The organism is Rugamonas brunnea (assembly GCF_014042345.1).
Taxonomy (GTDB): domain Bacteria; phylum Pseudomonadota; class Gammaproteobacteria; order Burkholderiales; family Burkholderiaceae_D; genus Rugamonas; species Rugamonas brunnea.
Genome location: NZ_JACEZT010000011.1, coordinates 1 through 115,343, shown reverse-complemented (window position 1 = coordinate 115,343; position 115,343 = coordinate 1). Strand labels below are relative to the sequence as shown.

Here is a 115,343-nt window from a genome sequence, read left to right as displayed (position 1 = left end):
GTAATACTGGTGTGGTTCGACCTTGATCGCGCCCAGCGATAAGCTCATCAGCGCGTAGAACACTTTCTTGCCCTGGCGGTCCTCGCTCAGGTAGCCGCCGCGCTCCCAGTCTTCCAGGCTGTAGTAGTCGCGCGCGCCGTGTTCGAACTGGGCCAGCATGGCCTGGCAGCGCGCTTCCCAGTCCTCGCTCTGGAACAGGATCATGAAATCGTCACCGCCGATATGGCCCACGAAATCGCGGTCGGGGTCGCAATGGTCGGTGAGGATCTTGCCGGTGCGCTGGATCACGTCGTCGCCGCGCCGGTAGCCATACACGTCGTTGAACGGCTTGAAGTGGTCGAGGTCGCAATAGCAGACCCAGAACCGTGTGCCACTTTCGAGCAGACGATCGATGTGCTCGTTGATGGGCACGTTGCCGGGCAACTGGGTCAGCGGATTGGCGTAGCGCGCTGCCGTGATCTGCATCTGCGTGATTTCGCGCATCAGGTCGTGGCCCGTGCCCATGCCCAGGTATTGGCCATTCTCCGTGATGATGAAGCCATTGAACAGGTGGTGGGCGTCGGCCTGCACCATGGTGAAGCTCAGGTCTTGCAGGCTGGTGTCCTTGTCGGCGATCAGCGGCTTGCTGTCCATGAAGATGCGGCAGGATTTCTTACCGTACAGTTCGCGCTGGTAGGGGCGGGCGAAGTGATCGATCATGTCGAAGCGGCTGATCAGGCCCAGCGGCTGGCCGTCCTCGACCACGGGAATGATCAGCAACTTCGGTTCGCGCATGAACAGCTCGTACACCTCGTTATTGCTCATCGACGGTGGCACGGCAGCCACCTTGTGCAACAGCTTGACGATGCTGGCGCCGTTCTTCTCATTGCCGCGCTGCGGGTAGACGGCCACGCCGTTGCGGGCCAGCGCCTTGGCCACTTCGGCCGGCACCGCCTTGGCCGGCTGGCTGTGGGGCCGTCCGAGGTGGTAGCCCTGGCCGAACGCCACGCCCAGGTCGCGCAGCACCAGCAGCTCCGCCTGGGTTTCGATGCCTTCGGCGATCACCAGCGTGTCGGACTGGTCGGCGATTTCCTGGATCGAGCGGACGAACTGGAGTTTGACCGGGTCGTTATTGATGCCCTGGATGAAGTGCATGTCGATTTTGACGAACTCGGGCCGCAGTTCCGACCACAGGCGCAGGCTGGAAAAGCCCTCGCCCAAGTCGTCGATGGCGATCTGGAAGCCCATGTTGCGGTAATGCAGCACCGCCTCGCGCATCAATTCGTAATCGTAGGTGGGCTGGTTTTCGGTCAGCTCGATGATCACCCGGCCCGGATCGATGCCGGCCTGCTGAATATATTCCAGCGTTTCCCCGTGCGGCGCGTCACGCTGCAACAGGCATTCCGGGCTGACATTGAGGAACAGTTTGCCCGGCAGATTCAGCTCCGCGAAGCGCTCCAGCACCACCTTGCGGCACAGGTGCTCCACTTGCACGGTCAGGTTGTTGGCGCGCGCCACCTTGAACAGGTTCATCGGCGCATGCAGCGGGCTGTCGGACGGCCCCCGTATCAGCCCCTCGTAGGCGATGATCTCGCCCGTCTGCATGTGCACGATGGGCTGGAACAGGGCGCTGAGCTGGCGTTGGGCGATGATGTCGTGTAAGTGCTGACGCAACATTTCCTCCTCTTCCAGCGCGGCTACCGGCGCGGGCGCCGGCGGTTTCAGATAGGTGATGGTGGCGGAGGTGGGGGCGGGGCGGGTGCCGGGGAGCGCCAGGGGTAGGGGATTCACGATGCTTGCCATGGACGGTAGATTGCTGCACATGCTAACCGGTAAATGTGACAAGGGTATGAAATGGAAGAAACATGCGGTGCAGCACTTATTGCTCAGCAGAAGCGAATTTTTGCGGAAAACGTAGACGGGAACTATTTGGCAGGCGCTACAATGCCTGTTCCATGTCTTCATCAGGCCGCCCGATGTCCCAGAAATTCGCCCTGTCATCCGCCATGCTGGCGCTCGCGTGCTGTGGCGCCGGCCATGCCGCCGTCCTGACGGTGCAGGTTGTCGACGCCGGCGGCGCCGCCCTGGCCGACACGGTCGTCTACGCCGAGCCCGAAGGCGGCCAGGCGCCCAGGACCACGGCGTCCGGCGAAATCGCCCAGAAAGGCTTGAAATTCATCCCGCTGGTGACGGTGGTGCAAACTGGCAGCAAAATCTACTTCCCGAACCGTGACAAGGTCCGGCATCACATTTATTCGTTCTCGCCCGCCCATAAGTTCGACCAGAAGCTGTATTCGGGCGAGGAGGCAGCGCCCCAGTTGTTCGACAAGGCCGGCACGGTTGTACTTGGATGCAATATCCATGACAAGATGCTGGCCTTCGTCAAAGTGGTCGATACACCATACTTCGCCAAGTCCGACAGCAGCGGCGCCGTGCGCCTGGATCTGCCGGCCGGCAAGTACACGGTCAAGGCCTGGCACTACAACACGGCCGGCGGCCTGACGCCGGAGCAGCCGGCGCAGATCAAGGCCGGCGACGCCGGCGCGGCGCTGGAATTCCGGCTGACCATGAAGCCGGGCGCCATCGACCCGGACGCGGCCAGCCGCCCTTATCCCTGAACGCTGAACGGAGCCGCACCATGCATTTTCGCAGCCTGGAAAGCCGTATTGTTACCCTGTTCCTCGCCCTGATCGTGGCGGTGCAGGTGATCGGCCTGCTGGTGATCCAGCGCGGCATCGACAGCAATGCGCGCCAGTCGATCAGCAGCGAATTGAACAACGGCACCAAGGTGTTCCGCCGCCTGCTGGACCAGAACGCGCAAAGCCTGCGTTTCGGCGCCCGGCTGCTGGCGCGCGACACGGCCTTCCTGGCCGCTATCGGCAACAACGACGAGGGCGACCGCGCCACCATCGAATCGGCGCTGGTCAACAGCGGGCGACGTATCAAGGCCACCTTGACCATGCTGGTGAGCGCCGAGCGCCATGTCAGCGTCTCGACCAACAACGCGCAGGCGGCGGCGCTGGAGCCGCTCGTGCTGAGCATGCTCGACGCGGCCGAGCAGGGCGACGGCGCCAACGGCATCGCCATCGTGGAACGGCGGCCGTACCAGATCGTCGTCATGCCCATCAAGGCGCCGATCACGATAGGCTGGATCGTGATGACTTTCCCCATCGACCGCCAACTGGCGACCGATATGCGCGAGGTCACATCGCTGCACACGACCATCCTCACCCATGACCCGAAAAACGGCTGGCTGGCCGTCGGCTCCACCTTCCTCGCGCCGTCCGTGGGCGCGGCCGTCGAACAGTTGCAGGCCTTGCCCCAGGTGCCGACCGGCCCGTTCGACCTGACGGTGGAGGCGAGCAAGTACAACGCCCGCCTGCTGTCGATTGGCCAGGATGGCCCGCAAAGCGCCAGTGTGATGCTGGCGCGCTCCATCGACGAGGCCACGGAAGACTACCAGCGCCTGGAACGCTGGCTGATCGGCCTGACGCTCGCCGGCATCGCCGTCTCCGCCGTCGCCAGCGTGCTGACGGCCAAGCGCATCGCCCAGCCCCTGAGCCAACTGGCCGTCACGGCCAAGCGGCTGGAGGAGGGCGATTACCAGGGCCAGATCGACGTCACGCGCCAGGACGAGATCGGCGCGCTGGCCCATGCGTTCGACAGCATGCGCGACGGGATCGCGCGCCGCGAGCAGGAGATTTCCCGCCTCGCGTACCGCGACACGCTGACCAACCTGCCCAACCGCGCCCAGTTCCTGCGCCTGCTGAACGAGGCGCTGGGCGAGGCGCGCAAACAGGACGGCTGCGTGTACGTGCTGATGATGGACCTGGACCGCTTCAAGCACGTCAACGACGTCATGGGCCAGAGCTTCGGCGATGCGCTGCTGCGGCAGGTGGCCGACCGGCTGCAAAAACTGCTGGCCAGCCAGCGCCATGTGTCGCCACAGGTGGCGCGGCTGGGCGGCGACGAATTCGCCGTGCTGCTGCCGGGAGCGACGCTGGAACAGGCGCGCAGCCTGGCGGCCGACATCGCGCAGACGCTGGAGACACCGCTGTCGCTGGACGACCAGATGGTCGACATTGGCGCCGGCATCGGCATCGCCGGCTATCCCGCCCACGGCGCGGATGCGGAGGCGTTGCTGAGCATGGCCGAGGTGGCGATGTACGCGGCCAAGCTGCGCAACGACGGCGCCGTGGTGTACGACAGTTCGATCGACAAGGGCAGTGAGCAAAGCCTGTCGCTGCTGACGGAGTTGCGCACCGCCCTGGAGCGCGACGAGTTCCGCCTGTTCGTGCAGCCGAAGATCCATTTCGATACGGGCAAGGTGGTGGGCGCGGAGGCGCTGGTACGCTGGGTGCATCCCGAGCGCGGCAACGTGTTCCCGGACGAATTCATTCCCTTCGCCGAGCAGACCGGCTTTATCCGCAAACTGACGCGCTGGGTGCTGGAGCAGTCGGCGGCCCTGTGCCAAAGCCTGGACGCAGCCGGCATCCAGTTGAAGGTGTCGGTCAACCTCTCCACGCGCGACCTGATGGACCAGGACTTGCCCGCCAAATTCCGCGACATGCTGGAACGGCGCCGCCTGTCGGCCGCCTCGTTCTGCCTGGAGATCACCGAGAGCGCCATCATGGACGATCCGGTGCGCGCCGAGCAAACGCTGGCGCGCCTGCATGCGATGGGCGTGGAACTGTCGATCGACGATTTCGGCACCGGTTATTCGTCGCTGGCTTACCTGAAGCGCCTGCCCGTCAACGAACTGAAGATCGACAAGTCGTTCGTGCTGAACATGGAGAGCGATGCGGGCGACGTGATGATCGTGCGCTCCACCATCCAGCTGGGCCACAACCTGGGGCTGCGCGTGGTGGCCGAGGGCGTGGAGAGTGAAGCGGTGTGGCACCAGCTGAAGAGCATGAACTGCGACCAGGGCCAGGGCTACTATATGAGCCGTCCGATCCCGGCCGATCAGCTGCTGCTGTGGATGCAGCAGTGGCGCGCGCCGGAGCCGGTCAGCGTGCCCGTGCCGGTGGTCGCCAGCCTCACGCTGGCCAAATAAAACACGACTTGCCAAGTTATCTAACGTTTCAAATTTGCATCGAAGCACGCTATCATCGCCGGGCGCGCGGGCCACGGAGCCGGCGCCGCCACGTTCAACGATGACACGGAACCCCACATGCAAATACGAAGCGCATCCCTGATTTTCACCCTGATCGCTGGCCTGGGCGGCAGCGCCGCAGCGCAGGATTGCCCCGCCAACGGCCATGGCCTGCAATACCCGTCCACCCGCACGGTGGACCAGCAGGACAACTACCACGGCACCACCATCGCCGATCCTTACCGCTGGCTGGAGGACGCCAACAGCGCCGATACCCACGCCTGGGTGGAAGCGCAGAACCGGCTGACGCAAGGCTACCTGGCCCAGATCCCCGCGCGGGACGCGATCCGCGCGCGCCTGACCAAGCTGTGGAATTTCGAGCGCTTCAGCGTGCCGTTCAAGGAGGGCGGCCGCTACTTCTACAGCCGCAACGACGGCCTGCAGAACCAGTCCGTGCTCTACACCATGAAGACGCTGGCCGACACCCCGCGCCTGCTGCTGGACCCGAACACGCTGGCCGCTGACGGCACCGTGGCGCTGGCCGGTCTGGCCGTGAGCCCGGATGGCAAATACCTGGCCTACAGCACGGCCGCATCGGGCTCGGACTGGAACGAAATCCGCGTGCGCGACATCGACACCGGCAAGGATACGGCCGACCATATCCAGTGGGTCAAATTCTCGAACACGGCCTGGCTGCGCGACGGCTCCGGCTTCTTCTACAGCCGCTACGACGCGCCCAACGAGGCGACCAAGCTGGCCGATGTCAACTACTTTCAGAAGCTGTACTTCCATAAACTGGGCACGCCGCAAAGCAGCGACACGCTGGTCTATGAGCGGCCGGACCACAAGGACTGGGGTTTCAGCGGCGACGTCACCAACGATGGCCGCTACCTGATCATCACGGCCTCACAGGGCACGGAGCGCAAGAACCGCCTGTACTACAAGGATTTAAGCGCCAAGGATGGCAAGGTGGTGCCGCTGCTGGAAGACTTCGACGCGGCCTACAACTTCATCGACAACGACGGCCCCGTGTTCTGGTTCCGCACCGACCTGAAGGCGCCGCGCGCCCGCATCATCACCATCGACACCCGCAAACCGGAGCGCGCCAACTGGAAGGAGATCGTGCCTGAGAGTGCGCGCACGCTGGTATCGGCCAACATCGTCAACCAGCAACTGGTGGCCGATTACCTGAGCGACGCGCACAGCCAGGTCACCGTGTATGACCTGAACGGCAAACGGCTGCATGACGTGGAATTGCCCGGCATCGGTTCCGTGACCGGCTTTAGCGGCAAGCGCGCCGACACCGAGACCTTCTATTCCTACACCAGCTTCACCACACCATCGACCATCTACCGCTACGACCTCAAAAGCGGCAAGAGCAGTGTGTACCGCCAGCCTAAGGTGGACTTCGACCCATCCGCCTATGAAACGCGCCAGCAGTTCTACACCAGCCGCGACGGCACCCGTGTGCCCATGTTCATCGTCGCGAAGAAGGGCATGAAGCTGGACGGGAGCAACCCCACCTACCTGTATGGCTACGGCGGTTTCAACATCTCGCTCACGCCATCATTCTCGGTGGCCAACCTGGCGTGGGTGGAAATGGGCGGCGTGTACGTGATGGCCAACCTGCGCGGTGGCGGCGAGTATGGCGAGGAATGGCATGCGGCCGGCACCAAGCTGCGCAAGCAGAACGTGTTCGACGACTTTATCGGCGCGGCGGAATGGCTGGTGCAAAACAAGGTGACGTCGCCATCGCGGCTGGCGATCGGCGGCGGCAGCAATGGCGGCCTGCTGGTGGGCGCCACCATGACCCAGCGTCCCGATTTGTTCGCCGCCGCCATCCCGCAAGTGGGCGTGCTGGACATGCTGCGCTTCCACAAATTCACCATCGGCTGGGCGTGGACCTCGGACTACGGCTCGTCCGACAACGCGGACGAATTCAACGCGCTGGTCAAGTACTCGCCGCTGCACAACCTGAAAAAGGGCGTGTGCTACCCGGCCACCATGATCACGACGGCCGACCATGACGACCGCGTGGTGCCCGCCCACAGCTTCAAGTTCGCGGCCACGGCGCAGGCCGACCAGGGCGGCGCAGCCCCTATCCTGATCCGCATCGACACCAAGGCTGGCCACGGTGCAGGCAAGCCCACGGCCAAGCAGATCGACGAGGTGACGGACCGCTGGGGCTTCCTGACCCGCGCGCTGAAAATGGAACAGCCAACGCAAGTTGCAGGCAAGTAAATTTCACGCCTACCATCGTGCACCGTCAAGTCGCATGTCCGACAGGCCATGCGACTTGATGCACCAATTTGATCCACGCTCAGGCCCAACCCTGCTCGACCTGAAGACCTGAATCTCAGCGTTTGCGCGCCAATTCGATGCGTGCCGCACAATCGTAGTGCCGATCCTCGTCCATGATCGTGTCTGTATGCATCGTTTTGGTGCGTAGTGTTGCGCATCATACAAGCGAATTTTCAAACAGTAATAAAATCAAGTACTTACAAAATTGCACCAAAATGGTACGGTTATTGCTTAAGAGAATACATCTACATTTTTTGATGCATTCTTTTGGGGAGTAGTTTGATGGGTGGATTTAAAGAAGGCGCAGACGCACTGTTTATCTTGCTCGGCGCAATCATGATTCTGGCGATGCATGCGGGGTTCGCCTTCCTGGAACTGGGCACGGTCAGAAAGAAGAACCAGGTCAACGCCCTGGTCAAGATCCTGGTCGATTTCGCGATTTCGACCATCGCCTATTTCTTCGTCGGCTACAGCATCGCCTACGGCATCAACTTCTTCGCCGCCGCCGACGTGCTGTCTGCCAAGAATGGCTATGAGCTGGTCAAGTTCTTCTTCCTGCTGACCTTCGCCGCCGCCATTCCCGCCATTATCTCGGGCGGCATCGCGGAACGTGCGCGCTTCCACCCGCAACTGATCGCCACGGCCCTGCTGGTGGGCCTGGTCTATCCCTTCTTCGAGGGCATGGTCTGGAACCACCGCTTTGGCCTGCAGGAATGGCTGGTGCAGGCGTTCGGCGCCGAGTTCCATGACTTCGCCGGCTCGGTGGTCGTGCATGCGGTGGGCGGCTGGGTCGCGCTGCCGGCCGTGCTGCTGCTGGGTGCACGCCGTGGCCGCTATCACAAGAACGGCGCCATCGCTTCGCACCCGCCTTCGTCCATTCCGTTCCTGGCGCTGGGCGCCTGGATTCTGACGGTGGGCTGGTTCGGCTTCAACGTGATGAGCGCCCAGGCGCTGGACAAGATGAATGGCCTGGTCGCCGTCAACTCGCTGATGGCCATGGTGGGCGGCACGCTGGTGGCGCTCCTGATGGGCAAGAACGACCCCGGTTTCGTCTATAACGGCCCGCTGGCCGGCCTGGTGGCCGTGTGCGCCGGTTCGGACCTGATGCACCCGATGGGTGCGCTGGTGACGGGCGCCATCGCCGGCGCCATCTTCGTGACCATGTTCACGCTGGCACAGAACAAATGGAAGATCGACGACGTGCTGGGCGTATGGCCGCTGCACGGCCTGTGCGGCGCCTTCGGCGGCGTGGCGGCTGGCATCTTCGGCCAGAAGGCGTTGGGCGGTGTGGGTGGCGTGTCGTTCGGCGCGCAATGCGTGGGCACGGGCGTTGGCGTGGTGATCGCGCTGGCTGGTGGCGCCGCCATCTACGGCGCGCTGAAGGCAACGCTGGGCCTGCGCCTGGACCCTGAAGATGAATTCCAGGGGGCCGACCTGTCGATCCACCGCATCTCCTCCACGCCGGAGCGCGAGTCGAACTGGTAAGATAATCGCCGCCACGCTTCGGGCAAGGCTAGCGCCTGTGGCGTGGCGGCGGCCATCGTCTTCTTCACTTCGCGGTTGTCTGAAACATGAGGGGACAGCCGCTATCCCATCCCCGTTACGAAACTTAATCCCGTGACAGCGGGCATTGCTGCCGTACGCGTTCCAGTAGTTCCTTCCTGAGGCCCTGTAGTTCCGCGATCCGGTTCTCAATGTCTCGCACCTTTTCGGCGAGCAGTTCGGCCACCGCCGCATCCTGGTCCGGCGCGTTCCACACGGCAGACATGTGCCCGCCGATCTCAGCCAGGCTGAAGCCTAGCCTTTGTGCCGTGCGGATGTACGTTACGAGCTGGGCGGTCTCCGGCGCATAGTGACGATAGCCGTTGTCCGCGCGCGTCGAGCGGATCAGGCCCTGCTTTTCGTAGAAGCGCAAGGTGTCGCAACTGACGCCGGCAGCCCGGGCAATGGTGCCAATTTTCATTACTGCCTCCTCCTGCAAATCATGCTTGACCCTGGAGTGTACTCCAAGGTTTATTCTGACGTTTTCAATCGTAACGGAGAACAACATGATCGGCACACCCGCCTACCTGCACATCGTGCGCGCCAGCGCCTGGTATGACCTCGTGGTCACTATCGGTTTCGCCACGCCATGGACTTTCCTGGTCATACTGTCCGGCCTGGAAGCGTTGTCGCGTCTGCTTGGCATCACGGCAGGCTTCCCCACGTTCGAGCCGGCCCACATGCTGATGGTCAACCTGCTGGGTTCCATCGTGACGATCTGGTCGATCCTGCGGTTACGCGACCCGCAGGTGCAGTACGGACGGTATGACGCAGCCGGCCGCTTCCTCTTCTCGACCTGGCAGCTTTACGCCTTGGTCCATGGCGCCCATCCGATCGTATGGGGATTCCTGGTGATCGAAGTTGCGTTTGGCATCGCGCAAGTCTTGCCTATCGACGCAGGCCGTCGCGCCAAGCATGTCCCATCGCCTCAGACTGAGTCGGGCTGCCCGACTGCATAGTATCGTTCTACGTGATCAGACGGCGGCAATTGCGCAATATGCATTTAGCGGTGGATTACCACCAGCAAGGCTTTGGCTTCCGTCTTGCCCGCGTTGCGGATCGCATGCGGCACATCGGCCGCATAGCGCGCCGTGCCGCCCAGTTTCACTTTCTTCTTGTGCATCCCGGCTTCCACTTCCACCGAGCCATGCAATAACGTCAAGTGTTCGCTTGCACCCGGATCATGCGGCTGCGAGACCAGTTCGCCCCCCGGCGCCAGCGTCAGCTCGTACCACTCATATTTCCCCGCCAGTTCCATCGGGCCCAGGATGCGCAACACGTAGCCGGCATGCTGGCCGGGCAGGGTGGGGGTCTCGTGCGCGTCCACCACGCGGATCGGGTCGGTTTCCTTGTTGTCGCCGCTGGCCAGCAGTTCGCCGATCTGCACGCCCAGCGCGTTGGCCAGTCGCCAGGTGATGGCGATGGTGGGGTTGGCTTTCTCGCGTTCGATCTGCGACAGCATGGATTTCGATACGCCCGCGATGCGGGACAAATCTTCCAGGGTCAGGCCGCGGGCCAGGCGCAGGCGCTGCAGCGCCGCGCCGACCTCTGGTGGTGCGTTCGTAGAGACAGGTGTTTTCATGGTTTTATTTGGCCGAAGGGGTAAATGCTGCGTAATTCTGTCGGAAAAGGAGGGCAATAACCGCACGTGTGCGTATTGCGAAGTTCACTGGCCTTCGGTAAGATTCGATATATTGAATTTCGGTTCGAGATAGCGGATTTCGATGGCAGTCCGGAAAACAGGAGTAGACTTTCCTCCAGAGACGCCTTGAGAAACACGGTACAACATAGCGCACGGACAGGTCAAGCGACCAGCCGCGTCACCCCTACGAGGATCATCATGAGCGACCAAGCAAAGAACACCTTCTTCACCGGCCTGCAGCAGAATCTGGATCAGCTGCGCGAGCAGGGGCTGTACAAGCCGGAGCGTGTGCTGTCGTCGCGTCAGGGTGCCGAGGTGGTGAGCCAGGATGGCCGCAAGCTGATTAATATGTGCGCCAACAATTACCTGGGCCTGTCGGGCGAGGAGTGGGTGGCGCAGGCGTCCATCGCCGCCACCGAGAAGTATGGCTACGGCCTGTCCTCGGTGCGCTTCATCTGTGGCACGCAGACCGTCCACAAGCAACTGGAGCAGGCCATCTCCAGATTCCTCGGCACGGAAGACACCATCCTGTACGCGGCGGCGTTCGACGCCAACGGCGGCGTGTTCGAACCGCTGTTTGATGAGAACGACGCCATCATCTCCGACGCGCTGAACCACGCCTCCATCATCGACGGCATCCGCCTGTGCAAGGCGGCCCGCTTCCGCTATGCCCACAACGACATGGCCGACCTGGAAGTCCAGCTGCAGGCCGCCGCCGGCAAGCGCCACAAGCTGATCGTCACCGACGGTGTGTTCTCGATGGACGGCACCATCGCCCAGCTGGACAAGATCTGCGACCTGGCCGACAAGTACGGCGCGCTGGTCATGATCGATGAGTGCCATGCCTCCGGCTTCATGGGCGCCACGGGCCGGGGCACCCACGAACACCACAACGTGATGGGCCGCATCGACATTATCACCGGTACGCTGGGCAAGGCCCTGGGCGGCGCCATGGGCGGCTTCACGTCGGCGCGCAAGGAAGTGATCGACATGCTGCGCCAGAAATCGCGTCCCTACCTGTTCTCGAACACGCTGGCCCCATCCATCGCCGGCGCTTCGCTGGCCGTGCTGGAATGCCTGTCCGCATCGACCGAGCTGCGTGACCGCCTGCACGAGAACACCGCCTACTTCCGCAAGGAGATCGAGCGCATCGGCTTCACCATCAAGCCGGGCACGCACCCGGTGGTGCCGGTGATGCTGTTCGATGCGCCGGTCGCGCAAAAATTCGCCGCCCGCATGTATGAACTGGGCGTGCTGCTCAGCGGCTTCTTCTACCCGGTGGTCCCCATGGGCCAGGCGCGCGTGCGCGTGCAGCTGTCCGCCGCGCACACCCGCGAGCAGCTCGACACCGTCCTTAAAGCATTCGAACAGGCTGGCCGTGAACTTGGCCTGCTGCCGACCAAAGCACAATGAAAATCGTCAGGAACAACAACATGGAACGCATACTCGTTATTGGTGCCAACGGCCAGATCGGCAGTGAACTGGTGGAGGCGCTGGCCGCCCAGCACGGTGCTAACAATGTGATCGCCAGCGATGTCAGCCCCACCAACGTCCACAAGGCCGAGCGCTACATCCAGCTCAACGTGCTGGACAAGGACGCGCTGGCAAGTCTGGTGGCGGAACACGGCATCACCCAGGTCTACCAACTGGCGGCCATGCTGTCCGCCACCGGCGAAGCGGCGCCGCTGAAGGCGTGGACGCTGAACATGGACGGTCTGCTCAACATCCTGGAAGTTGCACGCGGGCGCAACGCCGTCGGCAAGCCGCTGCGCATTTTCTGGCCGTCGTCGATCGCCGCCTTCGGCCCCAACACGCCCGCCGACCAGACCCCGCAGCTGACGGTGATGGACCCGACCACGATATACGGCATCAGCAAGCTGGCCGGCGAGCGCTTGTGCGAATACTACTTCCTCAAGTATGGCGTGGACGTGCGCAGCATCCGCTACCCCGGCATCATCAGCTACAAGTCGCCTCCGGGCGGCGGCACCACCGATTACGCGATCTCGATCTTCCATTCGGCCCTGCGTGGCGAGTGCTATGAGTGCTTCCTCGGTCCGCAGTCCACGCTACCGATGATCTATATGCCGGACGCGATCCGCGCCACCATCGAACTGATGGACGCGCCGGCCGGGCAAATCAAGGTGCGTTCGGCCTACAACGTGGCCGGCGTGTCCTTCAATCCGGAGCAACTGGCGGCCGCCATCGCGCGCAAGGTGCCCAATTTCCGCATCGCCTACAAGCCGGACAGCCGCCAGGCCATCGCCGACACCTGGCCCAAGAGCCTGGACGACAGCGCCGCCACCGCCGATTGGGGCTGGACCGCGCGCATCGGCATCGAACAAATGGTGGACGACATGCTGGCCAACGTGGACGTCAACCTGGGCAAGGCCGCCTGACCGGCCAAAAACAATAAAAACCATATAAAACATAGCGAGACAAACGATGGACATGAGCGTATTTGACCTGTTTAAGATCGGCATCGGGCCATCGAGCTCCCACACCGTGGGTCCGATGGTGGCCGCGCGCCGCTTCCTGGTCGATTGCGGTCCGCTCGAAGATGTGGTGTCCGTCGAAGCTTCGCTCTATGGTTCGCTGGCCCTGACCGGCGTGGGCCACGCCACCGACAAGGCGGTCATCCTTGGCCTGATGGGCGAAACCCCGCAAGGCGTGGACCCGACCCGGGTGGATGCCATGCTGGCAGCCGCCGAGGAGGCGGGCGAACTGGCGCTGCTGGGCCACCACAAGGTGCCGTTCAAGATGGCCACCGGCCTGCTGTTCCACAAAACGGAATCGTTGCCCGAGCACCCGAATGGCATGTGCTTCACCGTCAAGCGGGCCAACGGCAGCACCGTCAGCAAGGTGTATTACTCGGTCGGCGGCGGCTTTATCCGGGAGCAGGGCGAGGGTCAGGAGACGTCTGCCCGTCCGGCCAGCGCCATTCCCTACCGGTTCGACACCATGGCCCAGTTGCTCGAACACGGCAAGGCCAGCGGCCTGACCATCCCGCAGATGTTGCGCGCCAACGAGTGTGTCAAGATCAGCAACGAGGAGCTGGATGCGGGCGTGGACCGCATCTGGCAAGTGATGCGCGACTGTATCGCCCACGGTCTCGATACCTCCGGCCAGCTGCCGGGCGGCCTGCATGTGAAGCGCCGCGCCGCCAACCTGTGGCGGCAGGCGAATGATCCCAAGGCCTTGAACAACCACGCCAACGATCTGCCGCACGACGCGCTGCACCAGGTATCGCTGTACGCCATGGCCGTCAACGAGGAAAACGCGGCCGGCGGGCGCGTGGTGACGGCGCCCACCAACGGCGCGGCCGGCATCATCCCGGCTGTGCTGCGCTACTACGCGGAAGACTGCCATCCCAGCGACCCGGTGACGGGCGTGCGCAATTTCCTGCTCACGGCGGCCGCCATCGGCATGCTATGCAAGCGCAATGCGTCGATCTCGGGCGCCGAAATCGGCTGCCAGGGCGAGGTGGGCGTGGCCTGCGCGATGGCGGCGGCGGGCCTGGTGGCGGCGCTGGGCGGCAGCAACCAGCAGATCGAAAACGCGGCCGAAATCGGCATCGAACACCATCTGGGCATGACCTGCGACCCGATCGGCGGCCTGGTGCAAATCCCTTGCATCGAACGCAACGGCATGGGCGCCGTGAAAGCCATCACGGCCGCTTCGCTGGCGTTAAAGGGCGACGGCACCCATTTCGTGAGCCTGGACGAAGTGATCGAAACCATGCGCCAGACGGGCGCCGACATGCAGGCCAAGTACAAGGAAACCTCGCTGGGCGGGCTGGCGATCCACGTCATCACGGTCAATCACGCCGCATGTTGATGGATTTTTAATACCCGTAAAACAACGCGAATTTCACGGGAAGGGTCCGGCCGCACTATAATATGAGCCCATCGCATCGTTTTGCCACACGCTGTTCGCTCAACTGGACCTTTCTACTCTATGCAATACGTGTCTACCCGCGCCGCCGCATCGGCCGCTTCCTCGTCTTCCCAACAATTTTCCGACATCCTGCTGGGCGGCCTCGCGCCTGACGGCGGCCTGTATCTGCCGACCGAATATCCGCAAGTGACGGGCGCCGAACTGGATAAATGGCGCCAGCTGTCCTACGCCGACCTGGCCTACGAGATCCTGCGGAAGTTCGCGACCGACATTCCTGAAGCTGACCTGCGCGCCCTGACGGCCAAGACCTACACCAAGGAAGTCTATTGCAACGCCCGCAAAGGCGAGAAGGCCAGCCAGATCACGCCGCTGCGCGTGCTCGAAGAGCGCGAAGATGGCTCGCGCCTGGTGCTGCAGGCGCTGTCGAACGGCCCCACGCTGGCGTTCAAGGACATGGCCATGCAGTTGCTGGGCAACCTGTTCGAATACACGCTGGCCAAGCACGATGCGCAGCTCAACATCTTTGGCGCCACCTCCGGCGACACGGGCAGCGCGGCCGAATACGCGATGCGCGGCAAGAAGGGCATCCGCGTGTTCATGCTGTCGCCGCACAAGAAGATGAGCGCGTTCCAGACCGCGCAGATGTTCAGCCTGCAGGACCCGAACATCTTCAACATCGCCGTCGAAGGCGTGTTCGATGATTGCCAGGACATGGTCAAGGCCGTGTCCAACGACCTGCCGTTCAAGGCCAAACAGAAGATCGGCACCGTCAATTCCATCAACTGGGCCCGCGTGGTGGCGCAGGTGGTGTACTACTTCCGTGGCTACCTGTCGGCCACCACCAGCAACGACCAGAAGGTGTCGTTCACTGTCCCCTCGGGTAACTTCGGCAATATCTGCGCCGGCCACATCGCCCGCATGATGGGCCTGCCGATCGACAAGCTGGTGGCCGCCACCAACGAGAACGACGTGCTGGACGAATTCTTCCGCACCGGGGTGTACCGCGTGCGCAAATCGGCCGAGACCTACCACACCAGCAGCCCGTCGATGGACATCTCGAAAGCCTCCAACTTCGAGCGCTTCGTGTACGACCTGGTGGGCCGTGACGGCGACCGCACCCGCGCCCTGTTCCAGAAAGTGGAAACGCACGGCGGCTTCGATTTGTCGGGCAAGCCAGGCAGCGATGGCGATGAATTCAAGCTGGTGGCCAAATATGGCTTCAAATCCGGCAAATCGACCCACGCGGACCGCGTGAACACGATCCGCGACGTGGCCGACGACTACGACATCACCATCGACACCCACACGGCCGACGGCATCAAGGTGGCGCGCGAGAACATGGAAGCGGGCGTGACGATGATCGTGCTGGAGACGGCGCTGGCCGCCAAGTTCAACGAAACCATCCTCGAAGCGCTGGGTGTGGACGCGGAACGTCCGGCCGGCTTCGAGAACATCGAAGCGCTGCCGCAGAAGTTCGTCGTCATGCCGGCCGATGTCGAGAAGATGAAAGCCTACATCGCCGCCAACACCGGCCTGTAAGCGCGCTAAGGAGTACGCCAACCATGAGCGAATACAAGCCCAAACCGATGCTGGCGGTCAGCGAGGCGCTGGCCTTCATGCTGTCGGCCGCGCGTCCCGTGGCTGACGTCGAGGTCATCCCCACGCTGGAAGCCAATGGCCGGGTGCTGGCCAAGGCCCAGGTGTCGGAGATGAACGTGCCGGGGCAGGACAATACGCAAATGGATGGCTACGCGGTGCGCTCGGCCGATTGCGCCGACGGCGCGGCCACGCTGACGGTGTCGCAGCGCATCCCGGCCGGCCACGTGGGCCAGCCGCTGCTGCCCGGCACGGCGGCCCGCATCTTCACCGGCGCGCTGATCCCGGAAGGGGCGGATGCCGTCGTCATGCAGGAGCAGTGCGAAGCGACCGGCAACCTGGTCACCGTGCGCCATGCGCCCAAGCCAGGTGAATGGATACGCCGCGCCGGCGAGGACATCACCAATGGCAGCATCATCCTGCCGGCAGGCACCCGGCTGCGCAGCCAGGAACTGGGCCTGGCCGCCTCTGTCGGCCTGGCGCAACTGCCGGTGCGGCGCAAGCTCAAGGTGGCCGTGTTCTTTACCGGCGACGAGCTGACCATGCCGGGCGAGCCGCTGGCGCCGGGCGCGATCTACAACTCCAACCGCTTCACGCTGCGCGCGCTGCTGGAAAACCTGGGCTGCGAGATTAGTGATTACGGCATCGTGCCCGATTCGCTGGACGCCACCCGTGCGGTGCTGCGCGACTGCGCGCAGCAGAATGACCTGATCATCACCTCGGGCGGCGTGTCCGTCGGCGAGGAAGACCACATCAAGCCGGCCGTGGAAGCGGAGGGCAAGCTCAATATGTGGCAGATCGCCGTCAAGCCGGGCAAGCCGCTGGCCTTTGGCGAAGTGCAGCAAGCCTTCTTCATCGGCCTGCCGGGCAATCCCGTGTCGAGCTACATCACTTTCCTGATGTTCGTGCGGCCGTTCATCTTGCGCCTGCAGGGCGTGGAGGACAGCCGGGCGCTCACGCCGCGCGCCTATCCACTGCGCGCCGATTTCGACTGGACCAAGCCGGACCGGCGCAATGAATTCCTGCGCGCCCGCTTCAACGACAAGGGCGGGCTCGATCTGTTTACCAACCAGAGTTCCGGCGTGCTCACGTCGACCGTCTGGGGCGATGGCGTGATCGACAATCCTCCCGGCCGCAGCATCATGGCCGGCGACACGGTACGATTTATACCGTTTAGCGAATTACTGAATTAGTTCAACATTGAACCATTTCTGATCCACTTTTTAGATAGAAACGACGATGAATATTACGCTGCGATTCTTTGCCAGCGTGCGCGAAACGCTCGGCACCTCGACCGAAACGCTGGCGCTTCCCGCTGACGCCACGACGGTGGGCGACGTGCGCGCCCACCTGGTCGCACGTGGCGGCAAATGGGCAGCCGCGCTCGATGAAGGCCGCGCCTTGCGCATGGCCTGCAACCAGGTGATGTGCGCAGCCGATACCGCCTTGAGCGAAGGCTGCGAAGTGGCCTTCTTCCCACCGGTGACGGGCGGCTGAGCACCCAGCCCACCGGTACACCGTATCGCCACCCGACCTGGACACGCCGCATTCCCCGTCCCGCCCGGACTGACAGCCGCCACGCCAGCTTCGGGCCTGGCTTTCAACCACAGTTTTCGGAACGGCGCCATGCAGTCCAGTACCCCACAATTTCGTGTCGCCGTGATCGGCGGCGGCCCTGCCGGCCTGATGGCGGCCCAGACCCTGGCGCAGGGCGGGGCGCAGGTCGACCTGTACGACGCCATGCCCTCCGTTGGCCGCAAGTTCCTGCTGGCCGGGCGCGGCGGCATGAACATCACGCACGCTGAACCCTACCCCGATTTCGTCACCCGCTACGGCAAGGCCGCCGAAGCGCTGCGCCCCATGCTCGACGCGTTCGGCCCGCAGGATGTGCGCGACTGGGTGCATGGCCTGGGCGTGGATACCTTCGTCGGCACCTCCGGCCGTGTCTTTCCGACCGATATGAAGGCGGCGCCGCTACTGCGCGCGTGGCTGCACCGGCTGCGCGAGCAGGGCGTGCGCTTCCACATGCGCCACCGCTGGCTGGGCTGGCGCGACGGCGCGCTGTTGTTCGCCGGCCCTGATGGCGAACTGACGGTGCAAGCCTATGCGGCCATCCTCGCGCTGGGCGGCGGCAGTTGGGCAAGGCTGGGGTCGGACGGCGCGTGGCTGCCCTTGCTGGCCGGGCGTGGCGTGGCGCTGGCGCCACTGGTGCCTGCCAATTGCGGTTTCGACGTGGCTTGGAGCGAGCATTTCAGCAGCCGTTATGCTGGCCACCCGTTGACGACGGTCGCGATCCTGTCGACCGACGCGCACGGCAAACCGTTGCGCAAACAGGGCCAGTTCGTGGTCACTGCGGGCGGAGTGGAGGGCAGCTTGATCTACGCACTGTCGGCCGCGTTGCGCGACCAGATAGCGGCCAACGGCAGCACCACCATCTTCCTCGACCTGCTGCCAGATTTGACGGCGCAGCGGGTGCTGGACGAGGTGCAGCGCCCGCGTGGCGCGCGTTCCATGTCCAGCCACCTGCAAAGCCGGTTGGGCATCAAGGGCGTGAAGGCAGGCCTGCTGCGCGAGTGCATCAGCGCGGAGGAATACGCGAATCCGGAGCGGCTGGCGCAAGCCATCAAGGCGCTGCCGGTACGCTTGCTGCGGCCACGTCCCATCGATGAGGCGATCAGCAGCGCCGGCGGCGTGCGTTTCGATGCGCTGGACGGCACCATGTTGAAGGCGGTGCCGGGCGTGTTCGTGGCCGGCGAAATGGTCGACTGGGAAGCACCGACGGGCGGCTATCTGCTGACGGCCTGCCTGGCCGGCGGCCTGGCAGCGGGCCAGCAGGCGCTGGCGTGGCTGCGCGCCGGGCATTGAAGATTGAAGGTACTCAGAAGTACGTCGTTCCCGCGCAGGCGGGAACCCATAGGCCGCGTGCTTTGAGGATGAGCATGGAGGGAGTGCAGGCAATGCATGGATTCCCGCCTGCGCGGGAATGACGAATTGGCTGTTTTTCGAGGCGCCGCGAAGCCATGCGGACGCGTCGAAACCTTTGTGGCGTCAAGCGCTCACTGATCCCACGTCACTTCGCCTGACCCGGTGCGGCTCACGTTGCGGTTATCCGGATTGCCGTGCACGCGGATGTCGCCGCTGCCGCGCAGCGTCAGGTCAGCTTTCTGTTTGGCGAAAACGGCCGTCGTGCCCGAGCCGTTCAGGTTCACGCTGACCTGGTCCGAGGCCAGGTGCTGGGCGTCGAGGTCGCCCGAGCCAGTCAGCTCCGCGTTCAGTGTCTTGCAACTGCCGCTGGAAGTGATCTGGCCGGAGCCCACCATCTCCAGCGCCACATGCTCGCTGTTGCCCGCGTTCAGGTTCAGGTCACCCGTGCCATGCACGCCGGCCGCCAGGTTCTTGTAACGGCCGTTGAAGGTCACGTTGCCCGACCCGTGCAGCGCCAGCTTGAATTTCTCGCCACTGAAGCCGTTGACGGTGGCGTCGCCGCTGCCGTGCACATTTAGTTCGCGCAGGTCGGGCAGCACCATTACTACCTGCAGCGGCAGGCGGTGGTGTAGCAACATGCCCTTGGGGCCGATGTGGACGGTGTTGCCGTCGAGCGCAGTCTCCACGTTGCCCAGCAGGCGCTGCTCGCCGCGCACCTTCATGTAGGGCGTGTCGCCCTGGGTCAGCGTCAGGTCGATCGGCCCATTCAGCTCGACGGTGTTGATTTCCTTGCCTATCTTGCGCACTTCGCTGCCGGGCGCGCGGCCGGCGGCGCTGGATGGATTGCTGCGTCCATACGAGCGCAGCATGCTGTAGGACACGCCGATCAGCAGGAATGCCAGCAGCAGCAGGCTGGCGGCGACTTTGATTAATCCTCGCGTCATGGCGTCAGTGTCCTCGCAGCAGCGACATATTCATTTGCACGTAGCGCTTCAGCCCGGCCACGGTAAAGCGGGTGGCCACCAGGCTGAGCAGGCAAAGGGCGATCCCCGCCAACACCATGCCGAGGCCGACCAGGGCCTGCGTGGTGCGCGCGCCCTTGTCGAAATCCGTTGTCACGCGCAGGTCGCCGTTGGCCACGGCTTCGGCGCGGTCCAGCAGGCCCGCGCCCTGGTGTGCTTCGTCGCTGGCGTCGGCAGGCGGCGTATCGACGAACATCCGTATCCCCATCTTGCTGATGGCCATGCGCACCTCCAGCGTGGGATCGTCCGGGCCGTCATGGTCGATAATCGCCAGTTGCCGCAGCGGGCCTTCCAGCGCCAGTTCATTCTGGCCCGACAGGCCGCTGGCGGTGACGGCGATGCCGCAGATGTAGAAAGCGAACGCGCTGGCGTAGACGGCCATCAGCAGCGAAGCGTAGACCATGGCGGGGATGACCATGAACAGGTTGAACAGGGCCAGCCCGGCGAACGACATCAGCATGCGCAGCAGCGTTGCCGGATTCTTGCTTTGCTCGTAGGCGTGCAGGTGCCGGTTGGCGCGCAGCGTCATGGCGATCTTGCGCGGCTCATCGAGCTCGCGCGCGATCTCCGCTTCTTCGCGTCCCGCCACCAGGCCATCGATGAAACGCTGTTCGTAGTAAGCCAGGGTCTTGGCCACCGTGTCCGGCGGCAAACCCGTCATGGCCCGCTTGAGGGCGTCCAGATATTCCTGTTTGCTCATCTTGATGCTGCTTTACTTATCAAGTACTTATCGGTTATGCAACTGCGCGCTGTTTTGCGCCGCCGTTACTTGTTCCATTTGCACGATGGCCGCCGTGCTGGCGACCACCAGGGTCAGCACGGCGATGATTTTGAAGCTGAGCGCGATGTTCATTTCTGTCCCCGCTTGGGTGTGGCTGCCGATGATGCGACTGTACGCAAGCGCGGCCCCGCCAGCCAGCGCCATGCGACAGGCTGCGCATTTGGCGGGGCAGGCGACCGAATCCGGGGATCAGGGCGGCGTGTTCCACAAGGTCGCGGCGGCCGCCACGCCGCTGCGCACCGCCGATTCCAGCGTGGCCGGATAGTCGCTGGCCGTGTAATCGCCGGCGATGGCCAGCCGCGCCAGTCCCGTGGCGTTGCCGGGCCGGTCCAGTCCCGGCGCACAGGCGAACGTGGCGCGCTTTTCCGTGATCACCTTGAACCACAGCGGCTGGCCCAGCTCCGGGCGCTGGAACACGTCGGCCAGTTGCACGGCGATCGCTTCGGCCAGCAAGTCCTGCCCTTGTTCGGCGGCGCCGCCCGAGGCGCTGACCACCACCGCCAGCAGGCCCGCGTTGTGCGCGTCGAGCTGGCCCCGGTCGAACACGAACTGGCCCCATTGATACCGTTCCGGCGCATCGAGCAGGGCGAAGAAGGGCAGCTCCAGCCGCACGTCCTTGGCGTATTGCAAGTAGCAGGTGGTGATCGCTTCCGATTCGAACGCCGTCAGGCGCGCGCACAGCGGATTCAGGTCCGCGTCCGGTATGCCATGCAGCAGCACGGCTGCCTGGCTGGCCGAGGTGGCCAGCACCACGCCGTCGAACGGGGCGTTCCACTGGCCGCCCACGGCCTCGCCGCTGGCGCTCACTTGCCAGCGGCCGTCCTGCAGCCGGGCCAGCCCCTGTACCTTGGCGCCGGTGCGCACGGTGCCGCCGTGCGATTGCAACCAGGTTTCGGCGGCGCCCGGGAACAGGGCGGTGAGGTCGGCGCGCGGCAGCAGCATGTCCGACGCGCTGCGGCGCGCGCCCAGGCTGTCGCGCAGCACGTTCAGGAACACCTGGGCCGACGCCCGCTCCGGCGGCGTGTTGAGCGCGGCCAGGCACAGCGGCCGCCACATCAGCTGGATCAGGCGCGCCGTCTGGTCGAACCGTTCCAGCAGTTCCGATACGCTGCAATCCTGGTGCAACTGCCAGCCCATCCAGCGGGCCGTGGTGGAAAAGCGCGCCAGGCTCAGCTTGTCTTCGCGCTGCAACCCCTTGGCGCGCAGCAGGGCGCCCAGCAGGTGCAGCGGGGCGGGCAGGCGCGGCGCGATGAAATCCATGCCGCCGCTGCCGGCCGGATAGCGCATTTGCAGCGGCAGCTTGAGCAGCGCCTGCTGTTCGCGCACGCCCACCGTCTTCAGCAGGCGCAGGGATGCGCTGTAGGCGCCGAGCATGATGTGCTGGCCGTTGTCGAGCAGTGCGCGGTCGGTGACGACGCGGCGCGCCCGTCCGCCCAGCACGCGGGCCGCTTCGAACACCGTGACCTTGCAGCCCTGGCGGGCCAGTTCGACGGCCGCCGTGCAACCAGCCCAGCCGCCACCCACGACGGCTACGCTGCGTTCGGCCATGCCCGGTTCTCGCCTGTCCTGCTGCTTAACCACGAATATAAGTCTTCCACGCCAGCCACAGCTTGCGGATCGGCGTGAGCGAAATGCGTTGCTTGAGCACGTGGTAGCCGTCGGCCTCGACCTCGACCAGCAGGGTGCGGTAGATGGCCGCCATCATCAGGCCCGGACGCTGGGCGCGCCGGTCTTCCTTGGGCAGCAGCGCGAAGGCTTCGTCGTAGGCGGTTTGCGCGCGCGCGACCTGGAACTTCATCAGTTGTTCGAAGTTCTCGCTGTGCTTGGCATTCAGCAGGTCGGCGGCGGTCACGTTGAATTGCTGCAGTTCGTTGATGGGCAGGTAGATGCGGCCCTTGCGCGCATCCTCGCCCACGTCGCGGATGATGTTGGTGAGCTGGAAGGCGTGGCCCAGCTTTTCCGCATATTGCAGGGTTTCCGGCCGGGTAGCGCCGAAGATGCTGGCCGACAGGATGCCCACCACGCTGGCCACATGCCAGCAATAGCGCGACAACGCCTTGTAATCGAGGTAGCGGCTCTGGTTCAAGTCCATTTCCATGCCGTCGATGATGGCTTGCAGGTGCTTTTCCTCCAGCTTGTAAGGCGCCAGGTGCGGTTGCAGCGCCTGCGTGACCGGGTGCGATTGCTTGCCCTCGTACATGCCGGCGATCTCCTTGCGCCACCAGGCCAGCTTGATGCGCGCCACGGATTCGTCCGTGCATTCATCGACCGTGTCGTCCACTTCGCGGCAGAACGCGTACAGCGCCGTGATGGCGCGGCGCCGTTCCGGCGGCAGGAACAGGAAACTGTAGTAGAAACTGGAGCCGCTCTGGGCGGTCTTTTGTTGGCAGTATTCGTCGGGGGACATGGTCGTTGTTGCTAGGTGTGACTATCGAAGGCGCTATTCTATAGGACGGCGCCCGTTGCAAAGGCGGTTGGCGTGGATTCTTATGCCAGCGCCAGGGTTTTCATGTCTTTTTTCATGCGTGCGGCGCGCCAAAAGATGGACAGCCAGTCGCGCTTGACCAGTTGCGGCCGGCGGCGGAACACGTCGTACTCGACTTCCTCGATGGCGTCCAGGATGCGCAGGCCGCCTTGCACCACCATGCGCAGTTCGAAGCCGATGCGGCCGTTCAGGCGCAATGCCAGCGGCGCGCCGCTCAGCATCAGCGCGCGCGCGCGGTCCACTTCCATCTTCATCATGGCGCGCCAGCGCGGGCGCGCGTCCGGATGGTCGAGCGCGGCAGGCGAGATGGCGAAGCGGCTCAGATCTTCGAGCGGGATATAAATCCGTTCCTTGTGGGTGTCGATCGCCACGTCCTGCAGGAAGTTAATCAGTTGCAAAGCGGTGCAGATGGCGTCGGAGTCGCGCACGTTTTCCTCGTCGGCCTGGCCATACAGGCTCAGCATCAGCAGGCCGACCGGATTGGCCGAGCGCGCGCAGTAGTCGAGCAGGGCGTCGTAGGTGGCGTAGCGGCTCACCATCACGTCTTGTTTGAAGGCTGACAACAGGTCGTAGAATGGCCGCATCGGCAATTCATGTTGGCGGATGGCGGCGGCCAGCCGGGCAAACATGGGCTCGTGCGTGTCGGCGCCCTGTTCGATGCGGGCCAGTGCGGCCTCATAGCCGGCCAGGGCGGCCAGGCGCTGTTCCGGTGCGGCATCACCCTCGTCGGCCAGGTCGTCGGCGCTGCGGGCGAAGGCGTAGATGGCTTCCACCGCGGGACGCAGCCGGCGCGGTAGCAAGATCGATGCTACCGGGAAATTTTCGTAATGTTCTACAGGCATAGAGGGAGTATTCAAATAAATGACGCAAAAGTCATTTGCAAACGAAACAGAGCGGTTTATAATTACTTAACGGAAAGTCATTAATTTCCAACCTGTAATAGTAGAGGCATCTTGAATCCACAGCAAGTTTTTGGCTGGCTGTCACGCACCAAGGAGACAAGATGAACAACGTGTTGCCGTGAGACAAAATCGAACCGCCCGCATCATAAAGGAAAACACCGTGTCCGCCCTGAAATACCTGCGATTGCCCCATCCGATTCCGATCGCCTCGTTGATGGTCTTGTCTGTGGCGCTGAGCGCCTGCTCCAAACCTGCTGAAAAGACGGAAGACATCCGTCCCGTGCGCGCCATGGTGCTGGCCAGCAGCGATATCGATGTGAACGCTGAATTTTCCGGCGAAGTGCGGGCGCGCGTGGAATCGCGGCTCGGCTTCCGTGTGGGCGGCAAGATCGTTACCCGCAAGGTCGATGTCGGCGCGCTGGTCAAACATGGCCAGGTGCTGATGGAGCTCGATCCGCAGGATTTGCAGCTGGCGCAGGCGCAAGCGCTGGCCGGGTTGCGCGCGGCCGAAACCAGCCGCGACCTGGCCAGCGCTGAACTGAAGCGCTACCAGGAGTTGCGCGCCAAGAACTTCGTCAGCCAGGCCGTGCTCGATGCCAAGGATTCGGCATTCAAGGCGGCCCAGGCCAGCGTGGATTCGGCCAATGCGGCGTATCGCGGCCAGACCAACCAGGCCGGCTACGCCAACCTGGTCTCCGACATCGACGGCGTGGTGACGGCCGTGGACGCGGAAGTGGGGCAGGTGGTCGCGCCCGGCACGCCCGTGGTGCGCGTGGCCAAGGCGGGCGAGAAGGAAATCGTAATCGGCCTGCCGGAAGACAAGGTTGAAACGCTGCGCCATGTGCCCGACGTGCAGGTGCGCCTGTGGGCCGATCCAAGCAAGTCCGTGGCCGGCACGATCCGTGAAATTTCCCCTGTGGCCGATCCGTCCACCCGCACCTACACGGTCAAGGTGAAGATTCCCGACAGCCTGACCGAAGCGAAGCTGGGCATGACGGCCGTGGTGCAGTTCGCCTCCAAGACGCCGGTGCCCCAGATCAAAGTGCCGTTGACGGCCTTGTTCTACGAGAAGTCGGCCACCTCGGTGTGGGTGGTGGAAAACGGCGCTGTCAAGCTGGTCCCGGTCGCCATCGGTGGCGTGGCCGGCAATGAACTGGTGCTGACCAAGGGCGTGGCGCCCGGTCAGACCGTCGTCACGGCCGGCGTGAACCTGCTAAAGCCGGGTCAGAAAGTCAAAATCCTGGGCGATGACCTGCCCGCCAAGCCGGCCCGTCCGGTCGGCGCCAGCGCCGCGCTGGGCAACGGCGAGGCGGCCATATGATGAAGGGCGGCTTCAATCTTTCGCGCTGGGCGCTGGAACACATCCCGCTCACGCGCTACCTGATCGCCGTGCTGCTGATCGGTGGCATGCTCAGCTACACCAACCTCGGCCAGGACGAGGACCCGCCGTTCACCTTCCGCGCCATGGTGGTGCGCGCCATGTGGCCGGGCGCCACCTCGCTGCAGATGGCGGAGCAGGTGACGGACAAGCTGGAGAAGAAACTCCAGGAAACCCCCGACATCAACGAGATTTCCAGCTATTCCAAGCCGGGAGAGACGGTCATCATCCTCAAGCTGCGCGAATCGGCGTCGCCCAAGGATACCAACGCGTCCTGGTACCAGGTGCGCAAGAAGATAGGCGACATCCGCGGCACGCTGCCGCCCGGCGTGATCGGCCCGTTCTTCAATGACGAATTCGGCGACACCTTCGGCTCCATCTTCGCGCTGTCCGGCGACGGCTTTACCTACGCGGAAATGAAGGACTACGCCGACTTCGTGCGCCAGCAACTGCTGAACGTGCCACTGGTGTCCAAGGTGGAACTCTTCGGCGTGCAGGACGAGAAGATCAACATCGAGTTCTCGCACAAGAAATTTGCCCAGCTCGGCATCCCGTTTGAAGCCATCGTCAACCAGATCGCGACCCAGAACTCGGTGGAGTCGACCGGCGTGCTGGTGACGCCGACCGATAATCTGCAAGTACGGGTGACGGGCGCCCTGAAGACGGTCAAGGACCTGGAGGAGCTGGAGTTGCGCGCCAATGGCACCACGTTCCGCCTGGGCGACTTTGCCACCGTCAAGCGCGCCTACCAGGACCCGCCGCAGGACAAGATGCGCTACAACGGCAAGGAAGTGATCGGCCTGGGCGTGTCGATGGAGAAGGGAGGCAACATCATCCGCATGGGCGAGGGCTTGCAGAAGACCGTGGACCAGCTCAAGGCCAAGCTGCCCGTCGGTATTGAACTGGAGCGCGTGTCCAACCAGCCGGCGGCTGTGACGGCCTCTGTGGGCGAGTTCGTGCACACGCTGATCGAAGCCGTGCTGATCGTGCTGGCCGTCAGTTTCCTGTCGCTGGGCCTGCACACCAAGCCGTTCCGGCTCGACGCGCGCCCCGGCCTGGTGGTGGCGTTGACCATCCCGCTGGTGCTGTCCGTCACCTTCCTGTTCATGCGCATGCTCGACATCGACTTGCACAAGATTTCGCTGGGCGCCCTGATTATTGCGCTGGGCCTCCTGGTCGATGATGCGATCATTGCCGTGGAAATGATGGTGCGCAAAATGGAGGAGGGCATGTCGCGCTTCGAAGCGGCCACCTTCGCCTACACCTCGACGGCGCTGCCCATGTTGACGGGCACGTTGATTACGGTGGCCGGCTTCCTGCCGATCGGCCTGGCCAAATCGGCGGCCGGCGAATACACGTTCTCCCTGTTCTCCGTCAATGCGCTGGCCCTCGTCATCTCGTGGGTGGTGGCGGTCGTGTTCACGCCTTACCTCGGCTACGTGCTGCTCAAGGTCAAGCCGCATGCGAACGGCCACCATGAACTGTTTGATACACCCGGTTTCCGCAAGTTCCGCGCCGTCGTCAACTGGTGCGTGGAGTACCGCAAGACCACCATCGCCGCCACCTTGCTGGTGTTCGCGCTGGGCGTGTATGGCTTCAATTTCATCGAAAAGCAGTTCTTCCCCGATTCCAGCCGGCCGGAGCTGATGGTCGAAATGTGGACGCCGGAGGGCACGACCTTCGCCGCCAACGAGGCGCAGGTGAAGAAGTTCGAAGCCTTCATTTCCAAGCAGGAAGGCGTGGACAGCGTGACCAGTTACGTGGGCACGGGCAGCCCCCGTTTCTATTTACCGCTCGATCAGATTTTCCCGCAGACCAACGTGTCGCAGATCGTCGTGCTGCCCAAGGACCTGCACGCGCGTGAAGCCTTGCGCAACAAGATCATCGACATCTTCAAGACCGACTTCCCGGAAGTGCGCGGCCGCGTCAAGCTGCTGCCCAACGGCCCGCCCGTGCCTTACCCCGTGCAGTTCCGCGTGACGGGCGAGCAGGTCGAGAAAGTGCGCGCCATCGCCGACGAGGTCAAGGACATCATGCGCGCCAACCCCAACACGGTGGGCGTGAACGATAACTGGAACGAGTCGATCAAGGTGCTGCGCCTGGACCTGGACCAGGACAAGATGCGCGCGCTCGGCGTGACCTCTCAGACGGTGATGCGCGCCGCCAACACCATCCTGTCCGGCACGACGGTCGGCCAGTTCCGCGAGAACAATAAGCTGATCGACATCCAGGTGCGCCAGCCGTTGGAGGAGCGCAACACGATCTCCGTGCTCAACGATACCAATATCCCGACGGCCAATGGCAAATCCGTCACCATCAGCCAGCTGGCGCGCGCCCATTTCGTGTGGGAGCCCGGTGTCGTGTGGCGCGAGGGCAGGGAATGGGCCATCACGGTGCAGACCGACGTGGTCGACGGCATCCAGGGGCCGACCGTCTCGGGTCAGATCAATCCCAAGCTGGACGCCTTGCGCGCGCGCTTGCCGGCCGGCTATGCCATTACCGTCAAAGGGGCTGCGGCCGACAGTGGGGCGGCGGAAGCGTCGATCGCAGCCAACCTGCCGCTGGCCATCTTCATCATCTTCACGCTGCTGATGCTGCAATTGCACAGCTTCTCGCGTGCCCTGATGGTGTTCCTGACGGGCCCGCTCGGCGTGGCTGGCGCGGCCATGGCCTTGCTGATCCTGCACCGTCCGCTGGGCTTCGTGGCCAACCTCGGCATTATCGCGCTGTTCGGCATGATCATCCGTAACTCGGTGATCCTGGTGGACCAGATCGAGCAGGACATCGCGGCCGGCCATGAGCCGTGGGATGCGGTGGTGGAATCGGCCGTGCGCCGTTGCCGCCCCATCATCCTGACGGCCGCCGCCGCCGCGCTGGCCATGATCCCCTTGTCGCGCTCCGTGTTCTGGGGTCCGATGGCGGTGGCTATCATGGGCGGCCTCGTCATTGCGACGGCGTTGACCTTGTTGTTCCTGCCGGCGTTGTATGCGGCCTGGTTCCGGGTGAAAAAACCGGTGCGGGGCGCGGATGATTTAGCGGTAAATAAAGCGTAAATAAACGAAAGTAGGCGAGGTGTTGGCGATAAGTTAAAAAACGCCACATTTCGCCGAAAAACCCGTTAGAATACCGCGTTGAAGTTGAAAGCTCCCACTGCGAGGCGGGATAGGGCGACCGTTTTCACTTACGGGTCGCCCTTTGCTTTTGTGCAAACATGCCGCGAGGATGGCGAAATTGGTAGACGCACCAGGTTTAGGTCCTGACGCCAGCAATGGTGTGGGGGTTCGAGTCCCCCTCCTCGCACCAACTGTATAGATAAATTTTTTGGACGATTTTTAAACATGGCAACTGCAGTCGAAACCTTGGGCAAACTCGAACGTCGTATCACGATCTCCTTCCCGCTGACTGATGTCCGCACGGAAGTGGAGAAACGCCTGAAAGTGCAAGCCAAGTCGGCTCGTGCACCTGGCTTCCGTCCGGGCAAAGTTCCTATGAAAATGGTCGCAGCACAGTACGGTTATCAGATCGAAACCGAAGTGCTCAACGATAAAGTGGGCCGTGCGTTCAACGACGCCGCCAACGAAAACAACCTGCGCGTCGCCGGCTACCCACGCATCGAGCCGAAGAACGACGCACCGGAAGGCCAGCTGACCTTCGACGCCACCTTCGAAGTCTACCCGGAAGTGGTGATCGGCGACCTGACCGCCGTGGAAATCGAAACCGTGAAGTCGGAAGTGACCGACGCCGAAATCGACAAGACCATCGAAATCCTGCGCAAGCAGCGCGTGCACTACCACACCAAGGGCGAAGCCGGTGAGCACGGCGACGGCGGCGCGGCGATCGCTGCCAACGGCGACCGCGTGACCGTGGACTTCGTCGGTTCGATCGACGGCGTGGAATTCCCAGGCGGCAAGGCTGACGACTACGCCTTCGTGCTGGGCGAAGGCCGCATGCTGCCTGAGTTCGAGGCCGCCACCGTGGGCCTGAAAGTGGGCGAGTCCAAGACCTTCCCGCTGGCTTTCCCTGAGGACTACCATGGCAAGGACGTGGCCGGCAAGACCGCCTCGTTCACCATCACCCTGAAGAAACTGGAATGGGCGCACCTGCCGGAAGTGGACGCCGAGTTCGCCAAGTCGCTGGGCGTGGCCGATGGCGACGTCGCTAAAATGCGCGAAGACATCAAGGTCAATCTGGAGCGCGAAGTGGCCGGCCGCATCAAGGCCCGCAACAAGGAAGCCGTGATGGAAACCCTGGTCAAGACCGCCACCCTGGACGTGCCACAGGCACTGATCGCCCAGGACACCGAGCGTCTGGCCGAGATGACCCGCCAGGACATGGCGCAGCGCGGCATGAACGTCAAGGACGTGCCATTCCCTCCAGAACTGTTCAAGGACAAGGCTGAGCGCCGCGTGCGCCTGGGCCTGATCCTGTCGCAACTGGTTGGCGAGCAGAAGCTGCAAGCGACCCCTGAGCAAGTCAAGGCCCAGGTGGAAGATTTCGCCCAGAGCTACGAAGATCCACGTGAAGTGCTGAAGTACTACTACAGCGATCGTCGCCGCTTGGCTGAAGTGGAAGCACTTGTTTTGGAAGAAAACGTCGTCAACTACGTGCTGGGCCTGTCGAAAAACTCGTCCAAGGCAATCGCTTTTGACGAACTGATGGGAAGCAACGCTCAAGCGTAATCCAGCTCGGGCTGGCCCGTGTGGTCAGCCCGTCTGCTTCACAAGGAAAGGGAATGACTGGAATGAACCGAAATCCGGCGTTGGACACTGAAATGCTCGGCCTGGTGCCGATGGTGGTGGAACAGAGCGGCCGCGGCGAGCGCTCCTACGACATCTACTCGCGCCTGCTCAAGGAACGCGTGGTGTTCATGGTGGGCCCCGTCAACGACCAGATGGCCAACCTGATCGTCGCCCAGTTGCTGTTCCTGGAAAGCGAAAATCCCGACAAGGATATCTCGCTGTACATCAACTCTCCTGGCGGTTCCGTCTCGGCCGGCCTGGCGATCTTCGATACGATGCAGTTCATCAAGCCTGATGTGTCGACGCTGTGCACCGGCATGGCCGCCTCCATGGGCGCCTTCCTGCTGGCCGCCGGCGCCAAGGGCAAGCGTTTCTCGCTGCCCAACTCGCGCATCATGATCCACCAGCCGTCCGGTGGTTCCCAGGGCCAGGCGTCCGATATCGAAATCCAGGCCAAGGAAATCCTCTACCTGCGCCACCGCCTGAACAGCATCCTGGCGGAACGCACGGGCCAGACGATAGAGCAGATCGCCAAGGACACCGACCGCGACCGCTTCCTGTCGGCGGAGGAGGCCACCGAGTACGGGTTGATCGACAAAGTGTTGACTTCCCGCGCTTGATGCGTCCCAAGCGCAATTGCTGAAAAAACGCCCGGACGCTCAAACGTTCGGGCGTTTCGTTTTTATTTCGGGTAGCATGTAGTCGTGGGCGGATTTTTTCCGGGCCGCACACACTAGCACCGGACACAACCTGGAAAACCAAAGAAAACTGCCCCATGTCAGACAAAAAATCCTCCAGCGGCGAAAAATTACTGTACTGCTCGTTTTGCGGCAAGAGCCAGCACGAGGTAAAGAAACTCATCGCCGGCCCGTCGGTCTTCATCTGCGATGAGTGCATCGACTTGTGCAATGACATCATCCGCGACGAGACGTCGGCCATCGAGTCCGTCACGGGCGCCAAGTCGGACCTGCCGACGCCTCAGGAAATCAAGGACTTGCTGGACCAGTATGTGATCGGCCAGCAGACGGCCAAGCGCATCCTGTCGGTGGCGGTGTACAACCACTACAAGCGCCTCAAGCACCTGGGCAAGAAAGACGATGTGGAGCTGGCCAAGAGCAACATCCTGCTGGTCGGCCCCACCGGCTCGGGCAAGACCCTGCTGGCCCAGACGCTGGCGCGCATGCTCAACGTGCCGTTCGTGATCGCCGACGCCACCACGCTGACGGAAGCGGGCTACGTGGGTGAGGACGTCGAGAATATCATCCAGAAACTGTTGCAAAGTTGCAACTACGACGTGGACAAGGCCCAGCGCGGCATTGTCTACATCGATGAGATCGACAAGATTTCGCGCAAGTCCGACAACCCGTCCATCACGCGCGACGTGTCGGGCGAGGGCGTGCAGCAGGCGCTGCTGAAGCTGATCGAGGGCACCATGGCGTCCGTGCCGCCGCAGGGCGGCCGCAAGCACCCGAACCAGGACTTCGTGCAGATCGACACGACGAACATCATGTTCATCTGCGGCGGCGCCTTCGACGGCCTGGCCAAGGTGATCTCGAACCGTTCGGAAAAGAGCGGCATCGGCTTCTCGGCCAGCGTCAAGAGCAAGTCCGAGCGCTCGGCCAGCGACGTGCTGCAGGAAGCGGAACCGGAAGACCTGATCAAGTTCGGCCTGATCCCCGAGCTGGTGGGCCGTCTGCCTGTGGTCGCTACGCTGTCGGAGCTGACGGAAGAGGCGCTGATCCAGATCCTGATCGAGCCCAAGAACGCGCTGGTCAAGCAATACTCGAAGCTGCTGGACATGGAAGGCGCGGAGCTGGAAATCCGTCCCGCCGCGCTGCACGCCATCGCCCGCAAGGCGCTGGCCCGCAAGACCGGCGCGCGCGGCCTGCGTTCCATCCTGGAACATGCCTTGCTGGACGTGATGTATGAATTGCCTAACCAGCAAAATGTGACCAAGGTGGTGATTGATGAAAATACCATCACCAGTGGCGCCAAGCCATTATTGATTTATCAGGAACCTGCAAAAGTTTCTGGCGAAAATTAATCAAACTCATACCCCGGAGATACAAATGCGAAAAAAGGGTTTCGCATCCCCGGGGCGAGGCGGTACAATTTAAACCAATAAAAGATGCAGGCTTCATTCGAAAAGCCACTCGCGACATCGATGCCGCGCGTGGCTTTTTTATTTGAATTGCATGCTTTTAGAGCACGGCCTCCAGTTTCCCGGCCGAAAAGTGAACGCCTGGAATTTTTTTCTGGACGCCGGTCTTGTGATAAGGCCGCACCGCGCCCACATCATAAACACGCTTTCACATAAGGTACGCCATGACAACTTCCAAATTAACTGAGCAAACCCAGCTGCCGTTATTGCCGTTGCGGGACGTCGTCGTTTTCCCGCATATGGTGATACCGCTGTTCGTGGGACGCCCAAAATCGATCAAGGCACTGGAAGCCGCGATGGAGCAAGGCAAGAGCATCATGCTTGCCGCGCAAAAAGCCGCTGCCAAGGACGAACCTTCTGCTTCCGATATCTATGAGATCGGCTGCGTGGCCAATATTCTGCAAATGCTGAAACTGCCCGACGGCACCGTGAAGGTGCTGGTGGAAGGCGCTCAGCGTGCGCGCATCAACCGCATCACCGATACGCCGTCGCACTTCGTGGCCGACCTGACGCCGCTCGAATCCGAGCTGGGCGACGAGTCGGAACTGGAAGCCATGCGCCGCGCCATCGTTCAGCAGTTCGACCAGTACGTCAAGCTGAACAAGAAAATCCCGCCCGAGATCCTCGCTTCGCTGTCGGGCATCGACGATGCCGGCCGCCTGGCCGACACGGTGGCCGCCCACTTGCCGCTCAAGCTCGAGCAGAAGCAAGTGATCCTGGAGATCTTCAGCGTCTCGAAACGCCTCGAGCACCTGCTGGGGCAGCTCGAAGGCGAGCTCGATATCCTGCAAGTGGAAAAGCGCATCCGTGGCCGCGTCAAGCGCCAGATGGAGAAGTCGCAGCGCGAGTACTACCTGAACGAGCAGGTCAAGGCCATCCAGAAGGAACTGGGCGAAGGCGAAGAGGGCGCCGACCTGGACGAGCTGGAAAAGAAAGTCGCGTCCGCCAAGATGCCGAAAGAGGCGCTGGACAAGGCCACGGCCGAGCTGAAGAAGCTCAAGCTGATGTCGCCGATGTCGGCCGAGGCCACCGTCGTGCGCAACTATATCGACACGCTGGTCAGCCTGCCATGGAAGAAGAAATCCAAGGTCAATAACGACCTGAGCAACGCCGAGAAAGTGCTGGAAGGCGACCACTATGGCCTGGAGAAGGTCAAGGAACGCATCCTGGAATATCTCGCCGTGCAACAGCGCGTCGACAAGCTGAAAGCGCCCATCCTGTGCTTCGTCGGTCCTCCGGGCGTCGGTAAGACCTCGCTGGGCCAGTCGATCGCGCGCGCCACGAACCGCAAGTTCGTGCGCATGGCGCTGGGCGGCGTGCGCGACGAGGCCGAGATCCGTGGCCATCGCCGCACCTACATCGGCTCCATGCCGGGCAAGATCCTGCAATCGCTGGCCAAGGTCGGCGTGCGCAACCCCTTGTTCCTGCTGGACGAGGTTGACAAGATGGGCGCGGACTTCCGCGGCGATCCGTCGTCGGCCCTGTTGGAGGTGCTCGATCCGGAACAGAACCACACGTTCTCCGATCACTACATCGAGGTCGATTTCGACCTGTCCGATGTGATGTTCGTGGCCACGTCGAACTCGTACAACATCCCGCCGGCGCTGCTGGACCGGATGGAAGTGATCCGCCTGTCGGGTTACACGGAAGACGAGAAGACCAGCATCGCGCAGCGTTACCTGCTGCCGAAGCAGATCAAGAACAATGGCCTGAAGGAAGAGGAAATCTCGGTGGCCGAGTCGGCCCTGCGCGACATCATCCGCTACTACACGCGGGAAGCGGGCGTGCGTTCGCTCGAGCGCGAAGTGTCGAAGATCTGCCGCAAGGTGGTCAAGATGCTGCTGCTCAAGAAGTCGGACAAGAAAGTGGCCGTCACCAGCAAGAACCTGGACAAGTTCCTCGGTGTGCGCCGCTACGACTTCGGCGTGGCCGAGAAGGACAACCAGATCGGCCAGGTGGTGGGTCTGGCATGGACCGAAGTGGGCGGCGATCTGCTGACCATCGAAGCCGTGCAGATGCCGGGCAAGGGCAATGTGATCCGCACCGGTACGCTGGGCGACGTGATGAAGGAATCGATCGAGGCGGCCCGCACCGTGGTGCGCAGCCGGGCGGCGCGGCTGGGCATCAAGGCCGAGCAGTTCGAGAAGTGCGATATCCACATCCACGTGCCCGAAGGCGCGACGCCCAAGGACGGTCCGTCCGCCGGCGCGGCCATGACGGTGGCGATGGTGTCGGTGTTCACGGGCATCCCCGTGCGGGCCGATGTGGCGATGACGGGCGAGATCACGCTGCGCGGCGAAGTGTTGCCGATCGGCGGCTTGAAGGAAAAACTGCTGGCGGCCCAGCGCGGTGGCATCAAGACCGTGCTGATCCCTGAGCAGAACGTCAAGGATCTGGCCGATATTCCGGACAATGTGAAGAACAAGCTGGAAATCGTGCCCGTGCGCTGGATCGACAAAGTGCTGGAAATCGCCCTCGAGCGCATGCCCGTCGCCCTGACGGAAACAGCTGCCGTGGAAGCGGTGGCGGCTGCTGCGGCCAAGGTGGACGGTCAGACGGAAGTGGTAAAACATTAACTTTCTGTCTCCCGCCATGAACAAACAAGCGCCCTTGAGGCGCTTGTTTGTTATTTAAACCCTTATTCCTGGCTTAAAGTCTTGACATAAAGTGATGGTGGCTTGTTTAATACGGCCTGAGATTTTTCTCTGCCGCAATTAGGGCGCCATTTGAATGGCGATTAATTGACGGTGCAACGATATAACCTTTGTGACGGGGAAGCTAGTGAATAAGACTGAATTGATCGACCATATTGCCCAATCCGCTGATATTTCGAAAGCGGCTGCGGCGCGCGCACTCGATGCGGTGATCGACGGTGTAACGACAACCTTGCAAAAGAACGACAGCGTCACCCTGGTCGGCTTTGGCACCTTCTCCGTGAGCGAACGCGCCGCCCGTACCGGCCGCAATCCGCGCACCAAGGAAGAGATCACCATCGACGCGGCAAAAGTTCCTAAATTTAAAGCTGGCAAAGCTTTGAAAGATGCTGTAAACTAACGGACTTCGGTGAGCAGACGCTCACCGATTTGTTTGTGTTGTTGTTTGATGTGGGGCGCTTAGCTCAGTTGGTAGAGCGGAGCCCTTACAAGGCTTAGGTCGGGAGTTCGAGCCTCTCAGCGCCCACCACAGTCAGGCAGTACCAGCATTTGCAGGAGCGGTAGTTCAGTTGGTTAGAATACCGGCCTGTCACGCCGGGGGTCGCGGGTTCGAGTCCCGTCCGCTCCGCCAGCAAATGCGAACAAATAGTCTAACCCAGGAGCGGTAGTTCAGTTGGTTAGAATACCGGCCTGTCACGCCGGGGGTCGCGGGTTCGAGTCCCGTCCGCTCCGCCAGAATAAGATACCCCGCAGCTGTCACCGGCTGCGGGGTTTTTCGTTTGGATGCGCGCTATTGCATGTTCCCGTATATGGCTTCTGTTGCAATTGATTTACTCTTGCTATCGACTGAGGCTCACTGTAAAATCGCGTGATACCGATTTATTCGGCAGGTTTTTCGTTCACTGTGCCGTATAACTCGTTGAATTTAAAGGCGAAGTGGGCCGGAGCAAGCGGCTCCAATCACTGCGCCTGAAATAGAAGAGGCGAACGGGAGTTCGCCTTTTTTTGTATGTGCACGTTCCACTAATCCGAATTGGCTGACCATGTTTGAATTTATACGCACCCATCAACGCTTGATGCAGTTTTTCCTGATGCTGCTCATCATTCCGTCATTCGCGCTGGTCGGTATCAGCGGCTACAAGAGCTTTGGTGACGACGCCAACACGATCGCCAAGATCGACGGTCGCGCGCTGACGCAGCAAGAGTTCGATTCGGCCCTGCGCAACCAGCTGGAGAGCTATCGCCAGCGTCTGGGCGCCCAGTTCGACCAGAAGCTGTTCGACACGCCCGAATTCAAGCAAAACATCCTGGACCAGATGATCGCCGAGCGCGCGCTGAGCGCGGAAGTGGCCCGCGGCCACCTGACCGTGACCGACGCCGCCCTGCAGAAAGCCATCCTGGAAGTGTTCGGTGGCGAAGGCAAGTTCGACATGGAGCGCTACAAGGCCATCCTGGCCGCGCAAGGCATGACGCCGGCCATGAACGACGCCCGCATGCGCCGCGACATGGCCTTCCAGCAGTTGAGCGGCGCCATCCAGAACACCGGTTTCGCCCCGCGCACGGTGGCCAAGACCGTGTCCGACATCGGCGCGCAGGAGCGTGAAGTGCAGGAGCTGGTCTTGCCGATCAGCGAATTCGCGGCCCAGGTCAAGGTCACGGACGACATGGTCAAAGCCTACTACGACAAGAACGCCAAGCTGTTCGAAGTGCCGGAACAAGCCAAGATCGAATACGTGGTCTTCAACAGCGACGCCGTGATGTCGCAAGTGAACGTCAGCGATGCCGACATCTCGGCCTACTATACCCAGAACCAGCAGCGCTACACGACGCCGGAAAGCCGCCGTGCCAGCCACATCCTGGTGGCCGTGAAGAAGGACGCCAGCGCCGCCGACAAGGCCGCCGCCAAGGCCAAGGCCGAAGCCATCCTGGCCGAAGTGCGCAAGGCCCCCGGCGACTTCGCCAAGATCGCCAAGGCCAAGTCGGAAGATCCCGGTTCGGCCCCGCAAGGCGGTGACCTGGATGTGATCGAAAAAGGCACGATGACCAAGCCGGTCGAAGACGCCATCTACAAGCTCAAGCAAGGTGAGATCAGCGACGTGGTGCAGTCGGAATTCGGCTACCACATCCTGACCGTGACGGCCCTTAAGCCCGCCACCGTCAAGCCGCTCGATGAAGTGAAGAACGACATCGCCGCTGAACTGAAGAAGCAGAAGGCGGCCAAGAAGTATTCGGAAATGGCGGAAACCTTCACCAATACCGTCTACGAGCAAGCCGAAAGCCTGAAGCCGGTGGCCGACAAGCTGGGCCTGAAGATTGAAACGGCAGCCAACATCTCGCGCCAGCCATCGCCAGCCGCGGGCGCCGCGCCGTACAACAACGCCAAATTCCTGGCGGCCCTGTTCACCAACGACTCGTTGCAGAACAAGCGCAACACGGAAGCGGTGGAAGTGGCGCCGAGCACCCTGATCGCCGGCCGTATCGTCGAGTTCAAGCCCGCCACCAAGCGTCCGCTGGCCGAAGTCGATGCCGCCATCCGCCAGCGCGTGACGATGGAAGAAGCGCTGAAACTGGCCAAGAAGACGGGCGACGAGAAGCTGGCTGCGTTCCAGAAGTCGGGCGACGCGACCGGTTTCGGCGCCGCCAAGCTGGTGTCGCGTTCCAAGGCGGACGGCGTCAACGGCAAGGCCATGGCCCAGATCATGCGTGCCGACACCAGCAAGCTGCCGGCCTACGTGGGCGTGGAACTGCCAGGCATGGGTTATGGCATCTACCGCATCGGCAAGGTGCAGCAGCCTGCCGAGCAGGATGAAGCGCGCCGCAAGACCGAAGCCGACCAGATCGCCAACATCGTGTCGCAGCAGGAGATGTTCGACTACGTGGAAGCGCTGAAGCAGAAGGCGAAAGTGAAGATCGTCAAGCCGCTGGCCGTTGCCGCCAGCGCCGCCAAGACGGACGCCGACGCCAAATAAGCCGGGCGCCACCCAAAAAACAAAAGCCGCTTCGAGCGGCTTTTGTTTTGTCTGCATTCGGGACCGGACACAATGCTGCCAGCGCATTGTGTCCGGTCCCGAATTTCTTATGCGGTCGCTTGCAGGTGGCGGGCGGCGGCCAGGAAGGCATCGGGGGTGATGTCGTCCAGTTCCACCACTTGCGCCTTGTCGAACTGGACGAAGTTACGGTCGATGGAGCGCAGGTAGGCCGGGTCGTAGTGCTCGGCCAGCAGTTCTTCCACCAGCACCTCCATCTGGCCGCTGTTGGCCAGCTCGTGCCAGCGCTTGATCTTCTCGTGGCCGTGCAGGCTCACCAGGCAGTCGAGCTGCGCGTTCAGCGTGGCCGGGTCTTGCGTGAAGTGGGCGTAGTCCTCCATCAGCAGGCGCACCCGGTTCGCGCGCGACAGCTGGAGCGAGATGCAGGCCGCGGCGCGCATGGTGTCCATCAGCGCCGCCGGCACGCGGAGCTGGCCGACCTTCTTGCTTTCCGATTCCACGAACACGGGGCGGGATGGATCGAACTTGCGCAGCCGGTCCCACACCATCGTCTCGAAGGCCTTCTGCGTCGGCTGCGGCTGGCTGGGCAGATTGCCCAGCACCGAGCCGCGGTGGGCGGCCAGTTGCTCCAGGTCCAGCACCTGGGCGCCATCGGCATGCAGCACCTCAAGCAGGCGGCTCTTGCCGCTGCCCGTGGTGCCGCAGATGACGCGGAACGACAAGGCCGGCGCTTGCTCCAGCGCGCCGTTCACATAGTTGCGGTAGGCCTTGTAGCCACCGTCGAGCTGCACCACGGGCCAGCCTATCTTGGCCAGGATGTGGGCCATGGAGCCGCTGCGGTTGCCGCCGCGCCAGCAGTACACCAACGGCTTCCAGTCGCGTGGTTTGTCGAGGAAGCGGTCTTCGATGTGCCGGGCGATATTGCGCGCCACCAGCGCCGCGCCTACCTTCTTGGCTTCGAAGGCGTTGACCTGCTTGTACATGGTGCCGACCTTGATGCGCTGCTCGTCGTCCAGCACCGGGCAGTTGATGGCGCCGGGCAGGTGGTCGAGCGCGAATTCGGACGGGCTGCGCACATCGATGATGGTGTCAAACTGGTCCAGCCGGGGGAGTACATCTTCAAAGCGCAGTAGTTCTGGGTACTTCATCGTGTCTTGATTATTTTCTGTAGGGAGGGCCAGATATTGGCCAGGATGGTGGGATGGGCCTCGGCCGTCGGATGCAGGCGGTCGGCCTGGAATAATTGCGGCTTGTCGGCCACGCCTTCGAGCATGAAGGGCACCAGCGGCGCCTTGATCTCCTTGCTCAGCGTGCCGTACATGGCGTAGAACTGGTCGGCGTACTGGCGGCCGTAGTTGGGCGGCATGCGCATCCCCACCAGCAGCACGCGGGCGTTGGCCCCGCGCGCGGCGGCGGCCATGGCGCGCAGGTTGGCTTCGGCGGCCGCCACCGGCAAGCCGCGCAGGCCGTCGTTGGCGCCCAGTTCGATGACGATCACTTCGGGGTGGTATTTTTCCAGCAGCGCCGGCAGGCGCGTGCGGCCACCGCTCGTCGTCTCGCCGCTCACGCTGGCGTTGACGATGTCGGCGGCGATCTTCTGGTCCTTGAGCTTCTGTTCGGCCAGCGCTACCCAGCCGCTGCCCCGGCTCAAGCCATATTCGGCTGACAGGCTATCGCCGAGCACGAGGATGGTTTTTGGTGCAGAATAAGCGCTCGCGCTGGCGCACAGCAGGAGCAGGGCGGCAAACGCCAGCCGGCATGCCCTTCCCGTGTCACGACATTTTCCTAAAAAGTTCAGCATGCCCGATCTTCCAACGACGCCTTCCATTCCATTGACTCCCGCCCCGGCTTCCGTCGTTAGCGCCAGGGCGACGGCCGCCATCGAAGTGACGGGCCTGACCAAGCGCGTGGCGGACGCCGGCGGGGAGCTGACGATATTGCACCACGTGGATTTTACAGTGCAAAAGGCCGAAACGCTCGCTATTGTAGGGGCATCGGGCTCCGGCAAGTCCACTTTGCTGGGATTGCTGGCCGGCCTCGATACGCCCAGCGGCGGCCGCGTGCTGCTTGACGGCGTCGATATCTACGCGCTCGATGAGGATGGCCGCGCCGCGCTACGCATGGCCAAGCTAGGCTTCGTGTTCCAGTCGTTCCAGTTGCTGCCGCATCTGACGGCGCTGGAGAACGTGATGCTGCCGTTGGAACTGCGCGGCGAAGCGGGCGCGCGCGACAAGGCCCAGGCCATGCTGCGTCGCGTGGGGCTGGGCGAGCGCCTGCGCCACTATCCCCGGTATTTGTCCGGCGGCGAGCAACAGCGGGTGGCGCTGGCGCGGGCCTTCGTCACGGAGCCGCCATTGCTGCTGGCCGACGAACCGACCGGCAGCCTCGATGCCGCCACCGGCGAAGCCGTGATCCAGTTGATGTTCGAGCTCAATCGCGAGCACGGCTCCACGCTGGTGCTGGTCACACACGACACCACCATCGCGGCCCGCTGTGGCCGCGTGATCACGATCGCGGCGGGGCGCCTGGTCTGAGCCGCGTCAGCGCCCGTGCTGCTGCACCAGGCGGTTGATGGCCGCCCGGATGGCTGGCACCAGTTCGCCCGCCGTTAAACCGATCGGCCCCACGCCATCGGTCACCAGCACGTCGGCCGCCATGCCATGCAGCCAGACGGCGGCCAGCGCCGCTTCCCATTGCGGCCAGCCCTGCGCCAGCAGGCTGCCGCACAGGCCGGCCAGCACGTCGCCCGTGCCCGCCGTGGCCAGGGCGGGATTGCCCGTCGTGTTGATCACGGCGTCGCCATCGGGCGCGGCGATCACGGTGCCCGATCCTTTCAGCACCACGGTGGCCCGCAAGCGCGCCGCCAGCGTGCGCGCCGCCGCTACCCGGTCCGCTTGCACGGCCGTGATGGCGCAGCCCAGCAGGCGCGCCGCCTCCAGCGGATGGGGCGTGATGATGCAGCCCGCGCCGCGCTGCGCCACAGCCGCCTGCAACGCCGCGTCGGCCGCCAGCAGGTTGAGGGCGTCGGCGTCGGCCACCAGCGCGCTGGCGCTGGCCACGGCGCGCTTGAGCAGTTCCACCGATTGCGGCGCCGTGCCCAGGCCCGGGCCCAGCACCAGCACCGAGCTGTCGAGGTCGAAGCCGGCGGCGGCCCGGCACATCAATTCTGGCTGGCCGCTGTCGTAGGACGGCGCGTCGTCCGCGAACACGGCGAACACACGGCCCGCGCCGGCGTGCAGCGCGCTGCGCGCCGCCAGGATGGGCGCGCCCGCCATGCCGCGAGCACCGCCGACCACGGCCACGTTGCCGTAACTGCCCTTATGGCTGTTCTGGCGGCGCGTTTTCAGTTTGCGGGCGAAGAAGCGGGCTTCGTTCAGATGCAGCCGCACTGATGGGAACTGGCGCGGCTCCAGATCCAACGCGGCGACCGTGACCTGGCCCGCATGGTCACGGCCATCGCAGGTATGCAAGCCGGGTTTGTCGCCGATGAAGGTGATGGTGTGCGTGGCGCGGATCGCCACACCATCCGGGCCGACGACGGCGCCGGTGTCGGCATCGAGGCCGCTGGGCACGTCGAGCGCCAGCACCGGGCAGCCCAGCGTGTTGACGGTGTCGACCAGCGTGCGCAGGGCGCCGCTCACGGGGCGCGCCAGGCCGATGCCGAACAGGCCATCGATGATCAGATTCCATTCGGTGCCGGCCAGGGCGCTGCCGCCGATGTCGTTGAAGATGGCGTCGCTGCTTTCGGCGCGCCGCTGCGCCGCCGCCCGTTCGGCCGACTGTTCGCCGGCGGGCGGGAAATGCAGCACGTCCACTTGGGCACCCGAATACGTCAGGTGGGCGGCCGCTTCCAGCGCGTCGCCGCCGTTGTTGCCTGGACCGGCCAGCACCAGCACCCGGGCGCCGTTGGTGGAAAAGGGCAGCATGTCGAGCGCCGCGTTGGCCGTGGCCTGGCCGGCCCGTTGCATGAGGGTGCCGGCCGGCAGCGCCTCGGCTGCGCGCTGTTCGATGGCGCGGATCTCCGCGACGGAATAGAGTGGATTCATGGGGCGTCCGATCAGGAGTGTGGAGCGTCAGGTGCGGCAACTGGCTTGCTACCTGCTGCCTGTGGCTGGCGAGCGTGCCGGCAGCATTGATGATTGCGGTTCATTCAATTTTAGCATCGAATTAATCTGTTCAAGTGTGTCGCCTTGATCGCGGGGCTCGCACTACAATATGCGCTTCATTAAAGTATTGAGGTTGGCATGGATTGGCAATTCTGGATAGATCGCGGCGGCACGTTCACGGACATTGTGGCGCGCCAGCCGGACGGGCGGCTGCGCACGCACAAGCTGCTGTCGGAAAATCCGGAACAATATCGCGACGCCGCCATCGCCGGCATCCGCCACCTGATGGGCCTTGGGCCGCGCGCTGCCATGCCGGTGGCGCGCATCGAGGCGGTCAAGATGGGCACCACGGTGGCCACCAATGCGCTGCTGGAGCGTAAGGGCGAGCCGACGGCGCTGGCCATTACGCGCGGCTTCGGCGATGCGCTGCGCATCGCTTACCAGAACCGTCCGCGCCTGTTCGCGCGCCACATCGTGCTGCCGGAGCTGCTCTACAGCCATGTGGTCGAAATCGATGAGCGCATGGGCGCGCACGGCGACGTGGTGCTGCCGCTGGACGAGCAGGGCGCCCGCGCCGGCCTGCAAGCGGCCTACGACCAGGGCTTGCGGGCGCTGGCCATCGTCTTCATGCATGGCTACCGCTACCACGACCATGAACAGCGCGTGGCGCGGCTGGCGCGTGAGATCGGCTTTACCCAGGTCTCGGTATCGCACCAGGTCAGTCCCATGATGAAACTGGTGGCGCGCGGCGACACCACGGTGGTCGACGCCTACCTGTCGCCCATCCTGCGCCGCTACGTGGACCAGGTGGCGGCCGAGATGCCCGGTGTGAACCTGCAGTTCATGCAATCGAACGGCGGCCTGACGGACGCGCGCGCGTTCCAGGGCAAGGACAGCATCCTGAGCGGCCCGGCCGGCGGCATCGTCGGCATGGTGCGGGCCAGCCGGCTGGCCGGTTTTGACCGCGTGATCGGTTTCGACATGGGCGGCACCTCGACCGATGTGTCACATTACTCGGGCGAGTTCGAGCGCGTGTTCGAGACGCAGGTGGCGGGCGTGCGCATGCGCGCGCCGATGATGAGCATTCATACCGTGGCGGCCGGCGGTGGCTCCATCCTGCACTTCGACGGCAGCCGCCTGCGCGTGGGGCCGGACAGCGCCGGCGCCAATCCGGGCCCTGCTAGCTACCGTCGCGGCGGCCCGCTGGCCGTCACCGACTGCAACGTCATGCTGGGCAAAATCCAGCCCGCCCATTTCCCGCAATTGTTCGGCGCCGACGGCAAGCAGGCGCTGGACGCGCAGACCGTGCGCGCGCAGTTCGCCGACATGGCTGCGCGCGTCGAAGCCGCGACCGGCAAGCCAACCACGGCGGAACAGGTGGCGGAAGGCTTTATCGATATCGCCGTTGGCAATATGGCCAACGCCATCAAGCAGATCTCCGTGCAGCGCGGCCACGACGTGACGGAATATACGCTGACCAGTTTCGGCGGCGCCGGCGGCCAGCACGCCTGCCTGGTGGCCGATGCGTTGGGCATGAAGACGGTGTTCATTCATTCGCTGGCCGGCGTCATGTCGGCCTACGGCATGGGCCTGGCCGACCAGAGCGCGATGCGTGAAGCGGCGATGGAGGAAAAGCTGGCGCCCGAGGGCGTTACAGCGCTCGAAGCGCGCCTGGCGGCACTAGGCGAACAGGCGCGTGCGGCGCTGATCGAACAGGGCGTCGCGGAGCAGCGCATCACCTTGCTGCGCCGTGTACACCTGCGTTATGAAGGCACCGACTCGGCGCTGATCGTGCCGTTCGATGCCGCCAGCGCCATGCAGGCGCAGTTCGAATCGGCTTACAAGAAGCGCTTCTCCTTCCTCATGCCGGGCAAGGCGCTGATCGTCGAGGCGGTGTCGGTGGAGGCGCTGGGCCGCTCGGACGCGCCGGTGGAGACGGTCACGCCGGCGCCGCGCCGCGTGTCCGGCCTCACGCCGCAAGCGGTGGTGCGCATGTACAGCGGCGGCCAGTGGCGTAATACCAAGCTCTATCAGCGTACGGCCACCCGGATCGGCGACATCATCAAGGGTCCGGCCATCATCGCCGAGGCCAACGCCACCACTGTGGTGGAGCCGGGCTGGCAGGCCGAGGTCACGCCGCAGGACCACCTGGTGCTGACGCGGGTGGAGGCCCTGGCGGCGCGGCGCGCCATCGGCACCACGGCCGATCCGGTCATGCTGGAGATCTTCAACAACCTGTTCATGTCGATCGCCGAGCAGATGGGCTTGCGGCTGCAGAACACGGCGTACTCGGTCAACATCAAGGAACGGCTGGACTTCAGTTGCGCGATCTTCGACGCCGACGGCAACCTGATCGCCAACGCGCCCCATATGCCGGTGCACCTCGGCTCCATGGGCGAGAGCATCAAGACCGTCATGCAGGCCAACGCGGGCCGCATGCACGCCGGCGATGTCTACATGCTCAACGATCCCTACCATGGCGGCACCCATTTGCCGGACGTGACGGTGATCTCGCCGGTGTTCGACGAGGCGGGCGTGCATATCCTGTTCTACGTCGGCTCGCGCGGCCACCATGCGGACATCGGCGGCACCACGCCCGGTTCCATGCCGCCCGACTCGCGCAGCATCGAGGAAGAGGGCGTCCTGATCGACAATTTCAAGCTGGTGGACGGCGCGGCCGGCGGCCAGTTGCGCGATGCCGAAGCGCGCGCCTTGCTGACCGGCGCCGCCTGGCCGGCCCGCAATCCCGACCAGAACATGGCCGACCTGCGGGCCCAGGTGGCGGCCAACCAGAAGGGCGTGGACGAACTGCGCAAGATGGTGGCCCACTTCGGCCTCGACGTGGTGCAGGCCTACATGGGCCACGTGCAGGACAATGCCGAGGAAGCCGTGCGGCGCGTGATCAGCGCGCTGCGCGACGGCAGCTACACGGTCGATCTGGACAACGGCGCCCGCATCCAGGTGGCGGTGCGCGTCGATCACGCCAGCCGCAGCGCCGAGATCGATTTCACGGGCACCTCGGATCAGCTGGAGAACAACTTCAACGCGCCGTCGGCGGTTTGCATGGCGGCCGTGCTGTACGTGTTCCGCACGCTGGTCGATGACGACATTCCGCTCAACGCCGGTTGCCTCAAGCCGCTCAAGGTGCTGATCCCGCCCGGCTCCATGCTCAATCCGCACTATCCCGCGTCGGTCGTGTCGGGCAACGTGGAAACGTCGACCTGCATCACCAACGCGCTGTACGGCGCGCTGGGCGTGCTGGCGGCGTCGCAGGGCACGATGAACAACTTCACGTTCGGGAATGCGCGCTACCAGTACTATGAAACCATCAGCGGCGGCTCCGGCGCGGGTCCGGGCTTTGATGGCACCAGCGTGGTTCAGACCAATATGACCAATTCGCGCCTGACGGACCCGGAAGTCCTGGAGTTCCGTTTCCCCGTGCGGCTGGAGAGCTACGCGATCCGCCACGGTTCGGGCGGTGCGGGACGCTGGCGCGGGGGCGATGGCGGCGTGCGCAAGGTGCGCTTCCTGGAGCCGATGACGGCTGCCATCCTGTCCAACAACCGACGCCACGCGCCGTTCGGCATGGATGGCGGCGCGCCGGGCGCCGTGGGCCGCAACAGCGTGCTGCGGGCCGATGGCCGCGTCGAACAACTGGGCCACATCGGCAAGACCGAGATGGCGGCGGGCGACGTGTTTGTGGTGGAGACGCCGGGCGGCGGCGGCTACGGCCAGCCGGAATAAGCCCGGCGGCCGCGCGCCGCGCCGTCAGGCGGTGGTGGAAATGCCGTACTTGCGCTGCGTGGCCGTGTACTGGTTGAGCAGGATGGGCAGGGCCGGGTGGTTCGGGTCCAGCCTGCGGATGCGTTCCAGCAGGTGGTTGCACTGCTCGGCCACGGGCGCTTCCCAGCCCAGGTCGTCGAGCTGCTTGAGCATGGCCGATGCAGCTGCCGGCAGCAGCGCCATGTTGGACGGCGCCTTGCGCAGCGCCCCGTTGAGCGTGTCGATGGCGGCCCGCAGGTCGCCGTGGGCGCGTTTTTCGGCCGCATCCAGCAGCAGGTCGTCGAGCTGGCGCGAGATCGTCTCGCCCACGCCGGTGGCCAGGTCGTGGCGGCCGGCCTTCTCGAACACGTTGACGGCGTCGTCCATCGAGATGCCGCTGTCCGGGTCGTTGGTCAGGTCCACCATCAGCGACGTCGCTTCGTTATCGAGCTTGTTCTTCAGGCAGCTATGCACCAGGCCCACCTTGAGGCCGTTGGACAGGCCGCGCGTCATGCTCATGGTGCGCACGGCGTTGCGCAGTTCGGCGGCGGCGGCGATCGGGTTGTCCATCAGTTCGGCCAGCAGACTGGCGGCCACCGAGCGGCACACCTCGGTGTTGGCGTTGCCGCGCAGGGAGCGCTCCAGGTCGCGGATCACGCCGCCGGCCTGGCTGGCATCGCCTTTCTTGACCAGGGTCTTGACCAGGTTGACGTGATCCTCGGGGTCGCGGAACTCCGAGTACTTCGCTTTCTGCACCACCTGTTTGAACGCCTTTTCGGCCACCATCACGTCGCCCGCCTCGTAGGCCACCTCGCCCAGGTGGCGCAGGCGGCGCACCATGTGCGGGGAAATGGCGACCGCGTCCTCCAGGATGCGCTTGGCCATTACGTTCTGGCCCATGGCCTCGTGGGTCTGGGCCAGCAGGTCGTAGGCGGCCATGAAGCGCGGATTGTGGGCGATCAGGTTGTCCAGGGTTTGCTGCGCTTCTTCGTATTTCTGCAGCCCGAACTGGCAGCGGGCCAGGCCCAGGTGGGCCCAGCCGACGGGGCGCGTGAGCAGGATGGTCTGGTAGATCAGTTCCGCTTCTTCCAGTTCATTGAGGCGCAGGTGCAGCTCGGCGCGCAGGCGCGCGAACTCGATCGCGTGGCGCGCGTGCGTGGCTTCGCATTCCAGGCAGGTGGTGATGGCTTTGCGCAGATTGCCCATGCCGATCAACTGGTACACGGGCAGGAAGTACGAGCGGCGTTCGACGGCGCGGGCGATGCGCTGTTGCAGCACGTCGATGGTGAACGGCTTGAGCACGTAGTCGTTGGGCGTCAGTTCGGCCGCGCTGATCACCTTGCTGTACACGCCTTCGGAGGTGAGCATGATGAAGATGGTCCACTGCGCGATCAGCTTGTGGTGGCGCAGGTCTTCCAGCAATTGCTGGCCATCCTGGCCGTTGTCGCCGGCGCCGCTGCCCAGGTCATATTCGCACAGGATGATGTCGTAACTTTTCTTGTTCAACTGGCCGATGGCCGTGCCGGAGCTCACCGCGTCGTCGATGCGGGTGATGCCGGACTGGTTCAGCATGTTGCGCAGGGTGGCGCGCATGCCAGGGTTGGGGTCTACCAGCAGGACAGAAAGTTCAGCGTAATCTTGCATTTATCTACTTCCAGGCTTGACCTAAGCGGTCGAAGGTGAGGGTGAAGGTGAAGGTGAGGGTGGTGGCGAACCGGCCGGCGGCTGCGCGGCGGAATGCGCCGCCGCGATATGGGCGCCATGCTGCTTGCGGATGGCCACATACTGGGCCAGCAGGCCGGGCAGCAGCGGGTGCGCATTATTGTGTTCCCGGATGCGGCGCAGCAGGGCCGTGCACTGGCCGAACAGGGCCGGGTCCCAGCCCACGTCGGCCAATTGGCGCAGCATGGCCGTGGTGGCCGCCGTCCACAGTCCGGTGTGGTCGGGGTTGCGCGCCAATGCCATCCGCAGCACCTCGACGGCGCCGCGCAAATCACCCTGGCGGCTTTTTTCGGCCGCCTGGCGCACCATCGTGTCCACCGCCGAATCGAGGCGGGCGTGGTGCTGCTTGACCAGCTCCGGCCGTTCGGCCTGTTCGTAGATGGCCAGCACCTGCGATTCGCTCACGCCGCTGTTCGGATCGGCCGTCAATTCCGCAAAGAGGGCGTTGGCCTGTTCGTCCAGGCGGTTGACCAGGCAGCTGTGGGCCAGGCCCAGTTTCACGTTGCTGGACATGCCGGTCGCCTCGGACAGCTTGTTCATGGCCTTGGCCAGTTCGGCGGCCGCGCCGGCGGCGTCGCCCTTCAGCTCCAGCACCATGGCCGACGCGTAGGCGCGGCATACTTCCGTGCTGGCACTGCTGCGCAGCGAGCGTTCCAGGTCGCGCACGACGGCGCTGGCGGCCGTGGCATCGCCTTTCCTGACCAGCGTGCGCACCAGGTTCACATGGTCGGCCGGGTCGCGGAATTCCGAATGGCGGGCCTTGGCCACCACCTGCTTGTAGGCTTGCTCGGCGCCGGTCACGTCGCCCACGGCCAGCGACACGTCGCCCAGATGGCGCAGCCGCCGCACCATGTGGGGCGAGATCGCGACCGCATCCTGCAGCACCTTTTTCGCCGCTTCGTCATCGCCCTGCACCCGCAGGCATTGCGCCAGCAGGTCGTAGGCGGCCATGAACTTGGGATTCGCCGCCACCAGCGCCTCCAGCAGCGCCTGGGCTTCGCCATGGCGCCCGAGGTGCGACAGGCAGCGTGCCTGGCCTAGCTGGGCCCAGCCCAGCGGCTTGGACTGGAGGATGGCGGCGTACACTTGTTCCGCCTCCGCGTGCCGGTCCAGGCTGACCAGCAGCTCGGCCCGTAGCCGCGCATAGTCGGTGGCGTAGCGGGGCTGGCTGGTTTCGGCCGCCAGGCAGGCGGCCAGCGCTTCGCGCGCCTTGCCCTGGCCTATCATCTGGTACACGGGCAGGAAATTGGCGCGCCGTTCCAGCGCCCGGCCGATGCGCTGCGACAGCACGTCCACCGTGAACGGCTTGAGGATGTAATCGGTGGGCAGCAATTCGGCCGCGCTCACCACCTTGCTGTACACGCCTTCGGCCGTGAGCATGATGAAGATGGCCCACTGGCTGATCATGCGATGGTGGCGCAAGTCTTCCAGCAGTTGCTGGCCGTCCTGGCCCGCGTTCTCGGCGCTGCCACCCAGGTCGTACTCGCACAGGATCACGTCGTAGGACTTGATCCCGAGCTGGCGGATGGCGGTGGCCGAGCTGACGGCATGGTCGACCTTGGTGATGTTCACCTGGGTCAGCATATTGTGCAGACTGGCGCGCATGCCCTGGTTGGGATCGACGATCAGGACCGACAGGTTGCTATAGTCTGGCATGGAGGAACTTTCGTGGGCCGGGCCGGCGGTGAGTGCTTATCGGCAGGCGTCAGCAAAATTTGAAACAAGCATACTCCAAGCACTGGAAAAATTGCAGGGGAAGGCAGTGTTTCCTGCGCGGCAAGCCCATTTTGCGACGCGATTTGGCAAAAAATGTTGCTTTGGCAGCAGCTTTTTCCCCGAATAAGGGCTGTGGAGAGAGGGGAGAAAACGGTATAATGCGCGCAACGGAAATCTTGCAAAACCGCATCCGATCAGTTTCGTACCGTTTCACCCTTTAAATCCGCAGCCTCGCTGCATCAACCATCTCCAAGCCATGTTGATTCTGCCGGGCTCCAATGCCCTGTCCGCATTCCGTAGCCAACGCCTGTTATCCCAACTGCAAACGGTGCTGCCCGCCGTGGCCGCAGTGCAGGCCCGATATGTCCACTTCATCGACGCCGCCGCGCCCTTGTCGGCCGACGACAGCAGCCGCCTGGGCGCGCTGCTGACCTACGGCGAGCCGGCCCATGCCGACCACGCCGACGGCGCGGTCGAGGAATTCTTCGTCATTCCCCGCTTCGGCACGATCTCGCCGTGGGCTTCCAAAGCCACCGACATCGTCCACAACTGCGGCATGGCGCATATCAAGCGCGTGGAGCGGGGCGTGGCCTACCGCATCATCCTGAAGGCCGGCTTCCTAGGCACGGGCATCGGCGCCGTCAAGAAGCTGTCGGAGACGGAAACGCAGGCCGTGGCCGCGCTGCTGCACGACCGCATGACGGAATCCGTGCTGCGCCACTCGGACGAGGCGGCGGCCCTGTTCCGCACCCTGGACGCCCGTCCGCTGGAGACGGTGGACGTACTGGGCGCCGGCAAGCAGGCGCTGGAAAAGGCCAACACCGACCTGGGCCTGGCCATGTCGGACGACGAGATCGAGTACCTGGATGCCGCCTTCACCAAGGCCGGCCGCAACCCGACCGACGTGGAACTGATGATGTTCGCGCAGGCGAATAGTGAGCACTGCCGCCACAAGATCTTCAACGCCGACTGGACCATCGACGGCGTGGCGCAGGACAAATCGCTGTTCCAGATGATCAAGAACACCCACCTGCTGCAGCCCAAGGGCACCATCGTGGCCTACAGCGACAATTCGTCCATCATGGAAGGCGCGGAAGTGGCGCGCTTCTTCCCGCGCGGCGCCAACCATGAATACGCTGCCTCGACCGAGCTGACCCACACCCTGATGAAGGTGGAGACCCACAACCACCCGACCGCCATTTCGCCATTCCCCGGCGCCTCCACGGGCGCGGGCGGCGAGATCCGCGACGAGGGCGCGACCGGCCGCGGCGCCAAGCCCAAGGCCGGCCTGACCGGCTTCACGGTCTCCAACCTGATGCTGCCGGGCGCCGTGCAGGCCTGGGAAAACGCGGCCAGCGTGACGGCCGGCGCGGCCCAGCGCGACACGAGCAAGGTCTACGGCAAGCCGGACCGCATCGCCTCGCCGTTGCAGATCATGATCGAAGGCCCGCTGGGCGGCGCCGCGTTCAGCAATGAATTCGGCCGTCCCGTGCTGGGCGGTTACTTCCGCACCTACGAACAGAACATCGGCCGCCAGTTCGCCGGCGCCAGCGACACCGTGTACGGCTACCACAAGCCCATCATGATCGCGGGCGGCATCGGCAACATTTCGGCCCAGCACACGCACAAGAACGACATCCCGGTCGGCAGCCTGCTGATCCAGCTGGGCGGTCCCGGCATGCGCATCGGCATGGGCGGCTCGGCCGCCTCGTCGATGGCCACCGGCACCAACACGGCCGACCTGGACTTCGACTCCGTCCAGCGCGGCAACCCGGAAATGGAACGCCGCGCCCAGGAGGTGATCAACGGTTGCTGGCAAATGGGCCAGTCCAACCCCATCATCTCGATCCACGACGTGGGCGCGGGCGGCCTGTCGAACGCCTTCCCGGAAATCACCAACGACGCCAAGCGCGGCGCCATCTTCGACCTGCGCAAGATCCCGCTGGAAGAAAGCGGCATGGCCCCCAAGGAGATCTGGTCCAACGAATCGCAGGAACGCTATGTGCTGGCCATCTCGCCGGACAACCTGCCCGTGTTCCAGGCCCTGTGCGAGCGCGAGCGCTGCCTGTTCGCCGTGGTCGGCGTGGCCACCGAGGAGCGCCAGCTCAAGCTGGTCGACCCTGAACTGGGCAATAACCCGGTCGACATGCCGATGGACGTCCTGCTGGGCAAACCGCCCAAGATGCAGCGCGACGTGCACCACGTGCAAAACGATTTCCCCGCCATCGACCTGACCGGCATGGACCTGGAAGAAGCGGCCAAGCGCGTGTTGCTGCTGCCGACCGTGGGCGACAAGTCCTTCCTGATCACCATCGGCGACCGTACCGTCGGCGGCATGAGCGTGCGCGACCAGATGGTCGGCCCATGGCAGGTGCCGGTGGCCGATTGCGCCGTCACCACCATGAGCTTCGAAGGCTACGTGGGTGAAGCGATGTCCATGGGCGAGCGTACCCCGCTGGCCGTGATCGACGCGCCGGCATCGGGCCGCATGGCCGTGGGCGAGGCGATCACCAACCTGGCCGCCGCCGCGATCCGCGACATCTCCGACATCAAGCTGTCGGCCAACTGGATGGCCGCCTGCGGCCAGCCGGGCCAGGACGCGGCCCTGTACGACACCGTGAAAGCGGTCGGCATGGAACTGTGCCCGGCGCTGGGCATCAGCATCCCGGTCGGCAAGGACTCGCTGTCCATGCGCACCACCTGGCGCGACGAGAACGCGGAATCGAAAGCTGTTACCAGCCCCGTGTCGCTGATCGTGTCGGCCTTCGCGCCCGTGCATGACGTGCGCAAGTCGCTGACGCCGCAGATCAGGATGGATGCCGGCGACACCGCCATCATCCTGATCGACCTGGGTCGCGGCAAGAACCGCCTGGGCGCGTCGGCGCTGTCGCTGGTCATGGGCCAGTTGGGCAACGAGACGCCGGACGTGGACAGCGCGGAAGACCTGAAAGGCTTCTTCGCCGCCATCCAGCAACTGAACAACGATGGCAAGCTGCTGGCCTACCACGACCGTTCCGACGGCGGCCTGTACGCCACGCTGACCGAGATGGCCTTCGCCGGCCGCGCCGGCCTGTCGATCAACCTCGACATCCTGACGCTGGAGCAGGGCCACGGCGCCGACCAGGGCGACGCCAAGAACTGGGCCGGCCAGATCGCCGAGCGCCGCAACGAGCAAACCATCCGCGCCCTGTTCGCGGAGGAGCTGGGCGCCGTGATCCAGGTGCGCGCCGACGAGCGTTCGCAGGTGATGGACGTGCTGCGCGCGTTCAACCTGGGCGCCTGCAGCCACATCATCGGCAAGCCGAACGACCGTGGCGTGATCGAATTCACGCGCGACGCCAAGACCATCTACAGCCAGCCGCGCGCCGCGCTGCACCGCCTGTGGAGCGAAACCAGCTGGCGCATCGCGCGCCTGCGCGACAACCCGGCCTGCGCCGACGCTGAATACGACCGCCTGCTGGACGAAACCGATCCTGGCATGACGCCCAAGATCACCTTCGACCTGGCCGAGAACGTAGCTGCGCCATTCCTGGCCACCGGCGTGCGTCCGCGCGTGGCCATCCTGCGCGAGCAGGGCGTGAACTCGCACATCGAGACGGCGTACGTGATGCACCAGGCAGGCTTCACGGCCGTGGACGTGCACATGAGCGACCTGATCGCCGGCCGTGTCAAGCTGGACGACTTCCAGGGCGTCATCGCCGTCGGCGGCTTCTCGTACGGCGACGTGCTGGGCGCCGGTGAAGGCTGGGCCAAGACCATCCTGTTCAACGCGGCCCTGTCGGAGCAGTTCGCGCGCTTCTTCCAGCGCAGCGACAGCTTCGGCCTGGGTGTGTGCAACGGCTGCCAGATGATGAGCAACCTGAAGTCCATCATCCCGGGCGCGCACGCATGGCCGAAGTTCACCACCAACAAATCGGAGAAGTTCGAAGCACGCTTCTCGATGGTGGAAGTGCTCGACTCGCCGTCGATCTTCTTCAGCGGCATGGCCGGCACCCAGACTGCCATCGCCATCGCCCACGGCGAAGGCTACGCGGACTTCAGCCAGACCGGCAACATCAACGAAGCTGTGGCCGCCATGCGCTTCGTCGACAACCGCGGCGCGGCCACGGAAGCGTATCCGTACAACCCGAACGGTTCGCCGCAGGGCCTGACGTCGGTGACGACGGCCGATGGCCGCTTCACGGTGATGATGCCGCACGCCGAGCGCGTGTTCCGCACCGTGCAGCAGTCGTGGCATCCGGAAGCATGGGGCGAGGATTCGCCATGGATGCGCATGTTCCGCAACGCCCGCAAGTTCGTCGGCTAAGCGCCAGCGCTCCGTCAAAAACGGCCCCGTTTCGGCGACGAGACGGGGCCGTTTTTACATCAGGCGCGACTCAGATCCAGTGCAGCACGCCCGCGAACAGTCCCAGGCTGCCGGCCACGGTGGCGCCCAGTCCGGAGACGACGGCCAGCTGGCGCGTGCGCGAACGCATGTCGTGCACCATATAGGCGACGACGAAGAAGGGCATGTAGCCGATCAGCCAGATCAGCCATGGCGCATCGGCGTTCCAGCCCGACCATTCCCAGGTCAGCGCGCCGATATGGTTGAGCCACAATTCCACGCACACGCACAGCACGGAGTTCACGGCCGCGAACACCCAGCGGTTATTGATGCCAAGGATATTCGCCTTGGGGTCGGCCGGCAGCATGCGCACCGCGTACAAGCCCATGATGGCGAACATGAAGGTGATCTCCACGTTCAGGCCGATCAGGATCACGTAGGCGGAACTGCCAGGCGTCCCCCACGCGGGCGCGAAGCCGGAGAAGTGGAACAGCAGGCCGTTCCAGATTTCGTTAATCCAGTCCATCAGCCAGAACGCCAGTCCGGCCAGCACCACGTTCCAGCGGCGCGCGGCGGCCTGCTCGCCGTAAGCCTGTATCACGATCAGCAGCAGCGGGATCACATACCACTGGAAGTGGGACGCATTACGCACCAGTGCTTGTGCCTGCGCGGCGGAATCTGCGATCATTTGTGTTGTCTCCTTTTTATGAAAATTGCGATTGTAGAGACCACGCCGCGCGCTGGCTTGACAGCGCAGGTCAACATTTTTGACAATTTAGGCCATGCCCGACCATTTCCGCGCTTTACCCGCCACCGCCATGGGACTGACCGGCAGCGTGCCCGGCGCCTACGTGCGCCTGTTGTTCGACTACCTGGCGCAACAGGGCGCGGATGCGGCCGCCATCCTGGGCGAGGCGCCACCCACGCCGGAGGCCACGCCGCCGTCGTATCCGGCGCTGCGCTGGGCCGGTATGCTGGCTGCCGCCGCGCGCCAGTTGCGCGACCCGGCCCTGGGCTTGCACGTGGGCGCCACCATCACGCCCGCCCACCTGGGGCCGCTCGGTTATGTGCTGCTGGCTTCCCAGTCGGTGCTGGCCGCGCTGCAGCGCTATTTGCGTTACCAGCGGCTGGTGCATGATGTGAGTCCCGTGCGCACCTGGCAGGCGGAAGACTGCCTGATCCTGGAATGGAGCGATGAATCGCGCCATATCGGCTTGCTGGCCAATCAATGCGGGCTGGCCGCGATGGTGCAGTTCGCGCGTGACATCACGGGCAGCGCCATCGACCCTGTCGCCATCCATTTCGTTGAGCCGGCGCCGGCCGATGTGTCGCCCTACGCGGCGTTGTTTCGTTGCCCGGTCCTGTTCGGGCAGGAGGCGACCCGCGTCTGCTTCCCACAGCAATTGCTGGATCTGCCGCTGCGCCGCGCCGACCCGGCGCTGGTGGCCATGCTGGAACAGCAAGTGCAGGCCAGCCTGGATGCCTTGCCCGGACCCGACCACATGCTGCAGGCGGTACGGCGGTGCATCACCAGCCATTTGCTCGATGGCGAAGCGATGCTGGATCAGGTCGCGCTGGAACTGCACGTGTCAGGCCGCACGCTGCGGCGCTGGCTGCAGGCGCGCGGCTGGAGCTTCCGCGATCTACTGGAAGACACGCGGCGGCGCTTGGCCGAGCATTATCTGCGCGACACGCCGTTGTCGCTGCCCGAGGTGGCTTTGCTGCTCGGGTATTCGGAACAAAGCGCGTTCAACCGCGCCTTCATGCACTGGTGCGGGGTGACGCCGCGCCGCTGGCGCCTGGCTGCGCACAAGCCGGCGTAGGACGCGCCGCGCGCTCAGTCGCGTTGGAGGTGTTTGTTTGCTTCGCGGTAGCTGAGGGGCGCCAGTCGATCTTTTTCGGCGTGCAGAAAGGCGGCCACGGCTTCGGGATCGTGGCGTGCATAGTCGCGCAAGGCCCAGCCGATCGCCTTTTGGATGAAGAACTCGCGTTCCGGCGAGAGCGTGCGCGCGTAGTCGAACAGGCGTATGCTATCGGTGCGCGCGCGCCAGCCCAGTTGATGCAGCATGGCAATCCGGCGCAGCCACATATCGGGACTTGTTAAAGCTGCGTCCATGCCGTCGTGCTGTCCGTCCAGGATATCGCCGATGATGGAGGCAAGTCCGTCCACCGTGTCCCACCACGATTTCTCCTGCGCCAGACGCAGCAAGGCGGGGATATCGGCCACGCTCAATTCCTTGTGCCTGAGGGCCAGCAGGTCCAGCGCCGCATACTGGTATTCGCGTTCCGGCAGCGCCCATAGCTGCTTTGCCAGTGCCATGAAATGCGCGGCGCCACGGCCTTTCAATTCCATAAAAATCGGTTTCAGGGACTTGCGCCGCAATGGCGTGGGCACGCCGAGGAAGGGAAACTGGTTGCGCATGTAGGCGCGCATGGGTTCGGCGCGGGCCGCCTGGGCGTGCGCCGCGAGTGTTGCCCGGATCGTCTCCAGCTCGGATGTGGTCATGGCGGTCTCAGGGCGCGTTCAGCGTCCCGTTGACGCCTGCCTGGTAGGCGGCGGGCGAAATGGCTTGCCACCGGATGAACGCGCGGCGGAAGTTGGCCGTGTCCGTGTAGCCGAGCTGGTAGGCGATCTCCTGGATAGTCAATTTGCCGGCTTGCAGGTGTTCCAGCGCCAGCTTGTGGCGCACTTCATCGAGCACGTCGCGGTAGGACGTGCCTTCTTCCAGCAGCCGGCGGTGCAAGGTGCGCGGCGTGAGGTTGAACAGTTGGGCGGCAGCCTCCAGCGACGGGAACGCGTCCTGGCGCTCCAGTAGCACGCGCGCGAGCTTGGCCGCCCACGCCGGTTCGGCGCTCATGCCGTGCATCTCGCGCTGGCAGGCTTGGATCGCTTGCCGCAGCGTGGTCGGGTCGGCCATGGACAGCGGTTGATGCAGCGCGCTCACGGGAAACGCGAAACCGCACCATGACTGCCCGTAGCGCATTTCGCAACCGAACTTTTCCCGCACCAGTTCCGCATGCGGTGGTGGCGCGAAATTCCAGCTGACATAGGGTATGGGCGCGGAGCCGGCCGTGATGTGGTCATACAAATTCTTGATGGTCAACACGATCGCTTCCTGCACCGGCTGCCGTACCCGGCCCAGCGGCAGCGCGTCCTCGAACTTGAAGTGGACATCCGGCCCCACCGTTTGCTGGCGCACCTTGACCAGCCGGGTGCGGGTGAGGAAGTACTGTTCGATCACGCCGATCGCCTCGGCCAGGGTGGCGCAGTTCATCGCGGCGAAGCCCAGCATGCCGTGGCTATTGATGCGCATGCGCTCGCCGACCAGCAGGCCGAACGCGGAGTCGCCCGTGGCGTCGATGGCGTCCTGGATCGCCTGCACGAACGCATCCATGTCCAGGATCTGGAACTCATCCGCCGGCAAGGCATCCCAGCGTATGCGCAGAAACGAGGCGGGCAGGGGCACGTTCGAACGCTTGACCTGTTCGACGATCTGGCGAATGTACTGGACCGGCAACGCGAATTGTGGAGCGGGCATGGCGGATGGTGTGGTGGGGCGTGTCGCCATTGTCAAAAAATGACTGCTCGATGTCAACAGCTAACCTCGTCTGAGAGGCAGGGCGAGCCTACGATGATGCTGTCATAACACAACACATTGAGGCCATGTTTTCACTATTTAAGAGAAGAGCGCCGGTCACGGCCCACGTCAACGGGGCGCCGTTATCGGTCGAACCCGGGGAGACACTGTTGCAGGCGGCGCTGCGCAACGGCGTGGCGTTTCCGCACAGTTGCCGGGTTGGCGGTTGCGCGACCTGCAAGTGCCGCCTGACGAGCGGACGGGTCAAGGAGCTGACCCAGGCAGGCTACGTGCTGTCCGAGGAGGAACTGGATCAGGGTTTCATCCTGGCCTGCCAGTCCGTGCCGACCTCGGATATCGCGGTCGAGGTGGACCTTGGGGCGATGCCGGCCCAGCGCCGCGTGGCCGGCCGTGTGATCGGGCAGGAGCGCCTGACGCATGACATCACGGCGCTGCGGATACAACTGAGCGAGAGCTTGCACTACAAGGCGGGCCAATTCGCCAACCTGAGCCTGGCGCCGCTGGGCGACCATGCGCGCAGCTACTCGTTCGCGACCGACGTGCAGCCTGATGCGCAGGTGCAGTTCTTCGTCCGCAAGGTACCGGGCGGCGCGCTGTCGTCGCTGGTCAATGAGGGCAGCCTGGTGGGGACAGAGGCCGTGGTGGAAGGACCACTGGGGGAATTCTGGCTGCGTCCGGCCGATGCGCCGCTGCTGTTCATCGCCGGCGGGAGCGGGCTGGCGCCCATCCTCGCCATGCTCAGGGAGGCGGCCCGCTCCGAGTGCGCGCGGCCCGTCACCTTGCTGTTTGGCGCCCGGCAGGAGCGCGATCTCTACGGACTCGAAGATATCCAGGATATCGCCCGGCACTGGCAGGGGCGTTTCGATTTCCTGCCCGTCCTGTCCGGGCAAACCGATGCCGATGGCTGGCAGGGCGAGCGCGGCATGGTAGGCGACCACATCGCCCGGCACGTGGCTGGCGGGCCGCACACTTACCTGTGCGGCCCGCCCGTCATGGTCGACGCGTGCACGGCCATCCTGACGCAAAGCGGGGTGGCGCGAGAACACATCTTTGCGGATCGTTTTACAACTATAAGGGGACAACAATGAGCATTTTCCACTACTTGAAGTATTTTCTGTTTCACGTGATCGGCTTGTGCGCGCTGGCGGCATTGGCGGCTGGCGGCACGGCCATTCCCATCGGCTTCGTGGTCGTGGTCGCCACTTACGTGATCGGCGACGCGCTCGGGGGCGACGATACGAGCACCCCGCGCATACGCTATCCGGGCATCCTGACGTTCCAGTTGTGGCTGGCGTTGCCCTTGCTGGCGACCATCGTGTTCGCCTCGGTGTGGAGCGTCTGCCAGGCTGACGTGCTTGGCTTCGGCGCCTGGATCACCCGGCTGACCGGTGTTGACGTGCTCGCCGCGCGGCAAACCACCACGCCGCTCCAGCACGCGGCCGGCATATTGCTGACGGGCTTGATGATCGGCATGATCGGCACCATTCCCGGTCATGAACTCACGCACCGTACCTGGGACAAGATTTCCATGCTGATCGGCCGCTGGCTGCTGGCATTCAGCTTCGACACCGTATTCTCCATCGAGCATGTGTATGGCCACCATCGCTACGTGTCGACCGTGGAAGACCCCGCCACCGCACCGCGTGGTCGCAATGTGTACTTCCACATCGTTATCTCCACCATCCGGGGCAATGTGAGCGCCTGGAAGATCGAACAGAAGCGCTTGCGGCGCGAAGGACGCGGCGCCGTGTCGCCATTCAACGCCGTGATCCGCGGCCACCTGATGAGCGTGTTGCTGGTCGCCACCGCCTGGATGGCGGGCGGCGCGGTTGCCGCCGGCTATTTCGTACTGTGCGCTTTGGCTGGTAAAGCGTTGCTGGAAATCGTCAACTACATGGAACACTACGGTATCGTGCGTGATCCAGCCACGCCGGTCCAACCACGCCATTCGTGGAACACCAATCGCCGCTTCAGCTCCTGGACCATGTTCAACCTGACCCGACATTCCCATCATCACGCCCAGGGCGAGGTGCCATACCAGGACCTCAAGCCATTCCCGGACGCGCCGATGATGATCAGCGGCTACCTGACCACCATCGTCGTGGCCATGATTCCGCCGCTGTGGCACCGCCTGATGACGCCCAAGGTGATGGCCTGGGACCGCGACCACGCCACGCCGGCCGAGCGCAAGCTGGCGGCGGCTGCAAACGCCCGCAGCGGCATGGCAGCGTTCGAACAGCAGGGGGCGCGGCATGGAGTTTGATTTTGTCATTGTCGGCGGTGGCTCCGGCGGCGCCACGCTGGCGGCGCGCCTGAGCGAAGACCGCGCCGTGACCGTCTGCCTGATCGAAGCCGGCGGTGACGGCAAGGGCATCCTCGTGCGCGCACCGGCGGCGGTGGTGGCGATGGTGCCCGGCCGGCCGAAAATTAACAATTACGCGTTCGAGACCGTGCCGCAACCGGAGCTGAACGGACGGCGCGGCTACCAGCCCAGGGGCAAGTGCCTGGGCGGCTCCAGCGCCATCAACGCCATGCTCTACATCCGTGGCCAGCGCCAGGATTATGACGGGTGGCAGCGTCTGGGGTGCACAGGCTGGTCGTTCGACGACGTCTTGCCATTCTTTAAACGGGCGGAGGGCAACGAGCGCGGCGCCTGCGCCTGGCATGGGGCCGACGGGCCGCTGCAGGTGGCCGAACAGCGCAGTCCACGGCGCGTCACGGAAGACTTCGTGCGGGCCGGGGAGGAGTGTGGTTATCCGCGCAACCATGATTTCAACGGACCGGAGCAGGAGGGCGTGGGGCATTACCAGGTGACCCAGTTCCACGGCGGCGAACGCAATGGCGAACGCTGTTCGGCGGCGGCGGCCTATCTGCACCCGGTGCTGGAACGGGCCAACCTGATGGTGATGACCCATACTCAGGCGCTGCGGGTGGTATTCGACGGCAAGCGTGCCGTTGGGGTGGAAGTACGCCGGGGCGCGACCACGGAGGTGGTGCGCGCGCGTTGCGAGGTGATCCTGTCCGGCGGCGCTTTCCATACGCCGCAGTTGCTGATGTTGTCCGGTATCGGTGATCCGGCTGAACTGGTGCGCCATGGCGTTACCGTCCGCCACGATCTGCCGGGCGTGGGCAAGAATTTGCAGGACCATCTGGACTACATCCTCGCTTACCGCAGCGATGAGACGGATCTGTTCGGGATCGGTGCTGCCGGTGCGCTGCGGCTGGCCAGGGCCGCCAACGAGTGGCGCAAGACGGGGCAAGGGATGATCGCGACGCCGTTTGCGGAAGGCGCGGGCTTCATCAAATCCCATCCGGATCTGGACCGCCCTGACCTGCAACTGCATTTTGTGATCGGCATCGTGGATGACCATGCGCGTAAGCTGCGGCTCGGTTATGGCTTTTCTTGCCACGTTTGTGTATTGCGCCCGAAGTCGCGCGGCGAGGTCGGGTTGCAGGATGCCCATCCGTTGTCGGCGCCGCGCATTGATCCGAAGTTCCTGTCCCATCCGGACGACCTGGCCTTGCTGATGAACGGTGCCAAACGGACCCACGCGATCATGAATGCACGGGCAATGGCCAAGTATGGCCACCGCAGTCTGTACCCGGTCGATGTTGAGGACGACTCGGCGCTGGTGGCGGATATCCGCGCCCGTGCCGATACCATTTATCACCCGGTGGGCACCTGCAAAATGGGGACGGATAGCATGGCGGTGGTGGATCCGCAATTACGCGTCCATGGTATCCAGGGTTTGCGGGTGGTCGATGCCTCTGTTTATCCCACGCTTATCAGCGGGAATACCAACGCGCCAACCATTATGATTGCGGAGCGTGCTGCCGAGTTTATCCGGACAGCGAATAACGCAGCGCATTAACATGCCTGTTTGGCGGGAATAAATCCGGTAATTTATACCGGTATTTATTGCCCGCCAATTTCATTTTTAATTCCCAAGCCTCTGGCTGTTCGCACCCATTTTCCCGGGTCGCGCCACGCCATTCATGTCCAAGCATCTCCCACTGCCACCGAACGCGGGCCAGACATGCTGATTTCTGGTCTTCACGTGCCAAAAACTGGCTTGACCAGGGAGACTTGGGACACTACCCAAGGATGGCGCCTGGGGCATTCTGAATTCTCATACGCCCAACGCCGGGCCAATCCAACAGTTCATACGAACGCGCTGCCATGGCACGTGGTTGTCGAAGCTATTTCCATACAAAACAATGACTTAACTACATCGTCCTTGCGTTCCGAGAGCGGGCACGCCGATTGCTATTACCCCCACCAGACCAGGAAGCTGGTCGCCCTCGACAACAACGGAGCAGGCCCACGACGCCCGCTCCAATCCATAGGCTGGAGGAACGCAATGAAGAAGCAACGTCCGTTAACCATCTATATCCTGATCGCGATGGTGCTCGGTATTTTGGTGGGCTATGCCTGCCACGAGACATTCCCTGATCAGAAGATCACCACCGATATTGCCGCGCATATTTCGATTGCGACGGACGTATTCCTGCGGTTAATCAAAATGATTATCTCGCTGCTGGTGTTTTCCACCCTGACCATCGGTATCGCTCATATGGGCGATGGCAAGGCCGCTGGCCGTATCGGCGCCAAAGCCATGAGCTGGTTCATTATCGCCTCGCTGGTTTCGCTGACGCTGGGCATGCTGCTGTCCAATTTCCTGCAATTGGGTTCGCATCTGGGCTTGCCACTGCCGGCGAGCGACGCATCCACCGGTTTGAAAACGGCGGCGTTCACGCTGAAGGACTTCGTGGCCCACATGGTGCCGAAGTCGCCAATCGAAGCGATGGCCAACAATGAAATCCTGCAGGTGCTGGTATTCGCCATCTTCTTCGGTAGCGCGCTTGGCGCCATGGGCGATGCTGGCCGCAAACTGACGGCCGTCATCGACCAGCTGGCCCAGGTCATGCTGCGTATCACCGGCAGCATCATGAAACTGGCGCCGCTGGCCGTGTTCGCAGCCATGGCGTCGGTGGTCACCACCAACGGCCTTGCCATCCTGGGCACGTTCGCCAAGTTCATGGGCGGCTTCTACCTGGGTCTGTTCTGCCTGTGGGCCCTGCTGGTTGGCGGCGGCTTCGTCTTTATCGGTCGCCGTGTATTCACGCTGATCGGCCTGATCCGCGAACCATTCCTGCTGGCCTTCTCGACCGCAAGCTCGGAAGCTGCCTATCCCAAGCTGCTCGACGCGCTGGATAAATTCGGCGTGCAACGCAAGATTTCCAGCTTCGTCCTGCCCATGGGCTACTCGTTCAATCTGGACGGCTCGATGATGTACTGCACCTTCGCCGTCCTGTTCATTTCCCAGGCTTACGGCATCGACCTGTCGATCGGCACGCAAATCACCATGCTGTTGCTGCTGATGCTCACGTCCAAAGGCATGGCCGGCGTGCCACGCGCCTCGCTGGTGGTGATCGCCGCCACCCTGAACCAGTTCCACATTCCTGAAGCGGGCCTGTTGCTGCTGATGGGCATCGACCAGTTCCTCGATATGGGCCGCTCGGCTACCAACGCCGTCGGCAACGCGGTCGCAACGGCCGTCGTCGCCAAGTGGGAAGGCGCCCTGCACGACCCCGAAGTGGCCAGCGACGTGAATGTCGCCACCGCACAAATGCGCGCATAACAACTACATCACTTTTTTATTGGGAGACAACTATGAAAGCAGCAATCAAATCGGCAACCCTCGGCATGATGGCCCTCGGTATGGTATCGGGCGCGGCCATGGCGCAATCCAGCGTGACCGTGTACGGCGTGGCTGACGCCGGCCTGGTGCTGGAGCGCGGCGGCGCGGCCGGTAACGTGAGCAAGGTCACCAGCGGTATCGCTTCCGGTTCCCGCCTGGGCTTCAAGGGTACGGAAGACCTGGGCGATGGTCTGGCTGCCAACTTTGTGCTGGAAAATGGCCTTGGCATCGATACCGGCGCTGCAGGCCAGGGCGGTCTGCTGTTCGGCCGCCAGGCATGGGCAGGCTTGTCCGGGCGCTTCGGCGCCGTGGCGCTGGGCCGCCAGTACTCGCCATGGTACAAGACGGTGCGCGACGTGGCCGACCCGTTCTGCGACGGCCTGGCCGGTGCGATCACCAGCGTCTTCGCCGCCAACACCCGTGTCGACAACATGGTGAGCTATGCTTCGCCCAAACTGGCGGGCTGGTCGGCTGAGCTGGCCTATGGCGCCGGTGAAGTGGCTGGCGACGCTTCCGCCAACCGTACGCTGGGCGGCAGCGCCACCTACAGCGAAGGTCCGTTGACCGTGGTGCTGGTCCACCACCAGCGCGAAAACCCTACCGCCACCGCCCATAGCCGCAATACCCTGTTGACCGCGCGCTACATGTTCGCCAATGGCTTCACCGGCCACGTTGCCCATGCCGTCAACCGGGATTTGCTGGGCAACGAAAGCAAGGACGATCTGCTGGGTGGTACGGTGCGCATGGGCGCCAGCAAGTTCATCGCCTCTGTGATCTATCATCAGGACGACTCCGCAGCCAACCACGACGCTCGTCAATATGCGGTGGGCTATCTTTACTCCCTGTCGAAACGGACGGACCTGTATACTGCCTACGGTCACGTCAACAATCGCAACGGCGCGAGCTTCAAGATAGGTAATGCCACCGATAGCGGCTCGGGTGTCACGGGCGTCAATCTGGGTATGCGTCACGTCTTCTGAGGCCCGGTGCCGCTTGCTCCGGCAGGCGGCGCAATGCTGGAGCGATCCTGCATTGCGCCGCGCCGGAACTAGAAGAAAGCACTATGCCTCAAGCAGTTACATCTGAACTTGCCGGCCCGCCAACAGCGGGCCGCAAGCGCTGGACCGGCCGTACTGTTATGGGCTGGACCATCGTGGTCGCGGTCGGCCTGGTGCTCGCCGGCGTCGCTTATGCCTGGGCGGAGCGCATCACCACCGAGCGGTTGCGGGTGAGCGGAGCGCAGCGGCTGGATGTGTACGCCGGCAGCCTGGAAAATCTGCTGGGCAAGTATGACTTCTTGCCCAGCACGCTGGAGTTGAGTGACGATGTCATCGACATGCTGCAGAAGCCGGAAGATGCGGCGTTGCAGCTCGCCGTCAATCAGCACCTGGAGCGACTGAACCGGCAGGCCGGCTCCACCACCATCTACGTCAGCGACCTGCGCGGCATTACCCTTGCAGCCAGCAACTGGCGCGAACCCAACAGCTTCGTCGGCGATAACGTCGCTTTTCGTCCGTATGTCCGCGATGCGCTGCGTGGTAAACCAGCAGGCTTCTACGGGGTGGGCACAACCTTCCTGGAGCCGGGCTATTTCTTTGCACATGGCATTTATCGTGACGGCCGCATGCTGGGGGTAGCGACCGTCAAGGTCAACATCGAGAAGCTGGAAAAGGCCTGGGTGCAGGGCGCCGACAAGGTGTTACTCAGCGATGAGCACGGCGTGATTTTCCTCACCTCGGTGCCTGCGTGGAAATACAAAACGTTGGGGCCGTTATCGGCGGACGTGCAGCGCGAGCTGGCCGCCACCCGTCAATATTTCTCCCATGCGCTGACGCCGCTCGATATCCGTTACGAACCGACGCGCGATGACGGGGTACAGTTTGCGACTATACGGGCCTCGGCCAGTGGCAGCGGCGCGGACACGCCGCGCCGCATGTTGAGCCAGAGCCTGTCCCTGGCGCCCCGTCATTGGCAATTCATTTATCTGTCCGACCTGAGCCCGGCCCGTTCCAACGCGCAGACTGCCTTTCTGCTGGCCTGCCTGCTGCAGGCCTTCCTGATCGTGCTCTATCTGTATGTGCGCCAGCGCCGTCGCAGCCTGCGGCTCAAACTCAAGGCCAAAGAAGATTTGCAGCATGCCTACGATAATCTGGAACTGATGGTGGCGGAGCGTACCTACAATCTGAAGCAAATGACGCGCAGCCTCAGCGATGAAATCGCCGTGCGGCAGTGGGCCGAAGACAAGCTGCGCGTCACCCAGAATGAGCTGGTGCAGGCAGGCAAAATGGCGGTGCTGGGGCAGATGGCAGCGGGCATCACCCACGAGTTGAACCAGCCTTTGACGGCCTTGCGCACGATGTCCGATAACGCCGCCGTGTTGCTGGATCGCGGCCGGATCGAGGACGCCAAGTCCAACCTCGGGATCATTTCCCAAATCGTCGGCCAAATGGGGACGATCACGGGCCAACTGAAAGCTTTTTCCCGCAAGTCCACCGGCAACATGGCCCCTGTGGCGATCCAGCCAGCCGTCGCCAATGCGCTGTTCCTGGTGGAGCGCCGGCTGGAGCAGGAGGGTGTCGGCTTCCGCCTGGACGTGCGCCAGCACGATGCCTACGCCCTGTGCGAGGGCAACCGGCTGGAACAGGTGCTGGTCAATTTGTTCAATAACGCACTCGATGCCATGAGCGCCGTGGACAAGCGTCAGTTGACGGTCACCATCGAGCGCGAAGGCAGCCGTTTGCTGATCAGCGTGGACGACACGGGGCCGGGCATACCGGACGAGGTGCGCGCCCATTTGTTTGAACCGTTCTTCACGACCAAGGAGCAGGGGGCGGGTTTGGGTCTGGGACTGGCTATTTCCGAGCAAATCGTGGTGGAGTTCGGTGGTATATTGAGGGCCGACCCGGCACCCGGTGGCGGGGCCCGATTCACAATTGATTTACCCATTTCAGAGCAGGGAGCGGTACATGGTTGATGGTTTGCAGGTGATACTGGTGGAAGACGATGCCACGGTGCGTGCCGGAAGTGTCCAGGCCCTGCAATTGGCGGGGCTGGAAGTGCAAGGATACGCATCGGCGGAACCAGCGTTGAAATTGCTGGCGCCGCATTTCCCCGGCATCGTCGTCACCGATGTCAAACTGCCGGGCATGAGCGGGCTGGAGTTATTGACGGCTGCCAAGGCCATCGATGCCGAACTGCCTGTCATCCTCGTGACCGGCCACGGTGACATCAACATGGCCGTGCAAGCCATGCGTGATGGCGCCTACGACTTCATCGCCAAACCCTATTCGTCCGAACAACTGGTGGAGGTGGTGCAGCGTGCGCTGGCCACACGCAGCCTGATGCTCGAAGTCCATAGCCTGCGGCGCAAGCTGGAGCAAAGCGCCGGGATCGAGGCGACCTTGCTGGGCGAGTCGCCGGCCATGCGCGAGCTGCGCCGTTTGATCCTGGACCTGGCCGACGAACCTGCCGATGTGCTGGTGTTCGGCGAAACAGGTACGGGCAAGGAAATGGTGGCGCGTAGCCTGCACCAGCACAGCATCCGCAGCAAGCATCACTATGTTGCGATCAATTGCGGCGCGATCCCCGAGAATATCTTTGAAAGCGAGGTGTTCGGCCACGAACCGGGCGCGTTCACCGGGGCGGCCAAGCGCCAGATCGGCAAGATCGAATACGCCGACGGCGGCACCCTGTTCCTGGACGAAGTGGAGAGCTTGCCGCTGGCCATGCAGGTCAAGTTGTTGCGCGTGCTGCAGGAGCGTTATGTGGAACGCCTGGGCTCGAACCAGCCCGTGCCGGTCGACGTGCGCATCATTGCGGCGACCAAGGTGGACCTGAAGGAGTTGTCCGACCAGCAGAAATTCCGTCACGACCTGTACTACCGCCTGAACCTGATCGTGCTCCACTTGCCGCCACTGCGAGAGCGGCGCGAAGACATCCCGTTATTGTTTGAACATTTCGTGCTGGGCGCCGCGGCCCGCTACAAGCGCGAAGTGCCGCCGATGTCGGGCATGCTGATGCAGCGCCTGATGGCGCATGCATGGCCGGGCAACGTGCGTGAGCTGCGCAACATCGCCGATCGCTTCGTGCTCGGTTTGTCGAGCGGCACCGATGGCTTGCTGGCCGCGCCACCGGCGGCGCCGGTCGCCTTGCCCGAACAGGTGAGCCGCTTTGAGCGAGCGCTGATCGAGCAGGAATTGCGCAATGTGGGTGGGAACGTCGCGGAAGCGTGTGTGACCCTGGGTCTGCCCAAGCAAACCCTGTATCACAAGATGCAGAAATACAATCTCGTGGCCGACGATTTCAAATAGCGGATGGAAACAAAAAAGCGCTTCACAGGGAAGCGCTTTTTTAGAGGGGAGGGGACCAGCCAAATTACTGGATCTTGGCCTTCTTCATCAGTTCGTCGCGATAGGCGGCGATCTTACGCTGTTGCAGCGATTCCGCCACTTGGCCTTTGACTTCTTCCAGTGCTGGCAGTTTCACGGCGCGCGAATCTTCCAGTTTGATCACGTGATAGCCGAATTCCGTCTTGACGGGGGTTTCCGTGATCTGGCCGTTCTTCAGTGCCACCATGGCGTCAGCGAAAGGCTTGACCAGCTTGCCAGGGGTCATCCAGCCCAGGTCGCCGCCGTTGTTGGCCGAACCGTCTTTCGACACTTTGGCCAGTTCTTCGAACTTGCCGCCCGCTTTCAGCTTGGCGATGATGTCCTTGGCTTCAGCTTCGGTGCCAACCAGGATGTGGCGCGAATGGTATTCCTTGTCGCCCATGGCGGCCTTGTACTTGTCGTACTCGGCTTTAATGTCGGCATCCTTGACCGGGTTCTTCTTCACGTAGTCGGCCAGCATGGCATTGATGATGATGCTCTGGCGGGCGTTCTCGATGGCGGCCTTGACGTCGGCGTGGGTGCCGAAGCCTTGCTTGTCCGCTTCCTGGATCAGCACTTCACGGCCGATCAGGTCTTTCTTGATGGCTTCGCGCAGCTGTGGCGAATCCGTTTGCTGGCCTTGGGCGACCACTTGCTTGACGATCTGGTCGATACGCGATGCGGGGATGGCCTTGCCGTTGACGGTGGCGGCGTTCTGCGCGAATACCGGAGCTGCAACTACAGCGATCATTGCTAACAACAGGCGTGCTGGCTTCAAAATCATTATCAAATCCTATAAAAATACAAGAGATCGCGCCTGGCGGACAGTGCGCATTGTTGAACGCAGAACTAAAAACGGCGCCCAGTGGGCGCCGGTGACGACTATATTACTGAATCTTTGCTTTCTTGACCATTTCTTGTTGGTAAGCTTGCAGTTTCTTCTGGGTCAGTGCTTCCGCGATCTGAGGCTTCACTTCTTCCAGGGTCGGCAGCTTGGCTGGACGGATGTCGTCGACCTTGATCACGTGGAAGCCGTTCGGGGTCTGCACTGGCTTGTCGGTGAACTGGCCTTTTTGCAGGTTCACGAATGCATCCGAGAACGCTGGTGGGAACGACGATGGGGTAGCCCAGTCGAGGTCGCCGCCGGTGGAGGCGGAACCGGTGTCTTTCGATGCCTTGGCCAGTTCTTCGAACTTGCCGCCGGCCTTCAGCTTGGCGATCACGTCGTTCGCTTCGGCTTCGGTGGCCAGCAGGATGTGGCGCACATGGTATTCCTTGTCGCCGGCTTGCTTGGCGAAGCGGTCATATTCAGCCTTGATGTCGGCGTCCGACACCGGGTTCTTCTTGACGAAGTCGCCAACCAGGGCGTTGATGATGATGGCCTGGCGCGCGTTTTCCAGCTGTTGCTTGACGTTCGGGTCCTTGGCGAAGCCTTGCTTTTCCGCTTCCTGCATCATCACTTCGCGGCCGATCAGGTCTTTCTTGATCAGTTCACGCAGTTGCGGCGAATCTTGTTGCTGGCCTTGCGCGACCACTTGCTTGACGACGGCGTCAACGCGCGAAGTAGGAATAGCCTTGCCATTGACGACAGCAATGTTTTGAGCAAAAGCAGGTACGGCGGCAACGGCGAGAAGTGCAATCAGCAAACGGGCTGGCTTGAAAGTCATTATTAATTCCTGTAAAGGGAAAGTTTAAGCTAAAAGTTGTTGGCTCAGGTTAGACCGTCATGGTGTCGTCATGTTTCAAGACTATTCTGGCGCTACCCTAAACCTTGCGCTACATCATACTTCGGATGGTGCCAGTGCGGTAATGGCCAATGCATGAATTTCTTTATGCATCATATCGTGCACGGAATCATACACGAGTCGATGTCGCATGACGAGTTTGATCCCTTCGAAGCGGGCGGAAACAATCCGCACCGTGTAATGGCCGCCACCGGAGGCGGCGCCGGCGTGGCCGGCGTGCATGGCGGACTCGTCGCCAATATCGATTTCCAGTGGCGTCAGCGCCGCTTGCAAACGGGTACGGATCTTTTCCAGGCGCGGGTCACTCATCAAGCTTCATCCTTCATGTGTTTTGACAAATACAAGGTCTGGCCCACGATAAAGACAAACATGATGGACGTGGAACCAAACGCTTTGAAACTGACCCATGCGCCGGTATCGCCCTTGAACAGCACAAAGGCGACAAACAGGTTCAGGAAACCCATCGCCGCGAAGAAACAAATCCACGCCAGGTTAATGCGGTTCCAGATCACATCAGGTAAATGAATGATGTGTTCCATCGATTTGCGCATCAGGTTCTTTTTGAAAGCCAGTTGCGATACCAGCAGGCCGATGGCGAAGCACCAATAAACAATGGTCAGCTTCCATTTGATGAAGTTGTCGTCATGGAAGTAAATCGTCAGGCCGCCAAAGAAAATAAACATGAATAGCGACAACCACAGCACGAAGTCCACTTTACGGCCGCGCAGCTTGATATAGACGATCTGGCCCATGGTGGCAAAAATACCGATCAGGGTCGCGATAATGATGGGCGACTGGGCCGCCGTGACCACCCCGCCGGACACCAGTGCGCTTAGGTGGGTATTGATGAAGTCTTGGGCCGCTTCGGCATGGATGCCCGCCAGTTTGTAGGCGGCGAAGAACGCCAGCAGCGGCAGGAAGTCGAACAGGAATTTCATGGTCTTGAGGTCGGTGGCGGTGGTTCAGGTTTCAGGATCAAAGCGCAGCGAAGCTGAGTTAATGCAATAGCGCAATCCGGTCGGCGGCGGGCCATCGGGAAACACATGGCCCAGATGCGCATCGCAGACGGCGCACAGGATTTCGGTGCGCAGCATACCATGCGAACGGTCGACTTTCTCTACGACGTGGGCGGGGTCGAGCGCCTCGAAGTAGCTGGGCCAGCCGCAGCCGGAGTCGAACTTGGCGTCGGAACGGAACAGCGGCGTGCCGCAGCATACGCAGGTGTAGATGCCCGCTTCGTGGTGATCCCAGTACTGGCCCGTAAAGGCGCGCTCGGTGGCGGCATGGCGTGTCACTTCGAACTGCATCGGGTCCAGCTGGGCGCGCCACTCGGCTTCGCTCTTGTGTACTTTGTCGGTCATGATGATCCTCAGGAAGAACAGCTCACTTCAAGATGGCTTGCCCAGTCCGGCGGCAAGGCGGCATAGTGTTCATGCTCAGGCTGTTCGTCGAACGGGCGCTGCAGAACTTTCAGCAAGCGTGCCACTTCCGTAAAGTCCTTATTTTGCGCCTTTTCAATCGCAAGCTGCGCAAGGTAGTTGCGCAAAACATACTTGGGGTTGACCTTGTCCATGGCGACGCGGCGCGCCGCATCCACGCTGCCTTCCGCGCGCAGGCGGGCGCGGTATTCCGCGGCCCAGGCGTCGAACGCGGGGCGGTCCAGGAACTGGTCGCGCAGCGGCGCATCGGTGGCCGGATCGGCGACCTGCAACTTGCCGAGGGCGCGGAAGAACTGCGTGAAATCGACGCTGTTGGCTTGCATAAGCGCGAACATCGCGTCGAACAGGGCGTGATCGCCTTCCTGCTCCGTCGTCAGGCCCAGCTTGGCGCGTAGCAGCGCTTCGATCTTGTTCGCGAACGCGGGCTGGTAGACATCGAGCGCGGCCTGGGCCGCCTCCACCTCACCGATCAGCGGCAGCAGCGCCTGGCCCAGCGCGTAGCAATTCCAGTGGCCGATCTGCGGCTGCATGGCGTAGGAATAGCGGCCTTGCTGGTCGGTGTGGTTGCAGATGTGCTGGGAATCGAAGGCTTCCATGAAGCCGAACGGACCGTAATCCAGCGTCTGGCCCAGGATGGACATATTGTCCGTGTTCATCACGCCATGCATGAAGCCCACGGCCTGCCAGTGGGCGATCAGGTGCGCGGTGCGTCGTGTGACTTCTTCCAGCAATGCCTGGTAAGGATTGGCTGCTTCACGCAATGGCGGATAAAAGCGGTCAATCACGTAGTCGGCCAATTGCCGCAGTTGTTCCGGTTTGTTCTGGTAGAACCAGTGTTCGAAGGAACCGAAGCGCACAAACGTCGGCGCCATGCGGACCACGACGGCCGCCGTTTCCGGCGTTTCGCGCATCACGCCCTGGTCCGAGCCGGTCACCGACAAGGCCCGCGACGTGGGGATGCCCAGCGCATGCATGGCTTCGGAGCACAGGAACTCACGGATGGACGAGCGCAGTACGGCGCGCCCGTCGCCCATACGGGAGTAGGGCGTCAATCCTGCGCCTTTCCATTGCAGTTCCAGCGGCCCGGCGGCGCTGTCCATATTGCCCAGCAAGATGGCGCGGCCGTCGCCCAATTGCCCGGCCCACACCCCAAACTGGTGGCCGGAATACACGGCCGCCAGCGGCTGGGACTGTTCGGGCACGAGGTTGCCCGTCAACAGGTCGACATAATCGGACTGGTTCAAATGCGCAGGGTCGAGGCCGACCAGCGCGGCGGCCGTATCGCTGACACCGACCAGGTAAGGCGCGGGCAGCGGCGTGGGCATCAGCCGCGTGTAGAAGGCGGGGGGCAGGGACGCGAACGAATTGTCCAGCGGCAGTTTAGCGGCAGTAATGGTAATTCCAGTCGAAGGTCATGGGGTCACAAGCAGGCTGTCGGATTTTACCCTACAGCGCCGATTCTATTGGGGCGCCTCGCCAAAAGACATGGTGGTTACACTCGGTAACGTCCGGCGCGCCACAGACCGGGTTGTTTATTGCAATGCAACATTGAAAAGCGTTGACGGCTTTTGCAACGCCGTTTCAAACTTGAACGCAAGTCCAACCTTTCCAGGAGAGTTGATGTCCTATCCGCAAAGTCCCGTCATGGGACAAATGATGAACCAGCCGCTGCTGATTTCCAGTATTGTCGAATTCGCTTCGCGTCACAATGGCGGCAGCGAGATCGTCTCGCGCCGGGTGGAGGGCGATATGCACCGCTACACCTTCCGCGAGTGCCACCAGCGGTCACGCCGCCTGGCCAACGCGCTGCAGGGACTGGGCGTGAAGATGGGCGACCGGGTGGCGACGCTGGCCTGGAACGGTTACCGGCACCTGGAAGCCTACTACGCCGTGTCGGGCTCGGGCGCCGTCTTGCACACCATCAATCCACGGCTGCACCCGGAGCAGGTGGCCTACATCATCAACCATGCGGAAGACCAGCTGCTGTTTTTCGACCTGACCTTCCTGCCCGCCATCGAAGCGGTGGCCGCCCACTGCAAGATGATCAAGGGCTATGTCCTGATGACGGACCGCGCCCACATGCCGGCCGACAGCAAGATCCCGGACCTGATGTGCTATGAAGATCTGATCAACTCCCACTCGGACGACTACACCTGGCCGCAGTTCGACGAAAATTCAGCCGCCACGCTGTGCTACACCTCCGGCACGACGGGCAATCCCAAGGGCGCGCTGTACTCGCATCGCTCCACCGTGCTGCACGCCTACGCGTCGGCTTTGCCCAATGCGCTCAATGTCACCTCCCACGACACCGTGTTGCCCGTAGTGCCGATGTTCCACGTGAATGCCTGGGGCCTGCCGTACTCGGTGCCGCTGACGGGCGCGCGCATGGTCTTCCCCGGCCCCGCGCTTGATGGCAAGTCGCTGTACGAACTGTTTGAGAGCGAAGGCGTGACCATGTCGGCCGGCGTGCCCACCGTCTGGCTGGGCCTGATCAATTACGCTTTGCAGAACAAATTGAAGTTTTCCACCTTCCGCCGCACCGTGATCGGCGGGTCGGCCTGTCCGCCGGCCATGATGAACACGCTGATCGACGAGTTCGGCGTGGAGGTGGTGCATGCCTGGGGCATGACGGAGATGTCGCCACTGGGCACGGCGTGCGTCCTGTCGAGCAAGCACAAGGCCATGCCGCAGGACGAGCAGCGCAAGATCCTGCAAAAGCAGGGGCACGCCATCTTTGGCGTCGACATGAAGATCGTGGACGATGATGGCAAGGAATTGCCGTGGGATGGCGTCGGTTACGGGCATTTGCTGGTCAAAGGTCCGTGGATCATCAGCAGCTACTTCAAGGGCGAGGGCGGCGACGTATTGCAGGATGGCTGGTTCCCGACCGGCGACGTGGCCACCATCGATTCCGACGGCTACATGCAAATCACCGACCGCAGCAAGGACGTCATCAAGTCCGGAGGTGAATGGATAGGCACGATCGACCTCGAAAATATCGCGATGGCGCATCCGGCTGTCATGCAGGCGGCCTGCATCGGCATCTACCATCCAAAATGGGATGAACGGCCGCTGCTGATCGTGGTGCGCCGTCCCGGCCAGGAGGTCAGCCGCGAGGAATTGCTGGCGTTTTACGAAGGCAAGATCGCCAAGTGGTGGACGCCGGACGATGTCGTGTTCGCCGATGCCTTGCCCTTGGGCGCGACCGGCAAGGTGCAGAAGAACAAGTTGCGGGACCACTACAAGGACCACAAGCTGCCCACCGCCTGAGCATAACGCCCGGCACGCCCCGGCCGCCCGGCCGGGGCCATGTTGGTCAGAAAGGCCGCACGCCGATCAGCCAGCCATGCAGCAGGAAGGCGAACACGGCCCAGCCGGCCAGGCCGGCCACCACCGTCGTCACGGTGGCGCCGGTGGTTCCCGCCGGATATACCGTGCCCTGGGCCAGATCGCGTCGGCGCGCAGCCCGGAAGTTGAGGATGGCCCAAAGCAGGAAACTGCCGAACAACACCACGTCATGCAGTTTGCCGTTGGCCAGCAGGTGGGCCAGCGCCCATACTTTCACCCCCAGCACCATCGGATGGTGGACGCGGGCCTTGATGCCATTGCGGGGAATGTCCTTGGCCGTCAACAGGATGAAGGCCACCGCCGTCAGCAGGCCGGCCACGTGGCGCATGGCCAAGGGCGGCGTCCACAGCACCACGGGCTGCTGGCGCGCTTGGCCGAATCCCCACACGATCAGGATGAAGCCCAGCAGCGATAGCACGCTGTAGGCCGCTTTCCATTTCGCCTCGCCTAGTTGCGCGCGCTTGGCCGTGCGCCAGTCATCGGCCACGATGCGCACGGAATGCACGCCCAGGAACAGCACCAGTCCCAGTATCAAGATGACCATCGTTATCCTTTGTTGTATGTCATGGTGTGATCCCACCGTCAGCGGATCGCCGTCGCCTTTTCGGCAATGTTGATTATACGGTCAGTCCGCCGCTGGCTTACAATGCAGCGCGCGGGACACGATCCGACAAAAAAATAATACGACCGTTCTTTTTCTGAGGTATAGTTAGCTTTTCGCAGCAAGCCCGTTACCAACACAACAAGGAAGAGACATGACCGCCGAATATCAAGTCAACGGTTCCGTTGCCGTCATCACCCTGAACAATCCGCCCGTGAATGGCCTGGGCCTGTCCACGCGCACGGCCGCCGTGGCCGGCATCAAGCAGGCGCTGGCGGACGATGCCGTCAAGGCCATCATCATCACGGGCGCCGGCAAAGCGTTCTCGGGCGGCGCCGACATCAAGGAATTCAATTCGCCCAAGGCGCTGGCCGAACCGAGCCTGCACACGCTGATCGCCACGGTCGAGAATTCCACCAAGCCGGTGATTGCCGCCATCCACAGCGTCGCCATGGGCGGCGGGCTGGAACTGGCGCTGGGTTGCCACTACCGCGTGGCTTTGCCAGGCGCGCAGATCGCCCTGCCGGAAGTGAAGCTGGGCCTGCTGCCCGGCGCCGGCGGTACGCAGCGCCTGCCGCGCGTGCTGGGCCTGGAAATGGCACTCAATATGATCGTCTCGGGCACGCCTGTGCTGTCGGAAAAGCTGGCCAAGACGGCGCTGTTCGACGAACTGCTGCCCGCCGACAGTGACTTGCTGGCCGGCGCCACCGCCTTCGCCAACAAGGTGGCCGACGTGCGTCCACTGCCGAAAGTGCGTGATCGCAAAGTCGATTACCCGAACCACGAAGCCTTCCTGCAATTCTCGCGCAACACGGTCAAGGCCATGTCCGGCCCGTTCCCGGCCCCGCTGGAATGCGTGGAAACCGTGGCCGCGACCGTCACCAAGAAGTTCGAGGATGGCCTGAAATTCGAGCGCGACCGCTTCCTGCACCTGATCCAGACCACGGAATCGAAGTCGCTGCGCCACGCCTTCATCAGCGAGCGCCAGTGCAGCAAGGTGCCTGACGTGCCGGCCGACACGCCGGTGCGCGCCATCAAGTCGGCGGCCGTGATCGGCGCCGGCACCATGGGCGGCGGCATCGCGATGAACTTCCTGAACGCGGGCATCCCCGTCAAGCTGCTGGAAACCAAGCAGGAAGCGCTGGACAAGGGCATGGCCACGATCCGCAAGAACTACGAAAACACGATGAAGAAGGGCAAGCTGACGCAGGAGAAATTCGACCAGCGCATGGCCCTGCTGAGCGGCACGCTGTCGTATGACGACATTGGCCAGGCCGACATCGTGGTCGAGGCCGTATTCGAGGACATGGGCGTCAAGGAAACCGTGTTCCGCAAGCTCGATGAAGTGATGAAGCAGGGCGCCATCCTGGCCAGCAACACTTCCACGCTGGACGTGAACAAGATCGCCGCCTTCACCCAGCGTCCGCAAGACGTGATCGGCCTGCACTTCTTCAGCCCGGCCAACGTGATGAAGCTGCTCGAAATCGTGCGCGGCGCCAAGACCGGCAAGGACGTGCTGGCCACCGCGTTGGCCTTGTCCAAGAAACTCAAGAAGACGGGCGTGGTCTCGGGCGTGTGCGACGGCTTCATCGGCAACCGCATGATCGAGCAGTACAGCCGCCAGGCCGGCTTCCTGCTGGAAGAAGGCTGCCTGCCCGAGCAGGTCGACAAGGCGATCGAGAAATTCGGCTTCGCCATGGGTCCGTTCCGCATGGGCGACCTGGCCGGCAACGACATCGGCTGGTACATCCGCAAGCGCCGCTACGTCGAGTCGCCCGAGATCAGCTATTCGAAGACGGCCGACCTGCTGTGCGAAATGGGCCGCTTCGGCCAGAAGACGGGCGCCGGCTGGTACGACTACAAGGCGGGCGACCGCAAGGCCTACCCATCGGAGGTGGTCAACGCCATGATCGTCAAGCACTCGGCCGACATCGGCGTCGAGCGCCGCAAGATCAGCGACCAGGAAATCGTGGAACGCTTGGTGTTCGCGATGGTCAACGAAGCGGCGCTGATCCTGGAAGAGGGCATCGCCATGCGCGCTTCCGACATCGACATGGTCTACCTGACCGGCTACGGCTTCCCGCTGTTCCGTGGCGGCCCCATGTTCTACGCCGACACGGTGGGCTTGCCGAACGTGCTGGCCGCGATCGAGAAGTACGGCCGCGGCCACCATGGTGAAGCGTGGAAACCGGCGCCGCTGCTGCTGCGCCTGGCTGCGGAAGGCAAGACCTTCAACGGCTAAGCATCAAGACGGGGCCGCCTGCCCGGGCGGCCCTGCAGGATGGCGGGACCAGCTGTTGGTCCCGCCGCGCCGCCGGCGCCGGCGCCGCGAGGGCCCGGCTTCGATCATCCGCGCCGCCATGGTGCGGCTTCCATTTCGCAAGTGTTGCCGCGTTTGGACAAGGACAACGGATTCAGCGGCGCCTGCCCGCGACCCATTGTCCCACCTTGAAAATCATGTAAGACTGGCCACAGATTCATTGCTCCATCCCAACCGGAGAGGACGTACGCATGAGAGTCTGGCACCATGGCCGAAGCCGCTAATCCCCACAACGACATCAATCGGCTCAGCCTGCGTGCCCGGATGCTGATCTGCTTTTCCGCGCTCGTGATCCCGGCCGTCCTGGCCGCATTGGCCTCGCTGCTGGTCCACGAACGGCTGGTGTCCACCATGGGCGCCTATCTGGACCAGGATGCCCGTATCGTCGAACTGGCCTTGCGCAGCAGCGCCGCGCTGGCCGGCGCCGGCGCCACGCCGGCCGGCCAGAAAGCCGCGACGGAGGAAGTGCGCAACAATATGCGCAGCGCGGCAGCGCTGGCGCCGGACGCGCTCAAGCAGGAGGCGCTCGACATTGGCGTGCTCAGTTATGACAGTCCGCCCGACAAGCTGGCCGCGCGGCTGGCCACGCTGACCCAGCACGCCACCGACGCCAGCGCCGCCACGGAAGCGCGCCTGCGCCAGTGGCGCGCGTTGTCGCGCCTGGTGCTGCTGCTGGCGCCGGCGGTAGCGCTCACGCTGGGCATGGTGCTGGCCTATGCCACCGCACGCGGCATGTACCGCACGCTCAGCGACTGCATCGCGTTCGCGCGCGACATCGCCGATGGCAAGATGCCCTCGCGCCTGGTCCCGGACAGCAAGAATGAATTCGACGTGCTCGTGGTCGCCGTCAACGACCTGATGCTCGACGCGCGCCACAATTCCCAGTTGCGGCACGAGCACGAGTCGCGGATCGCCGTGCTGGAGCGCGCCACCGGGCTGCATGCCGCATGCAGCGCGGCACTGGCCGTCGGCACGGACGAGGCGGCGATGCTGGCCGCTTTCTGCGACGGCCTGGCCGAGGCTGGCGGCTACCGGGCCGCGTGGATAGGCCACGCGCGCCACGATGCCGATCACAGCATCGAACTGGCCGCGCACGCGGGCATCGACCGCGTATTCTTCGAAGGGCTGCACCTCAGTTGGGGCCAGGACTTGCGCCGCCACGCCGCGTGCGGCGGCGCCATCCTGCTGAAAAAACCGCAGGTGGTGCGCGACATGGCCGACGCCCCCGCGTTCGCGACGTGGCGCGGCGCACTGCTGATGCGCAATCTGGTCAGTTGCATCGCCGTGCCCTTGCTGGCTGGCGGCGAGGTGCTGGGCGTGCTAGCCGTGTACGCCAGCGATGCCTCTCCCTGCAACGACGACGAGGTGGCGCTGTTGCAGGAACTGGCCCACATGCTGGCGGCCGGCATGGAGCGTTACCAGGCGCAGGCCGCGCGCCAGCACGCCGAGCTGCTGCTGGAACGGGGCGCCAACTACGATGCCCTGACGGGACTGCCAAACCGGACCACGTTGGAGGCGCAACTGGCGCGGATGGCCACTGCCGCAGAGGCGAGCGGCAAACGTCTGGCCACCCTGTTCGTGGACCTGGACCGCTTCAAGGAGGTGAACGACAACCTGGGCCACAAGGTGGGCGACTCCATGCTGGTGGAAGTGGCGCGCCGGCTGGAATCCCTGGTCGGCGAAGGCAATCTGGTGGCCCGGCCCGGCAACGACGAATACGTCATCGTGCTCCAGGACCTGGACGCGGGCGGCGATGCGGCCGTGGTGGCCGGTGCGGTGGTGGCCGGACTGGCCGAGGCCTTGCCGGGCGTGCCGGCGCAGGTGCGGCCGCTGGCCTCGGTCGGCATCAGCCTGTATCCGGACGACGGCGCCGACGTGGCCAGCCTGCTGCGTCTGGCTGACCTGGCCATGCAGGAGGCCAAGAGCACGGGCGGCAACACCTTCCGTTTCTACGCACCTGCCATGAATGCGCGCATGGCCGACCGTTTCGCCATGGAGGCCGACCTGCGCCAGGCGCTGGAAAAAGGTGAGCTGTTGATGCACTACCAGCCACAGGTAAGCCTGGTCAATGGCGCGATCACGGGCGCCGAAGCGTTGCTGCGCTGGCGCCATCCCACGCGCGGCATGGTGGCGCCCAACGAATTCATCCGGCTGGCCGAGGAAACGGGCCTGGTGCTGCCGCTGGGGGAATGGGCGATCGGCCACGTGTGCGCGCAACTGGCGCGCTGGCGCAAGGCGGGATTGGCCGTGCCCACCGTGGCCATCAACCTGTCGGCCCAACAATTCCACCAGCCTGGCCTGGTGGACGTGGTGCGCAAGGCGCTGGACGCGAATGGCCTGACGTCCCGCATGCTGGAGCTGGAATTGTCCGAGAGCGCCGTCATGCACGACGTGCAGGCGGCCGCCACCATCCTTAAGCAACTCGACCAGATGGGCGTGGGCGTGACGCTGGATGATTTCGGCACCGGCTACTCGTCGCTGTCCTACCTCAAGCGTTTCCCCCTGAGCCATTTGAAGATCGACCGTTCTTTCGTGCGCGACGTCACCACTTCGCCCGACGACGCGGCCATCTGCAACGCCGTCATCAGCCTGGCCCACAGCATGCACATCACGGTGATCGCGGAAGGCGTGGACACGGAAGGGCAGATGCATTACCTGCGCCGTCGCCTGTGCGACCAGATGCAGGGCAACCACTTCAGCAAAGCCCTGTCGGGCGAAGCCTTCGCCCAGCTCCTGACGGACGGCAAACGCCTGCTGCTGCCAGCCGACCGCACCCAGCGCACACTGCTGATCCTCGACGACGAGCCCAACATCGTGCGCGCGCTGGCGCGGGCCTTGCGTCCCGACGGCTACAAGCTGTTGCTGGCCACCTCGGCGGCGGAAGCGTTGCAACTGCTGGCCGTCAACGAGGTGCAGGTGGTGTTGTCCGACCAGCGCATGCCGGAAATGAGCGGCACGGAATTCCTGGCCAAGGTCAAGGATCTGTACCCGGAGACGATACGGCTGATCCTGTCCGGCTATGCCGACCTCGAATCGGTGATCGACGCCATCAACCGTGGCGCCATCTACCGCTTCTTCACCAAGCCGTGGGAAGACGAACCGCTGCGCCGTTGCATCGCCGAGGCGTTCCGCCAGCAGCAACTGGAACACGGCGCCGATGCCATGGCCAGCGCCTGAACACGCGCCCATGAAAAAAGCCGCCATCGCTGGCGGCTTTGGGGATCACGTCAGCGCCAGTCAGTCGGCGGCGTAGATGTCGTTATCGCGCGTTTCCTTGACGAACAGCGCGCCGATCACCACAGTCGCCAGGGCGACCACGATCGGATACCACAGGCCATAGTAGATATCGCCCTTGAATGCGACCAGTGCGAAAGCAGTAGTTGGCAGCAGGCCGCCGAACCAGCCGTTGCCGATGTGGTAGGGCAGCGACATGGACGTGTAGCGTATGCGGGTGGGGAACATTTCCACCAGCATGGCCGCGATCGGGCCGTACACCATCGTCACATACAGCACCAGGATGAACAGGATCAGCACCATCATCGGACGGTTGATCTGGTCTTCATCGGCCTTGGCCGGATAGCCGGCGGCCTTCACGGCGGCGGCGGTATCCTTTTTCAGGGACGCTTCGGCCTTCTTGCTGTCGGCGTCGAAGTTCAGGCCGTCGGGCGTCATCACCGCGTTGAACGACGGGATTTCCTTGTCGCCGATCTTGATCACAGCCACCGAGCCGGCAGGCGCATCAACCTTGGTGTAGGCGACCGAGCTGTTCGACAGCAGGCCGGTGGCGATGTCGCACGAGGACGGGAATTTCTTCTGCCCCGTCAGGTTGAACTGGAAGTGGCAGGAGGCGGGATCGGCCACCACCGTCACGGGCGAGTTCTTCAGCGCGGTTTCCAGCGCCGGGTTGCCGTAGTGGGTGAGCGCGCCGAACAGTGGCATATAGGTGAAGGCGGCCAGCAGGCAGCCGCCGAGGATGATGTATTTACGGCCCACTTTGTCGGCCAGGCTGCCGAAGAAGATGAAGAACGGGGTCGCCAGCGCCAGCGCCACGGCGATCATCAGCGTAGCGTTGACGATATCGATCTTCAGCGTCTGTTGCATGAAGAACAGGGCGTAGAACTGGCCCGTGTACCACACCACAGCCTGGCCCATGGTCAGGCCGATCAGGGCCAGCACCACGATCTTCAGGTTGCGCCACTGGCCGAATGCCTCGCTCAGCGGGGCTTTGGAGGTCTTGCCTTCGGCCTTCATGCGGGCAAAGGCGGGCGATTCATTCATCGACAGCCGGATCCACACGGAGATACCCAGCAGCAGCACGGACACCAGGAAGGGCACGCGCCAGCCCCAGGCGTTGAAGGCGTCTTCACCGATCGCCTTGCGCGTACCCAGGATCACCAGCAGCGACAGGAAGAAGCCCAGCGTGGCGGTGGTCTGGATCCACGAGGTGAACATGCCGCGCTTGCCGTGCGGCGCGTGCTCAGCCACGTAGGTGGCGGCGCCGCCGTACTCGCCGCCCAGCGCCAGCCCTTGCAGGATGCGCAGCGTGACGAGGATGATGGGCGCGGCGATGCCGATCGCCGCATGGCCGGGCAGCAAGCCGACGATGAAGGTCGAGCCGCCCATGATCAGGATGGTGATCAGGAAGGTGTACTTGCGGCCTATCATGTCGCCGAGGCGGCCGAACACCAGCGCGCCGAACGGGCGCACGATGAAGCCGGCCGCAAACGCGAGCAAGGCGAAGATGAAGGTGGTGGTCGGGTCGCCGATGAAGAATTGCTTGGCGATGATGGAGGCGAGCGAGCCGTACAGGTAGAAGTCGTACCATTCGAAAATGGTGCCCAGCGAGGATGCGAAGATGACCTTGCGCTCCTCCGGGGTGATCGCGCCGGCCTTAGGAGGCTGGTTGCGCAGATCGGCACTGGTGCCGGATGAAACTGCCATGATTTGTCTCCTGGTTTTATTGTGGTGTGCAACAGCTGATCAGATACAACATTGTCAGCTTGTACTGAGTCTGAGCGCTTAACCTTACGTCAAACTTGCAGCAAACTTACACCAATCTGACTTTGTTGTCACAAAAAACCGGGTGTCCTTATCCTGGCAATGGGATGCGACTCACACCGCGCAATTCAGCATCCACTGCACGCCAAACTGGTCCGTCAGCTTGCCGAAGTAGTCGCCCCAGGGCTGGATGGCGAGCGGCGTCGTGACGTTGCCATCCCTGGCCAACCGTGCGAACAGCTGATCCGTCTGCGCCCGGTCGTTCATCTGCAGGATGTGGGCGGAGCCGCGCATCGGCTCCGCGTCGTCGTTATCGGATGCGAAGAACAGCACACCCGGCCCCTCGAACTTCGCATGCATGATGCGGCCGCGCATTGCCTCGTTATGGACCGGCATGCCGTCCACGCCGTAGCGCAGGATATCGGTCACGCGGCCCAATCCGCAGTCGGTGTAGAAGTTCAGCGCCGGTTCGCAGGCGGTGGTGAAGAACAGGTAGTTGGAGAGCTGCATGGATTGGCTCCTGAGGTCGGGGGGAGGGGGCGGCGATACGGCGTTACCTTCCGACAGTACAGCGCACCGCCAATGTTGTCAATTTACATACTTCATTCGCCTCTGAAAAATTTGCGAACGGTCGTACTAAAATATGCTATTCTTACCTTCATCGCAGCAATCACCGCGGCCGCCATGGGGTGCGCGCGCGGCTCAAAAACACTACCCATCAGGAGACTCACATGATAGATGCCGTCATCGTATCGACCGCCCGTACCGCCCTGGCCAAATCGTGGAAAGGCGCGTTCAACATGACGCACGGCGCCACCCTGGGTGGCCATGCGCTGCAGGCGGCCATCGCCCGCGCCAACATCGAAGCGGGCGAAGTGGAAGACGTGCTGGTGGGGTGCGCCAATCCGGAAGGCGCCACCGGCGGCAACATCGCGCGCCAGATCGCCATCCGCGCCGGCTGCCCGGTGACGACGGGCGGCATGACGGTCAACCGTTTCTGCTCGTCGGGCCTGCAAACGATCGCGCTGGCAGCCCAGCGCATCATCGCCGGCGAAGGTGATATCTATGCGGCCGGCGGCGTCGAGTCGATCTCCTGCGTGCAGCAGGAAATGAACCTGCATATGTATAAGGAAGTTTGGCTGTCCGAGCACAAGCCGGAAATCTACTGGCCCATGCTGCAGACGGCCGAAACCGTGGCCAAGCGCTACAACATCAGCCGCGAACGCCAGGACGAATACGGCGTGCAGAGCCAGCAGCGCGCTTCCGCCGCCCAGGCCGCCGGTCTGTTCAACGCTGAAATCGTGCCCATGACCACCGTGATGGGCGTGGCCGACAAGGCCAGCGGCATGCTGCTGAGCCGCGAAGTGACCATCTCGGCCGACGAAGGCATCCGTGCCGATACCACCTATGAAGCCGTGTCCAAGATCCGCAGCGCGGTGCCGGGTGGCGTGATCAGCGCCGGCAATGCCAGCCAGTTCTCGGACGGCGCCTCGATGGCCGTGGTGATGAACGCGAAGACGGCCGCCGCCAAGGGCTTGCAGCCGCTGGGCATCTTCCGTGGCTTCGCCGTCGCTGGTTGCGAGCCGGACGAGATGGGCATCGGTCCCGTGTTCGCCATTCCCAAGCTGCTCAAGCAGGCCGGCCTGTCGGTGGCCGACATCGGCCTGTGGGAACTGAATGAAGCGTTCGCCGTGCAGGTGCTGTACTGCGCCGACAAGCTGGGCATCCCCATGGACCGCCTGAACGTGAACGGCGGCGCCATCGCCGTCGGCCATCCTTATGGCGTGTCGGGCGCCCGCCTGACCGGCCACGCGCTGATCGAAGGCAAACGCCGCGGCGTCAAATACGTGGTCGTGACCATGTGCATCGGCGGCGGCCAGGGTGCCGCCGGCCTGTTCGAAGTGGTCTGACCCTCGTGCCACGGGCGTCCTTCGGGGCGCCCGCTTCGTATCTGGCATTGTCGCCGGATTCGCTCCTTCCGCTCACCGATAAAGGACTGCACCATGCAATCCACGATTTTGTCGCGCCGCGATATCGAGTTCATGCTGTACGAATGGCTCGATGCGCAGGCGCTGGGTCAACGCGCCCGTTTCCAGGACCATAACCGCGAAACCTTCGACGCCGCCATCGACACGGCCGAGCAGATCGCGACCGAATTGTTCGCGCCGCACAACAAGAAAAGCGACCAGCAGGAACCGCACGCCATCCCCGGCGACGGTTGCCTGCGCGTGCAGATCATCCCCGAAGTCAAGACCGCGCTCGACGCGTTCTCCGCCGCCGGCCTGATGGCGGCCGGGCAGGACTTCGAGCGCGATGGTATGCAACTGCCTACCGTGGTCGAGAAAGTGTTGTCCGCCTATTTCACTGGCGCCAACGTCAGCACGGCCGCCTATATCTTCCTGACCATCAGCAACGCCAACACCCTGCTCAAGCACGGCACGCCGGCGCAGGTGCGGCGCTTCGTCGAGCCCATGTTCGCCGGGAAGTTCTTCGGCACCATGTGCTTGTCCGAGCCGCAGGCCGGTTCCAGCTTGTCCGACATCACCACCCGTGCCGAACCGGACCCTGTGGCCGGCGAAGATGGCGAGCGCCAGTTCCGCCTGCGCGGCAACAAGATGTGGATTTCGGCCGGTGAGCATGACCTGGCCGGCAATATCGTCCACCTCGTGCTGGCCAAGATACCGGGGCCCGATGGCAAGCTGGTGCCCGGCGTCAAAGGCATCTCCTTGTTCGTCGTGCCCAAGTACCTCGTCAACGACGACGGCAGCCTGGGCGAGCGCAACGACGTGGTGCTGGCCGGCCTCAACCACAAGATGGGCAACCGCGGCACCAGCAACTGCCTGCTCAATTTCGGCGAGGGCAAGTTCCAGCCGGCAGGCAAGGGCGGTGCCATCGGCTACCTGGTGGGGCAGCCGGGCCAGGGGCTGGCCTGTATGTTCCACATGATGAACGAGGCGCGCATCGCCGTCGGCCTCGGCGCGGCCGTGCTGGGCTACACCGGCTACCTGCACGCGCTGGACTACGCGCGCAACCGCCCGCAGGGCCGCCATCCGGCGCAAAAAGACCCGGCCCAGCCGCAGTTGCCCATCATCGAGCACACGGACGTGCGGCGCATGCTCCTGGCGCAGAAAGCCTATGTGGAAGGCGGCCTGGGCCTGGTGCTGTACAGCGCGCGGCTGGTGGACGAGCAGCGCACGGCCGAAACGCCCGAAGCGCGCGAACACGCGGGCCGGCTGCTGGACTTCCTGACCCCGATCACCAAGAGCTGGCCATCGCAGTGGTGCGTGGAGGCCAACAGCCTGGCCATCCAGGTCCATGGCGGGTATGGCTACACGCGTGAATATAATGTCGAGCAGTTCTACCGCGACAACCGCCTGAACGCGATCCACGAGGGCACGCACGGCATCCACGGCCTGGACTTGCTGGGCCGCAAGGTGACCTTGCAGGATGGCGCCCTGTTCAAGTCGTTCGCGGGCGAATTGCGCAAGACGGTGCGCAAGGTGCGCGGCAGCGTCGCCGTGCCGCGCGAAGACAGCCGCAACCTCACGGTGGTGCAGGCCACGCAGCTGATGGACGACCTGACCGCCAACGCCGCCGCGCTGGAAGCGGCATGGCAGCGGGTGGAACAAGTGACCCGGACCCTGTATGCTGCGGGCGACATGAACAAGACCCTGGCCAACGCCAGCGTCTACCTGGAAGCGGTCGGCCATGTGGTCGTGGCTTGGATCTGGCTGCAGCAAGCCCTGCTGGCGGCCAGCCACTTGCCGGGCGCCAGCGCCGATGATGCCGATTTCTACCGGGGCAAGTTGCAAGCCTGCCGCTACTTCTTCCACTGGGAACTGCCCAAGGTCGAAGCCCAGCTGGCTTTGCTGGAAAGTCTGGATACCACCACGCTTGATATGCAGGACAGGTGGTTCTGACGCATTCCATTCTTCCAGCGCAGGGGCGCAGCGCGCCTGTGCCTGGAGGACGACTTCCGATACCGTAACTACCAACAACAATAGGACGACACACACATGCGTACAACTCAAGAATTGTTCTCGCTGGCCGGTAAGACGGCCCTGGTCACGGGCGGCTCGCGCGGTTTGGGCCTGCAAATGGCGCTGGCGCTGGGCGAGCAGGGCGCCAAGGTGGTGATTTCCTCGCGCAAGCAGGCCGACCTGGACGAAGCGCTGGCTTACCTGGCCCAGCACGGCGTGAGCGCCCATGCGATCCCGGCCGACCTGTCGCAGGACGCGGCGGCCGAAGCGCTGGTGACGGCCGCGCTGGCGCAACTGGGTCACATCGATATTCTGGTCAACAACGCCGGCGCGACTTGGGGCGCCCCGGCCGAGGACCATCCGGTCGAGGCGTGGGACAAGGTGATGAACCTCAACATCCGCAGCATCTTCCTGGTCTCGCAGCTGGTGGGCAAGCGCTCCATGATTCCGCGCAAGTATGGTCGCATCATCAACATTGCCTCGATCGCCGGCCTGAGCGGCAACCCGCCGGGCACCATGCAGACCATCGCCTACAACACGTCCAAGGCGGCCGTGATCAACTTCACGCGCACACTGGCCGGCGAGTGGGGCGTGCACGGCATCACGGTCAACGCGATCGCGCCGGGCTTCTTCCCTTCCAAGATGACCAAGGGCATCCTCGACCACCTGGGCGCGGACAAGCTGTCCAGGGGCGCGCCGCTGCAACGCATCGGTGACGACGAGGACTTGAAAGGCACCACCGTCCTGTTCGCGTCCGACGCGGGCAAGCACATCACCGGCCAGACGCTGGCGGTGGACGGCGGCGTATCGGCGGTCTGAGCGATGAGCATGACGCAATATCAACGGCTGGTGCTGGCCAGCCGTCCGCGCGGTGAAGTCCAGGAATCGGACTTCCGCATGGAGACGGTGGCCGTCCCTGAACTGCGCGACGGCGAAGTGCTGGTGCGCAACCACTACCTGTCGCTGGACCCCTACATGCGCGGACGCATGAGCGCGGCCAAGAGTTACGCCGCCTCGCAGGCACTCGACGAGACCATGATAGGCGGCACCGCAGGCCAGGTGGTGGCGTCGCGCCATCCGCGCTTTGTCGAAGGCGACTTCGTGGCAGGCATGCTGGGCTGGGCCGAGATGGGCGTGGCCGACGGTGGCCAGCTGCGCAAGGTCGATACCAGTCAGATCCCGCTGTCGGCCTACCTTGGCGCGGTCGGCATGCCGGGCATGACGGCCTGGTTTGGCATGAACCAGATCCTGCAGGCCAAGGCTGGCGAAACCGTGTGCGTGTCGGCCGCCAGCGGCGCCGTCGGCAGCGCCGTGGGTCAACTGGCCAAACTGCGCGGCTGCCGTGCCGTGGGCGTGGCCGGTGGCAAGGAAAAATGCGACTACGTGGTCAAGGAACTGGGCTTCGATGCCTGCGTCGATTACAAGGCCGGCAACTTGGAGGCCGACCTGGCCGCCGCCGCGCCGAACGGGATCGACGCCATCTTTGAAAACGTGGGCGGCGCCGTGTTCGACGCGGCCCTGGCCCGCACCAACGCCTTCGCCCGGGTCGCCCTGTGCGGCCTGATCGCCGGCTACAACGGCCAGGAATTGCCGATCCGCAACGCACGCCTGTTGCTGCTCAACCGCATCACGTTGCGGGGCTTCATCGTCACCGAGCACATGGAATTCTGGCCGCAAGGCCTGGCGGAGCTGGGGCAACTGGTGGCCCAAGGCAAACTGAAGTACCGGGAAACGGTGGCGCAAGGCCTGGCCAGCGCACCGCAAGCGTTCAAGGGCCTGCTGCAAGGCCACAATTTTGGCAAACAACTGGTGAAATTAATCTGATGAAAAACTTCCAAGGAAAAGTAGCGGTCATTACGGGCGGCGCCAGCGGGCTGGGTCGCGAATTCGCCAACGTTGCGGCGCGGCTGGGCATGAAGCTGGTGCTGGCCGACGTGCAGCGCGATGCGCTCGACCGCGCGCGCGATGAGCTGGCCGCGCAGGGCGTGGCGGTGCAGGCGCTGGTGTGCGACGTGCGCAAGGGCGAGCAAGTGCAGGCGCTGGCCGACGCGGCCATGGAGGCCTTTGGCGCCGTGCATCTGGTGTTCAACAACGCGGGCGTCGGTTCCGGTGGCCTGATCTGGGAAAACACGGAGGCCGACTGGGAGTGGGTGCTGGGCGTAAACGTCTGGGGCGTGATCCACGGCGTCCGCATCTTCACCAAGCTGATGCTGGAAGCGGCGGCCCGCGATCCCGAGTTCGAAGGCCACATCGTCAACACGGCCTCGATGGCGGGGCTGGTCAACGCGCCGGCCATGGGCGTGTACAACGTCTCCAAGCACGCCGTGGTGTCGCTGTCGGAAACCTTGTACCAGGACTTGCAACTGGTGCAGGCGCCGATCGGCGCGTCCGTGCTGTGCCCGTACTTCGTGCCGACCGGCATCAGCCAGTCGCACCGCAACCGCCCGGCCGACGTGCGCATGACGCAGGGGCCGACGGCCAGCCAGCTGGTGTCGCAGGCGATGACCGACAAGGCCGTCACGTCCGGCAAGGTGTCGGCGGCCGAGGTGGCCGAAGTGACGTTCAAGGCCATCGCGGACGGCCAGTTCTACATCTACTCGCACCCGAGCGCCCTGGCTGGCGTACGCGAGCGCATGGAAGACGTGCTGGCGCAGCGCAACCCGAGCGACCCGTACCAGGGCAATCCCCAGGTGCGCGACCTCCTGCGTGCCAAAATGCAAGCAGGTGCTGGCTCACGCTAAAGCTGCATGCGACAATCGTGGCTGGTTCAACTATGATCTGTCTTATGAATAACGACACCAGCCACGTCATCCGCCTGGGGACGTGGGATACCCTGAACGCCGACGCCAAGGCGATCCGCTTCGAAGTGTTCGTGGCGGAACAGCACGTTCCCGCCGACATCGAGCTCGACGACATGGATGCCGTCTGCCTGCACGCGGTGGCCTACGATGCGGCTGGCCAGCCCATCGGCACTGGCCGTCTGCTGCCGGATGGCCACATCGGCCGCATGGCCGTGCGCAAGCTGGCGCGTGGCAGCGGGGTAGGCGGCGCCCTGTTGCAGGCCTTGATGGCGCAAGCCCGGGCGCGCGGCGACCAGCGCGTCGTGCTGAGCGCACAGACCCAGGCCGCGCCATTCTATGAACGCCACGGCTTCAGCATCGCCGGCGAGGAGTTTTACGAAGCGGGCATCGCCCACATCGATATGCAGCTGACTTTTGCCTGACCTTTACCAAGGGAGTGCACCATGACGCACATTGCAGACGATTACGATTCGGACCTGGACCTGGTATTCGAACGGACTGTGGAACTGCATCCCGAGCAGATCTGGGCCGCCTGGACCCAACCTGCCCACGTGGTGCACTGGTTCACCCCCGCGCCCTGGAAAACGCTGTCGTGCGACATCGACCTGCGCCCGGGCGGTGTGTTCCGCACGGTGATGTGCTCGCCCGAAGGGCAGCAGCACCCCCACGTGGGCTGCTATCTGGAGATCGTGGAAAACCGCCGCCTGGTGTGGACCGATGCACTTGGACCAGGCTACGGGCCGGCGGCCAACCCCTTCATCACGGCCTACATCACGCTGGAGCCGGAAGGCGGCGGCACCCGCTACCATGCCCGCGCCCGCCACAAGAACAGCGAAGACATGCTGCGCCACGTGGACATGGGCTTTGAGCGGGGCTGGGGCCTGGCGCTGGACCAGATGGTGGCTTACATGAAAGCGTTGAAAACGCAGTAGCGCGGCTTACTGGATCAGCATTTCATGCAGCACGGCCGGCGCGTCGGCAAACAGCTTGACGACGGTCGAGGTGCGGGTGCCGTAGCCGGGCGTCTCGATGCGCACGGCTGAGAGCACCCGTTCCAGGTCCAGCGGCACACCCGTCTCCGGCAGACGCATGTCCGGCGCCGGGGTGGTATCGGCCAGCATTTCAAAGAAGGCTTCGTCGGGCGCGCCCAGGCACAGCAGGCTGGCGAACTGCGCCTTCGTTTTCAGCACCTTGGGCCACGGCGCGTCCAAGAGCGCATTCGACAGGCCATAGATGCCCGGTTCCAGCGGCTGGCCGTTGCGCGGATCGTCCTGGCCCTTGTTCGAGAACCAGATCAGGGTATCGCGGTCGCCCAACACCAGGTTGAAGCCGTTGTAGACATGGCAATCGCCGCGGATCGCTTCCACATAGGCCTGCGGCGACATGCTGCCGGCGAGGTAATCGGACACCAGGTGGCCGCGCGAGGGCGCGTCGTCGCGGTGCTCCGACGGGCAGCGGATGTTGGTGATGGCGGCAAAGCGCGGCGACTGGTCCGGCTGGCCGGACTGGGCGATGCCCATCCAGCTGCCGCCCGCCTTCAGGTCGCGGCCGCCGTAGATGTGCGGATGTTCGGGCCAGGCGCCAGCCGGCGCCGTGGCCCGTTCGTAGAATTCATCGCGGTTGGCGGCTGCGATCAGCGGCACGGCGGGTACCACTTTCCAGGCGAAGACGATCAGGCACATGGGGGCATATCCATAAACACTTCAACGTGGCGCGCGCCGGCGATGAGGGCCGGCAGCGCCGCCTGTTCCACGGCCGCCGCCAGGGCTGCGCCGAAACCTTCCCCGGTCGCGGGATAGACTTCCATCCACGTCTGCAAGCCCTGCGCCGCTTCGGGCCGCCGCTTGATCTGGCCTGCCACGCCATGCTCGCGCGCCAGCGCTGCCTGCATGGCCGACACGCGGGGCAGCAGGGCCGGTGCGTCTGCTTCACGCACCTGGTAATAAATGTACAGATCGCGCATGTCAGAGGTCGAGCGGGTCCAGCACGTAAGGCATGGGCAGGAATTGCAGGGCGATCCCCTCGGCCGAACCGACCCGCACGGACGCACGTTCGATCGCGTCCAGCTTCATTTCCACCAGCGCGTCCACGCCGCCCTGGCCATTGGGCGCGGCGTTGACGATCATGCCGCAAGGCTGCTCAGGATCGGCCGTGGCGAAGACTTCCATGCCAGCCGCCGCCTGCGCGTCGGGAATGGTGACCAGCGTGGTGCGGCGCTTGAGCTTGCCCAGATACTGGCTGCGCGCCACGATTTCCTGGCCCGGGTAGCAACCTTTCTTGAAGTTGACACCGCCGAGCAGCTCAAAATTGACCATTTGCGGCACGAATTGTTCCTGGGTGGCCGCCACCACCAGCGGCACGCCCGCGTGGATGGACGACAGCTGCCACGCGTCGTTACCCCCAACGGCCAGCTTGGCCGACAGCACGGGCCACACGGCGGCGGCCGTCTCGGCGCTGGTGAGCCACTGGTAACGCGGGGCGCCGAAGGCGTCGCCCACGCGGATCAGGGTACCCATGGGGTGGTCGAGTTTGCCGTACGCTTGCGCGGGCAGGGCGTCGAACCAGGTGGACAGCACGGCATCGGCCTGCTTGCCGCCCACGCCCAGCACGACGGCGTTGGCCGGCGATTCGGTGGCGTCGCTCAGCTTGGTCTTGGCACGCAGCACGAACATTTGCAGGCGCTTTTGCAGTGCCGGTTGTATGGCGCGCGGCAACTGCAGGAAGATGGTGTCGGCGTTGCGCCAGACGAGGAAGGTGGCCAGCAGGCGGCCCTTGGGCGTGCAGTAACCGGCCAGGCGGGCCGTGTCCTGGCCCAGGTGTTCCACGTCGTTGGTCAACTGATTGTGCAGGAAAGAAGCAGATTCTTCACCGTTCAGGGCAATCAAACCCAGGTCCGTCAGCGGCGCGGCGAAGCCGTCGGCCAGCTCGGCGGCCGTCAATGTGCGGCCGAAATCACGGAACAGTTGCGGGGCTTGTTCGGTGCCGCGCGCTCCTTGCTGGGTTAAGAGTTGATTCCAAGTATTCATAATTTCCAGAAGTTTGACGATGAAAGCATTATCATTACGGGCTCATTATAGTGATCCCGCGAATTTCGCGCCGGAGCCGGCGCAATTTTGGCGTGCCGTGAGGCTGGCAAGCCGGGCGATTCTGGTCCACTATGCAGATATAACCTAAGACTTGACCATGATGTCCCTCATTAAAAAACTCATTAGCCTCAGTGTGTTGGCCGCGCTCGCGGCGGGCGGCTATTTCGCCTGGTGGACGCAAAACCCCATCACGCCGGACGACGCGCCGCCGGTGGAGTTCACCATCGCGCCCGGCAGCGGCGCCCACGCGGCGGGCCTGCAGATGGCCGACGCCGGCGTGCCCATGGAACCGTTGCTGTTCAACTTGCTGGCGCGCGCCACCTCGTCCAGCGCGCGGCTGAAGGCGGGCGCCTATGAACTGAAACCAGGCACCACCCCACTGCGGCTGATGGAACAGCTGGTCAAAGGCGAGTTCGCCCAGGAAGCGCTGACCATCATCGAAGGCTGGACCTTCCGCCAGATGCGCCAGGCCATGGCCGCCAGCAAAGGTTTGAAGCACGATACGGCCGACCTGTCCGACCAGGCCCTGATGGCGCAGATCGATAGCGACTTCAAGCGGCCCGAAGGCCTGTTCTTCCCGGACACCTATCTGTTCCCCAAAGGCTCCAGCGACTTGCTGGTCTTCAAGCAAGCCCATGCGGCGATGCTGGCGCGGCTGGGCGATGCCTGGAGCAAGCGCGATCCCGCCTTGCCGTACAAGACGCCGTACGAGGCCCTGACCATGGCTTCCATTGTGGAAAAGGAAACGGGGCAGAAGTCCGAGCGCAACATGATCGCTGCCGTGTTCGTCAATCGCCTCAAGCTCGGTATGCTGCTGCAGACCGATCCGACCGTAATCTACGGCATGGGCGACAAGTACGACGGCAAGATCCGCAAGAAAGACCTGGAAACGGACACCCCGTATAACACCTACACCCGCGCCGGCCTGCCGCCCACGCCCATCGCTTTGCCGGGCGTGCAGTCGCTGGCGGCGGCGCTGGCGCCGGCCAAGAGTCCGGCCCTGTATTTTGTTTCGCGCGGCAATGGCACCAGCCAGTTTTCCGACAACCTGACCGACCACAACCGTGCGGTCAATCATTATCAACGATAGGCAGCATCGCTACATGACTCCACCACGCGGCAAATTCATCAGTTTCGAAGGCATCGACGGCGCCGGGAAATCCACCCACATCGGCTTCACGGCCGACTACCTGCGCGGCAAGGGCAAGGAACTGGTCAGCACCCGCGAGCCAGGCGGCACGCCGCTGGGCGAGCGGTTGCGCGAACTGGTGTTGCACGAGAAGATGCACCTGGAGACGGAAGCGTTGCTGATGTTCGCCAGCCGCCGCGAACACATTGCTCAGGTGATCGCACCGGCGCTGACGCGTGGCGCCTGGGTCATTTCCGACCGCTTCACCGATGCCAGCTTTGCCTACCAGGGCGGCGGCCGCGGCCTTGCGCGCGATAAGCTCGACGCGTTGGAGCAATGGGTGCACCCGCATCTGCAGCCGGACCTGACGCTGTTGTTCGACGTGCCGCTGGAGGTGGCGCGCGCCCGGCTCGACGCCACCCGCGCGCTCGACAAGTTCGAACAGGAAAAGGCGGATTTCTTCAGCGCCGCGCGCAATGAATACCTGCGCCGCGCCGCCCAGTTCCCCGAACGCTTCCGCGTGATCGACTCGACCCAGACCATCGCCGCCATCCAGGTGCAACTGGCGGCCCTGCTCGACGGGCTGTTGTAACTTTAACAGTATTGCGTAAGCAGTTGTTTTAAAACAAAATACGATCAATGAGCAATTCCATTTATCCATGGCAGGAAGACGCCTGGCGCCAGCTTCAATTGCTGCGCGCGCGCATGCCGCACGCCATCCTGTTCCATGGCGCCGCCGGCATCGGCAAGTCGGACTTCATCGAGCGCTTCGCGCAAGGCCTGCTGTGCGAGGCCGTGCTGCCGGACGGCCATGCCTGCGGCCAGTGCGTGTCATGCGGCTGGTTCTCCCAGCAGAACCACCCCGACTACCGCCGCGTGCGTCCCGAAGCGCTGGAAGATGAGCCGGCGGCCGAGGGCGAGGAGGGCGCCGACGCCGAGACGAAGAAGTCGGCCAAGTCGTCCAAGGCGCCATCGAAAGAGATCAAGATCGAGCAGATCCGCAACCTGGCCGATTTCATGAACATTTCCACCCACCGCCAGGGCTTACGTGTGGTGGTGCTGTACCCGGCCGAGGCGCTCAACATGCCGGCCTCGAACGCCTTGCTCAAAACGCTGGAAGAACCGCCGCCCGGCACCGTGTTCCTGCTGGCTTCGAACAGCCTGGACCGGCTGCTGCCGACCATCCTGTCGCGCTGCCGCAAGTTCGCGCTGCCCATGCCTTCGCATGCCCAGGCGCTGGCCTGGCTGCAGGCGCAGGGCGTGGCCGACGCCGACAGCTGGCTGCGCGAGCAGGGCGGCTCGCCGCTGGCCGCGCTGGCCCAGGCTGAAACGGGCAACCGCGACGACATGGACACTTTGTTGCAGTTGCTGGCCCGTCCCAGCGTGGAAGGGGCGCTGAAGACGGCCGACAAATTGCAGAAAGTTTCGCTCGCGGCCCAGGTTTCTTGGATGCAGCGCTGGCTTTATGACATGTTTTCCTACAAACTGGCAGGGAATATCCGTTACTATCCGCGCTACCGCAAGGAACTGGCTGGCTTGGCCGACAAGATCCACGTCAGCCGCCTGCTGGCCGCGCTGAAGGCGGCCAACGAGCGCCGGGCGACGGCCGACCATCCGCTGTCGCCCAAGCTGTTCATCGAAGACATGCTGCTTGATTACGCAGCATGCTGTGCCTGAAAGGAAACGCATGAGCGCTAACCCAGTCGATCCGAGCGCCGCGCCCGTCGCGCGGCCCACGGTCTTGTCGCTCGCGATCAAGGAAAAGGCGGCGCTGTATGCCGCCTACATGCCGTTCCTGAAAAATGGCGGCATGTTCGTGCCGACCCAGAAGCCCTACAAGCTGGGCGACGAGATCTACCTGATCCTGGCCCTGATGGACGACCCCAACAAATATCCTATCGCCGGCAAGGTGGCCTGGATCACGCCGCCGGGCGCCCACAACAACAAGGCACAAGGCATCGGCGTGCATTTCCCCGATGACGAGAGCGGCCAGCGGGCCCGCCTGCGCATCGAGGAAATCCTCGGCGCGGCCCTGCGTTCTTCGCGCGCCACCCATACGCTTTAATCCCGCATTCCTGTCCATGACCGCTTTCCGTCACCGCCTGGCCACGCTGGCCGACTTGCCCACCATCGTGGCCATCTACAACAGCACCGTCGCCTCGCGCGAAGTGACGGCCGATACCGAACCCGTCTCGGTCGATTCGCGCCTGCACTGGTTCAACGAACATCAGCCCGAGCGGCGGCCGCTGTGGGTGATCGAGGCGGCCAATGACGACAGCGCCAGTCCCGCCATCCTGGGCTGGATCTCGTATTCGAACTTTTACGGCCGCCCGGCGTACGCGGGTACGGCGGAAGTGTCGATTTATATCGACGAGGCGTGGCGCGGCAAGGGCGTGGGCCGTTATTGTTTGGAACAGGCGATCGCCTTCGCGCCCAACATCAAGGTGCATACGCTGCTGGGTTTCATCTTCGGCCACAACGCGCCCAGCCTGGGTCTGTTCCGTAAATACGGCTTCGATACCTGGGCCAACCTGCCGCGCGTCGCCAACCTGGACGGGGTGGAACGCGACCTCATCATCCTCGGCAAGCGGGTGGACTGAGCGGGCTGACCGGAGCCGGTCTGGCGGGTTACAATCACGCCATGTATATCGATTCTCATTGCCACATCAATTTCCCCGAGCTGGCCGCTCGCATGCCCGAGATCCTCGCGAAAATGGAGGAAAACAAGGTCAGCCACGCGCTGTGCGTGTCGGTCGACTTGCCGGACTTCCCGCAAGTGCTGGCCCTGGCCGAACAATATCCGCATATCTACGCGTCGGTGGGCGTGCATCCCGATTACGAGGACACGCCGGAGCCGAGCGTGGATGATCTGGTCCGGCTGGCCGACCATCGCAAGATCATCGCCATCGGTGAGACCGGCCTCGATTATTTCCGCCTGACGGGCGACCTAGAATGGCAGCGCGAGCGCTTCCGTACCCACATCAAAGCTTCAAGAATCACCCGTAAGCCCTTGATTATTCACACCCGTTCCGCCAGCGAAGACACCATCCGGCTGATGCGCGAGGAGGGCGCGGGGACGGAGGCGGGCGGCGTGGCCGGCGTCATGCACTGCTTCACCGAGTCGCTGGAGGTGGCGCGCGCCGCCATCGAGATGGGCTTTTATATCTCGTTTTCCGGCATCGTGACCTTCAAGAGCGCCAAGGAATTGCAGGCGGTGGCGCTGGAAGTGCCGCTGGAGCGCATCCTGATCGAGACCGATTCGCCCTACCTGGCGCCGGTGCCGCACCGGGGCAAGATGAACGAGCCGGGCTTTGTGGCCCACGTGGGCGAATTCATCGCCAAGCTCAAAGGCGTGCCCGTCGAGCAGGTCGCGCGGCAGACTACGGACAATTTCTTCAATCTTTTCAACATCGTACGCTGAGTTCTTCATGGGAATTCTTTACTCGAAACGGCGGTTGCTGGTCACCGCCGCACTGGCGCTGGCGATCCCCGCCGCCTGCGTTGCAGCCGATGAGCGCGCGGTCGATTTCTTCCGCGCCATTCAGCTCGACAACGTGGGCCCGATCAAGCGCGCGCTGGCCCAGGGCCTGGACCCGAACGTGCGCGAGCCCGAACGCGGCGAGACCGGCCTGATCGTCGCCATGCGCTACGATGCGATGAACACGATGGATGTGTTGCTGGCCCAGCCCGGCATCCAGCTCGAAGCGCGCGCCACCAACGGCAACACGGCACTGATGATGGCGGCATTCCGCCAGAACAAGCCGGCCGTGCTGACCTTGCTGGGCAAGGGCGCGGCCGTCAACCAGCCGGGCTGGACGGCGTTGCATTACGCAGCTGCGTCCAACAGCACCGAGATCATGCAGTTGCTGCTTGATCGCCATGCGGTTGTCGACGCGCCATCCCCGAGTGGCTTGACGCCGTTGATGCTGGCCGCCCGCGAAGGGCAGGAAGCGGCCGTGCAATTGCTGCTCGAACGGGGCGCCGACGCCACGCTCAAGGACGGCGCCTACCACCAGACGGCGGCCGAATTCGCGACCAAGGCCGATAAGCCGTGGATCGCGGAAACCATCCGCAAACACCTGGCCAGCCGCGCCAAACGTTAAGCCGTCGCGTTCCGCATGACACAAGCGGCGAATTGACGGGTGTTTCCCGCTCAGCTCGCCGCTTGGCCTCGCAGCAAGCTTGACGATAATGGTCCCGCCGTATTGACGATCTGCAATACGATCCAACAAGGGACAACCATGCTCAACGAACGCGAAATCGAAAGCTGCTATCTGGGGCAATTCATCCCCGTCCACTACCATCACAATATGCTGATGGATCAAAACCGCATGCATGGTTTCAAGTCGGCCATCGACTATGCGGTCAAGCCGGGCGCCAAGGTGCTGGAACTGGGCGGCGGCACGGGTGTGCTGTCGTGGTTCGCGGCCGCCAAGGCGGACAAGGTGTATTGCGTCGAATTCAATCCGGACATGGTCAAGGAGGCGCGCAAGATGCTGGCCTTGAACGCCAATGGCCACAAGGTCGAGGTGATCCATGCCGACGCCTTCGAATACCTGCCGCCGGAACCGGTCGACGTGGTGATCTGCGAAATGATCCATGTCGGCATGCTGCGCGAAAAGCAGGTGGAAGTGATCGAATCGTTCAAGCGCCGCTATGCCGCGCGCTTCGGCGGCCCGCTGCCTGTGTTTCTGCCGGAGGCCGTGATCATGGCCGTGCAGCCCTTGCAGCAGGAATATGATTTTGAAGGGTTTTATGCGCCCATCGTGCAGTTCCAGGAGACCACGGCCATCCATACCGGCACGGTGGAAATGGCGCAGCCAGCCGTGTACAGCATCATCGATTTCAGCCAGCCCAATGACTTGATCTACAACTGGCAGGGCAAATTCGTGGTCGAAAAAGGCGGGCAGATCAATGCGATGCGCTTCGTCACCAAGAACATCCTGGCCGTGGTCAGCGAACGCAATACCACCATCGACTGGCTTAACCACTACATGACGCTGCCACTGGCCGTTCCCGTGCGCGCCTGCGAGGGCGATGTGCTGCAACTGAGTTTCCAGTACCGTGCGGGCGGCTCCATTCCGTCCCTGCAAGCATCGATGCAGGCCGAGATCCTGTATGAGGCCGCCCATCAGCCGGCCCAGTTCATCCCGGCCTACGCCTGATCGGGCACGCCGCGGCCCCCGGCACGCGCCGGGGAGCTTATACTTCGTCTTTCACACTTGATATGCAAGACGAACCGATATGGAACAGCAGGAAAAAGTCGACCAGCGCTACCTGGTACAGCAAAATAAAATCAGCGATGGCGAGACCAAGCCACCTGTTTTCGCCAAGGTCATGCGCAGCAAGACCGGCGTGTTCGAGGGCGTGTCCTTCATCAAATCGAAGGACAAGGCGACCGTGATGACGATCGCCGAGGCCAACCAGGCCATCGAATGGGCGACGAAGAAGAAGCCGAACGCCCGTGAATACGTCACCAAGATCATCTGCGTGGGCCAGTAATTTTCACGGCTTATCCTCCGATTCCCGCCATTCGTCGCGGCTGGCCGCAGCCGGTCGGATGGCGTTTGCCCATGCCCCGCCCGTGGCATACAGTGACGGCTCCTGCTTGTAGTCTGCCTGAGGGAGTGCCGTCATGCTGAGTTTCATCCTGTGGTTGGTGTTGCTGGTCCTGTGCTGGCCGCTGGCTTTGCTGGCGCTGTTCGTGTATCCCATCGTCTGGTTGCTGATGTTGCCGTTCCGTCTGGTGGGCATCGGCGTGGAAGCCGTCTTCGAGCTGTTGCGCGCCATCGTCATGCTGCCGGCCCGCATCCTGCGCGGCCCGGTGGGGCGGTAAGCGGCCCATCTGCGCCGGCTCTTGAAATTGCGGCCCCGCGCCATACTTCCGTTCTCCATTGCTGTTAGAATTTAAGCACGACTTCGCCGTCGTCGGCAGTCGTCGTTCAAGGAGAATGTGATGACCCGCAAGACACCTATCGAGCGTTACCGCAACATCGGCATCAGCGCCCACATCGACGCCGGCAAGACCACGACCACCGAGCGTATCCTGTTTTATACGGGCGTCAACTACAAGATCGGCGAGGTGCATGAGGGTGCCGCGACGATGGACTGGATGGAGCAGGAGCAGGAGCGCGGCATCACCATCACGTCCGCCGCCACCACGGCCTTCTGGAAAGGCATGGCGGGCAATTTCCCCGAACACCGCATCAACATCATCGACACGCCCGGCCACGTCGATTTCACGATTGAAGTGGAGCGCTCGATGCGGGTGCTGGACGGCGCCGTCATGGTGTACGACGCCGTGGGCGGCGTGCAGCCGCAGTCCGAAACCGTCTGGCGCCAGGCTAACAAGTATGGTGTGCCGCGCATCGCCTTCGTCAACAAGATGGACCGGGTGGGCGCCGACTTTTTCCGCGTGCGCCAGCAGATCGCCGACCGCCTGAAGGGTGTCGCCGTGCCGATCCAGATCCCGCTGGGCGCGGAGGACAACTTCCACGGCGTGGTGGACCTCGTTAAAATGCGGGCCATTAACTGGGACGACGCCAGCCTGGGTGTCAAGTTCACCTACGAGGATATTCCCGCCCACCTGCAGGCCCTGGCGGCCGAGTGGCGCGAGAAGATGGTGGAGGCGGCGGCCGAAGCGACCCCGGAGCTGATCGAAAAATACCTGAACGGCGAGCCGTTGACGGAGGAGGAGATCAAGTCCGGCCTGCGCCAGCGCACCATCCGCAACGAAATCGTGCCCATGCTGGCCGGGAGCGCCTTCAAGAACCGGGGCGTGCAGGCCATGCTCGACGCGGTGGTCGAATACCTGCCGTCGCCGCTGGACGTGCCGGCCATCGCCGGCCATGACGTGCACGACAACCTGATCGAACGTCATCCGTCGGACGCCGATCCGTTCTCCGCGCTCGCCTTCAAGATCATGACCGACCCGTTCGTGGGCCAGCTGACCTTCTTCAGGGTCTATTCCGGCGTGGTCAATTCGGGCGACACCGTGTTCAACCCGACCAAGGGCCAGCGCGAGCGCCTGGGCCGCATCCTGCAGATGCACGCCAACGAGCGCAAGGAGATCAAGGAGGTGTATGCGGGCGACATCGCGGCCGCCGTCGGCCTGAAGTCGGTGACCACCGGCGATACCTTGTGCGCGCCCGACCACATCATCGTGCTGGAGAAGATGTCCTTCCCCGAGCCCGTGATTTCGCAGGCCGTGGAGCCGAAGACCAAGGCCGACCAGGAGAAGATGGGCATCGCCCTGAGCCGGCTGGCGCAGGAAGACCCGTCGTTCCGGGTACGCACGGACGAGGAATCGGGCCAGACCATCATGTCCGGCATGGGCGAACTGCACCTCGAAATCCTGGTCGATCGCATGCGCCGCGAGTTCGGCGTGGAGGCCACGGTGGGCAAGCCGCAAGTGGCCTACCGCGAGACGATACGCAAGTCGGTGCAGGACATCGAGGGCAAATTCATCAAGCAATCTGGCGGCCGGGGCCAGTACGGCCACGTGGTGCTGTCGCTGGAACCGCTCGCGCCAGGCAAGGGCTATGAGTTCGTCGACGCGATCAAGGGCGGCGTGGTGCCGCGCGAATTCATCCCGGCCGTGGACAAGGGCGTGCAGGAGACGCTGCAAAACGGCGTGCTGGCCGGCTACCCTGTGGTGGACGTGAAGGTGACGCTGACCTTCGGCTCGTACCACGACGTCGACTCGAACGAGAACGCGTTCCGCATGGCCGGTTCGATCGCCTTCAAGGACGGCATGAAGCGGGCCGACCCCATCCTGCTGGAACCGATGATGCACGTGGAAGTGGAAACGCCGGAGGAATTCATGGGCAACGCCATGGGCGACCTGACGGCGCGGCGCGGCATGGTGCAGGGCATGGACGAGATCCCCGGCGGTGGTGGCAAGATCATCCGCGCGCTGGTGCCGCTGGCCGAGATGTTCGGTTATTCGACCACGCTGCGCTCACTGACCCAGGGCCGGGCCACGTACACGATGGAGTTCCAGCACTACGCGGCGGTGCCGCCGCACATCCTGGACCAGGTGGCCGTCTCGTCGCGCGCGCGGCACTGAAGTATGCGGGCGTAAGCGGCGGGCACGGGGCAGCGCCCCATGCCCGCCGGTGGTCTTTACTCGAACACTTTCAGCTTCAGCTGGACTGAGATGGCGCCGTACAAGCGGTCCTTGTAGGTCGGTACGATCGCCACGTTCACACCCACGCTTTTGTATTCGGCGCTCAGGGTGGGGATGGCGGCCAGGAACCAGCCGCCGTTCCGCATCTTGGGATAACCATTGAAGCCGCCGGCCACGGCGCCCAGCCGCACCGGTCCTAACGCGAACGGCTGGTAGTACACGCCCGCATAATTCGAGTAGAATCGGTCGCTGTTGTAGAAGCGGCCCACCGTCACGGATGCGACGGTCGAAAAGCGGTATTCGGCGCCAAAACCGGGATTGCTGTCGTTCAGGTGCTTGTCGCGCTGGAAGTGGTAGGAGTAGAAGCCGGGATTCAACCACACTTCTTTGAGTGGTTTGTTCTCGATGGTCGTGAACAGATCGTCGGCGTGGGCCGGCAGGGCGCCGGCCAGCAGCATGGCGGCGCAGGCGAGGCGGCAGGCACGAAGGCCAGGGGTAAGTGTCATCGTCAAACTTTCGTCCTGTTGGCGGAATGCGGCTGATTATAGCCAATTGGGGAAAGATCAGACACCGGCGTGATAGCCGCGCCATGGCTTTGATCTGCCTTAGCTGGCGCGGAATTTCCAGGCGGAAAATGTGATCTCCTTCCTTCGGAGATACGCCATGAAACCTGCTCATCTGCGCCGCCACCTGCAACTTGCCGCCGTGGCCGCCACCATTTTGCTTGCCGCCTGCGCCAGCACCACCAAGCCGGGCGTGGTCGGCGTCCAGCGCCAGCAATTGCTGCTCGTGTCAGCGGACACCGTCGAGCGCATGGCGCTCGTCAACTACACGCAGCAAAACCAGAAAGCCAAGGCGGCCGGCCGGCTGGTTGCCAGCGGGTCGGAATTCGAGCGCCTCAAGCGCGTGGCCGGCCGGCTGGAAAAGCAGGTCGGCGTCTTCCGCGACGACGCCATGAAATGGAACTGGCAAGTGACGCTGATCGATGCGCCGATCCTTAATGCCTCCTGTGGCCCCGGTGGCAAGATCACCTTCTACACCGGGCTGATACGCCAGCTCAAGCTCAATGACGATGAAATCGCTGTCATCATGGGCCACGAGATCGCCCACGCGCTGCGCGAGCATGGGCGCGAGCAGGTGTCCAAGGCGTACGCCCAGAACGCGCTGACCCAGGCCGCACTGACGGCGGCGCCGGATAGCGCGGCCCAGATCGAGGCCGCTAATCAGGTGGCCCACTACCTGTACGAGCTGCCCAACTCACGCCAGAACGAATCGGAGGCCGATGGCATGGGACTGGAACTGGCGGCGCGGGCCGGCTACAACCCGAACGCCGCCATCGCTGTCTGGAAGAAGATGAACGCGGCCAGCAACGGCAAGCAGCCGGCCGAGTTCCTATCCACCCACCCGTCCAATGACACCCGCATCGCCGACCTCGGGGCCTTGATGCCCAAGGTGGCGCCGCTGTATGAGGCGAGCCGCAAGAACTGAGGGCAGACAGCGGATGGCCGCTAGACCGTAATGCGCCATCCGCGCTTTTCGAAACCGTGCATGGCCAGCCAGAACAGGCCGGTGAAGACGGCGGCGAACAGCAGCGACGGCAGGAATGGCCCCATCAACGGCGTGAGCGGCGCGCGGAACATGCTGTTGTAGAGGGGCGCCATCGCGCCGCTGCCCTCCAGCACACAGGTCGCCAGCCATGCGCCGGCGTAGGCGGCAATGGCATTGATGCCCAGGCAGCGGCCCAGGTCCGGCCAGCCCTGGCGGTCGATCAGCCAGTGGCCGACTCCCACGGCCAGCATGCCCAGTCCGGCCATCCACAGCACGAACGAGGATGTCCAGAGCTGTTTGTTCAATGGCAGCACGAGCGACCATAGGCCGCCGATGGCCAGTGCGGCCAAGCCTCCCCACAGCAGCGCGCGCAGGTTCCGGGCACGCAACCACGCGCCCGCACGCATGCCCAGCAAGGTGGTCGCCAGTGCGGGCAGGGTGCTGAGCACTCCTTCCGGGTCGCGCGCGAGGCCCGTCGCCGGATTGAACTGGTAGGCCAGACGCCCCAGCAATGCGGTGTCGATACGGTCGGCCAGGTTCACATCGGGCAGCAGCGGTCCACCCGCCGTGAGCAGCGCCCAATAGCCAAGCAGGATGGCTGCCACAATGGCCCACTGGGCGCGCGCCTTGGGCACGTAGATGACCAGCAGGCCGGCCAGGGCGAAACAGATGCCTATCCTTTGCAGCACACCAAGCAGGCGGAAGTCCCGGCCGGGCAGGAGCAGCGCGGCCGCGCCATGCAGCGCAAGGCCGAGCAGGAAGATGCGGGCGCCGCGCACCAGGACAGCCCGCGCCATCGGCCGGGCCGGTGCGCCTGCGTCGATCTTCGCACCCAGCGCCAGCTGGATCGAGATGCCGACGATGAGCAGGAAGAACGGAAAAATGAAGTCAGCCGGTGTGGCGCCGTGCCAGTCGGCGTGTTCCAGCCAAGGGTAGACATGGGACCAGTCGCCGGCGTCGTTCACCAGCAGCATGGCGGCAACGGTCAAGCCACGCAGGGCGTCGATGGAGGAAATTCGGGAAGCTGGCAGCATAGGCATTTGAATGGCAGGTGGTGGAAGGATTACAGGCGCAGCGTGATGTGCATACGGACCAGCACAGGGATCGCCGCGACGACGGCGCAGGCATAAGCGAAAGCCGCCAGCATGCCCGGCCAGCCCGCGCCGAACGCGGGCGGCAGCGCCAGGTGGAAGTACTGGCTCAGCGCATAGACGATGTAGGGCACGATGTAGGCCAGCAGCGGATTGGCGGCGGCAGGCCGGAGCAGCGCGATCCAGCGCTGCACGCCGCGCAGGTCCACCAGCCAGTACAGGAAGCCAAAGACGATCACGCAGATGGCGGCGCTGTACAAGGCCCAGGTTGGCGTGGCGGCGATTTTCGAGATGTGAAAATGGGGACGTAATACATATCCTGTGGCCAGCAGGCCGGCGACCAGCAGCAGCGCGTGCCGGTAACGCCGCACCGTGTCCTGACGCTGACCACCGTCCAGGAAAATGCGCGTGGTGAGCACGCCGCACAACACGATGGCCGCATGCACGGCGTTGCCAGCCTGCCCGGCCAGCAGAGAGGCGCCTCCCGCCTGTGCCACGCAGTAGAAAGCGATGCAGGCGGCCAGCGCTGCGGCCAGCATCGCCATCCTGTCGCGCGCCGCCAGGGTCAACAGGCTGGCGATCAGGTAAGCCCACCCGATCAGGCCCAGGATACCCCACCATTGGGGTGCCAGGCGGTCCATGCCGTCGGCTCCGCCCCGATACAGCAAGCCGAGCACCAGCAGCATCAGCGCGCCTGCCAGACGCAGCGCGGCGCCGTGTCCACGAGGGCGCTTAGACTGGCCGTTCCAGACCAGCAGCGCAGCCGCGTAGAACGCGAGCGACCACAGATGGATGGACATGCCCATGGCCGCCTCGTTATAGCCACCTTCCGCGTTGACCATGAACACGCCCAGCACCAGCAAGCCTAGCGTGCGTGCCGCGCTATGCTGCGCCAGCCGCCAGGTTGTATCGCCGGCCGCCCGGCGCCGCGCCACAGCGATCGGAATCGACATGCCGACAATGAACAGGAACGCGGGAAAGACGACATCGGCCACCGTCATCGCATCCACGCCGGCCGGCGCGTGGTCCAGCCAGGCGGGGACGCCGCGCACCCCGGCCAGCGCATTCACGAAGATCATGAGCACGATGGTCAGTCCCCGGAACGCATCGAGCGCCAGTACGCGCGGCGCGGGCGTGTCCGCCGGGGCGGGAGACTGCTGGACAGACTGGCGTAGTGGTGTGGCGGATGGCACCTGTGCTCCTAGACTCGCATCGCTGCGTGGTTGACCCGACCCGGTATTATCCCTACTCTTTCTAAACGCCCGCGCAACGCAACCTTAAGTTCTCCTATAGTTTTGCGCGGCCACCCCGTTGACAGGCGGGGATGAAAGTGCGTACATAGCCGCCTTCTGACGAAAGTGGAAAAGCACATGAAAATATGCCTGCTCGAAGATGACCTGGAACTCGGCAAGGCCCTGCAATCGTCGCTGCAAGACGAAGGCCTGGACGTGCTCTGGTTGCGGCGTGCAGCCGATGCGCGCCAGCGTATCGCCGACGAGCCGTTCGACGCGGTGCTGCTCGACCTGGGCCTGCCGGACGGGAATGGGGTGGACCTGCTGCGCCAGTTGCGCGTCGGCGGCAAGACGCTGCCCATCCTCATCATCACGGCACGCGACAGCCTGGAGGATAGGCTGTTGGGCCTGGACCGTGGCGCCGACGACTACCTGGTCAAGCCATTCGCCGTGTCCGAACTGCTGGCGCGGTTGCGCGCGGTGGTGCGGCGCGCCACCGGCTGGAACGAGGCCGGGGACATGGTCTGGAAGATCAAGGATCTCGCACTGGATGAGCGGCGTCGCGTGCTGACCCGCGGCGGCGTTGGCGTGGAGCTGTCCAAGACGGAATTTGCATTGCTGCTGGCGCTGATGCGCTATCCCGAACGGGTGCTGACCCGGCGCGAGCTGGAATCGCGCGCGCTGCCGCAGGGCGAGGGGCAGACCCTGGACGTGCACATGTCGCACCTGCGGCAAAAGATCGGCGACGGCTACATCCGCACCGTGCGTGGCGTCGGCTACGTGATCGACAAATGAACGCGCTGCCCGAACGCTCGCTGTTCCGCCGCCTGCTGCTGGGATTCTGTGGCGTGGTGCTGGCCATCTGGCTGGCCAATCTGGCGTGGGACATCCACGAAACAGGCACCACCAAGCGGCGCGACATGCAGCGCGAACTGCGCGCCAGCGCCTTGCGCATCCTGGTCCTGATGCAGACGGTCGGCCCCCGTCCGCCTGAGGAAATCCATCCGCTGGTGCGCAAGATGGAGGAACTGCACTACGCGCTGTACCGGGAACTGGGTTGGTACGTGCCGGCCCTGCAGACGCAGGTATGGCGGGGCGGCCAGTTGGTCTACACCTCTGGCGATGTCATTCCGCCCGCAACGGCGCCGGAGCGCGTCGCGCTGCCTGACGGCTGGGTGGCCGCCGTTGAAACAGACCCCGCCACCGGCGTCACGGTGCGCATGGCCACCCAGGTGATCGGCGAATGGCTGCTGCAGACGTCCAGCATCGGCTATTATCTCGCGCCCTTGTTATTCAGCCTGCCGTTCCTGCTGCTGCCGGCGTGGTACATCATCCGTGTCGGCCTGCGGCCGCTGCGCAGCATTGTTGCCGAGATCGAGGAACGCTCGGCCACCGACCTGAGGCCATTGGCGCCGTCGCCATACCGGGAGTTGTCCCCGCTGGTGGGCTCCGTGAATCGGCTGATGCGGCGGCTGGTTGAGCGACTGGAGCGGGAACAGGAATTCCTGGCCGATGCGGCCCATGAACTGAAAACGCCGTTGTCCATCATCCAGATCAACGCGGAGTCGCTGGCCCACGCCCACACCCCGCAGCGCGTGCAGGAAGCGGGCGAAGGCTTGCGCCAGGGTGTGCGACGGGCGACCCACACCGTCCACCAGCTGCTGGCGCTGGCGAGGTCCGGTCCTGACAGCGAGGCTGCGCCCATGCAGCCACTCGACCTGGTGCAACTGGTGTGCGACCGTCTGGCGCTCGCTGGCCAGCTCGCGGCGGCGCGCCATATCGAGATCGAATTGCAGGCGCCGGACCTGTGTGCCATGTGCCTGCATCGCGAAAGCATGGCGGCACTGATCGACAACGTGGTGGGCAACGCGGTCAAGTATTCGCCCGAAGGCGGCCGGGTGGCGGTGGCCATCGACGCCAACGGTGGCTTGATCACACTGACGGTGCGCGATGAAGGCCCCGGCATTGCGCCGGCATTGCAGCAAAAAGTGTTCGAGCGTTTCTACCGCTTGCCGGACCAGGACCAGCCGGGCAGTGGCCTGGGCCTGGCCATCGCGGAGCGGGCCGCGATCCGCAACCGGGGCAGCATCATGCTGGCCAATCGCGACGACGGGCCGGGCCTGTGCGTGCACGTGACGTTCGATGTGACCATGGCCAGCGGGTGATGTTTTCTACAAGGTAATTCCTCTATAATCAGGCGGCCAACAACCCTGACCTGACACCATGATCCGTCTACCGCGCTGGAGCACCCCGCTGATCCTCACTTTGCCGCTGCTGTTGGGCGGCTGCCAGGCCACCATGGAGCGCATCGCCGACTGCAAGGCCGGCGACTGGAACACCATCGGCCACAAGGATGGCGCGGCTGGCGAGGTCCAGGACTACGCCGAACGCAAGGATTTTTGCGACAGCCATGATGGCGGCAAAGGGCAGGGCGACGCGGCGGCCGGCTATCTGGCTGGCTGGGCGCAGGGTAACTGGGACTTCTGGTCCGCGCGCGGCGTGGGCGACGGCCGCCAGGCGCTGCCGCAATCCACATACGAACGGCACGTGGCGAGCGAGGACGTGCAAAAGCGGCATACGCCACTCAATCGTCCGGCCTACGACGCGGGCTGGATGATCGGGAATAGCGATTACTGGAACGGCCAGGGCAAGCGCGATGGCACGGACGGCAAGCCCGCATCGTCCAGGGACGCGGCGCGCGACCGCGCCGCGCAGCAAGGGCTGCGCTTTGACGATGCCAGCTACGCGAGCGGCTGGCAGACCGGCAACCGCACCTTCTGGCAGGACGCCGGCTTCACCGATGCGCGCAATGGCGTGCCCGACACCGGCCTGAAGGCGCGCGCAGCCGCCGCCCGCGCGGCGGGCGTGCAAGTGCAGGAGGAGGCGTATCGCGCCGCCTGGAATGCGGAAATCGTCAACTACTGGAAAAACCTGGGCACGCAGGACGCCGTTTCGGGCAAGGACTTCAACATGCGCCGCGCCGAGGCGCGCGCCAAGGGACTGAAGATTTATGAGGCCGAATATCGCCAGAGCTGGGAGAATCGTCTCGCAGACTACTGGCGCAAGGCGGGCCAGGATGACGGCTATGGCCGCCCGTTCCAGTTGGAAGATCGCATGGCGAATGCCGCGCGTGATGGCGTGTTTGTGATTCCGCGCACGCGTGAACTGTACACGGCGGCGTGGGACGAACAGAACGCCCGCTACTGCAATCCCGACAGCGCGTTCGACCTGGGACGGCGCGGCGCCGGCATGGCGTTCGAGGTGTGCCGCGACCCGGTGCGCAACCAGATGAAGCGCGCCTATTTGAGCGGCCAGGATTATGAAGTGGCGGCGGCAAAATACAACCGTGCCGCAGGCGACGTGGACGAGCTTTCCGGCCGTGTGCGCGAGGCGCGCGCGCGCCTGGGCCGTATCGAGCGCGATATCCGCGCCAATCTCGATAACAAAGACCGACCCGTGAACGACGAGACCCAGAAACAGGATCGCCGGCGCGAGCAGGAACGGCGCGACGTGGCGGAATACCTGCAGCGTACCGAGCGCCAGCTGGACGACGCGCGGCGCTGGGCCGAGCGCCACCAGCAGCAAATGGAGCGGCTGCGGCGCGATATTTACCTGAACTGAGCGAAGTTCAGGTTTATCTGGCGCGTGCGCCGACCATCCAGCAGGCCGCCGTGAAGCGTGCCTCGTCTCCCCGCACGAATGGCTGGAACGCATCGCGCAGTGCGGCTTCGACCTCGGCGCGCTTGTCCTCGTTCTCCTTCTGGAGCAGCTGGCCCACGGGGCCCAGCAGAGTCGCGTAGCGTAGCAGCTCGCGCGCGGGCAGCGTGCATTCCTCGTCGGCGGGACGGATGTCGATCTCTCCCCAACCCGCCTGTTCAAGTATGCGCGTAATCTGTGCGCGGTCGGCCATCCCGAACTGGCCAGGTTCGCCGGGACGGCGTGGCGGCAGCGCGGGCAGCAAGGGTGCCGCCGCACGTTCGGCCGTTGTCATGAACGGATTCTCTTCGGCCGAACGCCATGCGATAAAGCGCAGCGCGCCATCGGTTACGGTGGCGCGGCGCAAGTTGGCGAAGGCACGCACAGGGTCGTCGAAGAACATCACGCCCATGCGCGAGACGACCATATCGAAGCTGGCGGCGGCGAATGGCCAGGTCTGGGCATCGGCCTCGATGAAGTCGGCCGTCAGCGCCTGTTGCGCGGCGCGGGCGCGGGCCAGCGCGATCATCGGTTGCGAAATATCGACCCCGGTGCAAGCCACCTGTTCGCCCAACTGGCGGGCGATGGCCAGCGTGGTGGCGCCGGTTCCACAGCCAATATCGAGCACGGAGCGTGGCCGCTGTTCGCAGACGGCGTCCAGCAGCAGGCGCTCGAACGGCGCGAGCATCGCATCGAGTTGGACCTGGAGTTCAACCCAGGCCTTGCCAGCCGCGCCGTTCCAGCGCATGTCCTGGTCGTGGTTCGCTTTGTCACCGTGCATGGCGGACTCTCCTCAAAATGGTGTGTCCGTCATTCTGCCTGATTATGGCGGCGGCGCGAGCGCGAATTGCGCAACGAGGAAATCGATCAGAACCCGCACGCGATGCGACAGATGGCGTCCCGGCGGATAAATGGCATACAGGCTGCCCGATGCCAGCGTGTAACCGGTCAGCAGCGGCACCAGCGCACCGCGTTCAATCAGCTCGCGTGAAATGAAGGCCGGCACCGCGGCGATGCCCAGGCCTGCGGCGGCGGCCGTGATGACCGCCTCGCCATTGTTGACCTTCAAGCGCACGGCTGGCCGGGCCAAATAGCTGCCGCCGCCGGGCAGCGCATAGTTCCAGTACACCGATTCCGGCGCGTTGGAGGAGACCAGTCCGTCGTGCGATTCCAGGTCCTGCGGCGTGATGGGCGTGCCGCGTTGCGCCAGATAGTCCGGCGACGCGCATGTCACGCGGCCCATGTCGGTCAGCTTGCGCGCGACCAGCCGCGAATCGCTGAGCGTGCCGGCGCGGATGGCGATGTCGTAGCCTTCATTGACGATATCGACGAAGCGGTCCGACAGGCTCAAGTCCAGCGTCAGGCCCGGATGCAGCCGCAGAAACTGGCTGATGTGCGGCATCAGCACCAGGTTGGTAAAGCTGACGGGTGCAGACATGCGTATCGTGCCGAACAGATCGGCGCTGGCATCGGTGACCGTCAGTTCAGCTTCATCGAGGTCGGCCATGATGCGCGCGGCGCGTTCATAGAATGCCTTGCCCGCTTCCGTGACGCTGAGCCCGGCGGTGGAGCGCACCAGCAAGCGCGCCTTGAGCCTGTCTTCCAGGTCGTTCATGCGCCGGCTGACGGCGGACTTGACGATGCCCAGCTTTTCCGCCGCCCGGGTGATGCTGCCCGCGTTGACCACCGCAACGAAGGTACTGATTTCATCGAGTCTGCTCACATGTTCTCCTATCGAGCACAAGATGTTGCCATTTAACTGGCTTCCGCGCTGTAGTGTGCACACCTATGATGACATACATCATCAACTATTTACAGGGTATTCATCATGAACGACCACGAACGCTTCCTGTCGCTGTTCAACCAACAAGTAACGCTGAGCCTGAACACACTGGAGCAGATCCCCGCCGGGCTGTGGACCAGTATCCCGGCCGATTCGGAAACGAATTACCTGGGCCAGCGCATCAGCCGCATCACGATCGCGGCCCTGGCAGGCCATCTGATGCGTGCCGAGTATTACTGGACCACCACCCTGAGCAAGCTGGCCCCGGGCGAGGAAATGGTGCCGCCGGTAGGCATTCCGATGCTGGAACTGGCCGACGCTGGCCAGCCACTGGTCAACCAGTACCGCCAGGTGCTTGAGCACAACCTCAACCGGCTGCGCGCCCTGTCCCCGCAGCAACTGGCGACCGAGTTCACCTTCATCGGCCGCCGCTACACGGTACAGGGTTTCCTGTGGGCGATCTACGCGCACCACAGCTACCACTACGGCCAGATCGACTTGCTGCTGCGCCAGCAATCGTACTTGCCGCCGGAGTTCCTGGAATTGCCAGAGCTTGGTCGCCTGATCGCCTGAGCCGCGCCTTGCATGGAACAGTTACCCTTCGCCCCAACGGCTAACCCAGAGGTGTTACAGATGACAACCGCCAAAGACTCCACTCCCGACGCCATCCACGCGTCCTATCAACAGTTGCTCGGTTCCGTGCCCGACATGGTTTCGCAGCGCCAGCGCCTGGCCCGCGCCACCGGCCGCATCGCCGCCGTGGCGGCGATCGAGGAATTCCGCGATGAACTGATCCATCGCAATCCCCTCGACAGGCGTACCCAGCAGTTGGTGCACTTCGCCATGCTGATCGCGCGCGGCGAAGCGGCGCCGGCACGCCTGCATGCGGCGGGCGCCGTCAAGGCGGGCGCCAGCCTCACGGACTTGCAGGGCGTCGTCGAAACGGCCGCGGTCGTGTGCGGCATGCCGGGAGCGGGGCTGGCCGTGGAGGTGATCGCCTCCCTCGGCCTGATCCCGTCCATGGATGACACGACAGCTGGCGATACGGAAAGATAAGTCAGTCCCGCACATCGGGCTGCCCGCCCTGAAATTTAGTCTACTAACCTGGTACAAGCACAATGTTGAAGAAGAAACTGGTCGTGATTGGCGGTGGTTCGGCCGGCCACAAGATCGCCTATTTGTTGCAGGACACCCTGGATGTGACCCTGGTCGATCCTAAAACATATTTTGAAGTGCCAATGGCGTTGCCGCGCCTGCTGGTTGAGCCGAACGCGCTATCCGCGCAGATACGGTATCAGGACTTCCTGCCAGGCGTGCGCCACGTACAGAGGGTCAGCCGGGATAAGGCCAGTAATAGCACATAAGCGTAAAAGTTATAAGCAATCGACTTTTTATACGCTCCGTGGTAACTTCAGAAGCTCCGTTGGCCAAGTCGCATTACTACACGTCACTTGGCCCGTGGACGCAGCAAACTGCCGGCAGCATTTTCCTCAAACCGGCCAGCCTCCTCGATGTAACCCTGGACGGTGCCGTCGTGGCGCCAGCCACCTTGCCGCTTGATGTCGCGGAAGTTTGCCCCGGCTCGGTACGCGCTGGTGGCCATACCGCGCCGCAGGCTATGACTAGACAGCTGCGGCACATAGCCCAGCCCCGCGTCTCGCGCGCGACGCTCCAGGATTGCGTTGACGCTCGCCGAGTTGAGCGCATCGGAGCCCACCTCATCCCATCGTGTCACGGACCTGAATAGCGGCCCCGCCTCGATATTTGCAACATCAAGCCAAGTGCGCAGCGCCGTCGCGGGGCAGCAAAGGCCATCGCCGTAAGGTATCGCCTTGACGATTCCTTGGCCATCCTGATCCGTTTTAGAGCGTGCCAGCGTCGCGACCACACCCTCCGGCTCCCACGCCAGGTCGTCGACGTCCAATCCGACCAGCTCACTGCGCCGGAAGCCACCGAAGTAGCCGACCTGAAGCAGCGCGTTGTCACGCCTGGCGGCCAGCGTATCCAGTCCGGCCAAGTGGGCGACGATCACCGTCAGGTCCTCCACCGGCAACGCCTTGGCTTTCCTTCTCGGTGTGCCGTGTGTGCGCTCGATGCCCACCAGCGTCTTGCGCACGTTGGGCGTCGACGCCGGATCAGGGAATCCCTGGTGCAAGTGCCATTGAGACAGCGCGGTCAGGCGCAGCGCCAACGTGCGCGGATTGAGCGTCGGCGCGTAGGTCAGCAGGTAGCGGACGATGGCGTCCTGGTCGCACGGCAGCAAGCCGCCCCATGCCAGGAAATGCCGGATGGCGGAGCGGTAAGTGCGGCGCGTGTTGTCGGAGGTGGCGGCGGCGAGAAAAGCACGGTGCCGGGCCGACAGCTCGAGGTCGGTCACGGCGACGGTGGCCACGCGTTCGATCGGACCGACGACCGACGCCAGGGGTGTACTGGGAAATTCGCTGGGATCGGGCATGGCGCTGTCGCTCAATGTCGAGGTTTGTACCGGTGATATCGCAGGATACCATGGTGGTTGGCTGGTTCACATGCGATAAGTTACTTTATCGTATGCTTATATCGATAAATTTTTCAAAATTCAGTATCGTAATTTGGAGTAATATAACGTATCACGTATTACATTATCTTATTTAAGGAGCACTTATGGCCCGCGCCGGCATCCTTTATTCACACGTCGCTGCCGCCGCGTCGCGGCTGGCTGGCGAAGGAAAAAATCCGACCGTCGACACGGTCCGGGCGGCGCTGGGCGCCACGGGCAGCAAAAGCACGATTGCACCCATGCTCAAGCGTTGGAAGGAGGAGCACGCCGGGAGCGTCGCCGAGGCGGCCAGCGGCCTTCCGGCCGCGCTCGTGCAGGCCGTCAGGCAGGTCTACGACGGCCTGCGGGCGGATGCGACTGCGCAACTGGAACAGGCGGCCCTGGCCCATGCTGACGCGCTCAAAGCGCTCCAGGTTGAGATGGCGCAGCTGCGCGCACAGGCCAAGACGCTGGGCGTAGAAAGGTCTGCCCTGGCGGCCGATTTGGCCCACGCTCAAGATGAGATGGTGCGGCTGCGGGCGGAACTGCAGACGCAAAGCGTGCTGCTGGCAGGCACCCAGAGCGAGAACACAGGGTTGGCCCAGCGCCTCGCCGACCGGGCCGCCGAGGTGGCCGCCGTCAACCAGCAGCTGACGCACGCGCGCACCCAGTTCGAGCACTACCAGGAGTCGAACGCGGCGCAGCGCACGGAGGAGCGCCAGTCGTTTGAGCGGCGCATCGTGCAGCAGGATCACGAGCTGGGCCAGCTCCGGCAGCAGCTGGAGCTCAAGCAGGTCGCGGCGGCCCAGCACGCCGGCCAGATGTCGCGCGTGATCGAGGAGAACGAGCGCCTGGAACGCGACGCCCAAAGTGCGCAACTGGAACTTGGGCAACTACGTGCCGATCGCGACCGCACCGCGGCCGAAGCGGCGCAATCAGCCGCCGGGCAGATCCTATTGACGACGAAACAAGAGGCCCTGCAGCGTGAATTGAGCGATGCGCACACCACGCTGGCGGTCCGCGAACGAGAAACGGCGCTCGCCGGAGAGCGATTGGCGGACATGGAGCGTCGAGCCGACGCGCTGGCGCAGGAAAGACTTGATCTGCTGCGGCAACAAGCGGCGCTGGAGGCCGAATTGCGCCTTTGCCGCGCCGGAATGGAGCGCCCCGCAGGTTGAGCACTGCCCGGTCCAATCGCCACAACTTTTCTGCGCTCAACCGGGTACCGTTAGTTGCCTAGCCGTCTACTACATGCGCGTGATCGTCGGGATTTGTTTCGTCGCGCATTGTCGGTAGCTCGATCGTAAAGCGGGTCCAATCCCTATCGGATACGACGCTGATCTTACCGCCATGCAGTTCCACGATGGACCGGGTGATCGCCAAGCCCAAGCCCACATTCTCGCTGTTCGCATCCTGACGTGAAGCATCGGCGCGGTAGAGCCGATCGAATATCTTTGACAGGTGTTCTGCCGGTATAACCGTGCCTGGATTGGCGACAGAGATCGTGGCCTGGTGCTCAAGCCCCACGCCGAGTGTGATTTCGACCGCCATCCCTTCCGGTGTGAAACGGATCGCGTTCGATAATAAATTGGACAGGGAGCGTTGAATCATCAAGCGGTCCACGTGGGCTGTCGCCGCGCCTTGTTGAATCAAACGGATGTTGCGCTCACTGGCGAGCGCCTCATAGAAATCGAACAATCGTTCCACCTCCGAACGCAGATCGATCGCCTCGCGGCGCAGAACAAGTAGGCGATTGTCGGCCTTGGCCAGAAACAGCATGTCCGAAATCATGCGCGACAGACGCGCAAATTCCTCCAGGTTCGATTGCAGGTTCGTGCGGTATTCGATGACATCGTTTTCATGGTTTAAGGTCACCTCCGTCTGGACCATCAGATTCTGGATTGGTGTGCGCAATTCGTGGGCGATGTCCGATGAAAATTCCGAGAGTCGCCGAAACGACTCGTCGAGCCGCGCAAGCATCGTGTTAAATGACGATACGAGCACGGTCAACTCCTGCGGTACTCCGGACGTTGGAATGGGTACGTCCAACCGCTGCGCGGATATATTTGCCATCATCGCCGACACCTCATTCAGTGGCGAAAGCCCTTTGCGCACGGCAACCCAGGCAAGCCAGCCCATCGCCAGCGCGGCGAGTATCATGCCAAACCAAAGGAACTCCGTGAACTCGTCCATGAACTCTTGGTCCCTGCTGATGTCGAGCGCGATCGCGACCTTGGCTGCCTGGCGCGTTGGCATGGTGAGTACGATGCGATTGGCAACGATTCGGTAGCTGTGCTTGCCAATTGTCCAGATGGCCGGCTGTGGCTTGCCGATTTCCAAGCCTTGAAGCAAGTGGTTTACGACTACGCTCGGCCCGACGGAAAACAAGACCCTGGGTAATCCCCCCACCAGATGATAGCGTTTGAAAGTAGAATTTTCTCAATTTGATTTTTGAAAGTTCTGCAGCATGAAGACCTCCCGTTTTACCGACAGCCAGATCATCGCCATCCTGAAGCAGGCCG

At 63.6% G+C, this 115,343-nt stretch carries 96 protein-coding genes and 4 tRNA genes (1 of these 100 running past the window's edge); 64 read left to right on the top strand and 36 right to left on the bottom strand.

Annotated elements, in window-relative coordinates; translation table 11 throughout:
- A protein-coding gene (locus tag H3H37_RS17060) for a GGDEF domain-containing protein (protein ID WP_229218895.1) crosses the window boundary here: on the bottom strand, positions 1 to 1,656 show its 5' portion. The gene continues 105 nt to the left of window position 1, outside the view; only the first 1,656 of its 1,761 coding nucleotides appear in the window; it begins with the start codon at positions 1,654 to 1,656; the stop codon falls past the left edge of the window.
- A gap of 299 nt (positions 1,657 to 1,955) precedes the next feature.
- Between H3H37_RS17060 and H3H37_RS17055 the strand changes: the two genes are divergently transcribed.
- The 4 genes from H3H37_RS17055 to H3H37_RS17040 all read left to right on the top strand — a co-directional run bounded on the left by H3H37_RS17055 (position 1,956) and on the right by H3H37_RS17040 (position 8,860).
- The gene (locus H3H37_RS17055) at positions 1,956 to 2,597 is read left to right on the top strand and encodes a methylamine utilization protein (protein WP_182164656.1); all 642 of its coding nucleotides are present in this window, start codon (positions 1,956 to 1,958) and stop codon (positions 2,595 to 2,597) included.
- Between the two features lie 20 nt (positions 2,598 to 2,617).
- The gene (locus H3H37_RS17050; RefSeq protein WP_182164654.1) at positions 2,618 to 5,035 is read left to right on the top strand and encodes a putative bifunctional diguanylate cyclase/phosphodiesterase; all 2,418 of its coding nucleotides are present in this window, start codon (positions 2,618 to 2,620) and stop codon (positions 5,033 to 5,035) included.
- Between the two features lie 117 nt (positions 5,036 to 5,152).
- Positions 5,153 to 7,315: a prolyl oligopeptidase family serine peptidase gene (locus H3H37_RS17045; RefSeq protein WP_182164652.1), complete on the top strand. Its 2,163-nt coding sequence runs from the start codon at positions 5,153 to 5,155 to the stop codon at positions 7,313 to 7,315.
- 342 nt (positions 7,316 to 7,657) lie between these two features.
- Positions 7,658 to 8,860, top strand: coding sequence for an ammonium transporter (locus H3H37_RS17040; protein ID WP_182164650.1), 1,203 nt, complete (start codon positions 7,658 to 7,660; stop codon positions 8,858 to 8,860).
- A gap of 124 nt (positions 8,861 to 8,984) precedes the next feature.
- On the opposite strand, the gene H3H37_RS17035 is transcribed toward H3H37_RS17040, so the two are convergent.
- Positions 8,985 to 9,338 (bottom strand): MerR family transcriptional regulator, encoded by a 354-nt coding sequence (locus H3H37_RS17035; RefSeq protein ID WP_182164648.1) that lies wholly within the window; start codon positions 9,336 to 9,338, stop codon positions 8,985 to 8,987.
- 85 nt (positions 9,339 to 9,423) lie between these two features.
- On the opposite strand from H3H37_RS17035, the gene H3H37_RS17030 reads away from it, so the two are divergent.
- Complete coding sequence (locus H3H37_RS17030; RefSeq protein WP_182164646.1) at positions 9,424 to 9,876, top strand: hypothetical protein; 453 nt, start codon at positions 9,424 to 9,426, stop codon at positions 9,874 to 9,876.
- A 44-nt stretch (positions 9,877 to 9,920) separates the two neighbouring features.
- Here the strand turns inward: H3H37_RS17030 and H3H37_RS17025 are convergent, their stop codons facing one another.
- Positions 9,921 to 10,499: a helix-turn-helix domain-containing protein gene (locus H3H37_RS17025; protein ID WP_182164644.1), complete on the bottom strand. Its 579-nt coding sequence runs from the start codon at positions 10,497 to 10,499 to the stop codon at positions 9,921 to 9,923.
- Positions 10,500 to 10,757: 258 nt separating this feature from the next.
- On the opposite strand from H3H37_RS17025, the gene kbl reads away from it, so the two are divergent.
- The 7 genes from kbl (at position 10,758) to H3H37_RS16990 (ending at position 18,914) form a co-directional block, all read left to right on the top strand.
- Positions 10,758 to 11,972 (top strand): glycine C-acetyltransferase, encoded by a 1,215-nt coding sequence (gene kbl, locus H3H37_RS17020; RefSeq protein WP_182164642.1) that lies wholly within the window; start codon positions 10,758 to 10,760, stop codon positions 11,970 to 11,972.
- A 20-nt stretch (positions 11,973 to 11,992) separates the two neighbouring features.
- Positions 11,993 to 12,955 carry an NAD-dependent epimerase/dehydratase family protein gene (locus H3H37_RS17015; protein WP_182164640.1) on the top strand — a complete coding sequence of 321 codons (963 nt, stop codon included), beginning with the start codon at positions 11,993 to 11,995 and terminating at the stop codon, positions 12,953 to 12,955.
- Positions 12,956 to 13,001: 46 nt separating this feature from the next.
- On the top strand, positions 13,002 to 14,393 hold the full coding sequence (locus H3H37_RS17010) for an L-serine ammonia-lyase (protein ID WP_182164638.1): 1,392 nt from the start codon (positions 13,002 to 13,004) through the stop codon (positions 14,391 to 14,393).
- Positions 14,394 to 14,513: 120 nt separating this feature from the next.
- Positions 14,514 to 15,992, top strand: a complete 1,479-nt coding sequence (gene thrC, locus H3H37_RS17005; RefSeq protein WP_182164636.1) for a threonine synthase — start codon at positions 14,514 to 14,516, stop codon at positions 15,990 to 15,992.
- A gap of 23 nt (positions 15,993 to 16,015) precedes the next feature.
- Positions 16,016 to 17,242: a molybdopterin molybdotransferase MoeA gene (locus H3H37_RS17000; protein WP_182164634.1), complete on the top strand. Its 1,227-nt coding sequence runs from the start codon at positions 16,016 to 16,018 to the stop codon at positions 17,240 to 17,242.
- Positions 17,243 to 17,288: 46 nt separating this feature from the next.
- On the top strand, positions 17,289 to 17,546 hold the full coding sequence (gene moaD / locus H3H37_RS16995) for a molybdopterin converting factor subunit 1 (RefSeq protein WP_182164632.1): 258 nt from the start codon (positions 17,289 to 17,291) through the stop codon (positions 17,544 to 17,546).
- 129 nt (positions 17,547 to 17,675) lie between these two features.
- On the top strand, positions 17,676 to 18,914 hold the full coding sequence (locus tag H3H37_RS16990; RefSeq protein ID WP_182164630.1) for a TIGR03862 family flavoprotein: 1,239 nt from the start codon (positions 17,676 to 17,678) through the stop codon (positions 18,912 to 18,914).
- 191 nt (positions 18,915 to 19,105) lie between these two features.
- Here the strand turns inward: H3H37_RS16990 and H3H37_RS16985 are convergent, their stop codons facing one another.
- The 6 genes from H3H37_RS16985 to hpnC form a co-directional block, all read right to left on the bottom strand.
- Positions 19,106 to 19,918 carry a head GIN domain-containing protein gene (locus H3H37_RS16985; protein WP_182164628.1) on the bottom strand — a complete coding sequence of 271 codons (813 nt, stop codon included), beginning with the start codon at positions 19,916 to 19,918 and terminating at the stop codon, positions 19,106 to 19,108.
- Between the two features lie 4 nt (positions 19,919 to 19,922).
- Complete coding sequence (locus H3H37_RS16980) at positions 19,923 to 20,696, bottom strand: DUF1700 domain-containing protein (protein WP_182164626.1); 774 nt, start codon at positions 20,694 to 20,696, stop codon at positions 19,923 to 19,925.
- A gap of 27 nt (positions 20,697 to 20,723) precedes the next feature.
- Complete coding sequence (locus H3H37_RS26055; RefSeq protein WP_255459151.1) at positions 20,724 to 20,849, bottom strand: hypothetical protein; 126 nt, start codon at positions 20,847 to 20,849, stop codon at positions 20,724 to 20,726.
- A gap of 117 nt (positions 20,850 to 20,966) precedes the next feature.
- Positions 20,967 to 22,325 (bottom strand): hydroxysqualene dehydroxylase HpnE, encoded by a 1,359-nt coding sequence (gene hpnE / locus H3H37_RS16975; RefSeq protein WP_182164624.1) that lies wholly within the window; start codon positions 22,323 to 22,325, stop codon positions 20,967 to 20,969.
- A gap of 25 nt (positions 22,326 to 22,350) precedes the next feature.
- On the bottom strand, positions 22,351 to 23,184 hold the full coding sequence (hpnD, locus tag H3H37_RS16970; protein WP_182164622.1) for a presqualene diphosphate synthase HpnD: 834 nt from the start codon (positions 23,182 to 23,184) through the stop codon (positions 22,351 to 22,353).
- 80 nt (positions 23,185 to 23,264) lie between these two features.
- Positions 23,265 to 24,104, bottom strand: a complete 840-nt coding sequence (gene hpnC, locus H3H37_RS16965; protein WP_182164620.1) for a squalene synthase HpnC — start codon at positions 24,102 to 24,104, stop codon at positions 23,265 to 23,267.
- 220 nt (positions 24,105 to 24,324) lie between these two features.
- On the opposite strand from hpnC, the gene H3H37_RS16960 reads away from it, so the two are divergent.
- From H3H37_RS16960 to H3H37_RS16905, 12 genes are all read left to right on the top strand, one after another.
- Positions 24,325 to 25,485, top strand: a complete 1,161-nt coding sequence (locus tag H3H37_RS16960; RefSeq protein WP_311197526.1) for an efflux RND transporter periplasmic adaptor subunit — start codon at positions 24,325 to 24,327, stop codon at positions 25,483 to 25,485.
- The gene (locus H3H37_RS16955) at positions 25,485 to 28,595 is read left to right on the top strand and encodes an efflux RND transporter permease subunit (protein ID WP_182164820.1); all 3,111 of its coding nucleotides are present in this window, start codon (positions 25,485 to 25,487) and stop codon (positions 28,593 to 28,595) included. Before H3H37_RS16960 ends, H3H37_RS16955 begins: the two co-directional genes overlap by 1 nt.
- A gap of 163 nt (positions 28,596 to 28,758) precedes the next feature.
- Positions 28,759 to 28,845: transfer RNA gene (locus H3H37_RS16950), tRNA-Leu, on the top strand.
- Between the two features lie 35 nt (positions 28,846 to 28,880).
- A complete protein-coding gene (tig, locus tag H3H37_RS16945; RefSeq protein ID WP_182164616.1) occupies positions 28,881 to 30,221 on the top strand; it encodes a trigger factor in 1,341 nt (446 codons plus the stop codon).
- Positions 30,222 to 30,283: 62 nt separating this feature from the next.
- Positions 30,284 to 30,901 carry an ATP-dependent Clp endopeptidase proteolytic subunit ClpP gene (clpP, locus tag H3H37_RS16940; RefSeq protein WP_182153523.1) on the top strand — a complete coding sequence of 206 codons (618 nt, stop codon included), beginning with the start codon at positions 30,284 to 30,286 and terminating at the stop codon, positions 30,899 to 30,901.
- A 155-nt stretch (positions 30,902 to 31,056) separates the two neighbouring features.
- A complete protein-coding gene (clpX, locus tag H3H37_RS16935) occupies positions 31,057 to 32,325 on the top strand; it encodes an ATP-dependent Clp protease ATP-binding subunit ClpX (RefSeq protein WP_182164614.1) in 1,269 nt (422 codons plus the stop codon).
- A gap of 281 nt (positions 32,326 to 32,606) precedes the next feature.
- Entirely contained in the window at positions 32,607 to 35,018 is a 2,412-nt protein-coding gene (gene lon, locus H3H37_RS16930; RefSeq protein WP_182164612.1) for an endopeptidase La, read from the top strand.
- A 190-nt stretch (positions 35,019 to 35,208) separates the two neighbouring features.
- Positions 35,209 to 35,496 carry an HU family DNA-binding protein gene (locus H3H37_RS16925; RefSeq protein ID WP_311196558.1) on the top strand — a complete coding sequence of 96 codons (288 nt, stop codon included), beginning with the start codon at positions 35,209 to 35,211 and terminating at the stop codon, positions 35,494 to 35,496.
- 53 nt (positions 35,497 to 35,549) lie between these two features.
- Positions 35,550 to 35,625: transfer RNA gene (locus tag H3H37_RS16920), tRNA-Val, on the top strand.
- A 25-nt stretch (positions 35,626 to 35,650) separates the two neighbouring features.
- A tRNA-Asp gene (locus H3H37_RS16915) sits at positions 35,651 to 35,727 on the top strand.
- A gap of 27 nt (positions 35,728 to 35,754) precedes the next feature.
- A tRNA-Asp gene (locus tag H3H37_RS16910) sits at positions 35,755 to 35,831 on the top strand.
- A 308-nt stretch (positions 35,832 to 36,139) separates the two neighbouring features.
- Positions 36,140 to 38,065, top strand: coding sequence for a SurA N-terminal domain-containing protein (locus H3H37_RS16905; protein WP_182164610.1), 1,926 nt, complete (start codon positions 36,140 to 36,142; stop codon positions 38,063 to 38,065).
- 107 nt (positions 38,066 to 38,172) lie between these two features.
- Here the strand turns inward: H3H37_RS16905 and mnmH are convergent, their stop codons facing one another.
- Together mnmH and H3H37_RS16895 are read right to left on the bottom strand one after the other, a co-directional pair.
- Positions 38,173 to 39,231 (bottom strand): tRNA 2-selenouridine(34) synthase MnmH, encoded by a 1,059-nt coding sequence (mnmH, locus tag H3H37_RS16900; RefSeq protein WP_182164608.1) that lies wholly within the window; start codon positions 39,229 to 39,231, stop codon positions 38,173 to 38,175.
- Positions 39,228 to 39,884 carry an arylesterase gene (locus H3H37_RS16895; RefSeq protein ID WP_182164606.1) on the bottom strand — a complete coding sequence of 219 codons (657 nt, stop codon included), beginning with the start codon at positions 39,882 to 39,884 and terminating at the stop codon, positions 39,228 to 39,230. Before H3H37_RS16895 ends, mnmH begins: the two co-directional genes overlap by 4 nt.
- Between H3H37_RS16895 and H3H37_RS16890 the strand changes: the two genes are divergently transcribed.
- Positions 39,883 to 40,617: an ABC transporter ATP-binding protein gene (locus H3H37_RS16890; RefSeq protein ID WP_182164604.1), complete on the top strand. Its 735-nt coding sequence runs from the start codon at positions 39,883 to 39,885 to the stop codon at positions 40,615 to 40,617. The genes H3H37_RS16895 and H3H37_RS16890 overlap by 2 nt on opposite strands.
- Before the next feature lie 6 nt (positions 40,618 to 40,623).
- Here H3H37_RS16890 and H3H37_RS16885 read toward each other — a convergent pair whose 3' ends face one another.
- Positions 40,624 to 42,129: an NAD(P)H-hydrate dehydratase gene (locus tag H3H37_RS16885; protein ID WP_182164602.1), complete on the bottom strand. Its 1,506-nt coding sequence runs from the start codon at positions 42,127 to 42,129 to the stop codon at positions 40,624 to 40,626.
- Between the two features lie 198 nt (positions 42,130 to 42,327).
- Between H3H37_RS16885 and H3H37_RS16880 the strand changes: the two genes are divergently transcribed.
- The gene (locus tag H3H37_RS16880) at positions 42,328 to 45,933 is read left to right on the top strand and encodes a hydantoinase B/oxoprolinase family protein (RefSeq protein ID WP_182164600.1); all 3,606 of its coding nucleotides are present in this window, start codon (positions 42,328 to 42,330) and stop codon (positions 45,931 to 45,933) included.
- Between the two features lie 24 nt (positions 45,934 to 45,957).
- Here the strand turns inward: H3H37_RS16880 and H3H37_RS16875 are convergent, their stop codons facing one another.
- Positions 45,958 to 47,595 (bottom strand): response regulator, encoded by a 1,638-nt coding sequence (locus tag H3H37_RS16875; protein WP_182164598.1) that lies wholly within the window; start codon positions 47,593 to 47,595, stop codon positions 45,958 to 45,960.
- 21 nt (positions 47,596 to 47,616) lie between these two features.
- Positions 47,617 to 49,329, bottom strand: coding sequence for a response regulator (locus H3H37_RS16870; protein WP_182164596.1), 1,713 nt, complete (start codon positions 49,327 to 49,329; stop codon positions 47,617 to 47,619).
- 316 nt (positions 49,330 to 49,645) lie between these two features.
- Between H3H37_RS16870 and purL the strand changes: the two genes are divergently transcribed.
- Complete coding sequence (gene purL, locus H3H37_RS16865; RefSeq protein WP_182164594.1) at positions 49,646 to 53,695, top strand: phosphoribosylformylglycinamidine synthase; 4,050 nt, start codon at positions 49,646 to 49,648, stop codon at positions 53,693 to 53,695.
- A 70-nt stretch (positions 53,696 to 53,765) separates the two neighbouring features.
- On the opposite strand, the gene H3H37_RS16860 is transcribed toward purL, so the two are convergent.
- Positions 53,766 to 54,401, bottom strand: coding sequence for an AF_1327 family membrane protein (locus tag H3H37_RS16860; protein WP_182164592.1), 636 nt, complete (start codon positions 54,399 to 54,401; stop codon positions 53,766 to 53,768).
- 94 nt (positions 54,402 to 54,495) lie between these two features.
- Between H3H37_RS16860 and H3H37_RS16855 the strand changes: the two genes are divergently transcribed.
- The gene (locus H3H37_RS16855; RefSeq protein WP_182164590.1) at positions 54,496 to 55,536 is read left to right on the top strand and encodes an AraC family transcriptional regulator; all 1,041 of its coding nucleotides are present in this window, start codon (positions 54,496 to 54,498) and stop codon (positions 55,534 to 55,536) included.
- A 14-nt stretch (positions 55,537 to 55,550) separates the two neighbouring features.
- Here the strand turns inward: H3H37_RS16855 and H3H37_RS16850 are convergent, their stop codons facing one another.
- Together H3H37_RS16850 and H3H37_RS16845 are read right to left on the bottom strand one after the other, a co-directional pair.
- Positions 55,551 to 56,219 carry a DNA alkylation repair protein gene (locus H3H37_RS16850; protein ID WP_182164588.1) on the bottom strand — a complete coding sequence of 223 codons (669 nt, stop codon included), beginning with the start codon at positions 56,217 to 56,219 and terminating at the stop codon, positions 55,551 to 55,553.
- A 7-nt stretch (positions 56,220 to 56,226) separates the two neighbouring features.
- Positions 56,227 to 57,252, bottom strand: coding sequence for an AraC family transcriptional regulator (locus H3H37_RS16845; RefSeq protein WP_182164586.1), 1,026 nt, complete (start codon positions 57,250 to 57,252; stop codon positions 56,227 to 56,229).
- A gap of 209 nt (positions 57,253 to 57,461) precedes the next feature.
- On the opposite strand from H3H37_RS16845, the gene H3H37_RS16840 reads away from it, so the two are divergent.
- The 7 genes from H3H37_RS16840 (at position 57,462) to H3H37_RS16810 (ending at position 67,324) form a co-directional block, all read left to right on the top strand.
- On the top strand, positions 57,462 to 58,400 hold the full coding sequence (locus H3H37_RS16840) for a 2Fe-2S iron-sulfur cluster-binding protein (RefSeq protein ID WP_375540010.1): 939 nt from the start codon (positions 57,462 to 57,464) through the stop codon (positions 58,398 to 58,400).
- The gene (locus H3H37_RS16835; protein WP_182164582.1) at positions 58,397 to 59,575 is read left to right on the top strand and encodes an alkane 1-monooxygenase; all 1,179 of its coding nucleotides are present in this window, start codon (positions 58,397 to 58,399) and stop codon (positions 59,573 to 59,575) included. Before H3H37_RS16840 ends, H3H37_RS16835 begins: the two co-directional genes overlap by 4 nt.
- On the top strand, positions 59,565 to 61,184 hold the full coding sequence (locus H3H37_RS16830) for a GMC family oxidoreductase (protein WP_182164580.1): 1,620 nt from the start codon (positions 59,565 to 59,567) through the stop codon (positions 61,182 to 61,184). Before H3H37_RS16835 ends, H3H37_RS16830 begins: the two co-directional genes overlap by 11 nt.
- Positions 61,185 to 61,673: 489 nt before the next feature.
- Entirely contained in the window at positions 61,674 to 62,954 is a 1,281-nt protein-coding gene (locus H3H37_RS16825) for a dicarboxylate/amino acid:cation symporter (protein ID WP_182164578.1), read from the top strand.
- Positions 62,955 to 62,998: 44 nt separating this feature from the next.
- Positions 62,999 to 63,994 (top strand): porin, encoded by a 996-nt coding sequence (locus H3H37_RS16820; protein WP_511262180.1) that lies wholly within the window; start codon positions 62,999 to 63,001, stop codon positions 63,992 to 63,994.
- Between the two features lie 83 nt (positions 63,995 to 64,077).
- Entirely contained in the window at positions 64,078 to 65,988 is a 1,911-nt protein-coding gene (locus H3H37_RS16815; protein WP_182164575.1) for a sensor histidine kinase, read from the top strand.
- Positions 65,981 to 67,324, top strand: a complete 1,344-nt coding sequence (locus H3H37_RS16810) for a sigma-54-dependent transcriptional regulator (protein ID WP_182164573.1) — start codon at positions 65,981 to 65,983, stop codon at positions 67,322 to 67,324. The genes H3H37_RS16815 and H3H37_RS16810 overlap by 8 nt, the downstream gene beginning before the upstream one ends.
- A gap of 64 nt (positions 67,325 to 67,388) precedes the next feature.
- Here H3H37_RS16810 and H3H37_RS16805 read toward each other — a convergent pair whose 3' ends face one another.
- The 6 genes from H3H37_RS16805 to H3H37_RS16780 all read right to left on the bottom strand — a co-directional run bounded on the left by H3H37_RS16805 (position 67,389) and on the right by H3H37_RS16780 (position 71,890).
- The gene (locus tag H3H37_RS16805) at positions 67,389 to 68,165 is read right to left on the bottom strand and encodes a peptidylprolyl isomerase (protein ID WP_182164571.1); all 777 of its coding nucleotides are present in this window, start codon (positions 68,163 to 68,165) and stop codon (positions 67,389 to 67,391) included.
- Between the two features lie 103 nt (positions 68,166 to 68,268).
- The gene (locus H3H37_RS16800; RefSeq protein ID WP_182164569.1) at positions 68,269 to 69,048 is read right to left on the bottom strand and encodes a peptidylprolyl isomerase; all 780 of its coding nucleotides are present in this window, start codon (positions 69,046 to 69,048) and stop codon (positions 68,269 to 68,271) included.
- A 114-nt stretch (positions 69,049 to 69,162) separates the two neighbouring features.
- A complete protein-coding gene (locus H3H37_RS16795; RefSeq protein ID WP_182164567.1) occupies positions 69,163 to 69,435 on the bottom strand; it encodes a BolA family protein in 273 nt (90 codons plus the stop codon).
- Positions 69,435 to 70,064, bottom strand: coding sequence for a septation protein A (locus H3H37_RS16790; protein WP_182164565.1), 630 nt, complete (start codon positions 70,062 to 70,064; stop codon positions 69,435 to 69,437). The genes H3H37_RS16795 and H3H37_RS16790 overlap by 1 nt, the downstream gene beginning before the upstream one ends.
- A gap of 24 nt (positions 70,065 to 70,088) precedes the next feature.
- Entirely contained in the window at positions 70,089 to 70,487 is a 399-nt protein-coding gene (gene msrB, locus H3H37_RS16785) for a peptide-methionine (R)-S-oxide reductase MsrB (RefSeq protein WP_182164563.1), read from the bottom strand.
- An 8-nt stretch (positions 70,488 to 70,495) separates the two neighbouring features.
- Positions 70,496 to 71,890 (bottom strand): protein adenylyltransferase SelO, encoded by a 1,395-nt coding sequence (locus H3H37_RS16780; RefSeq protein ID WP_229218889.1) that lies wholly within the window; start codon positions 71,888 to 71,890, stop codon positions 70,496 to 70,498.
- A 295-nt stretch (positions 71,891 to 72,185) separates the two neighbouring features.
- Between H3H37_RS16780 and H3H37_RS16775 the strand changes: the two genes are divergently transcribed.
- Positions 72,186 to 73,835 carry a 3-(methylthio)propionyl-CoA ligase gene (locus tag H3H37_RS16775; protein WP_229218888.1) on the top strand — a complete coding sequence of 550 codons (1,650 nt, stop codon included), beginning with the start codon at positions 72,186 to 72,188 and terminating at the stop codon, positions 73,833 to 73,835.
- Between the two features lie 46 nt (positions 73,836 to 73,881).
- Here the strand turns inward: H3H37_RS16775 and H3H37_RS16770 are convergent, their stop codons facing one another.
- On the bottom strand, positions 73,882 to 74,457 hold the full coding sequence (locus H3H37_RS16770) for an NnrU family protein (RefSeq protein WP_182164561.1): 576 nt from the start codon (positions 74,455 to 74,457) through the stop codon (positions 73,882 to 73,884).
- 211 nt (positions 74,458 to 74,668) lie between these two features.
- Between H3H37_RS16770 and H3H37_RS16765 the strand changes: the two genes are divergently transcribed.
- Together H3H37_RS16765 and H3H37_RS16760 are read left to right on the top strand one after the other, a co-directional pair.
- A complete protein-coding gene (locus H3H37_RS16765; protein WP_182164559.1) occupies positions 74,669 to 76,756 on the top strand; it encodes a 3-hydroxyacyl-CoA dehydrogenase NAD-binding domain-containing protein in 2,088 nt (695 codons plus the stop codon).
- Positions 76,757 to 77,041: 285 nt separating this feature from the next.
- Positions 77,042 to 80,011, top strand: coding sequence for an EAL domain-containing protein (locus H3H37_RS16760; RefSeq protein ID WP_182164557.1), 2,970 nt, complete (start codon positions 77,042 to 77,044; stop codon positions 80,009 to 80,011).
- Positions 80,012 to 80,071: 60 nt separating this feature from the next.
- Here the strand turns inward: H3H37_RS16760 and H3H37_RS16755 are convergent, their stop codons facing one another.
- A complete protein-coding gene (locus tag H3H37_RS16755; protein ID WP_182164555.1) occupies positions 80,072 to 81,775 on the bottom strand; it encodes an MFS transporter in 1,704 nt (567 codons plus the stop codon).
- 171 nt (positions 81,776 to 81,946) lie between these two features.
- Positions 81,947 to 82,342, bottom strand: a complete 396-nt coding sequence (locus H3H37_RS16750) for a VOC family protein (protein WP_182164553.1) — start codon at positions 82,340 to 82,342, stop codon at positions 81,947 to 81,949.
- 221 nt (positions 82,343 to 82,563) lie between these two features.
- On the opposite strand from H3H37_RS16750, the gene H3H37_RS16745 reads away from it, so the two are divergent.
- The 7 genes from H3H37_RS16745 to H3H37_RS16715 all read left to right on the top strand — a co-directional run bounded on the left by H3H37_RS16745 (position 82,564) and on the right by H3H37_RS16715 (position 89,545).
- Complete coding sequence (locus H3H37_RS16745; RefSeq protein WP_182153494.1) at positions 82,564 to 83,742, top strand: acetyl-CoA C-acyltransferase; 1,179 nt, start codon at positions 82,564 to 82,566, stop codon at positions 83,740 to 83,742.
- 93 nt (positions 83,743 to 83,835) lie between these two features.
- Positions 83,836 to 85,752, top strand: coding sequence for an acyl-CoA dehydrogenase (locus H3H37_RS16740; protein WP_182164551.1), 1,917 nt, complete (start codon positions 83,836 to 83,838; stop codon positions 85,750 to 85,752).
- A 96-nt stretch (positions 85,753 to 85,848) separates the two neighbouring features.
- Positions 85,849 to 86,631, top strand: a complete 783-nt coding sequence (locus H3H37_RS16735; RefSeq protein ID WP_182164549.1) for an SDR family oxidoreductase — start codon at positions 85,849 to 85,851, stop codon at positions 86,629 to 86,631.
- Between the two features lie 3 nt (positions 86,632 to 86,634).
- The gene (locus H3H37_RS16730; protein WP_511262179.1) at positions 86,635 to 87,636 is read left to right on the top strand and encodes an NADP-dependent oxidoreductase; all 1,002 of its coding nucleotides are present in this window, start codon (positions 86,635 to 86,637) and stop codon (positions 87,634 to 87,636) included.
- Positions 87,636 to 88,553: an SDR family oxidoreductase gene (locus H3H37_RS16725; RefSeq protein WP_182164545.1), complete on the top strand. Its 918-nt coding sequence runs from the start codon at positions 87,636 to 87,638 to the stop codon at positions 88,551 to 88,553. The genes H3H37_RS16730 and H3H37_RS16725 overlap by 1 nt, the downstream gene beginning before the upstream one ends.
- A gap of 44 nt (positions 88,554 to 88,597) precedes the next feature.
- Positions 88,598 to 89,035 carry a GNAT family N-acetyltransferase gene (locus tag H3H37_RS16720; RefSeq protein ID WP_182164543.1) on the top strand — a complete coding sequence of 146 codons (438 nt, stop codon included), beginning with the start codon at positions 88,598 to 88,600 and terminating at the stop codon, positions 89,033 to 89,035.
- Between the two features lie 21 nt (positions 89,036 to 89,056).
- The gene (locus H3H37_RS16715; RefSeq protein WP_182164541.1) at positions 89,057 to 89,545 is read left to right on the top strand and encodes an SRPBCC family protein; all 489 of its coding nucleotides are present in this window, start codon (positions 89,057 to 89,059) and stop codon (positions 89,543 to 89,545) included.
- A gap of 6 nt (positions 89,546 to 89,551) precedes the next feature.
- Here the strand turns inward: H3H37_RS16715 and H3H37_RS16710 are convergent, their stop codons facing one another.
- The 3 genes from H3H37_RS16710 to ygfZ are packed head-to-tail and all read right to left on the bottom strand — an operon-like array spanning position 89,552 to position 91,639.
- Positions 89,552 to 90,295 carry an NRDE family protein gene (locus H3H37_RS16710; protein WP_182164539.1) on the bottom strand — a complete coding sequence of 248 codons (744 nt, stop codon included), beginning with the start codon at positions 90,293 to 90,295 and terminating at the stop codon, positions 89,552 to 89,554.
- The gene (locus H3H37_RS16705; RefSeq protein ID WP_182164537.1) at positions 90,286 to 90,576 is read right to left on the bottom strand and encodes a DUF4936 family protein; all 291 of its coding nucleotides are present in this window, start codon (positions 90,574 to 90,576) and stop codon (positions 90,286 to 90,288) included. Before H3H37_RS16705 ends, H3H37_RS16710 begins: the two co-directional genes overlap by 10 nt.
- A gap of 1 nt (position 90,577) precedes the next feature.
- On the bottom strand, positions 90,578 to 91,639 hold the full coding sequence (gene ygfZ, locus H3H37_RS16700) for a CAF17-like 4Fe-4S cluster assembly/insertion protein YgfZ (RefSeq protein WP_182164535.1): 1,062 nt from the start codon (positions 91,637 to 91,639) through the stop codon (positions 90,578 to 90,580).
- A 160-nt stretch (positions 91,640 to 91,799) separates the two neighbouring features.
- Between ygfZ and mltG the strand changes: the two genes are divergently transcribed.
- From mltG to fusA, 11 genes are all read left to right on the top strand, one after another.
- Positions 91,800 to 92,789, top strand: a complete 990-nt coding sequence (gene mltG / locus H3H37_RS16695) for an endolytic transglycosylase MltG (protein ID WP_182164814.1) — start codon at positions 91,800 to 91,802, stop codon at positions 92,787 to 92,789.
- A gap of 13 nt (positions 92,790 to 92,802) precedes the next feature.
- A complete protein-coding gene (gene tmk / locus H3H37_RS16690; protein WP_182164533.1) occupies positions 92,803 to 93,420 on the top strand; it encodes a dTMP kinase in 618 nt (205 codons plus the stop codon).
- A gap of 47 nt (positions 93,421 to 93,467) precedes the next feature.
- On the top strand, positions 93,468 to 94,505 hold the full coding sequence (locus H3H37_RS16685) for a DNA polymerase III subunit delta' (RefSeq protein ID WP_182164531.1): 1,038 nt from the start codon (positions 93,468 to 93,470) through the stop codon (positions 94,503 to 94,505).
- Between the two features lie 10 nt (positions 94,506 to 94,515).
- Positions 94,516 to 94,893 (top strand): PilZ domain-containing protein, encoded by a 378-nt coding sequence (locus tag H3H37_RS16680; RefSeq protein WP_182164529.1) that lies wholly within the window; start codon positions 94,516 to 94,518, stop codon positions 94,891 to 94,893.
- A 16-nt stretch (positions 94,894 to 94,909) separates the two neighbouring features.
- Positions 94,910 to 95,428 carry a GNAT family N-acetyltransferase gene (locus tag H3H37_RS16675; RefSeq protein ID WP_182164527.1) on the top strand — a complete coding sequence of 173 codons (519 nt, stop codon included), beginning with the start codon at positions 94,910 to 94,912 and terminating at the stop codon, positions 95,426 to 95,428.
- A 41-nt stretch (positions 95,429 to 95,469) separates the two neighbouring features.
- Positions 95,470 to 96,249, top strand: a complete 780-nt coding sequence (locus tag H3H37_RS16670; RefSeq protein WP_182164525.1) for a TatD family hydrolase — start codon at positions 95,470 to 95,472, stop codon at positions 96,247 to 96,249.
- 7 nt (positions 96,250 to 96,256) lie between these two features.
- The gene (locus H3H37_RS16665) at positions 96,257 to 96,931 is read left to right on the top strand and encodes an ankyrin repeat domain-containing protein (protein ID WP_182164523.1); all 675 of its coding nucleotides are present in this window, start codon (positions 96,257 to 96,259) and stop codon (positions 96,929 to 96,931) included.
- A 138-nt stretch (positions 96,932 to 97,069) separates the two neighbouring features.
- A complete protein-coding gene (locus H3H37_RS16660) occupies positions 97,070 to 97,993 on the top strand; it encodes a class I SAM-dependent methyltransferase (RefSeq protein WP_182164521.1) in 924 nt (307 codons plus the stop codon).
- Positions 97,994 to 98,072: 79 nt separating this feature from the next.
- On the top strand, positions 98,073 to 98,330 hold the full coding sequence (locus H3H37_RS16655) for a hypothetical protein (protein ID WP_182164519.1): 258 nt from the start codon (positions 98,073 to 98,075) through the stop codon (positions 98,328 to 98,330).
- A gap of 133 nt (positions 98,331 to 98,463) precedes the next feature.
- On the top strand, positions 98,464 to 98,664 hold the full coding sequence (locus H3H37_RS16650) for a hypothetical protein (RefSeq protein ID WP_182164517.1): 201 nt from the start codon (positions 98,464 to 98,466) through the stop codon (positions 98,662 to 98,664).
- 120 nt (positions 98,665 to 98,784) lie between these two features.
- Complete coding sequence (fusA, locus tag H3H37_RS16645) at positions 98,785 to 100,896, top strand: elongation factor G (RefSeq protein WP_182164515.1); 2,112 nt, start codon at positions 98,785 to 98,787, stop codon at positions 100,894 to 100,896.
- A 56-nt stretch (positions 100,897 to 100,952) separates the two neighbouring features.
- Here fusA and H3H37_RS16640 read toward each other — a convergent pair whose 3' ends face one another.
- A complete protein-coding gene (locus H3H37_RS16640) occupies positions 100,953 to 101,462 on the bottom strand; it encodes a hypothetical protein (RefSeq protein ID WP_375540009.1) in 510 nt (169 codons plus the stop codon).
- A gap of 157 nt (positions 101,463 to 101,619) precedes the next feature.
- Here H3H37_RS16640 and H3H37_RS16635 point away from each other — a divergent pair, with 157 nt between their 5' ends.
- Positions 101,620 to 102,444: a M48 family metallopeptidase gene (locus H3H37_RS16635; protein ID WP_182164513.1), complete on the top strand. Its 825-nt coding sequence runs from the start codon at positions 101,620 to 101,622 to the stop codon at positions 102,442 to 102,444.
- 20 nt (positions 102,445 to 102,464) lie between these two features.
- Here H3H37_RS16635 and H3H37_RS16630 read toward each other — a convergent pair whose 3' ends face one another.
- Together H3H37_RS16630 and H3H37_RS16625 are read right to left on the bottom strand one after the other, a co-directional pair.
- A complete protein-coding gene (locus H3H37_RS16630) occupies positions 102,465 to 103,538 on the bottom strand; it encodes an acyltransferase family protein (RefSeq protein ID WP_182164511.1) in 1,074 nt (357 codons plus the stop codon).
- Positions 103,539 to 103,567: 29 nt separating this feature from the next.
- Positions 103,568 to 104,788 (bottom strand): DUF5009 domain-containing protein, encoded by a 1,221-nt coding sequence (locus tag H3H37_RS16625; RefSeq protein ID WP_182164509.1) that lies wholly within the window; start codon positions 104,786 to 104,788, stop codon positions 103,568 to 103,570.
- A 177-nt stretch (positions 104,789 to 104,965) separates the two neighbouring features.
- Between H3H37_RS16625 and H3H37_RS16620 the strand changes: the two genes are divergently transcribed.
- From H3H37_RS16620 to H3H37_RS16610, 3 genes are read left to right on the top strand one after another with little or no spacing between them, the layout of a single operon-like run.
- Positions 104,966 to 105,622 carry a response regulator transcription factor gene (locus H3H37_RS16620; RefSeq protein ID WP_182164507.1) on the top strand — a complete coding sequence of 219 codons (657 nt, stop codon included), beginning with the start codon at positions 104,966 to 104,968 and terminating at the stop codon, positions 105,620 to 105,622.
- Positions 105,619 to 106,992 (top strand): sensor histidine kinase, encoded by a 1,374-nt coding sequence (locus H3H37_RS16615; RefSeq protein WP_182164505.1) that lies wholly within the window; start codon positions 105,619 to 105,621, stop codon positions 106,990 to 106,992. Before H3H37_RS16620 ends, H3H37_RS16615 begins: the two co-directional genes overlap by 4 nt.
- A 58-nt stretch (positions 106,993 to 107,050) precedes the next feature.
- The gene (locus H3H37_RS16610; RefSeq protein WP_182164503.1) at positions 107,051 to 108,448 is read left to right on the top strand and encodes a DUF2799 domain-containing protein; all 1,398 of its coding nucleotides are present in this window, start codon (positions 107,051 to 107,053) and stop codon (positions 108,446 to 108,448) included.
- Between the two features lie 13 nt (positions 108,449 to 108,461).
- Here H3H37_RS16610 and H3H37_RS16605 read toward each other — a convergent pair whose 3' ends face one another.
- Together H3H37_RS16605 and H3H37_RS16600 are read right to left on the bottom strand one after the other, a co-directional pair.
- Positions 108,462 to 109,304, bottom strand: a complete 843-nt coding sequence (locus H3H37_RS16605) for a class I SAM-dependent methyltransferase (RefSeq protein WP_182164501.1) — start codon at positions 109,302 to 109,304, stop codon at positions 108,462 to 108,464.
- 42 nt (positions 109,305 to 109,346) lie between these two features.
- Entirely contained in the window at positions 109,347 to 110,246 is a 900-nt protein-coding gene (locus H3H37_RS16600; protein ID WP_182164499.1) for a LysR family transcriptional regulator, read from the bottom strand.
- A 105-nt stretch (positions 110,247 to 110,351) separates the two neighbouring features.
- On the opposite strand from H3H37_RS16600, the gene H3H37_RS16595 reads away from it, so the two are divergent.
- From H3H37_RS16595 to H3H37_RS16585, 3 genes are all read left to right on the top strand, one after another.
- Positions 110,352 to 110,879 carry a DinB family protein gene (locus H3H37_RS16595; protein ID WP_182164497.1) on the top strand — a complete coding sequence of 176 codons (528 nt, stop codon included), beginning with the start codon at positions 110,352 to 110,354 and terminating at the stop codon, positions 110,877 to 110,879.
- 60 nt (positions 110,880 to 110,939) lie between these two features.
- Entirely contained in the window at positions 110,940 to 111,362 is a 423-nt protein-coding gene (locus tag H3H37_RS16590; protein ID WP_182164495.1) for a carboxymuconolactone decarboxylase family protein, read from the top strand.
- A 62-nt stretch (positions 111,363 to 111,424) separates the two neighbouring features.
- Positions 111,425 to 111,670, top strand: coding sequence for a hypothetical protein (locus tag H3H37_RS16585; protein ID WP_182164493.1), 246 nt, complete (start codon positions 111,425 to 111,427; stop codon positions 111,668 to 111,670).
- A gap of 83 nt (positions 111,671 to 111,753) precedes the next feature.
- On the opposite strand, the gene H3H37_RS16580 is transcribed toward H3H37_RS16585, so the two are convergent.
- Positions 111,754 to 112,761, bottom strand: a complete 1,008-nt coding sequence (locus tag H3H37_RS16580) for a tyrosine-type recombinase/integrase (protein ID WP_182164491.1) — start codon at positions 112,759 to 112,761, stop codon at positions 111,754 to 111,756.
- A gap of 185 nt (positions 112,762 to 112,946) precedes the next feature.
- Between H3H37_RS16580 and H3H37_RS16575 the strand changes: the two genes are divergently transcribed.
- On the top strand, positions 112,947 to 113,999 hold the full coding sequence (locus H3H37_RS16575) for a DNA-binding protein (protein ID WP_182164489.1): 1,053 nt from the start codon (positions 112,947 to 112,949) through the stop codon (positions 113,997 to 113,999).
- A gap of 58 nt (positions 114,000 to 114,057) precedes the next feature.
- On the opposite strand, the gene H3H37_RS16570 is transcribed toward H3H37_RS16575, so the two are convergent.
- Positions 114,058 to 115,161: a heavy metal sensor histidine kinase gene (locus H3H37_RS16570; RefSeq protein WP_182164487.1), complete on the bottom strand. Its 1,104-nt coding sequence runs from the start codon at positions 115,159 to 115,161 to the stop codon at positions 114,058 to 114,060.
- Positions 115,162 to 115,343 lie beyond the last annotated feature (182 nt).

Bases quoted from the DNA above. Each gene is read 5' to 3' on its own strand.
- H3H37_RS16650 (WP_182164517.1), top strand. From the start codon at position 98,464: ATGCTGAGTTTCATCCTGTGGTTGGTGTTGCTGGTCCTGTGCTGGCCG.
- H3H37_RS16655 (WP_182164519.1), top strand. From the start codon at position 98,073: ATGGAACAGCAGGAAAAAGTCGACCAGCGCTACCTGGTACAGCAAAAT.
- H3H37_RS16775 (WP_229218888.1), top strand. From the start codon at position 72,186: ATGTCCTATCCGCAAAGTCCCGTCATGGGACAAATGATGAACCAGCCG.
- H3H37_RS16590 (WP_182164495.1), top strand. From the start codon at position 110,940: ATGACAACCGCCAAAGACTCCACTCCCGACGCCATCCACGCGTCCTAT.
- H3H37_RS17045 (WP_182164652.1), top strand. From the start codon at position 5,153: ATGCAAATACGAAGCGCATCCCTGATTTTCACCCTGATCGCTGGCCTG.
- H3H37_RS16710 (WP_182164539.1), bottom strand. From the start codon at position 90,295: ATGTGCCTGATCGTCTTCGCCTGGAAAGTGGTACCCGCCGTGCCGCTG.
- hpnC (WP_182164620.1), bottom strand. From the start codon at position 24,104: ATGCCTGTAGAACATTACGAAAATTTCCCGGTAGCATCGATCTTGCTA.
- H3H37_RS17015 (WP_182164640.1), top strand. From the start codon at position 11,993: ATGGAACGCATACTCGTTATTGGTGCCAACGGCCAGATCGGCAGTGAA.
- msrB (WP_182164563.1), bottom strand. From the start codon at position 70,487: ATGACCGACAAAGTACACAAGAGCGAAGCCGAGTGGCGCGCCCAGCTG.
- kbl (WP_182164642.1), top strand. From the start codon at position 10,758: ATGAGCGACCAAGCAAAGAACACCTTCTTCACCGGCCTGCAGCAGAAT.
- H3H37_RS16825 (WP_182164578.1), top strand. From the start codon at position 61,674: ATGAAGAAGCAACGTCCGTTAACCATCTATATCCTGATCGCGATGGTG.
- H3H37_RS16875 (WP_182164598.1), bottom strand. From the start codon at position 47,595: ATGCAAGATTACGCTGAACTTTCTGTCCTGCTGGTAGACCCCAACCCT.
- H3H37_RS16715 (WP_182164541.1), top strand. From the start codon at position 89,057: ATGACGCACATTGCAGACGATTACGATTCGGACCTGGACCTGGTATTC.
- H3H37_RS16580 (WP_182164491.1), bottom strand. From the start codon at position 112,761: ATGCCCGATCCCAGCGAATTTCCCAGTACACCCCTGGCGTCGGTCGTC.
- H3H37_RS17035 (WP_182164648.1), bottom strand. From the start codon at position 9,338: ATGAAAATTGGCACCATTGCCCGGGCTGCCGGCGTCAGTTGCGACACC.
- hpnD (WP_182164622.1), bottom strand. From the start codon at position 23,184: ATGTCCCCCGACGAATACTGCCAACAAAAGACCGCCCAGAGCGGCTCC.
- H3H37_RS16830 (WP_182164580.1), top strand. From the start codon at position 59,565: ATGGAGTTTGATTTTGTCATTGTCGGCGGTGGCTCCGGCGGCGCCACG.
- clpX (WP_182164614.1), top strand. From the start codon at position 31,057: ATGTCAGACAAAAAATCCTCCAGCGGCGAAAAATTACTGTACTGCTCG.
- H3H37_RS16810 (WP_182164573.1), top strand. From the start codon at position 65,981: ATGGTTGATGGTTTGCAGGTGATACTGGTGGAAGACGATGCCACGGTG.
- H3H37_RS16730 (WP_511262179.1), top strand. From the start codon at position 86,635: ATGAGCATGACGCAATATCAACGGCTGGTGCTGGCCAGCCGTCCGCGC.
- H3H37_RS16955 (WP_182164820.1), top strand. From the start codon at position 25,485: ATGAAGGGCGGCTTCAATCTTTCGCGCTGGGCGCTGGAACACATCCCG.
- H3H37_RS16885 (WP_182164602.1), bottom strand. From the start codon at position 42,129: ATGAATCCACTCTATTCCGTCGCGGAGATCCGCGCCATCGAACAGCGC.
- hpnE (WP_182164624.1), bottom strand. From the start codon at position 22,325: ATGGCCGAACGCAGCGTAGCCGTCGTGGGTGGCGGCTGGGCTGGTTGC.
- H3H37_RS26055 (WP_255459151.1), bottom strand. From the start codon at position 20,849: ATGAACATCGCGCTCAGCTTCAAAATCATCGCCGTGCTGACCCTGGTG.
- H3H37_RS16755 (WP_182164555.1), bottom strand. From the start codon at position 81,775: ATGGCAGTTTCATCCGGCACCAGTGCCGATCTGCGCAACCAGCCTCCT.
- H3H37_RS16680 (WP_182164529.1), top strand. From the start codon at position 94,516: ATGAGCGCTAACCCAGTCGATCCGAGCGCCGCGCCCGTCGCGCGGCCC.
- H3H37_RS17040 (WP_182164650.1), top strand. From the start codon at position 7,658: ATGGGTGGATTTAAAGAAGGCGCAGACGCACTGTTTATCTTGCTCGGC.
- H3H37_RS16985 (WP_182164628.1), bottom strand. From the start codon at position 19,918: ATGACGCGAGGATTAATCAAAGTCGCCGCCAGCCTGCTGCTGCTGGCA.
- H3H37_RS16845 (WP_182164586.1), bottom strand. From the start codon at position 57,252: ATGCCCGCTCCACAATTCGCGTTGCCGGTCCAGTACATTCGCCAGATC.
- mltG (WP_182164814.1), top strand. From the start codon at position 91,800: ATGTCCCTCATTAAAAAACTCATTAGCCTCAGTGTGTTGGCCGCGCTC.
- H3H37_RS16620 (WP_182164507.1), top strand. From the start codon at position 104,966: ATGAAAATATGCCTGCTCGAAGATGACCTGGAACTCGGCAAGGCCCTG.
- H3H37_RS16640 (WP_375540009.1), bottom strand. From the start codon at position 101,462: ATGACACTTACCCCTGGCCTTCGTGCCTGCCGCCTCGCCTGCGCCGCC.
- H3H37_RS16665 (WP_182164523.1), top strand. From the start codon at position 96,257: ATGGGAATTCTTTACTCGAAACGGCGGTTGCTGGTCACCGCCGCACTG.
- H3H37_RS16660 (WP_182164521.1), top strand. From the start codon at position 97,070: ATGCTCAACGAACGCGAAATCGAAAGCTGCTATCTGGGGCAATTCATC.
- H3H37_RS16905 (WP_182164610.1), top strand. From the start codon at position 36,140: ATGTTTGAATTTATACGCACCCATCAACGCTTGATGCAGTTTTTCCTG.
- tig (WP_182164616.1), top strand. From the start codon at position 28,881: ATGGCAACTGCAGTCGAAACCTTGGGCAAACTCGAACGTCGTATCACG.
- H3H37_RS16585 (WP_182164493.1), top strand. From the start codon at position 111,425: ATGTTGAAGAAGAAACTGGTCGTGATTGGCGGTGGTTCGGCCGGCCAC.
- H3H37_RS16615 (WP_182164505.1), top strand. From the start codon at position 105,619: ATGAACGCGCTGCCCGAACGCTCGCTGTTCCGCCGCCTGCTGCTGGGA.
- H3H37_RS16870 (WP_182164596.1), bottom strand. From the start codon at position 49,329: ATGCCAGACTATAGCAACCTGTCGGTCCTGATCGTCGATCCCAACCAG.
- H3H37_RS17025 (WP_182164644.1), bottom strand. From the start codon at position 10,499: ATGAAAACACCTGTCTCTACGAACGCACCACCAGAGGTCGGCGCGGCG.
- clpP (WP_182153523.1), top strand. From the start codon at position 30,284: ATGAACCGAAATCCGGCGTTGGACACTGAAATGCTCGGCCTGGTGCCG.
- purL (WP_182164594.1), top strand. From the start codon at position 49,646: ATGTTGATTCTGCCGGGCTCCAATGCCCTGTCCGCATTCCGTAGCCAA.
- H3H37_RS16835 (WP_182164582.1), top strand. From the start codon at position 58,397: ATGAGCATTTTCCACTACTTGAAGTATTTTCTGTTTCACGTGATCGGC.
- H3H37_RS16850 (WP_182164588.1), bottom strand. From the start codon at position 56,219: ATGACCACATCCGAGCTGGAGACGATCCGGGCAACACTCGCGGCGCAC.
- H3H37_RS16770 (WP_182164561.1), bottom strand. From the start codon at position 74,457: ATGGTCATCTTGATACTGGGACTGGTGCTGTTCCTGGGCGTGCATTCC.
- H3H37_RS16815 (WP_182164575.1), top strand. From the start codon at position 64,078: ATGCCTCAAGCAGTTACATCTGAACTTGCCGGCCCGCCAACAGCGGGC.
- H3H37_RS16725 (WP_182164545.1), top strand. From the start codon at position 87,636: ATGAAAAACTTCCAAGGAAAAGTAGCGGTCATTACGGGCGGCGCCAGC.
- H3H37_RS16670 (WP_182164525.1), top strand. From the start codon at position 95,470: ATGTATATCGATTCTCATTGCCACATCAATTTCCCCGAGCTGGCCGCT.
- H3H37_RS16860 (WP_182164592.1), bottom strand. From the start codon at position 54,401: ATGATCGCAGATTCCGCCGCGCAGGCACAAGCACTGGTGCGTAATGCG.
- H3H37_RS16735 (WP_182164549.1), top strand. From the start codon at position 85,849: ATGCGTACAACTCAAGAATTGTTCTCGCTGGCCGGTAAGACGGCCCTG.
- H3H37_RS16765 (WP_182164559.1), top strand. From the start codon at position 74,669: ATGACCGCCGAATATCAAGTCAACGGTTCCGTTGCCGTCATCACCCTG.
- H3H37_RS16605 (WP_182164501.1), bottom strand. From the start codon at position 109,304: ATGCACGGTGACAAAGCGAACCACGACCAGGACATGCGCTGGAACGGC.
- H3H37_RS16745 (WP_182153494.1), top strand. From the start codon at position 82,564: ATGATAGATGCCGTCATCGTATCGACCGCCCGTACCGCCCTGGCCAAA.
- H3H37_RS16635 (WP_182164513.1), top strand. From the start codon at position 101,620: ATGAAACCTGCTCATCTGCGCCGCCACCTGCAACTTGCCGCCGTGGCC.
- mnmH (WP_182164608.1), bottom strand. From the start codon at position 39,231: ATGAAGTACCCAGAACTACTGCGCTTTGAAGATGTACTCCCCCGGCTG.
- H3H37_RS16595 (WP_182164497.1), top strand. From the start codon at position 110,352: ATGAACGACCACGAACGCTTCCTGTCGCTGTTCAACCAACAAGTAACG.
- lon (WP_182164612.1), top strand. From the start codon at position 32,607: ATGACAACTTCCAAATTAACTGAGCAAACCCAGCTGCCGTTATTGCCG.
- H3H37_RS16800 (WP_182164569.1), bottom strand. From the start codon at position 69,048: ATGACTTTCAAGCCAGCCCGTTTGCTGATTGCACTTCTCGCCGTTGCC.
- ygfZ (WP_182164535.1), bottom strand. From the start codon at position 91,639: ATGAATACTTGGAATCAACTCTTAACCCAGCAAGGAGCGCGCGGCACC.
- H3H37_RS17055 (WP_182164656.1), top strand. From the start codon at position 1,956: ATGTCCCAGAAATTCGCCCTGTCATCCGCCATGCTGGCGCTCGCGTGC.
- H3H37_RS16795 (WP_182164567.1), bottom strand. From the start codon at position 69,435: ATGAGTGACCCGCGCCTGGAAAAGATCCGTACCCGTTTGCAAGCGGCG.
- tmk (WP_182164533.1), top strand. From the start codon at position 92,803: ATGACTCCACCACGCGGCAAATTCATCAGTTTCGAAGGCATCGACGGC.
- H3H37_RS16740 (WP_182164551.1), top strand. From the start codon at position 83,836: ATGCAATCCACGATTTTGTCGCGCCGCGATATCGAGTTCATGCTGTAC.
- H3H37_RS16685 (WP_182164531.1), top strand. From the start codon at position 93,468: ATGAGCAATTCCATTTATCCATGGCAGGAAGACGCCTGGCGCCAGCTT.
- H3H37_RS17030 (WP_182164646.1), top strand. From the start codon at position 9,424: ATGATCGGCACACCCGCCTACCTGCACATCGTGCGCGCCAGCGCCTGG.
- H3H37_RS16890 (WP_182164604.1), top strand. From the start codon at position 39,883: ATGCCCGATCTTCCAACGACGCCTTCCATTCCATTGACTCCCGCCCCG.
- fusA (WP_182164515.1), top strand. From the start codon at position 98,785: ATGACCCGCAAGACACCTATCGAGCGTTACCGCAACATCGGCATCAGC.
- H3H37_RS16610 (WP_182164503.1), top strand. From the start codon at position 107,051: ATGATCCGTCTACCGCGCTGGAGCACCCCGCTGATCCTCACTTTGCCG.
- H3H37_RS16980 (WP_182164626.1), bottom strand. From the start codon at position 20,696: ATGAGCAAACAGGAATATCTGGACGCCCTCAAGCGGGCCATGACGGGT.
- H3H37_RS16760 (WP_182164557.1), top strand. From the start codon at position 77,042: ATGGCCGAAGCCGCTAATCCCCACAACGACATCAATCGGCTCAGCCTG.
- H3H37_RS16630 (WP_182164511.1), bottom strand. From the start codon at position 103,538: ATGCTGCCAGCTTCCCGAATTTCCTCCATCGACGCCCTGCGTGGCTTG.
- H3H37_RS16855 (WP_182164590.1), top strand. From the start codon at position 54,496: ATGCCCGACCATTTCCGCGCTTTACCCGCCACCGCCATGGGACTGACC.
- H3H37_RS16575 (WP_182164489.1), top strand. From the start codon at position 112,947: ATGGCCCGCGCCGGCATCCTTTATTCACACGTCGCTGCCGCCGCGTCG.
- H3H37_RS17000 (WP_182164634.1), top strand. From the start codon at position 16,016: ATGAGCGAATACAAGCCCAAACCGATGCTGGCGGTCAGCGAGGCGCTG.
- moaD (WP_182164632.1), top strand. From the start codon at position 17,289: ATGAATATTACGCTGCGATTCTTTGCCAGCGTGCGCGAAACGCTCGGC.
- H3H37_RS16895 (WP_182164606.1), bottom strand. From the start codon at position 39,884: ATGCTGAACTTTTTAGGAAAATGTCGTGACACGGGAAGGGCATGCCGG.
- H3H37_RS16790 (WP_182164565.1), bottom strand. From the start codon at position 70,064: ATGAAATTCCTGTTCGACTTCCTGCCGCTGCTGGCGTTCTTCGCCGCC.
- H3H37_RS16705 (WP_182164537.1), bottom strand. From the start codon at position 90,576: ATGCGCGATCTGTACATTTATTACCAGGTGCGTGAAGCAGACGCACCG.
- H3H37_RS16805 (WP_182164571.1), bottom strand. From the start codon at position 68,165: ATGATTTTGAAGCCAGCACGCCTGTTGTTAGCAATGATCGCTGTAGTT.
- H3H37_RS16990 (WP_182164630.1), top strand. From the start codon at position 17,676: ATGCAGTCCAGTACCCCACAATTTCGTGTCGCCGTGATCGGCGGCGGC.
- H3H37_RS17010 (WP_182164638.1), top strand. From the start codon at position 13,002: ATGGACATGAGCGTATTTGACCTGTTTAAGATCGGCATCGGGCCATCG.
- thrC (WP_182164636.1), top strand. From the start codon at position 14,514: ATGCAATACGTGTCTACCCGCGCCGCCGCATCGGCCGCTTCCTCGTCT.
- H3H37_RS16720 (WP_182164543.1), top strand. From the start codon at position 88,598: ATGAATAACGACACCAGCCACGTCATCCGCCTGGGGACGTGGGATACC.
- H3H37_RS16780 (WP_229218889.1), bottom strand. From the start codon at position 71,890: ATGCCCACGCCGCTGCCCGCGCCTTACCTGGTCGGTGTCAGCGATACG.
- H3H37_RS16750 (WP_182164553.1), bottom strand. From the start codon at position 82,342: ATGCAGCTCTCCAACTACCTGTTCTTCACCACCGCCTGCGAACCGGCG.
- H3H37_RS16675 (WP_182164527.1), top strand. From the start codon at position 94,910: ATGACCGCTTTCCGTCACCGCCTGGCCACGCTGGCCGACTTGCCCACC.
- H3H37_RS16880 (WP_182164600.1), top strand. From the start codon at position 42,328: ATGGATTGGCAATTCTGGATAGATCGCGGCGGCACGTTCACGGACATT.
- H3H37_RS17050 (WP_182164654.1), top strand. From the start codon at position 2,618: ATGCATTTTCGCAGCCTGGAAAGCCGTATTGTTACCCTGTTCCTCGCC.